This is a genomic window from Vibrio jasicida CAIM 1864 = LMG 25398 (assembly GCF_000400365.1).
Lineage (GTDB): Bacteria > Pseudomonadota > Gammaproteobacteria > Enterobacterales > Vibrionaceae > Vibrio > Vibrio jasicida.
Genome location: NZ_BAOG01000041.1, coordinates 57,672 through 173,014, shown reverse-complemented (window position 1 = coordinate 173,014; position 115,343 = coordinate 57,672). Strand labels below are relative to the sequence as shown.

Sequence of the window (115,343 nt, the reverse complement as noted above, 5' to 3'; positions counted from 1 at the left end):
GGCAAGCGCACAAATTGGTTATCGATGGCTCTAAATTTGAAGTTTCATTGCAAGGTGAGAAAGTTGGCGTCGTGGATTGGGATCTTGTCGGTGACCACAACGTGGATAACGCTTTGATGGCGATTGCTGCTGCTCGCCATGTGGGTGTTACACCAGAACTTGCATGTCAGGCTCTCGGTCGTTTTATTAACACCAAACGTCGCTTAGAACTCAAAGGCGAAGAGCAGGGCATCACAGTTTACGATGATTTTGCTCATCATCCAACGGCGATTGAACTGACATTGGGCGGTTTACGTAACAAGGTTGGCGAAAAACGTATTCTTGCCGTTTTGGAGCCACGCTCTGCGACGATGAAACGCGGTGTTCATAAGAATACTTTGGCGGCTTCTCTGCACAGTGCTGATGAGGTGTTCCTCTTCCAACCAGACAACATTGATTGGTCGGTACAAGAGATTGCAGACCAGTGTAAACAACCTGCTTTTGTGGGTGCAGAGATGGACAGCTTTGTCGCAAAAATCGTAGAGCAAGCGCAGCCAGGTGACCAAATCCTCGTAATGAGTAACGGTGGTTTTGGTGGTATCCACGGCAAGCTTCTAGAACAACTGAAACAAAAAGCTTAATGACATTTATGCAACAAAAAGTAACCCCTAAAAAAGCCATCACATTAGCATTAACGGGCGCCTCTGGTGCCCCTTATGGTCTTCGCCTTCTTGAATGCCTAGTTGCTGCGGATTACCACGTTTACGTGTTGATCTCTTCGGCTGCTCGTGTCGTGATGGCGACCGAGCATGACCTGAAACTACCAAGTGGCCCTGAAGCGGCGCAAAAGGCGTTAGTTGAGCATCTCAACTGCAATCCAGATAATATCACCGTTTGTGGCAAAGACGATTGGTTCTCGCCAGTGGCCTCTGGTTCGGCTGCGCCAAAGCAAATGGTGGTGTGTCCATGTTCCGCGGGCAGTGTCGCGGCCATTGCACACGGCATGTCAGATAACTTAATTGAACGTGCTGCAGACGTGGTGATGAAAGAGCGTGGGCAACTGTTACTTGTGGTGCGTGAAACGCCGTTTTCAACACTGCATCTTGAAAACATGCACAAACTTTCGCAAATGGGCGTCACCATTATGCCGGCAGCGCCGGGGTTTTATCATCAACCAAAGAGTATTGAAGACTTGGTGGATTTTATGGTGGCAAGAATTCTCGATCACCTTGGTATTGATCAAGGCTTGGTGCCACGCTGGGGTTATGACCAACGTTGATTGTGTAATCAATAAAAGATCTTTACAATCCATCCAACTCATCGGGGAGCAAACCCATCAGGTATTGACCTTGTCAATGCCAAGGAGCGCTGAGACCTAATTGTTTAACATTGTTGAGCAGGCAGGGACCCGTATTACCTGAACCAGATAATGCTGGCGTAGGAATTGAGTCTGGATATTGGAAGTCCTAAATACCGCCTCAACCCTGTGCCGCTCAACTCATGTTAATAATGCAAATGGAGAGCGAGCAGTGAAAACCACTCTTAGTCTGATTGCCCTTGCAACCATCACTTCTACTTCAGCGTTTGCCGCTGAAAACACCCTAACTGTCTACACATACGATTCTTTTGCTGCCGATTGGGGACCGGGTCCTAAAGTCGAAAAAGCATTCGAAGCCAAATGCGGTTGCGACGTTAATTTTGTTGCGCTGGACGACGGTGTTTCAATCCTTAACCGCCTTCGTTTGGAAGGAAACAATAGCAAAGCGGATATCGTGTTAGGTTTGGATAATAACCTGATGGCGGAAGCGAAAAAGACCGGGCTTCTGGCTGAGCATAATGTTGATACCTCAAAGACTACGCTACCTAATGGTTGGGACGATAAGACCTTCGTACCGTACGATTACGGCTACTTTGCGTTTGTATACAACAAGGAGAAGTTGGTGAATCCTCCAAAAAGCATGAAAGAGCTGGTGGAAGAGCGTGATGATCTGAAAGTGATTTACCAAGACCCTCGCACTTCGACTCCGGGTCAAGGCTTGATGTTGTGGATGAAGTCCATCTATGGCGATGATGCGACTCAAGCGTGGAAGCAACTGGCAACGAAAACAGTTACGGTTACTAAAGGCTGGTCAGAAGCTTACTCGATGTTTTTGAACGGTGAGTCCGATCTCGTGCTGTCTTACACGACTTCTCCCGCGTACCATTTGATTGCAGAAGATGACGCGAAATACGCAAGCGCAAATTTTTCCGAAGGACACTACATGCAAGTGGAGGTGGCGGCTAAGGTCAAAGGCTCAAAAAATTCGAAGTTAGCAGATGAGTTCATGGACTTTATTTTGAGTGATGATTTCCAATCTGCGATGCCAACAGGTAACTGGATGTACCCAGTAACTAACGTTGAGTTACCAAAAGGCTTTGAAACTCTGAGCGTGCCAAGCAAACCATTGAGCTTTAGTGCAGACGAAGTAGCGAAAATGCGCAAGACTTGGATTCGCGAATGGCAAAGCGCATTGACGTTCTAACATAGGTTCTACTTTTGAATTCTGTTCCGAAAATAGGGTTAGGGGTCGCGATGATTATCGCGACCTTTGTTATTTCTGCCCTGGGTGCTTTGCTTGTCCAAGCGCCTTCACTTGATGTGTCTATGGTATGGGGAGACCCATACTATCAGCACGTCACCAAGTTCAGCTTCTACCAAGCTTTTCTCTCTACACTATTGAGTGTTGGCTTTGCTATTCCCGTTGCGCATGCGCTTTCTCGACGTGAGTTCTTTGGTAAGTCTCTACTATTAAAATTGTTTGCGTCCACTTTAGTTTTGCCTGTACTGGTTGGCGTATTCGGCTTATTGGCGATTTACGGTAATAGCGGTTTGCTAGCTCAATGGCTGAAAAGTATCGATGCGGAGCTGCCGTTTTCCATCTATGGTCTGAACGGCATTTTACTTGCGCATGTGTTCTTCAATATGCCTTATGCAGCGCGCTTACTTTTGCAAGCATTAGAATCGATCCCAGCAGAGCAACATAAACTGTGTGCACACCTTGGAATGAGTCATTGGGATAAATTTCGCTGGGTGGAATGGCCACGCCTAAGGCAGCAATTACCACACGTAAGTGGCTTAGTGTTTATGCTTTGCTTTACCAGTTTTGCCACCGTGATGGCGTTAGGCGGCGGACCGAAATCGACCACTATTGAGCTTGCCATTTATCAGGCAATTAAGTTCGATTTTGATCTGCAAGCCGGGGCGCTTTTGGCACTGTGGCAAATGTTGTTGTGCGGCTTGTTAGCAATTGGCGTACAAAAGTTGACGAAGCCAGTCTCAGTAAGCACTGGCAGCACATCGGTACAGCAATATTTAACGAAGGATCATGGGTGGTCAAAAGCTTGGGATAGCTTTTGGATCATAGGTGCCTTTTTACTAGTCATGCCGCCACTTTTGATGGTGATCTTCAGTGGTATCAACCAGCAAGTTTGGCCAGTATTGAGTGATGAGCGTTTTTGGTCTGCACTGTTCAATTCACTCAAAGTTGCGGTACTGGCGAGTTCTCTTGCCGTGGCCGCTGGCGTATCGATTTTGCTGACTAGCCGACGTTGGCGTTTGCAGTATAAAAATACTCGCGCTGATCAAATTGAGCTTATTGGTACCATCATTTTGGTGACGCCGGGCTTAGTGATCAGTACGGGATTGTTCCTATTGCTGCGCTCATTTACCGATGTATTCAGCTTAGCGTTTTTTGTGGTTATTTTGGTTAATGGTTTGATGGCCTTACCATATGTCATTAAGACTTTATCTCAACCTATGTTGCACATTGAGCAGCAATATCAGTATGTCTGTGCCAGTTTGGGTATGCGTGGTTGGCAACGTTTTAGAGTGGTGGAGTGGCAAGCACTGCGCAAGCCATTTGCACATGCTTTTGCTATCAGCTTTATGTTTGCGATTGGTGACTTGAGTGCGATTGCTTTGTTTGGTGGGCAAGAGTTTAGAACCTTGCCGTTGTACCTATTCCAATTGTTGGGAAGTTACCAGATGGATGCTGCGGCTGTTGTGTCGGTTACCTTGCTGTTACTCAGCGTCGGTTGTTTTGCTGTGATTGAAAAAGTATTGAAAACGAAGGAGAGAGCGTAATGTTAGTGTTGGATGATGTGCAGTACACCTATCAACATGAACTGTTTCGTTTTAACTTAGACATTCAACGTGGGCAAATCGTATCACTGATGGGACCGAGCGGGGCTGGTAAATCAACCTTATTGGCGTTAGTTGCTGGTTTCATCAATCCAGACCAAGGCGATATTCTGGTTGATGGTGAATCTATCGTAAGTAATGAGCCGTATCAGCGTCCGTTCTCAATGTTGTTCCAAGAACATAACCTGTTTGCTCACCTGTCAGTAAGAGACAACATCGGTTTGGGCTTGCATCCGGGGTTAAAGCTTACGGCAGACCAAAAGCTTCTTGTCGAGCAAGCGGCAAGACAAGTGGGTGTAGCTGAGTATCTGGACCGCTTACCTGAACACCTTTCTGGTGGTCAGCGCCAGCGTGTGGCACTCGCACGTTGCTTTGTTCAGCCGCATCCGATGTGGCTACTCGATGAGCCTTTCTCAGCTCTCGATCCCGTGTTGCGTGAAGAGATGCTGATATTGGTTAAACAGCTTGCTGCTGAGCGTGGCATCACCGTTTTGATGGTGACGCACCACTTAAGTGACGCCAGAGCGATTGCTAGTCATTTTGCATTTGTGGCAGGTGGTCAGGTAGAAGCGTCAGGTGAGATTGGTGAATTAACGTTATCGCACTCTAGCGATGTTTTAACCGCGTTTGTGCGAGCGGCAGGGTAGAGCGTTGTTTATATTGATGAATAAGGCGTAAGAAAAACAAAAGGTTGATGCGAGCATCAACCTTTTTCTATTTTGGGAGTTTGAATGAGTACGTTAGCCTTGTGGCTTCACTACCATCACATTGATTGGTGAGTTTTCAACAACTTTGCTTGCGACTGAGCCTAACATCACTTTATTGATCTTCGAACGTTTATGGCTTGGCATAATGATGAGGTCTGCGCCTAAGCGCTCAGCGTAATCAAGGATGGTTGCATACGCTTTGCCTTCTGCAACGTGGACTTTATAAATCACTTCATCATCGATGTGTTGATCGGCAAATGTTTTTAGCTGCTGCTTCACATCTTGCTTCATCTTCGCCGCCGCATCTTTCGGGAAGTAAGTCGCGACCATCGACATGTGGATACCGGGCAGTACAGTCAGTAAGTGAACTTCCGCGTTGGCTTGTTTAGCTTGCCAAACAGCCAACTCAACAGCTCGGTCAGAGAAGCCTTGGTCATTTAGATCAACCGGCACAAGAATTTGTTTATACATTCAGTGTCTCTCATCATGGCCCCTTATCCTCGGGGCCTAATCGGTTATGCGCTCAACTGTTCCTTACGAGCACGACGTTTTTGGTTCATGGCAAGTACCAGCAAGATCATTAAGCAAGGCACAAATACCCATTCTTTCATTGGGCGCTCAGCGTCTTGAACGATCCATTTGATCTCCCAGTCGAAGTCGACGCCAGACGATTCTGCCGGACTACCAAACTCGACCATGTCTACGATCATTTTGCCGTCGTTCTCGGTTAGCATTAGACCCATAGAAGAGATGCGCTCTTCAGCGGTTTTTGCTTTATCTTCGAACGGAAGACGTACCGTTTTCTCTACGTAATCACCTTCTAGGTTTTCACCTGCGACTCGTAGCTCAATGGATTCTCCTACATTTAGCCCTTCCGTGATTTGAGCTATCTCAACCCCAGGGGAAAGAACTTTCGCTGGGTACAACATGTCCCACCAAAATCCAGGGCGGAAGAATGAGAAGGTCAATACCAATAGTAAGACGGTTTCCCACCACTTATTACGTGTGAACCACCAACCTTGTGTTGCCGCTGAGAAGATTAACATCGCAATGATTGAAGAGATCACGGTCAATGCTAAATGCCACCATGAGTCGATACCCATCAACAATAGCTGAGTATTGAAGACAAACATGAAAGGCAGGATTGCGGTTCGAATATCATAGGTAAAGCCTTGAATACCAGTTCGAATTGGATCCGACTTTGCAATCGCTGCCGCCGCAAATGCCGCTAAGCCAACAGGTGGTGTATCATCGGCCAGAATACCGAAGTAGAACACAAACAAGTGGACCGCAATCAGTGGGATGATCAAACCGTGTGCCGCACCAAGCGTTACGATAACCGGTGCCATCAAGGTTGAAACCACAATGTAGTTGGCCGTCGTTGGTAGGCCCATACCCAGAATCAAACTAATGACCGCGGTAAACAGCAACATTAGGATAATGCTACCGCCCGAGATGAACTCGACAAAGTCGGTCATGACAAGGCCAATACCAGTCAGCGTTACCACACCAACAACCGTACCGGCAGCAGCGGTTGCGACACCGATACCGATCATGTTGCGCGCACCAGATACTAAGCTTTCTGCTAGGTCAACAAAGCCGTTTTTGGTTTGTTCGACAAGATCGCCTTCTTTAGATAGCAACGCAATCAAAGGGCGTTGTGTCAGCAAGATGAAGATCATAAACACTGTTGCCCAGAATGCAGATAGACCTGGAGAGAAACGTTCCACCGTCAAACACCAAACCAGTACCACGATAGGCAATAAAAAGTGCAAACCAGATTTAATCGTCGGACCAGGGTCTGGTACCTCAGTCAGTTCAGCATCGATTTCAATCGCTCCATCTTTTGCGTGGTTAGCGGAAATCTTTACAAGACCCACATAAGCAATTAGAAGTACGACGGTCACGATAGGGGTTGCTGCATCACCAAAGACATCTTTCGTCCAACCCACACCGTAGTAAACCAAAGCGCTGATAACACATAGGCCCAAAATCGTACCAGTGAAGGACAGCAAGCTCTGCACAAGCGTAGGGGTATGGCGACGAGGAAGCCCTGTCATGCCTGCTTTACACGCTTCAAGGTGAACGATGTAAATCAGTGCAATATAAGAGATAAGCGCAGGGAGTAGAGCTGCTTTGATAACTTCAACGTAGGAGATACCAACGTATTCCACCATTAAGAATGCGGCAGCACCCATGATAGGCGGTGTCAGCTGACCGTTGGTTGATGCTGCTACTTCTACCGCACCCGCTTTCGTTCCTGGGAAGCCAACACGCTTCATGAGTGGAATCGTAAACGTACCTGTCGTTACTACGTTAGCGATGGAAGAACCTGAAACCAGACCAGATAAGCCAGAAGCGACTACCGCAGCTTTCGCAGGGCCACCTTTCATATGACCAAGTAGCGAGAACGCGACTTTAATGAAGTACGCACCTGCGCCCGCACGCTCTAGCATGGCACCAAACAGTACAAACAAGAATACGAAAGAAGTTGATACACCCAGTGCAACACCAAATACGCCTTCAGTTGTTAGCCAAAGGTGCGACATGGCTTTGTTCAAGCTCGCGCCTTTATGAGCAATCACATCTGGCATGTATGGGCCAGCAAAGGTGTAAGTTAGGAACACCGCAGCAACCACCATAAGTGGTGGACCGAGAGCTCGGCGAGTTGCTTCAAGTAGTAACGCCATACCTGTGACGGATACCACGATATCAACTGTGGTTGGGGCGCCAGAACGGCCGGCGAGTTCGGTATAGAAGATGTAAATGTAAGCCGCTGCAAAACTGCCTGCGAGTGCCAATATCCAATCAATAAGAGGGATATGATCTCGTGGAGAGTTTTTCATGGCTGGATAAGCAGTGAAAGCGAGAAAAGTAGCAAAAGTTAAATGGATTGCTCGCGCTTCAGTGTCGTTGAGTACACCAAAATTAAAAATAAATGGTAGCGGAGACGCGTACCATAATTGAAATAGCGACCAGCACAGTGGAACGAACCATAAGATTCGACCTTGCAAGCCCATTGGGCTACGCGCACCTGTGTCTGCCTGAGCCACCATTTCTTGCACATCTTGTGACGGAGTGTTGTTCGTCGCCATGTACTTTTTCCTTATTATTGATGGTCCTGTCTGTATTGTGTATCGAGAACCACGCTTCGCTTTAACAGTGTAGTGAATAGAGCGAAGTTTGCTTTCGAGTGAATCGCTACAGTCCTTCAACTCATTGATTTATGAGAGGAGGGCATGTGCGTTTTCTTTTTTTAGGTGTGTGAGCGCGACTTCCGAAAAAGAAATCAGCAGATTGCATAAAGCAAATTGAACAAAGCATGCTGGAAGAAGGTGTTCGACCAGCATACTCAATCAGGCAGAAAACCATCCTTCTCTGCCTGAGCTTGGAGTCAGTAGCTGCTTACTTAAGCAGACCTACTTCTTTGTAGTACTTCTCTGCACCTGGGTGAAGAGGGATTGAAAGACCAGCTTTCACCATGTCTTCTTTTTTCAGGTTTGCAAATGCAGGGTGTAGACGTTTGAATGTATCGAAGTTTTCGAACACAGCTTTAGCAACGTTGTAAGCCACGTCATCTGAAACATCAGAAGTCGTTACCATTGTTGCCGCAACACCAAAGCTGTTTACGTCTTTATCTGTACCACGGTACATACCAGCAGGCACTGTGCTGAATGCGTAGTATGGGTTGTTAGCAACGATTTTCTCGATTTCTGGACCAGTTGCAGGAACTAGCTTCGCATCACAAGAGGTTGTTGCTTCTTTGATTGAACCGTTCGGGTGGCCAACCATGTAGATAAACGCGTCGATCTTGTTATCACACAGTGCTTGAGAACGTTCTGAGCCTTTTAGTTCTGATGCAAGTTTAAAGCTGTCGTTAGTCCAGCCCATTGCATCCATCACTACGCCCATTGTCGCGCGGTCACCAGAACCAGGGTTACCGATGTTTACACGTTTACCTTTTAGGTCTTGAACGTTTTCGATACCAGAATCTGCACGTGCGATGATGTTAAAAGGTTCTGTATGAAGAGAGAACATTGCACGCAGTTTTTTGTACGGGCCTTGTTCAGCAAACTTGCTCGTACCGTTGTAGCCATGGTATTGCCAGTCCGATTGCACGATACCAAAATCTAGCTCGCCAGCACGGATAGTGTTGACGTTGTAAATTGAGCCGCCAGTCGATTCTACTGAACAACGAATGTTGTGATCTTTACGACCTTTGTTTACCAATTTACAAATAGCACCACCAGTAGGGTAGTAAACACCTGTTACTGAGCCAGTACCGATAGTAATAAACTCTTGAGCGTTAACTGCGCCTGCGCCCATAACTGCTGCAGCGATTGCGCCTACTTTAAGAAGTTTGTTAAATGCCATGAATTTCCCTTCCTTATATTCATTATTAACCCAGAAATAACTGTAAATTACTTCAGGAGTTTCCTATTTGGAAACGGCATCTTTTCCAATCCAATCGTTTGAAAAAGCGAGCGAATCATAACAAAAAATTGGCAGAAAATTATCCGATTGTTAAAAGTTATAGCGAATAAGTCTAAAGCTTGCGACAGTAGGTGGGGATAAATTCGCAAGCTAATCTGTTTTATAACAGTTACTTATGCCGATTTTGTGTGAGGGTGTTAAAAAAATCAATAGCGTGATATTGATCACAAATGGGGTGAGTAAAAAATAGACGTTGGAATCATTTTGTTTACATAATTTATGGGCTACAAAATTCAACTAATTTCATAGCCCACAAACAGTTACTTAGCCTGTGTATTCGAAAAGCTCACACACTGATTTGAACAATTGTTCTGTTGAAACTGGCATTGTTGGGGTAATAAAGATGGTGTCATCACCTGCAACGACACCCAGAATGCCTTCTGATTTGCCTAGTGAATCAAGTAGGCGAGCAATCAATTGTGCAGCACCTGGACCAGTATGGATAACGACTAACGCAGCGTTGTGGTCAATATCCAGTACAAGTTCACGTAAAGAGCTGCTTACCGTAGGAACTCCAAGCTCTGCTGGCAGACAGTAAACCATCTCCATTTTTGCGTTACGTGTACGTACCGCACCAAATTTGGTCAGCATACGGGAGACTTTAGATTGGTTGATGCTTTCGAAACCTTGTTGTTTTAATGCATCAACGATCTCACCCTGTGAGCCAAAGCTTTCTTCTTTTAATAAGGCTTTAAAAGCGCGAACTAAGTTATCTTGTTTTTCTGAATTGCGCATAGTCGTTATGGTTCTCTTATTACAGGTCAGCAATTTTGCATATTCTCGCATAGATATTCATGCAGTGCCAAAAACTCACGGCATTATGTTAATTCCATCACTGTAAACCCTAAACAGGATAGGGTTCTTTAAGTATGAAATCGTTGACCTATTTATTGCATTGAATTTCTTGTCATTTCAACAGAATAAACCAATAATCAGACCTTTGTTTGTAGCACGATAACAGCGAGTTGCGCGAGGTCGCAAAGCTGGCGTTAATTGATTGTAATCAAGTTGTGATTCCGATAGCTTTATTTCAGTTGGTTACAAAATACCCTACGAATACGTTTATAAGAGAAATACTCTCAAGGAGAACTACATGAAAGTAGCCGTTATTGGTGCCGCTGGCGGCATCGGTCAAGCTCTGGCCCTTCTACTTAAGAACCGTCTTCCTGCAGGTTCAGATTTAGCCCTATATGATATTGCTCCAGTAACTCCTGGTGTGGCTGCAGATCTTAGCCATATCCCGACACCAGTATCTATTAAAGGTTACGCTGGTGAAGATCCAACGCCTGCACTAGAAGGTGCTGACGTGGTTCTTATCTCAGCTGGTGTCGCACGCAAGCCTGGTATGGATCGTGCTGATCTATTTAATGTAAATGCTGGTATCGTTAAGTCACTAGCAGAAAAGATTGCAGTAGTATGTCCAACGGCATGCGTGGGTATTATCACTAACCCAGTGAACACCACAGTGCCAATCGCCGCGGAAGTATTAAAGAAAGCCGGTGTGTACGATAAGCGCAAACTGTTTGGTGTTACAACGCTAGACGTTATCCGCTCAGAAACCTTCGTGGCTGAACTAAAAGATAAAGATCCAGGTGACGTTCGCGTTCCTGTTATCGGTGGCCACTCTGGTGTGACTATTCTTCCTCTTCTATCTCAAGTAGAAGGTGTTGAGTTCACCGCTGAAGAAGTAGAAGCGCTAACGAAACGTATCCAAAATGCGGGTACAGAAGTTGTTGAAGCAAAAGCGGGTGGCGGTAGCGCGACTCTGTCTATGGGTCAAGCAGCATGTCGCTTCGGTCTTGCTCTAGTACGAGCACTTCAAGGTGAAGAAGGCGTAGTAGAATGTGCATACGTGGAAGGTGGCAGTGAACATGCGCCTTACTTTGCACAACCAGTTAAACTGGGTAAAGACGGCGTAGAAGAAGTACTAAGCTATGGCGCACTAAGTGACTACGAGAAGTCAGCACTTGATGGTATGTTGGAAACGCTAAATGGCGATATCAACATTGGTGTTGAATTCGCTAAATAATCGTCTCTACAAAGAGAAAGCTATATAAAGAAGAAAGCCGATCTTAGATCGGCTTTTTTGATCCTTTCATTTTATCTCGCGTAACAGAGTCTGAATCAAACAACTTTGTGAGGGAGAAGATGATGGAAGCCAATCGAATCCGTAAAGGTATGGTGGTGGAATGCCAACAAGGTGTCGGAACAATCTTAGTGGTTGATCAAGAGGCGGAGACAGTGCTTCTTGCCAAACAAGGTTCGGAAGAGCAGTTGGCGGTCAGTTTCGACGAAATTGAAGATAACCCACAGCTTCACGATAGCTGCGATAGATACTATTAGATGGTAGCGGTGAGAAGAATTTGAGGTACACAAAAAGGAAGAGCCATGCTCTTCCTTTTTATTGTGGGTCTATTTTATGCCGTTAACTAGTGCGGTTCACTGACATGTGAGCCAGTGTAATAAGCGCTTGCTTGTACTCTGACTCTGGCAAGATTGCGAGTTCTGCAATCGCTTTGTCTGCTTCTTCTAGTGCTTTCTGCGTTGTGTACTCAAGTGAGCCGGCTACTTTCATTACAGCAAGAATGTCATCCAAGTGATCCATACCGTTGGCTTTTTCGATAGCCTCACGGATCATCTGTGCATTCTCTGGGGTGGTATTGCGCATGGCATGAAGTAGAGGAAGCGTTGGTTTGCCTTCAGCTAAATCATCACCAACATTCTTACCCATATCCTCACCGTCAGACGTGTAATCCATCACGTCGTCGATCAGTTGGAATGCTGTACCCAAATATTTACCGTAGTTTTGGAAAGCGACTTCTACTTCTTCAGGAGCATCGTTAAGAATCGCACCAATTTGGGTTGCAGACTCAAACAAACGTGCGGTCTTAGAGTAGATGACCTGCATGTAGCTTTCTTCTGTCGTGTCAGGATCATTGCAGTTCATTAACTGCTGAACCTCACCCTCTGCGATTACATTAACTGCGTCACTCATTAGTTTAAGGATCTTCATTGATCCTAGCTCAGTCATCATTTGGAATGAGCGAGTATAAATAAAGTCCCCAACTAACACGCTAGCGGCATTACCAAACGCAGCGTTTGCTGTCGCTTTACCACGGCGCATGTCTGATTCGTCTACCACATCATCGTGCAACAGTGTTGCTGTGTGGATGAACTCGATAAACGCCGCTGCCATTGTATGGCCGTTACCTTGGTAACCAAGAGCACGTGCTGACAATATCGCCAGAAGTGGTCTTAAGCGTTTGCCTCCACCACTCACGATATAGAAACCGAGCTGGTTGATTAAAGAGACATCAGAATTTAGTTGGGCTTGAATTGTTTCATTCACTTTTGCCATGTCATCGGCAGTAAGCGCTTGGATAGTTTTAAAATCCATCGTATATCCGGCTGAAGTTAGACCCTGCAAGGCTTATTCGATTTATATAATTGTCGAATAATACACTAAAAAACGTTGATTAATACATTACTAAAGGGCATGATTGCCGCACTTTTCTTTGGCGATTAGCTTTTCGCCAATTTTTTCAAAATATGGCTTGTCATAGGGGCATCTCTTCTGTAGAATCTGCGCCCTATTGATGATTAGTTTAGCGCACACCCTCATGAAAAGGCTGTGCGGAAAAAGCGGAGTAAAATATGTACGCTGTTTTCCAATCTGGTGGTAAACAACACCGTGTAAGCGAAGGTCAAACTCTTCGTTTAGAGAAATTAGACGTTGAAACTGGTGCAACTGTTGAATTTGATACAGTTCTTCTTGTTGCTAACGGCGAAGACATCAAAGTTGGCGCTCCTCTTGTAGAGGGCGGCAAAGTTGTTGCTGAAGTTGTACAACACGGTCGTGGCGATAAAGTTAAAATCGTTAAGTTCCGTCGTCGTAAGCACTCTCGTAAGCAACAGGGTCATCGTCAGTGGTTCACTGAAGTGAAGATCACTGGTATCAACGCTTAATCTATTAGGAGAGTTTAACAATGGCACACAAAAAAGCTGGTGGTTCTACTCGTAACGGCCGCGATTCAGAAAGCAAACGCCTTGGTGTTAAGCGTTTCGGTGGTGAGTCTGTTCTTGCAGGTAACATCATCGTACGTCAACGTGGTACTAAGTTCCACGCTGGTAACAACGTAGGTATCGGTAAAGACCACACTCTATTCGCTCTTACTGAAGGTAAAGTGAAGTTCGAGGTTAAAGGTCCTAAAAACCGTAAGTTTGTAAGCATCGAAGCTGAGTAATTTACCTTTTAGGTTAATTATTTAAGCTTTAAAGCTGAATTCAAAAGCCCTGCCGATTCGGCGGGGTTTTTTATTTGTAGCAGTCGACATATTCAAGTTTCTCGTTTTTACCTTGTTGGTAGGTTCAGGGTGCTTAGATCTGTCATCTGCTAAAATTGTTTGATGATAAGTCAGATTAAATCCACGCACGAAGTAGTCGGAGTAAAAGATGAAGTTCGTAGATGAAGCGGTAGTAAAAGTTCAGGCTGGTGACGGCGGTAGCGGCGTTGTAAGTTTCTGGCGTGAAAAATTCATCACTAAAGGCGGCCCTGATGGCGGCGATGGTGGTGATGGCGGTGATGTATACATCCAAGCCGATGAAAACCTAAATACCCTGATCGATTACCGTTTCCAACGCTTTTACGAAGCAGAACGCGGTGAAAATGGTCGTGGTGGTAACTGTACGGGTAAACGTGGTAAAGACATCACAATGCGTGTTCCTGTAGGTACGCGCGCAGTTGATATCCACACTAATGAAATCGTTGCAGAAGTTGCTGAACACGGCAAGAAAGTGATGGTCGCGAAAGGCGGCTGGCACGGTCTTGGTAACACGCGTTTTAAATCTTCAGTAAACCGCGCTCCTCGTCAGAGAACGCTAGGTACTAAAGGTGAAATTCGTGAAATCCGTCTAGAGCTATTGCTATTGGCTGATGTTGGTATGCTTGGTCTACCTAACGCAGGTAAATCAACCTTTATCCGCGCAGTATCAGCAGCAAAACCAAAAGTAGCAGATTACCCATTTACTACGCTAATCCCAAGCTTGGGTGTAGTGAGTGTCGTACCTGAGAAAAGCTTTGTAGTTGCTGATATTCCTGGTCTAATTGAAGGCGCAGCTGACGGTGCTGGTCTAGGTATTCGCTTCCTTAAGCACCTAGAGCGTTGTCGCGTATTACTGCACATGATTGATATCATGCCGATCGATCAGTCGGACCCAATTCAAAATGCCCTAACCATCATTGATGAGCTAGAGCAGTACAGTGAAAAACTTGCTGGTAAACCTCGTTGGTTAGTCTTCAACAAGACTGATCTTATGCCGGAAGAAGAAGCGAATGAAAAGATCCAAGAGATCTTGGATGCGCTTGGTTGGGAAGATGAGTTCTTTAAGATCTCTGCAATCAACCGTAACGGCACTAAAGAGCTTTGCTACAAGCTAGCTGACTTTATGGAAAACCTACCTCGTGAAGAGGAAGAAGTTGCTGAAGAAGATAAAGTGAACTTCATGTGGGATGATTACCATAAAGATGCCATCGCTGGTAAAGACGTGATCACTGAAGAAGATGACGACGACGATTGGGATGACTGGGACGATGAAGAAGACGACGGTCACGTTGTTTACGTCCGTGACTAATTGCTAGTTATTTCATTAAGCCGCAATGTATATTGCGGCTTTTTTTGTATCTAAATCATGTTTAGACGATGTGTTTTACGGCACAATAATAAAATATACCCAAGTGACTTCAAGATGTAGGATTCAGAGCGGGGTCAATGACACCCTCCCAAGGGTGAGGTTACTTGGGTATAAATGGACTTAGGAAGTATTTATGACATCGGAAGCTATGCCGCCTGAAGAAGCTATGGCGGCGTCCAATCAAAGAGCCATTTCTCGGCTCGTGGCTCAAGCCGGGCAAATGTTATTAGCCCACGGTGCAGAAAGTACGCTGGTGAGCGATATTATGCAGCGCATTGGGTTTGCGAGTGGCGTTAGCGATGTTGCTGTTGCACTGTCTGCCAATGCCTTGGTGGTCACAACGGTGATGGACGATCATTGCATTACTACCACAAGAAGCTGTGCCGATCGTGGAATTAACATGCGTGTCATTACGCAAATTCAGCGTATCTGTATCATGATGGAGCGCGGTTTACTCGATGTGAAAATGGCACAGAAGAAACTCAATACCATCAGCCCAGAGCGCTATAACCGCTGGTTAGTCGTGTTTATGATTGGTCTTTCTTGTGCTGCCTTTAGTCATCTAGCTGGAGGAGATTGGGGAGTCTTCGGCATGACGTTCCTCGCCTCTGCTGGTGGTATGATCGTCAGACAAGAGATTGGGCATCGACATTTTAATCCTCTACTTAATTTCGCCGCTACAGCATTCGTCACAACGCTGATTTCCGCTCAAGCCGTGATCTTTGAAATTGGTAATTTACCTACGGTAGCAATGGCATCTTCGGTCCTGATGTTAGTACCGGGCTTCCCTCTGATTAACTCCGTTGCAGACATGCTTAAAGGCCACATCAATATGGGCATCGCGAGATTTACCATGGCAAGTCTACTGACATTAGCAACTTCACTTGGCATCGTAGCAGCGATGGAAGTCACCGGTATTTGGGGGTGGATGAGCTAATGAGTGTATTTGAACTCGCACTTGGCCTGCTGAATGATATGTTTTTTGCGGCGATTCCTGCAGTGGGTTTTGCCATGGTGTTTAACGTGCCACAGCGCGCTTTAGTTTATTGTGCCGTAGGTGGTGCGATTGGTCATGGCAGTCGCTATTTGATGATGCACTTTGGCTTGCCGATTGAGTGGGCGAGCTTTTTTGCTGCGACCCTTGTTGGCTTAATCGGCGTACATTGGTCGCATCGTTTTCTTGCTCATCCCAAAGTTTTCACTGTTGCAGCTTTGATCCCAATGGTGCCCGGTGTATTTGCCTTTAAAGCCATGATTGCCATGGTGGAGATAAACCACTTGGGTTATTCGCCAGAGTTAATTGCGACATGTATGGAGAACTTTCTTAAGGCGATGTTTATTATTGCAGGCTTAGCGGTTGGCTTGGCGGTTCCGGGGCTGTTATTCTATCGCCGCAGACCCATAGTATAAGGACCCAATATGATCATCAGCATGATTGCCGCGATGGCAGACAACCGTATCATCGGTAAAGACAACCAGATGCCTTGGCATCTTCCGGCAGATTTTGCATGGTTTAAGCGTTGTACAATGGGTAAGCCTGTTGTGATGGGACGTAAAACTTATGAATCAATCGGACGCCCTTTACCTGGCCGTTTGAATATTGTCATCAGCCGTGATACTTCACTTTCCATTGAAGGTGTCACGACTGTTACGTCGATTGAGCAGGCGCTTGAGGTTGCTGGTGACAGTGAAGAAGTGATGATCATTGGTGGTGGCGCGATTTACGCTGCATGCTTGGCAATAGCAAATAAGCTATATGTCACTCATATTGAAGCTGAAATCGAGGGTGATACTCAGTTCCCAGATTGGGGGAATGAGTTTAAAGAAACATACTCTGAAGCGTATCAAGCGGATGAAAAAAATGCGTATAACATGCGTTTCACCGTTCTAGAAAAGTAACCAGCTAGAATAAGAGAAGCACCGTCAATACGGTGCTTTTTGTTTTCTAGTCCGCTAATTCGAATTGTTAACTGAGTGCTTCTTGGGTGAAAACTTGCTTATCTTCCCAGCGAATCATAGTTAATGAGCCACCCCAAACACAGCCCGTATCAAGGCCAATAATGCTCTCTTCAATGTAGCCTTGCAGTGCTGCCCAGTGACCAAATAAGACCGCTTTTTCTAAAGGCACACGTTTTGGCAGTTTAAACCAAGGAACAAGCTCATCTTCTGAAACTTCTTGTGGTGGAAGTTTACAGTCCATATCCAAGCGGCCATCGGGAAAGCAAAAGCGCATACGGGTAAATGCATTGATGGTATAGCGATAGCGATCTAAGCCTGATAGAGATTCCTCCCAAAGATCAGGTTGGTTGCTGTACATATTTTCCAGTAACCAATGCAGTTGCTCACTCTGAATTATCGCCTCGACCTCACGTGCACATGCTCGAGCCGTCTGTAGATCCCATAAAGGTGAGATGCCCGCATGACACATAACGAACTCATCGTGTTCCGCCATGAGTGGTTGCTGTGCTAACCAAGTGAGTAGATCATCTTTATCTGGTGCGGAAAAGATAGGTGCGGTTTTATCTTTGTCCTTCACCTTCTTTAAGCCTTTAGAAACCGCCATTAGGTGCAGATCGTGATTGCCGAGGACAACTTTAGCGCTGTCGCCAAGGGATTTAACAAAGCGCAGTGTTTCTAATGACTTAGGCCCTCTTGCCACCAGGTCACCAGCAAGCCAAAGTTGATCGTGTTGAGTTGAGAAATTAACGTGTTCTAGTAGCTGTTGCAGTTCATCGAAACAGCCTTGAATGTCACCAACGATGTAGGTAGCCACTGACTCTCCTGATTAATTTAGGACATTGGGAACAGCAAGTCGGAAAGGGTCTATTTCGGTGAGAAACTCTTGTCCCTTCTCATCCAACATCATGTAGTGTCCTTGCATGACACCTACTGGAGTTTCTAATGCAGTACCGCTACTGTAGGTGTATTCATCATTGCTAGGAATAAAGGGCTGTTGTCCGACAACACCTTCGCCTTCTACCGTCATTTGTTTGCCATTTGAATCCGTAATTAACCAGCGACGACTGAGTAATTGTACGGTTTGTTGGCTGAGGTTTTTGATGGTGATGACGTAGGCGAAGATAAAACGTTGCAGTTCTGGGTTGGACTGTTCTTCAATGTATTTGGTGTGAACTTGAATCTTGATGCAAGGTTGAATGACGTCCATGTGCACTCCTCGAAAAACGGATTATCTCAATAATAATAAGCCAAACCGCGAAGGGTTTGGCTCATCGTTTGAGTTATTGGTGCTGCGGATTATCCGCAAGCCAGTTCGCCATGGCGACAAACTGTTGTAGCGTTAGGTTTTCTGGACGCATACTTGGGTTTACGCCCAACTCTTCCAATACTTCTGTACTCAATAGCGACTTGTAGCAGTTACGAACGGTCTTACGACGCTGGTTAAAGCCTTCGCGACATACGCGCTCCAACAAACGCAAATCTTTCGCAGGGTGCGGAAGGACTTCGTAAGGCACTAAGCGTACGACTGCTGAATCAACTTTCGGTGGCGGTACAAACGCTGTTGGTGGTACTTCTAGAACAGGTACAACTTTACAGTAGTACTGAGCCATTACCGTTAGGCGGCCGTAAGCCTTGCTGCCTGGACCTGCGGCTAAACGGTTTACCACTTCTTTTTGAAGCATAAAGTGCATGTCTTGAATGTCTTTATGGAATTCAAATAGGTGGAACATCAATGGTGTCGAGATGTTGTATGGCAAGTTACCGAAGATACGTAGCTTGTTGTTTGGCTTCACTAACTGCGTGAAGTCAAAGCGCATAGCATCGCCTTCATGAATAGTCAGTTTGTCAGCTAATTCTGGATGGTTGCGTAGACGTTCTGCTAGATCTCGGTCGAGTTCAATAACCGTGAACTTGTCGACTTCGCGACCCACAGGTTCTGTAATTGCACCAAGGCCTGGACCGATCTCAACAAGGTTTTGGCCAGGTCTTGGGTTAATTGATGATACGATACCGTCAATAATGTATGGATCGTTCAGGAAGTTTTGACCAAAACGTTTACGCGCTTTGTGTCCTAAATGGACATCATTTCTCATTGTTTCTTCTCTACCAATTCTATCGCATGCGTGAGCGCTGTTCGGAAGCTCCCTGTATCCGCTTGACCTGTCCCTGCCAGTTCTAATGCAGTACCGTGATCCACCGAGGTTCTTATAAATGGTAGACCAAGTGTAATGTTTACTGAACGACCAAAGCCTTTGTATTTTAATACAGGCAACACTTGATCGTGGTACATACCTAAAACAGCATCAGCATCGTTTAAATACTTTTCATTGAAAATGGTATCTGCCGGCAAAGGGCCAATCAGATTGATTCCTTTTTCTTGTCGAATCTTTTCCAATGTCGGAGTGATGGTTTCGATCTCTTCGCGACCTAAACAGCCATCTTCTCCCGCATGTGGATTTAGCCCGCAAACATAGATGTTTGGTTGCGAGATGGCAAATTTTTCTACAAGATCTTTATGAAGAATATCGATGATTTTTTCTAATCGCTCTTCCGTAACGGCTTTTGATACGTAAGCCAGAGGAATATGCGTGGTGACGAGTGCCACTCGCAGTCCTTCAGTCGCTAACATCATCACGACCAATGGTGTATTGGACTTTTCAGCAAAGAATTCAGTGTGACCACTGAATGCAACACCTGAGCGATTTATCACCCCCTTATGTACAGGGCCGGTGACAATAGCATCAAATTCATCATTCATACAGCCCAAAGCGGCTCTTTCTAACGTTTTTAATACGTAGTGGCCGTTGGCTTCATTAAGTTGACCTGCAACCGCGGTTTCAGCGATTTCAATGTGGTCTACGATTAATGTGCCAGCTTGTTGCGCTTTTGGTGCTTCTTCTGGATTGTAATCAAACAGTTGAACGTCTATGCCGAGCTGTTTAGCTCTTTCTGCTAAGACATTCTTGTCTGCACAAACGACGATTTGGTGCGCCCAGTCTTCCTTTGATAAGGCCAGCACCAAATCAGGGCCGATCCCCGCAGGTTCCCCTGCGGTTACGACGATTCTTCGAATCGAATTAGTTGCCATCATTGTTATCCACGATTTCAACAAACGCGCTTGCTCGTAGTTCTTGCATCCATGCGCCTGCTTCTTCGTTAAACTTACGGTTGAAAAGAATGCGGTAGGCTTTGTTTTTCATTGCTGAGTCAGTGCGGTCAACTTGACGACGGTCTAAAACTTCAACAATGTGCCAGCCGTGTACAGTTTTGAATGGTTCACTGATTGAGCCTACAGGCAATGTTTCAACTTGGTGTTTAAATTCTGGTACGTATAGGTCTGGTGTTTGGTAGCCCAGTTCACCGTCTTGTGCTGCAGAACCTGGATCTTGGCTGTATTGTGTTGCCAATTGAGCAAAGGTTGCTTCACCCGCTTTAATGCGACGAATGAATTCATTTAGCTGCTTCTTCGCACCATCATCGCTTAGGATAACGGTCGGTTTGATCAGAATATGTCGAGCATTGACTTCTGTGACCGCGACTGTTTCTAGGCCTTTTACATCTTCTACTTTTAGGATGTGGAAGCCAATACCGCTGCGGAATGGACCAATGATGCTGCCTTTGTTTTGCATTTTGATTTGGTCTGCGAAGATAGTTGGCATTTCTTCTTTACGCATCCAACCCCAGTCACCACCTTGCAAGGCTTTTGGACCTTTTGAGTAGGTGTAGGCCATTTGCGAGAAATCCGCACCATCTTTCAATTTTTTCACTAATGCATTCGCTTCTGCTTCGACTTCTGACTTGTCTTTATCGTCAGAGAAACGCAATTGGATATGACCGATTTTGTATTGAACGGTTGCGTTGGTTTCTGTTGAAAGTTGTTCTGCTAGGCTATCGACTTCCGCTGGGAGAATGTTGATACGACGACGTACAAGCGCATTACGAGCTTCAGACGCGGCGATCTCTTTACGAATTTGTTCGCGGAATTCAGAGTAGCTTAACCCTTCAGCTTGGACAGAGGCGGCAAGTTGCTCAACGCTTTGGTTGTTGTTACGAGCGATTTCTGCAATCGCTTGATTCAAGCGGTTGTCATCAATTCGTACGCCGATACGTTCAGCCTCTTGACCTTGAAGCGTATCAATGATCAGTTTCTCAACCACTTGGTCTTTCAACACGCTTGCTGAAGGTAAGCTCTTACCGCTCTGACGAGCATTAGCTTGAAGTGTTTTCATTGCAGTGTTGATGTCGCTTTGTAAAATCACACCGTCGTTGACGATAACAGCAACCTGATCAAGCTCTACAGGTGCAGCATTAACACCTAAAGAAAATAGGGTTGTGAAGATGATTGATTTCCAAATTTTCATTTAAAATTCCGTCAGTATTATAGAGTTGAGCGTCTTACTAGTAGTTAAGACGCTCAATTCGATTAATTGTTCAAATAGAATGGACGACCGTATTTGATCGCGTTGTCCGAACCATCAAGTTCTTTTTCTGCGGTAATCGCACGTTGATTGGTAGCAAAGCCTTGAATACCGAAGTTAACGCTGATGTTGTTTTCGTATTCCGGAGAAGCACCGTCGCTTCCGATTGCTTTGTCATCCCAGCCCAATAATTGGTTTGAGTAAGTTAGACCGAAGTACCAACAATCTGATTGGTAGCGGAGGCTGGCAAGCCATTCCATATCGATGTTTTCGTTTAAGTCGTAGTAGTACTGGCCGCTTGCCGACCAACTCGGGTTGAATTCATACGCGGCTACGATACCTGCTTGTGAAATACCTTTACGAGTGATTGTGTCGAGGTTTTCGAGAATGATCGTATCTTCAATGTATTCACGAGTAACGTAACGGTAGTTACCTTGAATGAAGCCACCGTTAAATTGGTATTCCAGAGTGCTGTTCGCTAACTGCATCGAGCTCAGGTCGATGTCATACTGGATACCACCGTGATAGAACAAGTAATCGTTGTAGTTGAAATCAGTTTCAACCGCCCATGATGAGTAGTTTGAGGTCTCATCCGGTAGGCTCGGATTATTGCTGATCTTGGTTTTCTTATCGAAGTAGTAGATCTGACCAAACGAAACGTTAAGACGTTCTTTGTAATCATCATCAAAGAAACGCGTACTTGCACCGTAGCTTAACTGGTTTGCTGACGCGATTTTATCGATACCACTGTATTTACGACTGCGGAATAGACCGTAGTAGTCAGTTTGCAGTAACGTCGTATCGTAGTTGTAGATGTTAGTTTGGTCTTCATCTGGTACATACAAATACTGAAGCTGTGGTTCCAATGTTTGTGTGTAGCCTTCTATCCAGCTGGTATCACGCTCCAAGTACATCTGAGCATGTGTGCGGAATTCTGGAATAACACGCGATACGGTCTCATCGAGTTGATTTCTTAGATCGGTGTCTGTTAAGCCACTCAGATCTTGGGAGTAGTAGGTCGATAATACGCGAGCTTCTGTGGTCCATGTCGCCCAAGAGTTTGATAGAGGAATCGTGAGGCCTGGCTCTACGTGCACACGAGTCGCGTCAGGCTTCGCTGTATCGTCAGTGTCAAAACGGCTGATCTGGCTCTTCACGTCAAAGTTGACGTAGTTACCCAAAAGTGGGGTGTAGTAGTTCAAGTCCAGCTGCGGCAATAGACGGTACGGTTGGTTTTCTTCTTTCAAAAGTATCTGGAAATCTCGGACAGACAAAGAGGCGTCCCAGAAGTCTGAACGGTACTGTACTTCGCCTTCTTGAAGCAATTGGCCGTCTTCTCGGTTACCAATGTCAGAATCCAGGTCACGGAAGTAGTCGATGTCACTCACTTTTGAGTAATCAACACTGACCACCCACTGTTTGTTGATGATGCCATCGTGTTTGAATTGGTAACCCCAACGAGATTCGTCCTCGTAGCGTTTGTCGCTGCTCATGTACTCGCCTTTGATTTCACCTTCACCCCAACCTTCGGTTAGGTAACGGAAATCAGAGTCAAGCTTGGTGCCACGTTTCTGCATGTAGAGCGGAGTAAGTGTCATGTCGTATTGCGGCGCGATATTCCAGTAGAAAGGAAGTTCAACTTCCATACCGTCGCTAGAGCCGTATGACATGGATGGGAATAGGAAGCCCGTTTTACGCGTGTCACCAATTGGCATCGTCATGTACGGCACGTAGAAAACAGGCACGTCCATGATCTCAAAACGTGGGTGATGTAACGTTGCCGTCTCTTCATCTTGATCAACATCGATGCCCGAAGCCACTAAGCGCCAAGAGTTGTCACCTTGAGGACAAGAGGTAATCGAACCATCTTCAAGTTCATACACTGACTGACCAGTACGGGCGATGTACGCAGCGGTACCGCGACCTTGTTGGCACAAGAACTGGTAGTTGGTGTTTTCAAGCGAAAACGTATCTTGATTGATGTCGTTGGTAACACGATCTGAACGTGCTTTAACCTGACCGTCATTGAAGGTTACATTGCCTTCTGCCACGACCACGTTATCTTGTTGATGAAGCGTTACGCTATCGGCGGTGATTTTCTTTGGACCTTGCGTAACTTCTACGTTGCCAGAGTACTGAGCCTTATCGCCATTGATGGCTTGTAGACTATCAGCTTGAACAACCACTGGGGAATTAAGCGCGTCCTCCTCACCACTTGTCTCGACCAAACATTGATCTGTGGTGGGCATTTCCTGCACACTATCATGGATATTCGCTTCAGCTTGAGTGGTGGGTACAAACAAGGCGGTGCTGATAGAGGCCGCTAAACATGTGCGGGAGAAATGTTGCATTGAATTGAACTTTCCTGTGTCACTACTACTCGATGGCTATAGGGCTTGTTGTACCCTCGCTATATAGCCAAATGAATCAACTATAGTTTGCAATTATCCCAGAGCATGGATTCGCTGTGGCATAATGCCAATATAAAATAGCTGCAAAGATAAGCAGGCGAAATAGCCTGACCGTAATAAAACTAATTCCATTATCATAAAGGAAATCGTTGCGTCCGGCACTATAAGACCGCCGTCGTCGATAAAAATTCATTGATAGAGAACACATAATGCATATTTTTGGCAAAATCTTGGGTGCCTTTTTTGGGTTGTTACTCGGTGGCCCATTCGGTTTATTGTTTGGTCTATTTATCGGTCATCAATTCGATAAAGCACGTCGTTTAAGCCAAGCGGGTTTTTCGACGGGGGGCTTTGGTAAAGGTCCTAGCCAGGCACAACGTCAGGAAGAATTTTTTAAAGCTGCATTCGCAGTTATGGGACATGTGGCTAAAGCCAAAGGTCAAGTCACCAAAGAAGAGATTCAACTAGCGTCTGCGATGATGGACCGTATGAGTTTACATGGCGAGCAACGTCGTGCGGCACAAGAAGCGTTCCGTGATGGTAAAGAGAGTGATTTTCCGCTTGAAGATGTATTGGTTCGCGTGAAAATCTCTTCAGCAGGGCGTTTTGATTTATTGCAATTTTTCTTGGAGCTTCAGATCTCTGCTGCGTTTGCTGATGGCTCGATTCATCCGAGTGAACGTAATGTCCTGCATAAAATTGCCCGCGGTTTAGGTTTCTCTTCAGAGCAATTAGAGCGTCGCCTGCACATGCAAGAAGCCGCGTTTCGTTTTCAAAGCCAAGGTGGTTTCCATGGCCAGCAGCAGGGACAATACCAATCAGCTGGTTGGCAACAAGCTTCACAAGCGGATCAGTTGGCTGATGCCTACAAGATTTTGGATGTTAACTCAGATGCGGACAGTAAAACGGTGAAGCGTGCTTACCGCAAGTTGATGAATGAGCATCACCCAGATAAGTTGATGGCGAAGGGCTTACCACCTGAGATGATGAACGTCGCAAAAGAAAAATCGCAAGAAATTCAAAATGCTTACGATCTGATAAAGAAAGTGAAAGGTTTTAAGTAGTCGGACGTTTTCTATCAAGCTTCAAAAACAAAAAGGGCACTCAGTGCCCTTTTCTCGTTCTTATACTCAGCGTTTGGTTTACTGGTGTCCTTTTGCTTTTCGGTTATGGGAAGCCCAAAGCGTATTAGCCTATCAGTAACTTCTTTAGTTAGCTTGATTTAAGGTCCAATCGTATTCGTATTTCACTTTGCCAGAGAAGTTTTTGTATTGCGGTGCGTACTTTGCAATGTGTTTGAAGATTTGTTTTTCTCCACCAAAGTCCGTTGCAAACCAATCATAAATAGAAGACAGCTGTGCCGTGTTACCTTGGATAGATACGCCTTTGCTGCTGTTGATAAATGTTTTAGCGGCACTATCCAGTAGAGCTTGTGTGTTTTCAGCGGTGAATGCATGAGGCTGCAGGTTAGGGCATCCTAAGCTGGCACAGTTAACCGCGTAATGGGTTCTTGGGTCATTCCAAATCGGGCGCAAAATACGATGCTCAATATCGTTTAAAGTCAGATCCTTCCCATTGACCACGACCACATCATCCCCCCAAGGGCCAAAGCTAAATAGCCCACCAAGTTTGGTAATCGACTCGACAGGATAGTTATCTAGGATTAAGTCGACAGTGATGGCGTTGTAAAGGTTTACCCAGTAGGCGTATTGCTCCGCTTGGTTGTACTGTAGAGGGTCGAGTTTTGCGAGCCTTTGGATGTACTGCTTTAACTTCGCTTTGTCGAAGGTCGTGACTTTGCTATAGCGAAACAAAGTATTCTCACCTTGCTTAACTAAATAACTATCAAGCAGTTGTTGCCACTCTTGATGAGAAATCTTGGTTTGGCTAGCTTGATTCGATTGTTTCCAATACGGCCACAAATCCGATTTAGGTGCGGAAAATGTTGAGAAAGAAACGAGAGCACACAAGAGCAATAACAGACGCTTCATAGAGATACCTTTGGGTTAAAACCTTATTGATATTGTAGACCTGCATAAGGCGAAGTTTCTTTCTTGAGGCAATGAAAATAAAAGAAAAAAGGCTGGCATAAGCCAACCTTTTATTTGTTTAAATTGCGATTTTAATTAGCTTAAGAAGCTCGGGATCTTCGCTTCGTACTCGGCAATCTTATCTTCGTGTTGAAGGGTTAAGCCAATGTTGTCCAAACCGTTTAGTAAGCAGTGACGACGGAACGAATCGATTTCAAAACCATATTCTTTGCCGTTGGCACGAACCACATTCGCTTCTAGGTCCACTTCCACTTTTGCACCTTCGTTAGCCTCAACAAACTGGAAGATCTCATCCACTTCTTGCTCAGTCAAACGAACTGGCACCATTTGGTTGTTGATCGAGTTACCGTAAAAAATATCGGCAAAGCTTGGTGCGATCATCGCTTTGATGCCGTAATCCGCTAGTGCCCACGGTGCGTGTTCACGAGATGAACCACAGCCGAAGTTTTCACGAGCTAGCAGGATAGATGCGCCTTGGTAGCGCGGAGCGTTCATCACGAACTCTGGGTTCGGTTGTTCGCCAGCATCATCTAGGAATCGCCAGTCATGGAATAGGTGCTTACCAAACCCTAGGCGAGAGACCTTTTGTAGGAATTGCTTTGGAATGATGGCATCAGTATCTACGTTCGCTGCATCTAGAGGAACAACTAAGCCTGTGTGTTGTTTAAAACCTGACATCTGTTCTCTCCTTAACCTAATCCAACTCACGAATATCAACAAAGTGACCAGCAATTGCCGCTGCCGCTGCCATCGCAGGGCTAACCAAGTGGGTACGGCCATCACGGCCTTGGCGACCTTCAAAGTTACGGTTTGAAGTAGACGCACAGCGCTCATGAGGTCCCAAACGGTCGTTGTTCATTGCTAGACACATCGAACAACCCGGTAGGCGCCACTCAAAGCCCGCTTCTTTAAAGATAACGTCCAAGCCTTCCGCTTCTGCTTGCGCTTTTACTTGCTCAGAGCCAGGAACGATTAGCGCTTGAACGTGAGACGCGACTTTGCGACCTTTCGCCACTTCTGCGGCTGCGCGCATGTCTTCAATGCGAGAGTTGGTGCAAGAGCCAACGAAGACTTTATCGACGTTGTAATCAGAAAGTGCTTTGCCTGCTTCTAGGCCCATGTATGCCAATGCTTTTTCAGCAGAAGCTTTCTCTACTGGGTCGGTAAAGCTTTCTGGTGCTGGGATCGGTTGATCTACCGCGATCACTTGGCCTGGGTTAGTTCCCCAAGTGACTTGTGGCTTAATGTCTGCTGCGTTTAGCGTCACAACTGCATCAAACTGGGCATCATCGTCCGTTTTCAATGTCTTCCAGTATTCTACTGCTGCATCAAAATCGGCACCTTGAGGTGAGAATTTGCGGCCTTTGATGTACTCGAATGTGGTTTCATCTGGCGCAATTAGACCGGCTTTAGCACCTAGCTCAATCGCCATGTTACACACGGTCATACGGCCTTCCATTGAAAGGTCTGTGATCGCTTCACCGCAGAATTCAACCACGTAGCCTGTTCCGCCAGCAGCTGTGGTTTCACCGATGATCGCAAGTACGATGTCTTTAGCGGTGATACCAGGAGTTACTTTGCCTCTCACTTCAATCTTCATCGTTTTAGCGCGGGCTTGTTTTAGCGTTTGAGTTGCTAATACGTGCTCAACTTCAGATGTACCAATACCAAAAGCGAGAGAGCCGAATGCACCGTGTGTAGCAGTGTGCGAGTCGCCACAAACAATGGTCATGCCCGGCAGGGTAATACCAAGCTCTGGGCCCATGACGTGCACAATGCCTTGGTATTTGTGGTTGATGTCGTAAAGCGTAACGCCAAACTCTTCACAGTTTTTCGATAGCGTTTCCATCTGGATACGAGCCATCTCACCGGATGCGTTGATGTCTTTGGTGGTTGTCGAAACGTTGTGGTCCATGGTGGCAAAAGTTTTGCTGACCTGACGCACTTTGCGACCTTTTTCACGCAAGCCGTCAAATGCTTGCGGAGACGTCACTTCATGTACCAAGTGACGGTCGATGTACAAGATTGGGTTTTCCCCTTCTGCTGCGACGGCAACGTGTGCGTCGTAGACTTTTTCGTATAGTGTTTTGCCCATTGTTTGCTTCCTTTCCTCGTTGCCTTTGCCGCAATAACTGCGTTAGCGACACCCATTTATCCAGTTATTTAGCGAACTAAACGCCTTAAGATAAATGGGCTTGCTGCCTTGCTATTGCACCAATGACTTAGAGGAAAGCCATTGGTTGACCGAGGATTTAGTATTTATTATGAATCTGTGTTGTATTAAGAGTTTAAGATGTACTCAGCGATTTTATCGCCCATCTCAGACGTCGAAAGTGCTGGGTTGTCACCAGCAAGGTCACCCGTTAGCTCACCCGCTGATAGTGCTTTTGAAACGGCCGTTTCGATGTCTTGTGCCGCCGTTTCTTCACCTAGGCTGTAACGCAGCATCAGTGCAGCAGATAGGATTTGTGCCACTGGGTTAGCGATGTTCTTACCTGCGATATCTGGCGCACTGCCGCCTGCTGGCTCGTACAGACCGAATTTGCTTTCGTTTAGGCTCGCTGATGGCAACATACCCATAGAGCCAGTGATCATCGCGCACTCATCAGAAATGATGTCGCCGAAGATGTTTGAACATAGCATTACGTCGAACTGTGCTGGGTCTTTGATAAGCTGCATGGTTGCGTTATCAATGTACATGTGTGACAGCTCAACATCTGGGTAGTCTTTTGCGATTTCTTCGACCACTTCACGCCATAGGATTGAGCTTTGTAGAACGTTCGCTTTGTCGATTGAGCACACTTTCTTGCGACGTAGACGAGCAGACTCAAAAGCGATTTTTGCAATACGTTCGATTTCGTAGCGGTGGTACACCTCAGTGTCGAACGCTTTCTCTGTTGGACCTTCACCTTCACGACCTTTTGGTTGGCCGAAGTAGATGCCGCCCGTCAGTTCACGAACAACAACGATATCAAAACCACGACCGGAGATGTCTGCACGCAGTGGTGAGAAAGCTTCAAGACCTGAGTGAATTTGCGCTGGGCGTAGGTTACAGAACAGTTGGAAGTGCTTGCGTAGTGGTAGTAGGGCACCGCGTTCAGGTTGGTCATTTGGTGGCAAGTGTTCCCACTTAGGACCGCCAACTGAGCCGAATAGGACTGCATCAGACTCTTCACACGCTTTTACTGTGCTTTCTGGAAGTGGGCAACCGTGATTATCGATCGCGATACCACCTACATCGTGCTCGTCACGCTCAAACGCAATGCCGTGCTTCTTTTCGATTGCATCCAACACTTTATGTGCTTGCGCCATTACTTCTGGGCCGATGCCGTCGCCTGGTAAAACGGCAATTTTGTATGATTTGTCTGTCATGCTAATCCTTTAAATTTTCTAAATTTTTTGAGCTTGTCTAAAACGAATTTGGTTGGAGCCTGCGGTGCGGGACTCAAGCTCCTTGAATTAATGATTAAACCGTCGCAATTCTCTTTTGCTTCATCTCTTCAATCTTATCGGCACGATGAATGCTGTTGATAACGTGTAATAGCGCTTGGCCAGATGCTTCTACGATATCGGTAGAAACGCCAGTACCGTGGTACTTACGGCCTTTGTAGTTAGCGATAATGTCTGCTTGACCAAGACCGTCTTCACCTTCGCCTTTTGCCGTTAGGTCGAACTTGTCTAGGACGATCTCGTAACCTGTCACGCGGTAGATACATTGGTATAGCGCATCAACTGGGCCATTACCGACGGCCGCTTCACACATTTCTTCATCGCCACATTGCATTTTGACGCTGGTGGTTGCCATTACGCTGCCAGATTGCACGCTTAGGTAGTTCAACTTGTAGAAGTCGTCTTCTTCACGCAAGTTCGAGAAGTGCATTAGTGCTTCTAGATCGTAGTCGAACACCTGACCTTTGCGGTCAGCAAGCTTCAAGAAGTCTTCGTACAACGCATCTAGGTTGTACTCTTCTTCTTTGTAGCCCATCGCGTCCATGTGGCTCTTAACCGCAGCACGGCCACTGCGACTGGTTAGGTTCAATGCTTGGTTCTTAAGGCCAATCGACTCAGGCGTCATGATCTCGTAAGTGTTTTTGTTCTTTAGCATGCCATCTTGGTGAATACCGGAAGAGTGGCTGAATGCGTTAGCACCAACGATTGCTTTGTTGCTCTGGATTGGCATGTTACATAGTTGACTCACCAACTTACTGGTTCGGTGGATTTCGTCGTGTTTTAGACCCGTATGCACACCCATGAATTCTTGGCGGGTTTTTAGGATCATCGCGATTTCTTCAAGAGAACAGTTACCCGCACGCTCACCGATACCGTTAATGGTGCCTTCTACTTGGCGAGCACCCGCTTGAACAGCGGCGATAGAGTTAGCAACCGACATGCCCAAGTCATCGTGACAGTGAACAGAGATGATCGCTTTGTCGATGTTTGGTACACGGTTGAATAGAGTTTCAATGATGCCACCAAACTCACTTGGTACAGTGTAGCCAACGGTGTCTGGGATGTTGATGGTGCTTGCGCCAGCATCGATGGCTGCTTCAACCATGCGGCACAGGTTGTCGATTGGCGTACGACCTGCGTCTTCGCAAGAAAACTCAACGTCATCGGTGTAGTTACGCGCATGTTTTACGGCTTTTACGCCCATTTCTACAACATCGTCGTAGCTACGGCGTAGTTTGTCTTGAACGTGAACAGTCGAAGTTGAGATGAAAGTGTGGATTCGAAATGCGTCCGCGACTTTTAGCGCTTCAGCAGCAGCATCGATATCTTTCGCAACGGCACGCGAAAGGGCACAAACTCGGCTGTTTTTGATGTGTTTTGCAATGGTTTGTACGGATTCGAAATCACCCGGAGAAGAAACAGGAAAGCCCGCTTCGATAACATCAACGCCTAGCCTTTCCAGCGCATAGGCAATCTGCAGTTTTTCTTTAACCGTCAAGCTTGCTGACAACGCTTGTTCGCCATCACGCAATGTGGTGTCGAATATAATGACCTGATCGTTCATGTTTGCTTCCTTCATGATTTCTGCACTTTTCGTGCAATTTAATCGTTTACTTCCGGTATTTAGATATAAAAAAACCCGCATTTGCATGCGGGTTTCTTAGAAATTGGTGTGGTTATTTTTCTTCCACAGCCTACCCGCGCGAATTGGTCACGATCAGGAGGAGGCTAAGCAGGATAGAAAAACGTGCTGACATAGTTGTTAAGCATTCCACAAAATTAAGTTAACAAATTAGTACCGCACTCAATGGAACACGTCAACCCTAAAGTCGATTTTTTATTCATATCGGATGAGTGGATTTCTGTTAATGGCTTTTAGGAGGACTCAAGCGTTGGCGGCTATTCGCAGCGTGAATCGTTTTTATTTTGCTCAGAGGGTGCGACTTTTTAGTCTCATAATAGCTTTAAATGCAGGTGTTTATTGCGCTTTGATACTAAATGTAACCGTTTGTTTTACTGAGTTTTAGTTACGTAATATTTCTTAGTTCTTTTCGATCGAGTTCTTGTTATTAGTTAGGTGAATGCATTACGACTGGCGGAGAGATATTTAAAATGGAGGGCAAATTAATCAAGGATGGTGAGTTATGTTTTATAAATCCCGAGTTGCATTGGCGATCAGTAGTGCTTTGGTTCTTTATCCACTATCCTTCCACTCAGTATGGCAGCGACAAATCGATAGTTATGATAGCAAAGGTATTGTCCAAAGAGAGAGAAGCAACAATACTTGGTCTACGGAGGTTTGGAGTCGAACTTCAACCAACCATTAACGAGTCGAAAAGCGGTTACTTTGGTAGCCGCTTTTTTTTTGCACACTTATTAGTGCGTGGAAAATTGTATTCGAGCAAGTCTTAATCATGAGAAGAGTAATAGAGAGAGAAGTTTTATACCGCACGCTTTGCGAGCTATCACACAAAGGGGTTAATTGATTAGCCTAATTCCATTAGAGCGTTTTATAGTAGAGCGGTTGCATGGATGGATTTTACAAGCAAATAGGTTGAGGATTGATGGATTTCGCGAAACAACTCGGACGTTCGACACTGGCGATAGCGGTACTTTCTCTGTCTGGCTGTCAGCTGCTTCAGTTTGGATCGGCTGAAGCAACGGCTTCTTCTGTGATGAGAAATGATCATGCCCAAAGTGTCATGGTGATTAATCATCAAATGGATCAGTATTTAAGTGAAGATGGACGCGAGTCCTTTTTAAATCAAATGCTGGTGGCATTGGAATCAGATAACCGCGATAAGTTTAAAGGTAAAGACCCGGACACTTACACATGGTGGAAGATTCGTGTTCAGCCAAATCAATGGAAAGAGGCTGAAGTCAGCCGTCCCGTCGTTGAGGGTGTGGACACATCAAAAACGTTAGAGTTTATGGATGTCTCTTATCGTTCGAAAACCACACTTAACTTGCGATCTAATCCTAGCTTAGATGGAGAGAAGTTGGGGGAGCTAACAAAAGGTGAAGTGTTTAACGCGATTGCCAAAGTGGAAGGAGAACCTTGGTTGTTGGTTGAACAAAAAGGCCTGATCAGAGGTTATGTCCATAAAGACTATGCTCGCAGCAATGTCGTGAATCGCGATATTCTTTCTATCAAACCTAACCCTCTGTTAAGTGAAGAAACTTCATCGGTAGATAAGCCAAAAGATAACGAGTTGTTCGGTAGTTACACCTGTCGTGATCTCAGTTACGAACTGACCAAAAATGGCAATATCACCACAGGCTCGCTTCGAGCCTGTCGCAAGCAGAGAAAAATCTGGTATATCGATGCGCCAGCTGAGAGCTCGGATCGATCGTAATTCGCAACGCCTACCATTTTGAATCTTCAGTGATACCAATATTGTGTCACTGAAGCCTATGCCTCTTCAGGCTTTTCCCCTCTCTCTCTGAAACATCATTTGTCATCAATTGTCCAAATTCTCGTCATGTAGCTGTCACTTTCAGCACCTACTTTTCATACAAAGGTATTGTCAAAGTAAAGGGAAGTAACATGCGAGCTTTAGAGACAATTTCACAGCCAATCGCCACTATCGCTAAGTTCGATTTGGCGTTTTCTAGTGTGTGCTTACAGCACCGTTTTAATCAACAGGTCGCCAACATCAGTAAAGGGGTCTCACACAGCGGAGATGGGCACCTTTATGTTGTGCTTGGCTTATTAGCCTGGTTTTTAGATCAACAGCAAGGGCAGTGGTTTTTACTCGCTGGTCTGATTGCATTTGCTATCGAACTCCCGATTTATTGGACGTTAAAGAACAGCTTTAAACGACGTCGGCCCGAAGAACTGAGCGCAATGCTTCCTGCTTTTATTACCCCTTCAGATCGCTACAGCTTACCTTCTGGACACACGGCTGCTGGTTTTGTGATGGCGACCATCATCAATCATTTTTACCCAGAGCTTGGAACTTTCGCCTTTGTGTGGGCGAGCTTAATTGGCACGTCGCGCGTTTTGCTCGGGGTGCATTTTTTCACTGACATCATCATTGGCGCTTTGTTAGGCGGCCTTTGTGGTTCTATTGCTTTGGCCATAGTAGGAGGCTAATGAATGAAAATCCTGTACGGTGTTCAAGGAACGGGAAATGGTCACATTGCTCGAGCGAGAGCGATGAGTGAGGCATTTAAAGCGCATGAAGTTCAGGTTGATTTTCTATTTTCAGGTCGTGAGCCTGAGAAATATTTCTCGATGGAAGCGTTCGGTGATTATCAGACGTGTCGAGGTTTTACTTTTATCACAGAGAAAGGCTCGGTAAATTACGCCAAAACGGCATTGAGCAACAATCTGATTCAGTTTTTCAAAGAAGTTCAGCAACTGGATTTGTCTCGCTATGACTTGGTTATCAATGATTTTGAGCCTGTTTCAGCTTGGGCGGCTCGTAAGCAAAACAAACCATGCATTGGCATCAGTCACCAAAATGCGTTTCGTTATCCAGTACCACTGAAAGGCGCGAGTTGGTTCGATAAGTCTGTCATTGAGCATTTCGCTCCTTCGCAGCATCATTTAGGGTTGCATTGGTATCATTTCGACCAACCGATATTACCTCCGATTGTGCATACGTTAGAAAACACCATGGATAACGACGACTTTGTTTTAGTGTATTTGCCATTCGAATCGATAGAAGACATCAGTGATTTGCTGTTTCATTTTAACCAACAGACGTTTGTTTGCTATCACCCTAACGTGATTGAGTGTGAGCGGATTGAGAATATCGAGCTGAGACCGCTGTGCCACACCAACTTCCAGCATCACCTTCAACGTTGCAGTGGTGTGATTGCCAATGGTGGGTTTGAATTGCCATCGGAGGCGTTGTCATTGGGCAAAAAACTTTTGCTCAAGCCACTCGCTGGACAATTTGAACAGCAGAGCAATGTTGCAACGTTAGAAGATCTTGGGCTAGCTACATCGATGGAGAGTCTGGATATTTCAATTGTTCGTCAGTGGTTGAAAGAGCAGCAAGCTGAAAGCGTCAAATACCCAGATGTAGCGAAAGCCATCGCATCATGGGTCTTGCAAGGTGCGTGGGACACACCAGAGAAGCTCTCTGAAGAGCTGTGGGAGCAAGTTGATTTTCCTAGCTACGTCTCCAATATATAACCCATTCATTTGTCTTTTCAATAACAGCAGTTTCTTTGCGAAGCTGCTGAATTTTTATGCCCTCAATATCATTTCTATTCACTGTGATTTTGCTGCCTCTTTAACTGATTTGTGCACTTTGTGAACCAAAGTATTGACGCTGGTTTTTGAAGTGAACTGCAAAGAATAAGCTGGGCAAATGAGTTGTGTGAGCCTTGTAGAATGTCATTAACGTGCTAAATAGGTTGTCAGAAATCTCTGATTTAGTCGTTTTATACTTTTTTATGTTTTTCTTAAGGTTATGATAATTAAAGGTTAAATACCTAATTGGCTAAAATTTAATGATTAAATATCAATCTAGTTGCGAAACCTTGATTGATTAGTTGATAGTACAGTTCAAGCCGGAAATATCCGGACGATAAATATAATACAAATTCGGTGTTCTATTCCTGAAAATGATCTGAATCCAGCCACGGTTGTTTGTGCGCACAGAGATTCTATTCGTTAAGAATTCATTGAACCAAATTGACGATTACAAAGAGGCGCACTCAATGTTAGATAAAAAAGACGCGATGAGCGCAATTGCTAGCTACCGTATGGAAAGCACATTGCGTGGTGTAGATTTAAACCTATTGACCGTATTTGATGCTGTGATGCAAGAGCAAAACATTACTCGTGCAGCGCACAACCTAGGCATGTCACAACCAGCAGTAAGTAATGCGGTTGCACGTCTAAAAGTGATGTTCAACGATGAGCTATTTATGCGTCAGGGTCGCGGTATTCAGCCGACTCAACGTGCCCGTCAACTGTTTGGTCCAATCCGCCAAGCACTGCAACTTATCCGTAATGAACTACCAAGCTCAGTATTCCAGCCAGAGTCTTCAACTCGTCTATTTAAGCTAGCGATTTGTAGCCCATGTGACATGCGTTTTGCACCTCGCATTATGGCGAACGTCAACGAGCAAGCGCCAAGCGTACAGCTTCACCTAGATGCGGAATTTGATCGTCTTCTATCTGAACGCATGCGCTACCAAGAAATCGACTTCGTCATCGACTACGCACGTTTCGATGACCAAGGTTTCTCAAGCACTGAAATCTTCAAAGATGAGTTAGTTGTGATTGCATCTAAGACGCACCCTCGTATTCAAGGTGGCGTATCCGCTGAGCAACTGATCAACGAAAAACACGCGAAACTTTCACGTGTACATGGTCAACGTAGTTTCTCTGAGCAAGCGTACCGTGAGCTTGACTGCCAAGCTGCGTACGAAGGTTCAAGCCTAAGCAACCTGCTATACGTAGTAAGCCAATCTGAACTTGTTACGATTGCACCACGTTGGATGGCTGAAAACGCAGTAAACAGCGATCAACTACAAATCCTAGATTTCCCGTTTGAAAACAAAGAAATCAGCGGTTACCTAAGCTGGCATGAATCAAGCGAGAAAGACAAAGGCCACATCTGGCTACGCGACCAGCTAATGATCACTTGTGGTGAAGTGGTTGCGCTTAAACAAGCTTAATTTATCGTCTGACTAACTGGTCAGACTGGATTTGTAATCATCAATTTTTACAATTCCTTGGCCCCGAGAGTACTCTGTCTCTCGGGGTCTTTTTATTTCTGCTAATTAATAACCGAAACAGCGACTTAAGTTGATTAAACCTTCAACAGTTAAAGACCTGCTATGCTCTCATTAGTGATAGTGCTCTCTTAATAATGATAAGTTTGATAATGGTCAGTTGCGTTTTTAGGCGTCGAGGTTACACTTGTGCGCTCAAATAGCTTACGCCTGTAAGCCAAAAGGTAATGTAGAGAATGGCCAAGTTAGATTTTCATATCGTTAAACGTATTCGTGAACAAATTGCGAAAGGTGGTACTCGTGTTGCACTCAAACATAAAGTGGGTGATGCATGGCAGGGTATTACTTGGGAGCAGTTTGGGCAGCAAGTAGATGCTTTGTCACTTGCACTTTTGGCTCAAGGATTGGGCGTTCAAGATAAGATCGGTATCTTCTCGAACAATATGCCGCAATGGACCATCGCTGATTTTGCAGCGCTGCAATTGCGTGGCGTAACCGTACCTATCTACCCAACCAACACAGCTGCGCAGTCTGCTTACATCATCGACAATGCAGACGTAAAAGTACTGTTTGTCGGTGAGCAGCCTCAATTTGACGCAGCCGTCAGCATCTTTGGCGAATGTCAGCAGCTAGAACTGATTGTTGCGATGTCGAATGACATTGAACTTGGCGAACATACGTTTGCAATGACGTGGGATGATTTCATCGCTAAAGGTGACGATAGTCATCAGAGCGAATTAACTTCTCGTTTAGAGCAGGCGCAAGAAGAAGATCTTCTTACATTGATTTATACCTCTGGTACCACGGGACAGCCAAAAGGCGTAATGTTGGATTACGCTAACATTTCGGCTCAGCTTGAAGGCCACGATGAGCGTTTAAGTTTGACGGAAGATGATGTGTCTTTGTGTTTCCTTCCGCTATCACATGTATTTGAGCGAGCTTGGACGTTCTATGTGCTCTACAAAGGCGCGACTAACTGCTACCTACAAGACACCATGCAAGTGCGTGATGCACTAAGCGAAGTGCGCCCTACCGTTATGAGTGCGGTACCTCGTTTCTATGAGAAAATTTTCTCTGCTATCCATGAGAAAGTATCCCGTGCTCCAATCCACCGTAAAGTGATGTTCACGTGGGCAGTTAACATGGGCGCGAAGATGGCGGCATGTCATCAAGAAAATCGCAAGCCATCGTTGATGCTGCGTAAGTCCTACGCTCTGGCGGATAAACTGGTTCTGAGTAAGCTACGTGCATTGCTGGGTGGCCGCATCAACTTCATGCCATGTGGCGGTGCGAAGTTGGATGAGACGATTGGTCGCTTCTTTCACGCAATCGGTATCAACGTAAAGCTTGGCTACGGCATGACAGAAACAACAGCAACAGTTTCTTGTTGGGATGACCAATGCTTTAGTCCTGACTCTATCGGTATGGCAATGCCTGGCGCACAAGTTAAGATCGGTGAAAACAACGAGATCTTAGTGCGTGGTCCAATGGTGATGCGTGGTTACTACAAAATGCCAGAAGAAACCGAGAAGACTTTCGACGAACATGGTTTCTTGAAAACGGGCGATGCAGGTTACATTGATGAAAATGGCAACTTGTTCATTACTGACCGTATTAAAGAGCTGATGAAGACCTCAAATGGTAAGTACATTGCGCCTCAGGTTGTTGAAGGTGCGATCGGTAAAGACCACTTTATTGAGCAGATTGCTGTGATTGCCGATACACGTAAGTTTGTATCTGCGCTGATCGTACCGTGTTACGACTCGCTAGAAGAGTACGCAAAAGAACTGAACATCAAATATCACGACCGCGTTGAGTTGATCAAACACCACCAAGTGGTAGAAATGTTAGAGAAGCGCGTAAACGACCTACAAAAAGAGCTAGCGAAGTTTGAGCAAGTTAAGAAATTCAAACTGTTACCAAAAGCTTTCTCGATGGATGAAGGTGAATTAACACCGACTCAGAAATTGCGTCGTAAAGTGATTAACGATAAATACCAAGATGAAATTGAAGAAATGTACAACGAAAAGTCAGATAAAAAGTAACTTAAGCTGACTTAGATTTCAGATTGATGAAAAAATCCCCAGCTGGCTTGATTATGCCGTTGGGGATTTTTTTGTGCCCGTATTTCACACTTATTAATCCCCTTCTTGAAGGAGAAATTGTTCTTTTTGGTGATTTTTGGTGAAATTATTCACTTTATTTCCGCCTTGAGCATGGTCTTGATTCCAATTTGTGTTTATTGGTTAGTGCCTAATCCTAGTTTTGTTCTGATTTATAGCATCTTGTTTAAATTTTGACTCAACTCTCATTAGACCCGTTGATAATAAAACGTTACATTTGTTGTGTTACCTTGCGTTTTGTTATGACAAGCGCAGGACATAGCTGAAAAAGTGGAAGTATTTCTATTAGGCTACGAATAAGACCTAGACTATGTAAAACCAGCCCAATCCGTTGGCCTTACGGAGAGGAAAACTGGTAAGGAGAGCAATTATGACAGCAATGTTGTCAGGCGCAGAGATGGTAGTGCAATCTCTGATCGAAGAGAGCGTAGAGCAAATCTTTGGTTACCCTGGTGGATCCGTTCTGGATATCTACGATGCACTGCACGCAAAAACCGACCAAATTAAACACGTATTAGTACGACACGAGCAAGCTGCGACTCACATGGCCGATGGTTATGCTCGCGCAACCGGTAAACCGGGCGTAGTGCTAGTATGTTCGGGTCCTGGTGCAACCAATACCATCACGGGTATTGCTACAGCGTACATGGACTCGATCCCAATGATCGTTATTTCAGGTAACGTGCCGAATAATCTTATCGGTAATGACGCCTTCCAAGAGTGTGACATTGTGGGTGTATCTCGCCCTGTCGTAAAACACAGCTTCTTGGTTAAAAAGGCAGAAGACATTCCTGAGACGATCAAAAAAGCGTTTTATATCTCGACAACTGGCCGACCTGGTCCGGTTGTGATTGATTTGCCGAAGGATATTTTGAATCCGCAAATCAAGCTTCCTTACGAGTATCCTGAAAACATCTCGATGCGTTCATACAAACCAACGACCTCAGGCCATAAGGGCCAGATCAAAAAAGCGCTTAAAGCTCTAGTAGAGGCGAAGAAACCGGTTCTTTATATTGGTGGCGGTGCGGTGATTTCCGGTGCGCATGAGCACATTCAAACCTTATCCGATGAATTGAATCTGCCCGTTGTTAGCACCCTGATGGGTTTAGGTGCCTTCCCTGGGACGCATAAGAACTCGTTGGGAATGTTAGGTATGCACGGTACTTATGAAGCCAATATGGCGATGCATGAAGCCGACTTAATCTTTGGTATTGGTGTGCGCTTCGATGATCGTACGACGAATAACTTAGAAAAGTACTGTCCTAACGCGAAGATCATGCACATCGATATTGACCCGTCTTCGATTTCGAAAAACGTCAAAGTGGATCTGCCTATCGTAGGTTCTGCCGATAAGGTACTAGCGACCATGGTTGGCTTGCTGAATGAGCAAAACAGCAGTAATGATGCGCAAGCCATCGCGAAGTGGTGGGAAGACATCCAAGTATGGCGTGAACGTGATTGCCTAGCATATGAGACCTCTCCGGAACGCATTAAACCGCAACAAGTGATTGAAACGCTCCACAAGCTCACCAATGGTGATGCTTACGTGGCATCGGATGTAGGTCAGCACCAAATGTTTGCCGCGTTGTACTACCCATTTAATAAGCCGCGTCGTTGGATAAATTCTGGCGGCCTTGGCACGATGGGCTTCGGCTTGCCTGCTGGTATGGGTGTGAAATTCGCGATGCCAGAAGAAGAAGTGGTGGTTGTCACTGGTGATGGCAGTATCCAGATGAACATTCAAGAATTGTCGACGGCAATGCAATACGACATTCCAGTGAAGATCATCAACCTAAATAACCGATTCTTAGGCATGGTAAAACAATGGCAAGACATTATTTACCAAGGTCGTCACTCTAACTCGTACATGAGTTCTGTTCCTGATTTTGCTGCAATTGCAGAAGCTTATGGCCATGTCGGTATCCGTATTGAAACGCCAGATCAACTTGAAGCGGGTCTACAAAAAGCGTTGGATATGAAAGATCGTTTGGTGTTTGTCGACATCAACGTAGATGAAACCGAGCACGTATACCCAATGCAGATTAAAGGCGAGGGTATGGACAAAATGTGGCTAAGCAAAACGGAGAGAACGTAATATGAGACACATTATTTCTTTGTTAATGGAAAACCAACCTGGTGCATTGTCTCGCGTTGTCGGTCTGTTTTCTCAGCGTGGTTACAACATTGAATCGTTGAACGTATCTCCAACCGATGATGAAACCTTGTCGCGTTTGAACATCACGACCAACTCTGATGAGATGCAATTAGAGCAGATTCAGAAACAACTGCATAAGCTTATTGATGTGCTTAAAGTTCAAGAGGTGACAGAGTTTGAACACATTGAGCGTGAGCTGATGATGGTGAAAGTGAAAGCGAGCGGCTTTGCGAGAGCAGAAGTGAAACGCACGGCTGACATCTTCCGTGGGCAGATTGTTGATGTGACCGCTTCTCAATACACCGTTCAGTTGGCGGGAACCAGTGAGAAGTTGGATGCGTTCATTCAAGCTATTTCAGAAGTGACTGAAGTGGTAGAGGTAGCACGAAGTGGTGTGGTTGGGGTTGCTCGCGGAGAGCGCTGTCTTAAGCCTTAATAACTGAAACCTTCTATCCAAGTCATTGGGTATTTGTGATAAGCCATCGTGAAATCGATGGCTTTTTGTTTAGAAAATAACAACTGATGATATAATTGATGGTTTCGTAAACAAAATGGGTAGTAGTACGCGTGAAAGTCAGAAGGTTAGTCGGCTCTTTGTTGGCGACAACGCTATTTTTTAGCGCGTTAATCTCTACCTATTATTATCAAAAATATCAAAGCTTGTTGGCTAATAATGTAGAAAATACGGCCAAGGAAGCACTTCATCAATTGGCCTATTCTGAACGTGAATACAATAACGTTCAGGACCAAATATCCTCCATTAGCGACCTGCTCGGTCACAGTCAAAGTCTTTATGACTATTTACGACACCCTAATCCCAAAAATTTAGCGATTCTAGAAGAGGTGTGGAGTTCAGTTGCAGTAAACCAAAAGTGGTACACGCAGATCCGCTTTTTAAACCTTGCTGGTCGAGAGAATGTCCGTATTAATTACGACTTCAAAACTCGTACTGCGGCCCCTGCTCGTAAGCTTCAAGACAAGTCCGAACGAGAATATTTTCTTTATGCGCAAAACCTTAAAGACGATCAAATTGGGTCTTGGGGTATTGAATTAGAAAAAGAAAATGGTGACTTGATTCTCCCATATCGACCATCAGTTCGAATCATGATGCCTGTCGCGATGAATGGGGTACGAGAAGGGTACTTGGTATTAAATATCGACGTTCAATACCTCTCCTCCCGATTGAACTATTCACCGGTTCGAGATTTCAACATCGAACTGATTAACCAGCCCGGTTTTTATGTCGCGAGCTTACACAGTGATAAATTGTATGGCGACATCATTCCAGATCGTGATCGCTTTAATTTTGGCCTAATGCACCCAGACATTTGGCAAAATATGGGCTCAGAAAAAATGGGTTTTGGGTATGACGGTAAACACCTCATTGCGTTCAACACCATTGAGTTTGTCCCTGGTGAGCCATTGCATCTGATCATCGATCTTTCTCAAGAACAATTGCTTGAACGAGCAGAAAGAGATATTGATGACTTAGCCCAAGAAGCCTTATTTGTCCTCAGTTTGATGCTGGTGTTCGCTTTGCCGATTACCACGTTGGCACTCCATTACCGCCGGCATAGTATCGAATCCAAGTTGGCACGTGCCGCGTTGGATGGCATGACCGCTGTGATGATTTCAGACACCTCACATCGCATCATGATGGTGAACCAAGAGTTTGAGAACATGATGGGCTACTCATCAAATCGATTGCGAGGGTGGAACGCTCATAATCTGATTTTCTTGCCGGAAGACATTGAAAACATCCTTTCGATTTGGAGTAAGTTGGGTGTGGAACATGTTTGGGAGGGGGAAGTTCGTTGTCGAACGAAGCTCAACCATGTATTTACTGCCATCATGCGTATCCAAGCTATCATGGCCAAATCAGGAAAAGTCAGTTACTACATTACGTCGTTGGTGGATATTTCTGAACGAAAATTGTTGGAAGAAAAATTACGTAACTTGAGTGAAAAAGACGGTTTAACCAGTCTTTGGAACCGTAGGAAGTTTGAAGAACAATTGACGCAGCATGCCAATATGTTTGAGCGTTATCCTGATACCCCCACAACTTGTTTGGCGTTGTTTGATATCGACCACTTTAAGCGCATCAATGATGAACTCGGTCATGATGAGGGTGACAAAGTGATTCTTAGTGTCGCGGAGACGTTACAAGAAGGCGTTAGAAATACCGATTTTGTCGCCCGTGTTGGTGGTGAAGAGTTTGCGGTGATCATGCCTCATACTTCGACACAAGAGGCGGAAGTGGTATTGAACCGATTGCGAGTTGCGGTAGAACAGAATTCAGAACAGTCGGTGACGGTGAGTGTCGGCTACAGTGATTTAACCGCGGATCGCACTCGCACTTATAAGTGTGCTGATATTGCTTTGTATGAATCGAAAAGTGCAGGGCGTAATCGAGTCTCGATTTGCCACAGCTTTGATGACATAGCGTAACCTACGTCGCTTTGAAGGCGAATACAAAAAAATCGGGTACTTCCCGATTTTTTTATGGCTAGACTTTGTGCGATTTAAGCGGTTTCAATCGCCAATTCAATACGCTCCATTGAGCTTAGCAAGTGCTTATCAAGTAAGTCCATAGCTTCTTCGCTGTTCTTCGCCAGTACCAACTTCATGATCATCTCATGCTCATCAATGTTGAACAGTACATCCTTTTCTGAGCTTAATGTTTGCATTGCGAAGTAACGGTAACGCTTGATCTGATTGATCAGGTCACTGAAGAAGTCAAACATGTTCTTAGAGTCTGCTCCTTCCAATAGAGAAATATGGAATTGATGGTGGCGTTCTTCCCACTCTTTCCAGCAGAAAGTTTCATCGAAGTTCAGGCGAGACAATTTGTGGTATGACGTCAATACATCCAGTTCCCAGCTCTCATCACCCGCTAAAATCGCCTTCTTAAGCAGAACAGAAGAAACAACACGAAGGCTTTCGTAAAGGTCATTCAGCTCCTTTTTACAGACTGGGGCAACCCAACAGCCTTTTTGCGGTTCAAGCTTTACATACTTGCTCCAAGACAGTTGTACAAGTGCTTCGCGAATAGGTGATGCACCTACGTTGTACTTCACTTTCAGATCAGCAACTACAAGCTTTTGACTTGGTTTGAGTTCACCAGTCAGGATGTCCTGACAGATCATTTTTGCAACTTTATCGGTAAGGGTAGGACTGGACACAAGCAACCTCATGAAATTTTTATTATCGTAACGACAACTAAACAGTACGTAGTTCGGTTGTGATTGATAATACAGCGTACTGATTATGAGGGCAAGATTAAATATATAAAAAAAGAGGGCCGAAGCCCTCTTTTTTATTTAACTGATGATTGAATTCTTCAGTCTTATAGAACGTGTACAGAAGCTGTGTTCGTTGTGCCTGAAGCTACTAGAGCACCAGAAACCATAACAACGATGTCGCCTTTGCTGCCGAATTCAGCTTCAAGAGCGTATTCTTTACCCATTTTGTAGAAAGCATCTGTGCTGTCGATAGACTCAACAAGAACTGGACGAACACCTTTAGTAAGAACAAGCTGAGCAGCTGTCTTTTGGTTAGTTGTCAGTGCAATGATGTTTGCAGTTGGGAAGTATTTACGTACTGAACGTGCAGATTTACCGCCTTCAGTTGCAACGATGATTAGAGGAGCTGCTAGTTTTTCTGCTGTGTCTACTGCGCCTTTACATACTGCTTCAGTAATGCGAAGACGTGGGCTGTCTAGACGAGAACCTAGTTCAGCTTTAAGAGCAGAATCAGTACGGTTCGCGATTTGAGCCATGATAGTAACAGCTTCAACTGGGTACTTACCTTTAGCAGTTTCACCAGAAAGCATTACTGCGTCAGTACCGTCCATGATTGCGTTCGCAACGTCACCCGCTTCTGCACGAGTTGGACGTGGGTTGTTGATCATAGAATCAAGCATTTGAGTTGCAGTGATAACCATCTTACGTGCACGGTTACACTTCTCGATCATCATTTTCTGAGCGAAGATTACTTCTTCAGCTGGGATTTCAACACCTAGGTCACCACGAGCAACCATGATACCGTCAGAAAGCTCTAGGATTTCGTCGAAGTTATCTACACCTTCTTGGTTCTCGATCTTAGAGATGATGTGGATATCGTTGCCGCCGTTTGCGTCTAGGATCTCACGGATTTCTTTAACGTCAGATGCTTTACGGATGAAAGAAGCAGCTACGAAATCAACGCCTTGCTCACAACCAAATTTAAGGTCAGCTTTGTCTTTCTCAGAAAGAGCTGGAAGTTGAACAGAAACGCCAGGAAGGTTAACACCTTTGTTTTCGCCTAGTGCGCCGTTGTTAAGAACTTTACACTTAACTTCTGTTTCAGTCGTAGAGATAACTTCCATTTCAATTAGGCCGTCATCTACTAGGATTGTGTTACCAGCGTTTAGGTCTGCTGCGAAACCAGCGTAAGTTACCGCTACAGTCTCTTTGTTACCAACAACTGAAGTATCAGTTGTGAAAGTGAATTCTTGACCAGCTACTAGATCTACGTCGTTACCGCCTTCTAGCTTGATAGTGCGGATTTCTGGGCCTTTAGTATCAAGAAGGATAGCAAGTTGCTTACCTACTTTGTCCATTACTTCGCGGAAGTTCGCAATACGAGTGCCGTGCTCTGCGAAATCACCGTGAGAGAAGTTAAGACGCATAACGTTCATGCCTGCGTTTACTAGTTCAGTTAGCTTCTCTACAGATTCAGTTTTAGGGCCAATCGTACATACGATTTTGGTCTTTTTCATGGAAGATACTCTCCGGTAAGTATAGTTACAATTTGAAAGTCGGTTATTTAGTCTGAAGTTAGGCGCTTTTGATGGCATTTAGTGCCTGCCATTCACCGATTTTCCGCCTCATTATTAGAACTTCAGATTCTGAAAGTCTTTCACCAAGTTTAGTCATTTTATGACTAAAAGATCGGCGATTTTGGTTACCTTTTTGTGACTAATCCCACTTTATATGCAGAAAGTTGCAAAAAAATAACCGTCAATTCTGTAATTTTTTTTCTTTTCGGTGGCGAATTCTACCACCGAATGAATCCAATATCACTGTTTAAGAATTGTCTTAGGACAAGGTTTTAACGAGAAATATTAATTTTTTGGATCGAAATAAATGGACTTAAAAGTTTCGATTTGACTATAATAAGTTTCAAGTCGAAACTTAAAATCAAAATTTAAATGTCGAAACGAAACACTCAATTAAGAAGACACGCCATTTCTAACCTAGTAAATGAGCTTGGGGAAGTCAGCGTTGATGAGCTGGCACAAAAATTTGAAACCTCAGAGGTCACGATTAGAAAGGACTTAGCTTCTTTAGAGAAAAACGGACAACTTTTGCGCCGTTACGGTGGCGCCATTGCGATTCCAACGGAAGTTATCCATGAAGAAATGAGTCCAAATGTTTCGAGTCGAAAGTTAAGTCTGGCAAAAGCAGCGGCATCACTGATCCGAGAACATAACCGAATTGTGATCGACAGTGGCAGTACAACGGCTGCGCTGATTCAGCAATTAAATGATAAACGAGGCTTGGTTGTTATGACCAACTCGTTGCATGTCGCCAATGCACTTAACGAATTAGAGAGCGAACCAACCTTGTTAATGACAGGCGGAACTTGGGATACGCACTCAGAATCCTTCCAAGGCAAAGTAGCCGAATCTGTATTACGTGCTTACGACTTCGACCAGTTATTTATTGGTGCTGATGGTATCGATTTAGAGCGCGGAACTACCACGTTTAATGAGTTAATTGGCTTAAGTAAAGTCATGGCAGAAGTGTCTCGTGAAGTCATTGTCATGATTGAGTCTGAGAAAGTGGGACGTAAGATCCCGAACTTAGAACTCGCTTGGGACCAAATTAATGTGTTGGTTACTGATGCAGAGTTACAACCAGAACACAAAGTACAGATTGAACAACATGGCGTTAAGGTTATTTGCGCCTAATCTTATAATGTAATCAGTTTCATATTTCACTTCCCTCTGGATAAAGGCCTTTGCTTGCTGCCTCTATTTGAAATCATGGTCAGGGAAGAACAAAACTACAAACGGAGATAAACACATGTGTGGAATCGTAGGTGCAGTAGCACAACGAGATGTTGCAGAAATTTTAGTTGAAGGCCTACGTCGCTTGGAATACCGCGGTTACGACTCTGCGGGCGTTGCGATTGTTGATGGTGAGGCAAACCTAACGCGTATTCGTCGTCTGGGTAAGGTTCAAGAGTTGGCAGACGCAGTAGACGAAGCAAAAGTGATCGGTGGTACCGGTATTGCGCACACTCGTTGGGCAACACACGGTGAACCTTCAGAAGTGAACGCACACCCACACATGTCTGGTGACATCGCAGTGGTACACAATGGCATCATCGAAAACCACGAAGAGCTACGTGAGCTACTTCAATCTCGTGGTTACGTATTTGAATCTCAAACGGATACTGAAGTTATCGCTCACATGGTTGAGTGGGAACTTCGCACTTCAGAAACGCTACTAGAAGCGGTACAGAAAACAGCAAAACAACTGGATGGTGCATACGGCACGGTAGCGCTGGATCGTAAAGATCCTTCACGCATCGTTGTAGCACGCTCAGGCAGCCCAATCGTAATTGGTTTTGGTGTGGGTGAAAACTTCCTTGCTTCTGACCAACTTGCGCTTCTTAACGTGACACGTCGTTTCATGTACCTAGAAGAAGGTGACGTAGCAGAAATCACTCGTCGTGATGTGACTGTATTTGATGCAACAGGTGAGCGCGTAGAACGCGAAATCACAGAATCAAACGCGGAACACGACGCAGGCGATAAAGGCCAGTACCGTCACTTCATGCAGAAAGAAATTTACGAGCAACCAACTGCGCTGATCAACACAATGGAAGGTCGTATCACGGCTGATTCTGTTGTTACTGAGGCAATTGGTGTAAACGCGGCAGAAATCCTAAGCAAAGTTGAGCACGTACAAATCGTGGCATGTGGTACGTCTTACAACGCAGGAATGACAGCGCGTTACTGGTTCGAAGACATTGCTGGCGTTAGCTGTGACGTAGAAATCGCTTCTGAATTCCGTTACCGCAAGTTTGTGACGCGTCCAAACAGCCTATTGATCACGCTTTCTCAATCTGGTGAAACCGCTGATACGCTAGCAGCTCTTCGCCTAGCAAAAGAGAAAGGTTACATGGCGGCAATGACCATCTGTAACGTAGCGGGTTCTTCTTTGGTTCGTGAATCTGACTTTGCATTTATGACCCGTGCAGGCGTGGAAATTGGTGTGGCATCAACTAAAGCGTTTACGACTCAGCTTTCAGCGCTCCTGATGCTGGTAACTGCTCTTGGTAAGCAACAAAACCGCATCAGCAAAGAGAAAGAAAAAGAGATCGTAGAAGCACTTCACGCTCTACCGAAGCAAATCAATGCAGCGCTGTCTTTCGAAAAAGAAATCGAAGCACTAGCACCTGATTTCGCAGATAAACACCACACACTGTTCCTAGGTCGTGGTGAGTTCTACCCAATCGCGATGGAAGCGTCTCTAAAACTGAAAGAGATCTCTTACATTCACGCAGAAGCGTACGCAGCAGGTGAACTGAAACACGGCCCTCTAGCGCTAATTGATGCTGACATGCCAGTTGTGGTTGTTGCACCAAGTAACGATCTTCTAGAGAAACTGAAATCAAACGTTGAAGAAGTGCGTGCTCGCGGTGGCTTGCTTTACGTATTTGCAGATGAAGACGCTGGCTTTGAAGGCGATGAGACCATGAAGATCATCAAGATGCCACACGTAAGCGAAATCACAGCAGCAATCTACTACACGATTCCAATGCAGTTGCTTTCTTACTACGTTGCACTGATCAAAGGTACGGACGTAGACCAACCTCGTAACTTAGCGAAGGCGGTAACGGTAGAGTAACTACTACAAGGTGTGATTAAGATTACACTTGCTTATGTTGTGCTATGTAAGTAGCCAGAACCTAAAGCGAAGTCACATGACTTCGCTTTTTTTATGTCTGTAGACACGGTTATGATGCGCAATACGTTGACATTCACTTGTTTACTTTCTGACACGTTGAGCGGTCTGCATCACTATCGTAATCCCACTGATGCGGTTTCAATTGAACTGAAAAGGTCATTATGAAAATCAAACTCTTGGCTTTATGTATCGCGTCCTCGCTTTACCATCCATCAGTGATGGCAGAGGAAGAAACACAAACAGAAGAGCGCAAAAGCCAAACCGTATTCATCGATGAAAGCGATGACTGGTTACAACTCAAATCTGGCGAAGTGATCAAAGGGGAACTGACTGGCACGATCAAGGAAGAAACCAATTCGTTCGATCAAGAGGTTGAATTCGATAGTGATGATCTTGGCGATCAAGAGATCGAACTGGAAGACATTGCGGTGTTAGAAACGGCAAGTTTCTTTACCATCCGGACTTCTAGTGGTGACATCTACGATGGCTATTTGTCGATTCGTGAAGACGAATTATATTTGATTAATGATGGAGAAGAATTGTCGTTCCCTGTTTCCGACGTGGTTTCGATCTATCGAGGAGCTGAGAAAGATTCTGATCATTGGACTACCGAGATCTTTTTAGGGTTGGACATAAGCAAAGGCAACACGGATGAGTTTTCACTGTTAGGTGAAGTCGATGCAGAACGGAACACGGTGGGATCGCGCACTAAGCTAAAAGCCAAACATGAAAACTCCAAGACGAATGATGAGACCACAGCCAATAACAGTTCGTTTGATGGTTCCTACGACATTTACCTAAGCAACCGTCTATTTTTTAGGCCGCTTAAGCTCTCGCTGCTTAGTGATGAGTTCCAAAATATTGATTACCAAGTCAACGCCTCGATGCAGATGGGTTATTTCATCATTGCCAATTCGCAGACAGAATGGGATGTCTCTATCGGTCCGGGTTACCAGTACACCGACTTTAAAACGGTAGAAGAAGGGGAGTCAGGCGATGCGACCAGTAACACTTTAACCTTCGAATCCAATTTTGAGTATGAACTGACAGACGACATCGATTTCAGTCATACCTACAACCTAAATTGGGCGAGCAATGATGCGGGTGGTGCTCGTCATACCAACGAGCTTGGTTTTGATATCGATCTGGTTGATGATCTTGAACTCAGCATTAAAGCCGTTTGGGACCATATCTCCGATACCAAAGCCGATGCAGAAGGTGCCGTACCAGAGAAAGACGACTATAAGTTCCATTTCGGTCTGACTTACGAGATCTGAGTAAGCTGATTATCAGTAATCAATCCTATTTTGGTTTATGACAAAAATGTCATCTTCACGATAGATTGATGTCAGGTGCGTTGTTGAATAATGAAGCCATTGAAAACAAACACACTCAAAGGTCATCAACATGAAAGCACTGAAAATCGCTCTCCTTGTAACAACAATGGCAATCACTAGCGCATCAGCATTTGCTCAACCGACTTTCACTGGTGGAAAATACATTAACCGTGAAGAAATGAAGACCATTTCTGTTGAGCCAACAGCAACCTCAGATGCGGCCTATCAACAAGCCTTAGCTGAACTAAACTCTTTAAAAGACATGTCGTCTCATGAGCTCAATAAAGAGTTGAACATCGTGACTTTCGATGTCGCAAGAAACAGCACGCACCTTCAAGACGGTGGTTTTGTTACGGTACAAGAGCGCATGAATGAGCAGGGACAATTGGAATATCAAGGTACTGTGAACGTAAAAGTGAACTACGCGCAGCGCGACAGTAATCGATAAAAATATGGAATGAAAAGAGTATGATGCAATTTGTGTCGTACTCTTTTTGTGATCGCCAATGCCGAGCGCACCCCGTTGAGATAGAGGGCTGAAATTGAAACTACTGATTGTCGAAGATGAAGTAAAAGCAGGGGAATACTTACAAAAAGGGCTGGTGGAATCGGGCTACGTTGTTGATTGGGTTCGCGACGGTGTCGATGGTTTGTATCACGCAACCAGTGAACCTTATGATCTTATTCTTCTCGACATCATGCTGCCCAAGCTCGATGGTTGGCAAGTGCTCAACACGCTGCGCAGTAGCGACATTCATACCCCAGTTATTATGCTTACTGCCAAAGAGCAGATAGAAGATCGCGTGCGTGGCTTTGAGTTAGGAGCAAACGACTACGTGGTAAAACCTTATGCGTTTGCTGAGCTGCTGGCACGTATTCAGAATGTCTTTCGTCATCATACTTCCTCTCGTGTACAGACCTCTTCTCAGACACTGCAAATTGCCGATTTAAAGCTCGATATGATGAAGCGAGTGGCAACGCGAGGCGGGCAAAGTATTACTTTAACGGCAAAGGAGTACGCGCTGCTTGAGCTTTTGATGCGTAAAGAAGGTCAGGTGTTATCACGGACAACCATTGCGTCATTGGTTTGGGACATGAACTTTGATAGTGATACAAACGTTATTGATGTTGCTATCAAACGACTGCGCAATAAAGTCGACAAGCCATTTGAAACGCCTCTGATTCATACCATTAGAGGGATGGGATATAAGCTGGAAGCGCCAGATGTTTAAGCGCCCTGCCAACCTGTCTATGCAAAACAAACTTGTGCTGATGTTTGTCGGCACGACGCTGGTGGTGTACCTCGCTTTAGCCTTTATTCTCTATTACACCATCGAGCGCCATTTCTTTACTCAAGACTATAACGAAATGGTCAGCAAATATAATGCGATAGAGAAGACCATGATGGTTTCTCCTGAGTCGGCTTATCTGCTTATCGACAACAGCTCCGCTTACATGTGGGCGTTTGAGGAGGGAGAGCAGACCTACAAAAACTCGACCCTTTCTATTCCTAACAAACTGTCTCTCACGCTGAGTTCGCCACAGATTTTGAATCAAAACAACGCAATTGAGTGGCATGAAGACTCTTTGGATATTCGAGCCTTCGCCTTTAAAGCCAAAGATGTCACTGTGGTGATAGGCACCAGTATTAACCATCATATACTGTTCCTCAATAAACTGGGGTGGATTCTATTCTGGTCGTTGGGCTTCGCGTTTTTAGCTTCTGCTCTGTATAGCCGAACCATTGTAAATCGAGGTTTGAGGCCGATTCTTACCTTAAACAAACACATCCAACATATTACTCCTGAACAGTTAGATATTCGTATTGACCCTGAGACGTTACCTATCGAGCTAAGAGAGTTAGCGATAAAGCACAATGCGATGTTGGATCGATTACAAACTGGCTTTCATCGTTTGAGTGAGTTCTCCTCTGATATTGCTCATGAGCTTAAAACGCCGCTAACTAACATCACTACTCAAAACCAAGTAATCCTTGGCGCTGCACGCAGTTCTGAGGAATATCAAGAAGCGATTGCTTCTACTTTGGAAGAGCTTGAACGGATAACCAAAACCATCAATGACTTACTGTATATCGCCAAAGCAGAAAACAAACTGATCCATCGACACAACGAGCACTTCGCGGCTCATGAACAAGTGGCTCATTTGATCGAGTATTTCGAAATACTAGCGGAAGATTCAGCGTTGGCCATTACCGCTTCAGGAGAGGCGATGTTGTATATGGACCGAAACATGTTTGAACGCGCTATCAGTAACTTATTATCCAACGCGATTCGTCATGCGTATGACGAGACGACGATTTCGGTTGATATTGAGCAGGTTGATGAACTTGTGAAGATAACCGTCAGCAACGTTGGTGAGGCAATTCCCAAGCAAAACCTACCGTATCTGTTTGACCGTTTTTATCGGGTCGACAAGTCTCGTCAACATTCAGGTAGCGTGGGAGCCGGGCTGGGTTTGTCTATCACTCAATCGATTGTTCACGCCTACGATGGAAGCATCAGCGTCATTTCAGAAGATGGCCAAACCCAGTTTTGCTTGATACTTCCAGCGGCTAAAACTGACTCAGAAGGGGAATTACTTCTTCAAGAGACGCTTTAATGATGACTCTGTCTTTGAGCTCTGGCAGAGGTGGAAGTAAATCCGGAATCATTACAGCTTGGCATTCTGCAGCGAGTGCGGCTTTGATGCCGTTGTTCGAATCTTCCAATACTAAGCACTGCTTGGCGTCCACACCTAAGTGGCGATAAGCCATTTGATAACAATCAGGGTTTGGTTTGCCGCGTTCTACATCTTCGGCGGTAATCACTAAATCAAACTGTGCAAGGTACTTGCTGCCTGCGAAATTGTGTTTTACCTCTGGAAGGTGAGAAGAGGTGACAATCGCGGTTAATAAGCCATGTTGTTTGATGGAATAAAACAGTGCGTCGAATCCGGGTTTGAGTGCAATGCCTTGATTTCTTAGATTATGGAAGTGTTCATCTCGCACGGCTTTATAGCGCGGCATATCGATGGCGTCTTGAAAATGCTCGGCGAGTATTCTTTCACATTCAGGGTCTTGGACACCGATGAATTGTTGGTAGAAATCATCGGTGATGGTTAAGCCTTGTTCGGTAGCGGCGTATTGCCAACTTTGTTTATAGATGGATTCGGTATCGAAAATCAGTCCATCCATATCAAAAAGTACAGCTTTTAACATTGGGTAGGGCTCCTACGTTTTTGGGTGTAGAGCGGCTGACATTGTTATCTTGTTATACCTAAGCAACCTCGAATCCTTTTGAAGGTAGCTTGGGTATAAAGTGTGGCGTTAGAATGGGCTCTCTTTGCCGAGTTCATTGCAGATCTCGACAATCGCAAGCGAGAGCCCTGACTTAATGATTTGTTGTTGACGTTGCAGTTGTAGCTGATAAAACTCAAGGTCGATGTCGTCATCTGGTTCGTTGACTTCCAGTTGCACCATGCCCATCTTCTTCACCAAATGCAGCTTTTTGATTGGATCTAGAATATTAGGGTCCGTGAACTCGTAGTCAGAAGCGTCGCTATTGAGATGGTTTTTGAGCTTAATGATGTCTTCGATGTCGTGGTAAATATCATCGGGAAGCACACCCAAGCCAAACAATAACTTCAAACGAACAGACAGATCGCCCAGCGGTCCCGAGTCTTGTAACAGCGGACCGACAACCGATTGAACAGCGAAGTTATCTTTACGAAAAATTCTTTGCACTAACCCGTCGATCGAATCGTTAAAAACGTCGACTGCTGCAATGAAAAAGCCTCGTACCGATGGTGCGCTGTTTAATCGCTCAATGATCTCGGTTTCGTTGATGTTATCTGCCATATACTGAATACATTTCTAATTATTAGCTATCCCAACTCTTCATGGAGATGGATATAGAAGGGGAGCCAAGCTCCCCTAGGTAAATCAAAGTTGGTTATAAAGTGTCTCGATTTGAGTCACTTCAGCACTGTTTTCTGCAAGACCCGTGTATGTCGCTAGCGTCTTCTTCACGCCCACTTCTTTTAATGAGTTTTGTAGCTCTACGGCTTGTGGATCAGTGTCGTTAGTGTACTTCAACGCAGCGGCAATGCCTTTCAAAAGTGTTTTATTTTCAGTGCTATACTCAATTGTACCGAGTAAAGGCTTCACTAATCTATCGTTTGCACCTAATTTGCGAATTGGTTGGCGACCTACGCGATCAACCTCATCCACTAAGTAAGGGTTGGCAAAGCGTCCTAGAATCTTCTCGATGTAGGCGTTGTGCATGTCACGGTCGAAGCCGTAACGTTTGATCAGCACTTCACCACTCTCTTGCATCGCCTGTTTTACTTCAGCATGAATGCTTGGGTCTTCAATCGCTTCACGAATAGTGCGATGGCCTTTCAAGCAACCTAAGTAAGCGGTAATACAGTGACCTGTATTGAGAGTGAACAGCTTGCGTTCTACGAATGCCATTAGGTTGTTGGTTCTTTCCATGCCCGCGATGTCAGGGATTTCGCCCTTGAATTGCTGCTCATCCACAATCCATTCGCTAAAGCTTTCTACCGTCACTTCTAGTGGGTCATCGTTTGCCGCTTCTGCTGGGGGCACGATACGGTCTACTGCGGAATCGACAAAGCCAACCAACTCGTCTGCTTTTGCGTGCAATGATTCATCCAAGTGTTTGTACACTTCACCTTTTAGATGTGTGGTGCCACGAACCATGTTTTCACATGCGATGATGTTCAATGGTTTATCGTTACCTGCTGTAAAGCGTTTAGCAATGCCGGTAGCGATGGTTTTTGCAATGATGTCCAGTACGTTAGGGCCCACTGCTGTTGTTACCAAATCGGTTTTTACAATGCGGTCGATGACATCTTCACTGGCTGAGTTAACCGCGGTGACGTGAGTTACTGTGTCGATTTGACACTCAGTACCGACCACTTTTACTTTGTATTCTTGCTTGTGACTCAGTTGGTCGACGAGTGGAGCGTCAACGTCTGCGAACGTCACCTCGACTTCTGCGTCTGCTAATAGTTTACCGATGAAGCCACGACCAATGTTACCTGCGCCAAAATGAACTGCGTTTTTCATAATTCTTACCTACCAATGTCTAAAATGTTGACTAAAACGAATCTAGGGTGAGGCCAACCGCATAGGGGGTGACAGCTGACCTCGGTTTGCTCAGGAGCAAATTAAAGGGAGTGATTAAGCCGCTTGCTGGCCGCCAAGGATGTTCAGAATCTCTTCCACATCGTTGGTGCTAGTTAGCTTCTCAATTGCTTCCGGCTCATCGAGCGCGTTCGTAATGGTGGTGATTACTTGGATGTGTTCATCGTTCTTAGCGGCAATACCGATAACCAGTTTCGCTACATCGTCGTCATCTTCAGTAAATTGGATACCCGATGGGTATTGGCAGATTACAATGCCGGTTTTCTTCACGCGGTCTTTCGCTTCAACGGTGCCGTGAGGTACTGCGATAGATTCGCCTAAGTAGGTTGAAACCAGTGCTTCACGTTCAAACATTGCGTCTACGTACTCTGGTTCTGCGTAGCCTAGTTCAACCAGCTTGTTACCTGCAAAGCGAATCGCTTCTTCTTTGTTGGTTGCTTTCAAACCTAGGTGAATGTTTTCGCGCTGAATTTGGAATACCGATGGTTGCTGTTGTTCAAAGCTGTCATCGTTCGCAGCCATGACCGATACTTTTACCATTTGTTCGTCGTTTGCTGCGGATTGTTTTTGAGCGGCTAGCAATTTAGTTACTAGCTGGTTGTACATTTCGCTGTCTAGGAAGTTCGTCAATGAAATGTGGTGTGCGTTTGGAGCATGCTTACGTGCACGATCCGTTAAGTCTTTATGAGTAATCACGATATCTGCACTCTCTGGTAAGCTATTGATAGCAAGGTTGGTTACGTGGACGTTCAGACCCGCGTCTTGAACTTTTTTGCGTAGCATGCTCGCGCCCATTGCACTCGAGCCCATGCCCGCATCACAAGCGACAATGATGCTTTGTACTGTCGCTAGGTCTACGTCACCTTTGCTTTGGCTGTTTACCACCGCATCGTTTTTAGATGCAGATTTCATGTCTTTCATTTGTGATGTTGCTTTCTCTAGTGCTGCTTCATCACCGTCTTCTTCTGTTGACGTTTGTGTCTTCATTAGTAGTGCTGCTACCGCGAATGACACGCCTGTTGCTGCTGCGATGGACGCTAGAACACCAACGATTGAGCCTTTCTGAGTCATCAACAAGATTGCAAAGATTGAACCTGGTGATGCTGGAGAAACAATACCTGCGTTAAAGATAGTGAGAACGAATACGCCCGTCATACCGCCTGCGATAGCCGCAAGGATTAGGCGAGGGTTCATTAGGATGTATGGGAAGTAAATCTCGTGGATACCGCCGAAGAAGTGGATGATTGATGCACCACCTGCAGTTTGACGAGCCGTACCTTTACCAAACACCATGTAAGCTAGCAGGATACCTAGACCAGGACCTGGGTTTGCTTCGATGAGGAAGAAGATCGATTGACCTGTCTCAGACGCTTGTTGGATACCTAGTGGAGAGAAGATACCGTGGTTGATCGCGTTGTTTAGGAACAGGATCTTCGCAGGTTCAACGAAGATTGAAGTCAGTGGTAGTAGGTGAGCAGAAACTAGGAAGTTAACGCCTGCCGCCAAGCCACCAGAAAGAATTTTTACGAATGGACCGATAAAGATGAAAGCAAGGATCGCACATAGCATGCCGATGATGCCCGCAGAGAAGTTGTTAACCAACATCTCGAAGCCACTTTTTACTTTACCATCGATGTAGTTATCGAATTTCTTGATAGCCCAGCCGCCCATTGGGCCGACCATCATTGCGCCCATAAACATTGGGATGTCTGTGCCGACAATCACACCCATTGTTGTGATTGCACCGACTACCGCACCACGATCGCCACCAACTAATTTACCACCGGTGTAACCGATAAGTAGTGGCAGCAAGTAGGTAATCATTGGGCCAACCATAGAGGCTAACGTTTCGTTTGGTAGCCATCCAGTTGGGATAAATAGAGCAGTGATAAAGCCCCACGCGATAAACGCGCCGATGTTTGGCATTACCATGTTTGACAGAAAACGACCAAAATTTTGTATCTTGATCTTGGCATCTGGTGATATCATAACAATTCCCCGTTCGATGTTCTGATGAATCTTGTTGTAGTAAACGGTTCGCCAAAACCGTTTGTTTGATTGCTTAGTACCCAATCAATTTACCACACATTTTCCAATTGGAACTGACAACGGGTTTTTCGTGATCTACGCCCGCATTTCTTAGGCTGAGAAACGGTTTTTAAGTGACCAAGTTCAACTTATTAACTTGTAACTTAATAACAAAAAGCCACTTTCAAATCTGTCAATAAAAATCTTAGTGATCAATTCGATCTTCTGACAAATTTAAAATCAAAATACTTTGTGACTTTGATCACTTTTGATTTCTTTTGAAATTCAAATTAAATACCAGTAACGATCAATATCACATTTTGTGTTGATTTGGTCTGGGTATGAAATGTGATCTGAGTCACTTTTGGTGTTTTGTGAAAGTTTGCGACGGGATTGGTGTGATCAATGTCATTGCGACTCTTCGATAGAGTGTATTTATAAGAGTCTTTTCGGCATACTTCACGAAGTGTTCTTATCTAATTGATAGAAAAATAAAAAAAAAGAGTCGCTACACTGCTTTTTATTGACTCACAACTCTCTTCTTACTCACTGCTCTTACTTATGGTTGCTATTAGCATGGTAGGTGAGGTACTCATGAGTTTGCTCGCGTCCCATATACCGTGCCAACGTCTTTTCTTGAACATCGCGCAAATCCACCGTAATCAACCCATCTAGCGCATTATTGAACGCAGGGTCGACATTGAAGCACACCAGTTTGCCATTGAGGCTTAAGTACTGACGCAGTAACACGGGGACACCTTTTCCTTCATCGATTCTGGCAATAACGCGTGATAGTAACTGTAAATCCCCCAGAGCGGTAAGCATGCTAGTGTTCCAGTCGCGGTGGTGCTCGGGAAGTGGGTTAGAAGGCGTGACGTACTCTGCGCAGTTGTTATCGTAGTGGTGCAGCGTCATTGATTGAGCCAGCAGTTGGCGTGCAGTATCGCTATAATCGTTGCTAATGCTTACCGGACCAAATAGGTGAGTGTAATCAGGGTTTTGATGCACGAAGGTTGCGATGCCTTTCCACAGTAGCAGTAGCGCGCTCATACTCTTTTGATATTGCTGCGCAATCACTGAGCGCCCCATCTCGATGGATTTACCCATTTGGTCGATAAAGCGCTGGTCATAGTTAAACAACGTTCGTGAATACAGGCCTGCTACGCCGTGCTTTTCAATCAGTTGATCAACTAGACCTAAACGATACGCGCCCACCAAGCATTGGTTTTCTCTGTCCCACACAAACAGATGCAGGTAATCATGATCGAAATGGTCAATGTCTATTGCTAGTCCCGTCCCTTCGCCAACCTGTCGAAAATTGAGCTCACGTAGGCGACCAATTTCATGCAGTAGGGAAGGGATATTCTGCGACTTCGTGCAGTAGACATCGAACTCACCACTTGTTAGCAGTTTGGACTCGTTTGGTAAGCTGTTCAGCTCTTCAAGCAATTCGCCTATGGGTAACCCTGCCGCTATTGGAGAGAGTTGTTCTGATGAAGCAGAGGGTTTTACCGATTGGGTTTCACGATTGAGCAAGTAAGTGTTGAGTCGTAAATAACTCACGACTTGATCATCGCTAAGTGTGTTGAGTTCTTTGAATTTGATCGCTTGGCCAAAAGATAAATCGATAGTTTGTGCTTGTTTGTTTAGTAGCTCCCGCCCGAGCATTAGGGTACGCAAAAGTGGATGGATTTTCCCTGCCATATAGAAGCGTTTCGAGTTCTGACCACTGATGAACACTGGAACTGTTGTTGCTTTGTTTTTTCGGATTAGGCTGCTTACGCTTCGACTCCACGCTTTGTCTTCCAAGCGTTGTTGTTTGGCATCGACTAACTGGGAAACCTCACCGGCAGGAAAGACAAGCAATAAGCCGCCACTGGCGAGGTGTTTATTGGCAGCTCTCAGGGCTTTCATATTCGATTTAACGGCGTCTTTGCCTTCAAACACATCAACACCAATAAAGAGCTGATCTAACTCCGGCACGGTTTTAAGGTATTGATTGGCTAGGATTTGGATATCGTCTCTGACCATCAACAGTAATTCAGCCAAGATCACGCCTTCCACACAACCAAGCGGGTGGTTCGCCACAATGACGGTCGCTCCTTGTTTAGGAACTGAATCGAGTGAACCATGAGCAATGCGATAGTCGATACCTAAGATATCCAGCGTGAAGCGAAGAAAAGTTTTGGTATCGGCATTAACGGGCCGTTGAGCGTAGAACTTATCCAGCTGGTTTAAACCGGTTGCCCATTCAGCAACGTTTTCACCAATACCAAAAGGCGTTTTACGGGGGAGACGAAAAGGGGTTGAACTATCCATATTTACCTCAGCGTATAAGTTGCTGATTGGATAGTAGAAATTACAGATGACAGTTCAGAGGCAAAAACATGAGCCTTTGGTGACAAAGTGGTGACGCTTTGTTGACCAAAGGCGAAGCATAATGAAGGTGGTATTGAGAAATTTAAGCTTTATCACCAGCAAACATGAGGATACTAAGAGAGTTGAGTGTTTCACCCAGGCTTTCTAGCGAGCTCAGCACCTGCTTAGTGGGTTCGTTTTCTAGCAGTATGCGTCCATCAAAACCTTTGCCCGTGCACGATTCTTCTGAACAAGCCTGTGCATTTTCTTCAATGGTGTTTTCATTAGTGACTTGCTCTTCAGCTAATGATTCTTCAGCTGCAAACTCGTTGGCACTGACACAAAAGCTGGAGATCAGCAGTCCACAGAGCAATATTAATTTTGTTTTCAACATACTGATAAACTCAAAAATAAAACACTGTTCGATTTTATGTTATCGAGCTCATCATTTCGAGCGATATGACACAAATTTAGCTTTCGGTCGCTATTTTATTGCCATAACTAGACTATCTTATCGACATAACAAATTGATTGATTGAGCGAAGTTAGGAGTATGAATGGAGCGAATTACCAATAAGTCGTCAGTATGGCTGGGGTTAAGCCTGATCATTGGTCTTGGTGTCCTGGGCTTTTTTATCCAACAGACGGCGATTAAGTACAAAGCTTACGAGCGAGTGGTTACCGTGAAAGGGCTATCTGAACGTGAGTACCCCGCGGATACGGTGATTTGGCCGATTCAGTTTACCGTAGCGAGTAATGACTTGCCGACGATGTTTGATGAGATTGATCAACAGACGAAGCTAGTACTCGATTTTCTCGCAGCAAAGGGACTGGATGAATCCAACTTCTCGTTATCCTCTCCAGCCGTAACAGACCGCAAAGCACAGCAATATAGCAACGAACAGGATATTGAGTATCGTTACTTAGCCAATCGAACGGTGACGGTCTACAGCCAGAACATTGATGTCGTTAGAGCGGCTATCAATGAAATCGGTGAGCTAGGCAAACAGGGTGTGTTGCTTAACCAAGATCCTTATGCAAATCGCATTGAATACAGTTTTACTAAGCTTAATGACATCAAGCCAGACATGATTGAAGAAGCGACTAAGAACGCTCGTGAAGTGGCAGAGAAGTTCGCGAAAGATTCACAAAGCTCGCTTGGTAAAATCAAGCGTGCGACGCAAGGTCAGTTTTCCATTTACGATCGTGATAGCAACACACCTTATATTAAAAAAGTACGCGTTGTTTCAACCGTTCAATATTACTTGTCGGATTAACTCTACGTCTTTCTATCCACTGAATAAAAAAGTAAAAGCCAGTCATTTGATTGGCTTTTTTAATGCTCAATCAATTGCATTTTAGTTGCCGCTCTTTTTCTTATTTGCGCAAGTGATCTTTTATAAAACTAAGTTCTTATTTGTTCGGCCGTGAAGTTGATAAAAGTCAATTCAGATAGGGGTTTAGAGGCGTAATTTTGACCGCACTTATTCGCTAGAAGGAATTGCTAGAATGGCTTACAAACATTACCTCAGAGAATTGCTTGGTTTAGCAATTGTGGTTTCTGTGGTGTTCGGTGCATTGAGTGTGTTGTTGGATTTATGTGCCTTGGTGGCGTTTTGTGAACATCAAGAAGATACGGCTCAATTGTTTTTCCATGAATCGTTTTATTTTGTCGCGTTCTTGATCCCCCCTTATTTTCTGTGGAGAGCGATCAATCGCCCAGACTTAGTCTCTGCAACACAAGAGTATCAAGCCTCAAGGTGCGAGCTAGAACGTTCGTAAAACTAATAAGCTTAGTGGCTTAAATGAAGCGCGTTTCCAAAAACAAAAAAAGCTCGTAGATTTCTCTACGAGCTTTTCGAAATTTGGTGGCCCCTCCCAGACTTGAACTGGGGACCAATCGATTATGAGTCGACTGCTCTAACCACTGAGCTAAGGGGCCTTAATAGGTCAACGATTATAGGGGAAGCGTTGCAAGGTGTCTAGCCACTAGGTAGGGCAATTGCGCTTAGTTTTTATTCACTTAGCTTCACCGATAATAAAAAAGGTGACACTCGGTCACCTTTTTTGCTTTTAATCGCTTCGATTACTCGTCTAGGAAGCTGCGCAGAGTTTCTGAGCGGCTTGGGTGACGCAGTTTACGTAGTGCTTTCGCTTCGATCTGACGGATACGTTCGCGAGTAACGTCGAACTGCTTACCAACCTCTTCTAGAGTGTGGTCAGTGTTCATGTCGATACCAAAGCGCATACGAAGAACTTTTGCTTCACGTGGCGTTAGGCCTGCAAGTACGTCTTTTGTTGCCATTTTCAGGCTTGTCGCAGTTGCTGAATCTAACGGCAGTTCTAGCGTTGTATCTTCGATGAAATCACCTAGATGCGAATCTTCGTCGTCACCGATTGGTGTCTCCATAGAGATTGGCTCTTTAGCGATTTTCAGTACTTTACGAATCTTGTCTTCTGGCATTTGCATGCGCTCTGCCAGTTCTTCCGGTAGCGGTTCACGACCCATCTCTTGCAGCATTTGGCGAGAGATACGGTTTAGCTTGTTGATCGTTTCGATCATGTGTACCGGAATACGAATCGTACGTGCTTGGTCCGCGATTGAACGAGTGATTGCCTGACGGATCCACCACGTTGCGTAAGTCGAGAACTTGTAACCACGACGGTATTCAAACTTATCTACCGCTTTCATCAGACCGATGTTACCTTCTTGGATTAGATCCAAGAACTGTAGACCACGGTTGGTGTATTTCTTCGCGATAGAAATTACCAGACGTAAGTTCGCTTCAACCATCTCTTTCTTCGCACGGCGAGCTTTTGCTTCACCGATAGACATACGACGGCTGATGTCTTTAATGTTTTGAACGTTTAGAGAAGTCTCTTCTTCAATCATTTTTAGCTTCATGATTGAACGACGGATTTCTTCTTCGCTACGTTTGATTTTTTCAGCGTAAGGCTTATCAGATGAAAGAATCTCATCTAGCCAAGCTTCGCTTGATTCATTGCCTGTAAATAGCGCGATGAACGATTTCTTCGGCATTTTGCCGTATTCAACCGCTGACTTCATGATCAAACGTTCTTGAGTACGAACGCGATCCATCGCAGTACGAAGCTCGTTCACGAGGTGATCGAACTGTTTTGGTGTTAGACGGAATTCTCTGAATACGTCTAGCATCAATTCGTTTGCAACGGTTGCTTTCGGGCTTTCGTAGCCGTGTTCGTTGATCGCAAGCTGAAGGTTTTGGTACGTGCTGCGTAGCTGGTTGAATTTCTCAAGCGCTAGCTCTGGGTCAATACCTACATCTTCTTCAGAATCATCTGAATCGTCATCACTTTCTTCATCTTCTTCTGCGTCTTCTTCGTCTTCTTCTTCTAGTTGAGATTCAGACAATTCAGAACCGATGTGCGTTGCTGTTGGAGCAGCAGTGTCATCTGCGTCAGGGTCAACAAATCCAGAGATAAGGTCAGTTAGACGAAGTTCTTCTGCTTGAACTTTGTCAAACTGCTCAAGAATGTATGGGATAGTGCCAGGGTATTCAGCAACAGACGATTGAACTTGGTTAATACCTTCTTCAATACGTTTTGCGATGTCGATTTCGCCTTCGCGAGTCAGTAGCTCTACAGTACCCATTTCACGCATGTACATGCGCACTGGGTCTGTTGTACGACCAATTTCACTTTCTACGCTAGAAAGTGCAGCGGCTGCGGCTTCGGCAGCATCTTCATCGGTAATGTTTGTGTCATCGTTCAGTGCTAGATCATCGGCATCAGGAGCAGTTTCAACTACTTTGATACCCATATCGTTGATCATCTGAATGATGTCTTCTACCTGTTCTGAATCTACGATTTCAGCAGGTAGGTGGTCATTTACTTCGGCGTAGGTCAGATAGCCTTGTTCCTTGCCTTTAATAACAAGTAACTTTAGCTGTGACTGCGGATTTTGATCCATAGACGGTATCCAACTTCGTAATCTGGTGAAGGAATCAGTATGCGAAATGCAAACCACTTACTATAGCAAATTTAATTGTTGCTGACTAATTAATCAGGGTTACGCTTTTAAATCTAGCATTAAAGCTAGCAGCTCCCTTTTCTCTTCGGCTGATAAACCGACACTTCTTGCTTTGGCCTGCAGGTTTTCAATTTGCTTTTCTACGCACTGGGCAATTATTTTGTCCAGTGAGTCTAAAAATATTTCTTCAAGGTTGTCTTCTACGAGCGGAATATCCCAGCTCGCCAGACGAGACAGAAGGGTCTCATTTTGGCTATTTCGCCAATGCTCTAATAATTGGCCTGTGTTGATATGGGGATGTGCCTGACATTTATCAAGTACATCAACAAATAAACTTAGGCCTGGTATGGATAAATCTCTCACTGAGGAAAGATCCGGTACCATTTGAGCATAGCTCGGATTTTGAATAAGTAGAGCGATAACCTCGCGCATCGGAGTTCGTTTGATCTCTTTGTGCGGCTGAGGTCGAGTTTCATTGCTCTTCTTACGTGGTTGACGTAAGCGGTTATCAAAACCAGTGCGTTCATCAAGCAGCTTTTCGAGTAACTCCTGAAAGTAGGGATCAGGTATCTTGTCGATAAGTGCACTTGCGTAGGCACGCAGTGCCGACTTACCTTCATTATTGCCCAAGTTGATTTGGTGCAATTCAATCAGGTTATCAAACAGATAGCTCGAAAGCGGTGTCGCTTGTTCGATTTGTTGTTCGAAGGCTTGTTTGCCGTATTTACGAACGTAGCTGTCCGGGTCTTCGCCATCAGGTAAGAACAAGAACTTCAATGTGTTACCTGTTTTCAGGTATTGAAGTGCGTTTTCCAGCGCGCGCCAAGCGGCCTCTTTACCTGCGCGGTCGCCATCGTAACAACACACAACGGTGTTGGTCTGACGGAACAGCATTTGAATGTGGTCGCCAGTCGTTGACGTGCCCAATGAAGCGACAGAGTAATCTACGCCATATTGCGCTAACGCGACAACATCCATATACCCTTCAACCACCAAAATTCGTGGTGGTTCACGATATGCCTGTAAGACTTCATAAAGGCCGTATAGCTCTTTACCTTTATGGAAGATTGGCGTTTCCGGTGAGTTGAGGTATTTCGGGGTGCCGTCGCCCAATACACGACCACCAAAACCAATCACTCGGCCTCGTCGATCTCGAATTGGGAACATAATACGGCCACGGAAGCGGTCGTAACGGTTACCTTTTTCGTTTTCAATCAACATGCCGCCTGTAACTAGCATGTCTTGGTTATCTTTGTTCTGGCCGAAGTTCTTACGGACTAAGTCCCATTCATCGGCCACATAGCCGATGCCAAACTTCTGGACGATTTCGCCAGATAATCCACGATCTTTTAGGTATTCAATGGCAACTTTGCTTGCTGGTAGCTTGAGTTGATTACGATAAAACTGAGAAATACTGCCCATTAAATCGTAAAGGCTACGTTTTTCGCTGCTGCTGGCTTGTGGTCCTGATTGAAACTGACCGCCACCACCGCTGCGTTGTTCGCGAGGAACATCTAACCCGAGGTAAGACGCCAGTTCTTCAATAGCTTCGACAAACTCTAAGCGCTCGAACTCCATAATGAAGTCGATGGCATTGCCATGCACGCCACAACCAAAACAGTGATAGAACTGCTTTTCTTGGCTGACACTGAATGAAGGGGTCTTTTCGTTGTGGAAAGGGCAGCAAGCGCCGTAATTTTTACCTTTTTTCTTAAGTTTCACGCGCGCGTCAATGATGTCGACAATATCAAGTCGAGCTAGGAGGTCATCAATAAAACTGCGTGGGATGTGTCCAGCCATAAAACCTAACAAAAAAGAAAAATCATGATTGGTGTGAATGAGTTATGGAGAAAAGCATGCATACGACCGTGCGTTATTCCATTCATTCAGATACAAACAAGCCGTGCGTTCCAAAGGATAGCACGGCTTGCTGCAATTGGGTGGGGTGTTAAGCCAATTTAGCGCGAACTAAACCGCTCACTTTACCCATATCTGCACGCCCTTGAATTTGCGGCTTCAGAACGCCCATTACTTTGCCCATGTCTTGCATGCCAGCTGCACCAGATTCAGTAATCGCGTTCTCGATAAGAGCTGCTACTTCTTCATCTGTCAGTGGTTGAGGCATAAAATCCTCAAGAACCGTAATTTCTGCTCGTTCAGCATCAGCAAGATCTTGACGATTTGCTGCTTCAAACTGCGTAACAGAGTCGCGACGTTGTTTAACCATTTTGGTCAACACAGCAAGAATGTCGTCGTCGTTCAGAGTGATCTGCTCGTCAACTTCACGTTGCTTGATTGCTGCTAAGGCTAAACGAATAGTACCAAGGCGCAATTTGTCCTTGGCTTTCATCGCTAATTTTTGCTCTTCTTTGAGTTGTTCAATCAGAGCCATAACTAAATTCCTTTCCGGATCTCAGTTATTAGTACAGGCGAACGCGACGAGCGTTTTCGCGAGCTAGCTTCTTAGCGTGACGCTTTTGAGCTGCTGCTTTAGCGCGTTTGCGAACTGTAGTTGGTTTTTCGTAGTGCTCACGACGACGCACTTCAGAAAGGATACCTGCTTTTTCGCAAGAGCGCTTGAAACGACGTAGAGCAACGTCGAACGGTTCGTTTTCACGTACTTTAACTACTGGCATATGCCTTTCACCTCAGGGGTTATTCGTTAACGCTGGATTTCAGTAAACCAAATCACAATTATTTAGTCTATTACCAGCTTGATCAAAAATGGTGCGGAATTTTAATCCGATCACATAAGCTTTGTAAAGCCTTTTATCGCTTATTGTCTGTACAAAATTTGTTTGAAGCACCAAGGCAAGGTAATATGACGCCCAAATTTCCTCTATACAGAAAGCCCACTGAGAAAACCATGCGCATTATCGGTATTGAAACCTCATGTGACGAGACTGGCATCGCGATTTATGACGATGAAAAAGGTCTGCTATCACACCAGCTTTACAGCCAAGTAAAACTTCACGCGGATTACGGTGGCGTGGTGCCTGAGTTGGCTTCACGTGACCATGTTAAGAAAACTATTCCTCTTATTAAAGAGGCGCTAAAGGAAGCAAATCTGACACCTAAAGACATTGATGGCGTTGCGTACACCGCTGGGCCAGGTCTTGTTGGTGCCTTGCTCGTTGGTGCAACGATTGGTCGTAGTATTGCTTACGCTTGGGGTGTTCCTGCGGTGCCTGTTCACCATATGGAAGGCCACCTACTGGCACCTATGCTAGAAGACAATCCACCACCATTCCCGTTTGTTGCGGTATTGGTATCGGGCGGTCACTCAATGATGGTGGAAGTGAAAGGCATCGGCGAGTACAAAATCCTAGGCGAGTCGATTGATGATGCAGCGGGTGAAGCGTTTGATAAAACCGCGAAGTTAATGGGCTTGGATTACCCTGGTGGTCCACTACTGTCTAAACTGGCAGAGAAAGGCACTCCGGGTCGCTTTAAATTCCCACGCCCAATGACCAACGTGCCAGGTTTGGACATGAGCTTTTCTGGTCTCAAGACTTTTACTGCTAATACCATTGCGGCTAACGGTGATGATGAGCAAACACGTGCAGATATCGCTTTAGCATTTGAAGAAGCTGTGTGTGCGACACTGGTAATCAAATGTAAGCGTGCTCTAGAACAAACTGGCATGAAGCGTATTGTGATTGCGGGTGGTGTAAGTGCTAACCGTCGTCTGCGTGCTGAACTTGAGAAGCTGGCGAAGAAAGTCGGTGGTGAAGTTTACTACCCACGTACGGAATTCTGTACCGACAACGGTGCGATGATCGCCTACGCTGGTATGCAGCGCCTGAAGAATGGCGAAGTGTCGGACATGGCTGTGGAAGCGCGCCCACGTTGGCCAATCGACCAACTGACGCCAATCGCGTAAGTAAGCTTCTACTGAAGGTTTGAAATAGATTCACCACGATAAAGGTCTCTGCTTATAAGAGGCCTTTATTTTTACCTATTGGACTGAAAGGCTTTGCGTAATTAATGTTAAAGCCTGACTGATGCGAGCAGTTCTATATCGTTTCAGTGATAGGATGATGTGCAAGAATTATAAATGGATATAACAATGAATAAGTTTGAAATTGAAGGTCAGAAACTTGCTTACTTAGATAAGGGTGAAGGCCCTGTGTTGCTATTTGGACACAGTTATTTGTGGGATTGCCAAATGTGGGCTCCGCAGATTGAGGTGCTAAGCCAGTCATACCGTTGTATTGTGTCAGATCTTTGGGCACACGGTGAGTCAGATGCTGCACCAGCTTCAACCCGTTCTTTGGTGGATTACGCTCAGCACATGCTGGCATTGATGGATCATTTGGAGATCGAACAGTTCTCTATTGTTGGTTTGTCTGTTGGCGGCATGTGGGGTGCAGAGCTGACTGCTCAAGCTCCGCAGCGTGTGAAGTCATTGGTGTTGATGGATACCTTCATTGGGCTTGAACCTGAAGTGACACACAAGAAGTACTTTGCGATGTTAGATACGATTAGCCAAGTGCAAGCCGTACCAGCGCCAATTATTGAGGCTGTCACTCCGCTGTTTTTTGCCAATAATGCCGAGCAAGTAAACCCTGAGCTAGTCGCTTCATTCAAACAAAGTCTGGAAGCTCTACAAGGTGAGCGTGCAGTCGAAGTCGCTCGTGTTGGGCGTATGGTGTTTGGCCGCCGTGATGTGATTGAAGATTCAGAAATGTTCGCTTTGCCAACGTTGATTGCCGTCGGCCGTGAAGATAAGCCTCGCCCGGTGTTTGAATCTTACTTGATGAACGACTGTATTACGGGTAGCCAATTGATTGAGATCCCAGAAGCAGGGCACATTAGCTCATTGGAGCAACCTGAGTTCGTTAACCAGATGCTGTTAGACTTCTTAAATAAAGTGCACGCTTAGATTTTCAAGCCATATTTAGATATAGAAAACTCGGTTTTAGGCCGAGTTTTTTTCTATCAGTTTCTTCTCACCAATCTTTGGTTCTTCGCCAGAGAGTAATCGGCGGATGTTTTGATGGTGTTTAAAGACGATTAAACAGCACAACATTGCTACAGGTAAGGTGTATTGAGGTTTGAACATCCAAGTGTAAAACGGTGTCACTAAAACGGTGACTAAGGCAGCTAAAGAAGAGTAGCGGAACAAGACAGCGATCCCCAGCCATGTCAGCATAACAAGACCGGTTAAATCCAGACCGATAGGGGCGATTGCACCAAGTGCTGTTGCGACGCCTTTCCCCCCTTTAAAGTGGAAGAATATTGGGTACATATGGCCGAGACAGGCTGCAATCGCGATGACACCAAGAATGATCGGATCGATACCGAGGAAGTACCCTCCCCAAACCGGTATGGTGCCTTTGAGCATGTCACAGAGTAAAACGGCTACGGCAGCCCCTTTGCCGCCAATGCGTAACACATTGGTTGCACCAGGGTTATTAGAGCCAACTTTACGAGGGTCTGGCAGCCTTAACAAACGACAAATGAGTACCGCACTGGAGATCGATCCCAGCAAATAGGCGGCCATTGTCATTATCAGTGCCAGTGCGTCCATAGAAGTCCTTGATGGATTGGAATTTAATGCTCAGTTCCTGAGTAATTGCTATCATACCGCGATTCGGCTACGAGCAAAAATACTCTCTGCGATAGAGCTTGCATTATGGGATTTCTTGTATATAAAGAGTCTTCGCAGTTTATACCCAAGTGACTTTTGCCACCAATTGACGTGGTTAAAGGCCGCAGTAGGTTGCTTGGGTATAGAATAGTACGATCAAATTGCCCGTATCGGGTATCCGACCTCTGTAAAAGAAGGACATAAGATGGCTCTGGATAAAGTTTTTATTGAACAACTAGAAGTAATCACCACCATCGGCGTTTACGATTGGGAACAGCAAATTAAGCAAAAGCTGGTTCTGGATATCGAAATGGCGCACGACAATAAACCGGCGGGTAAAAGTGATGATGTTCAAGACGCATTGGACTACTCGCAGGTAAGTGAAGCGGTGCTTAATCACATCGAAAATGGTCGTTTCCTTCTGGTTGAACGAGTGGCAGAAGAAGTGGCTGACATCATCATGCAGCGCTTCTCTGTGCCTTGGGTAAAAATTCGTTTGGCAAAACCTGGTGCCGTTCCTCAAGCACGCGCGGTAGGCGTTGTGATTGAGCGAGGCCAGGCATGATAAAAGCTTATATCGGTGTCGGTACCAACATAGATAGGGAGCGGCATTCGTTGGCGGCTTTTCAAGAGTTGCAGCAACTTGGAACGGATCTCCACGTATCACCGATATATGAATGCGAGCCAATTGGCTTTAGCAGTCAGAACTTCTACAACTTCGTGATTAGTTTTTTTACGGAGTTGTCACTCGAAGAGTTGAGTCAGCATCTACGCGAGATTGAGTTTAAGTGGGGTCGTGAGGAAAATGCGCAAAAGTATCAGGATCGAACCTTAGATCTCGATATAGTCTTGTTCGGTGAGTGCATTTCGCAACAAAAACCTGAGTTACCTCGCAGTGATATCTACAAATATCCTTTTGTAACAAAGCCCCTGTATGATCTCGAACCTCATCTAGTGATCCCCGGCGATGGGCGTACTGTCGCTGATATTTGGCAGGCGATGCAGCCCGTTGATTCACTCAAACCCGTTTCTTTTTCACTTTAATTTTGAGTTGTTTACATGAGTTACTTTGAAGCCTTTATTTTGGCTCTGATTCAGGGTCTGACAGAGTTTTTACCAATTTCCAGCTCTGCTCATTTGATTTTACCTTCCGCTATATTTGGTTGGGAAGACCAAGGTTTAGCATTTGATGTTGCCGTTCACGTTGGTACGTTGATGGCTGTGGTGATTTATTTCCGCCAAGAAGTGATCACGCTATTCCAAGCGTTGTTTGCCTCGATCTTTAAAGGCGACCGCAGCAAAGAAGCCAAATTAGCTTGGATGATTGTATTGGCTACGATCCCGGCGTGTGTCTTCGGTCTATTGATGAAAGACATCATTGAGATTTACCTACGCAGTGCTTATGTGATCGCGACGACGACGATCATCTTTGGTTTGTTGCTGTGGTGGGTGGATAAGAACGCAGAGCAAATCGCGGATGAATACCAAACGGGTTGGAAGAAAGCACTGTTTATTGGTATTGCTCAAGCACTTGCGATGATCCCTGGTACTTCACGCTCTGGTGCAACCATCACCGCGGCGCTTTACTTAGGCTTTACCCGTGAAGCGGCGGCTCGTTTCTCATTCTTAATGTCGATACCAATCATCACTTTGGCTGGTGGCTACTTAGGGATGAAGTTAGTAACCAGCGGCGAACCTGTGCATGTTGGCTTCTTACTTACGGGTATCGTGACTTCATTTATCAGTGCGTATATTTGTATCCACTTCTTCTTGAAGATGATTTCACGCATGGGCATGACACCATTCGTTATCTACCGTCTGATTCTAGGTTTTGGCTTGTTTGCTTTCTTGCTGACGGCTTAAACCCAATCCGAATGAAAACGCCCGCTTTCTATAGCGGGCGTTTTTGTTTGTTCGTTATGTACTTATCGGCTTATTTTTCTAGCGTAACTCTTACTGCTTCAACGCGGCGCTTCTCTTGTTCATCGCGAATAGTTGGGCCTTTGAAGCCATCTTTAATGATCGCTTGTACATCGACAGAGGCCGCAGCTTGGTAAGCTTGCATAAACAGCTCTGCTTGCGGGTAAGGTTGGTCTTCTAAGCCTTTTCGACCAGCATGATCGGCTTGGCAACAGATTAAAATATCTTGCAAACGTTCTGACTTACGCCATACATCAAACTTGTTGAGGATTTTGATGATGGTTTGTGGTTTAAGCTCGACGGCTCGGTGGATGTTAGAGTGTTGCTCACAGACCATTAATGCTAAGTCACGAAATTCATTAGGAACGCGCACGCGAGCACACAGCTTTTTAATCAACTTTAAACCCGTGTGACAATGCATTTTGTGACTCGGCCATTCGCTTTCTGGCGTGACGCCTTTGCCTAAATCATGTACTTGTGCGGCAAATCGAACCGGCAATGAATCACTCAGCTTTGCTGCTTGCTCGGCCACCATAAGAGTGTGAATACCTGTATCGATTTCTGGATGCCACTTTTCTGGCTGAGGTACGCCAAACAGGACATCAATTTCTGGCAGGACGATGGCTAACGCACCGCACTCTCTTAAAACAGATAAGAATACGTCTGGGCGGGAAGTAGAAAGCGACTTATGCCATTCTTGCCAAACACGTTCTGGGGTAAGGGTGCTCAACTCGCCAGATTCTGCGATCTCGCGCATTAGTTGGATGGTTTCTTCTGCCACGCTAAAGCCCAAATGCGCCAACTTCGCCGCGAAACGAGCCACACGCAGAACACGTAGAGGGTCTTCAACAAAAGCTTCCGATACATGACGTAGCACTTTCGCCTGCAAATCTTGTTGACCACCATAAGGATCATATAGATTGCCGTCATTATCCATCGCCATGGCGTTGATGGTGAGATCTCGTCGGATAAGGTCTTCTTCTAGCGTGACGCTTTGATCAAAGAAACATTCAAAGCCAGTGTAACCCGCGCCAGATTTTCTTTCGGTTCGTGCAAGGGCGTGCTCTTCTTTAGTCTTGGGATGAAGAAACACAGGAAAGTCTTTCCCGACAGCCGTGTAGCCTTGGCTTTGCATCATTTCAGGTGTCGAGCCGACAACCACCCAATCTTTGTCATAACTGTCGATTCCGAGCAAATGATCTCGAACTGCACCACCAACTAAATAAACTTGCACGGATTACCTCTTAATTTATGGATATGACGTTGGACATTGTAGCAAGCAATGGTACTTTTCTTCACATCTAAAAGAACTTAGCGCTTTGTTTAAGTCTAATAAGGAATATCCCGATTTGATTGCGGGAGGGTTTTAGCTGGAGATCCTAATGTATAAGGACTTTTTCGGGTTTGTTGAACTGCCATTTTCGATTGTTCCAAACTCGCGTTATCTGTATCTGAGCCAACGTCATAAAGAGGCGATCACGCATCTTCAGGCGGGGTTAGGCGATGGTGGTGGTTTTGCCATGCTGACAGGCGAAGTAGGGACAGGCAAAACCACCGTCGCGAAAGCTATGTTGGCGAATTTGGATGAGAACACCAAAGCAGGCTTGATTCTTAATCCAACCTTTTCTAGCCGAGACTTGCTTGAGGCTATTTGTGATGAGTTCAAAGTAACTTATCCGCAAGATGCGACGCTCAAGCAGCTTAACCAAGCGATTCATGAGTACTTGCTGCGTAACCATAAATTAGGTTGGACGACGTTATTAGTGATTGATGAGGCGCAGCACCTCGCCGCTGATGTTCTTGAGCAGTTGCGTCTACTTACCAACTTAGAAACGGACACCAGAAAGCTGCTTAAAGTGCTCTTGGTTGGCCAGCCAGAGCTACAACGCTTGCTGCAAACGACGCAGCTACGTCAGCTTGCACAGCGTATTACTGGTCGTTATCACTTATTGCCGTTGGATGAAAAGGAAACCGCTGACTACATTGCGTTTCGTTTGCATACCGCAGGTGGTGACCAGCAGTTGTTCGATCGCAGTTCGACTAAGCTGATTGCCAAGTATAGCCACGGCATTCCACGCCTTATCAACCTTGTGTGTGATAAGTCACTGAACATGAGTTACTACAAGGGCAATGTAGTCGTTGATCGACAGACAGTACATCAAGCGTGTGAAGAGGTGATGCAGTTCCAAGCCGAGATTTATCAGCAGGATAAGCCAATTCGCCGTAGCTTTGAATGGCCTGCGTGGGGCTCGGTTGCCATTGGTGTGTTTGCGGCATTAGGTGTTGGTTGGGCAGTGACGCACAATATGCCTATGGAGGTGCCAACAAATACTGCACCTACGGTTGCTGCTCAAACGCCAATACAACCAGCGGTTGTTGCCCCAATTGTTAATGAGCAATTGACCAATGAGCAATTGACCAATGAACAACGTGAACAACTGTTAGCACAAACCCAATCAAATTTAGCCGTTAACGATCTTTACAAACTATGGGGCTACCGCGCTTCAGTTCGCGACAATCTTTGTTTATCTGAGCCACAATCAACAATGCGTTGTGAGCGAAAGATGGCAACATGGCCGCTATTGGTTCAGCAGAATCGTCCAGTGATATTAGAACTGAATTATCAAGGGGAAGTGGGTTACGTCATTTTGTATGCGATTGGTGACGGTAAGGTGGAAGTGCTCAATGGTAAGGAGCGCCTACGCCTACCTATATCGTGGCTAAAACCACTGTGGCAGGGCAATATCATCGAGTTATGGCAAGCGCCTCTAAAAGATACTCTGCGTCTTGATATGGAAGGGCCTGCAATTGAAGTGTTGGACAAGTTGCTGGCAGAAGCGGTAAATGAACAACCACTAAGTACAGACATTTATGATGGTGCAATGAAAGAGCGTGTGGAACTCTTCCAGCGCTGGCAAGGCATTGGTGTGGATGGCATTGCAGGTCAACGTACATTAGAGCGCTTACAACAAAGCGCACAACCTGATGCTCCAGCCTTAGCGCAAATCAATGAGGAGGAAGCATAATGCCGATGATGAAACACATTGGGCTTTTTCTACTGCCTGTAAGCCTAACCGCTGTTGGCGTCGCTTGGTATATGGACCTTTTGACGCCAGAAATGCAAGCCCCCAGAGTTGCCCAAGAGCCGATGACGGTTCAAGTGCCAGCTCCTGAGCCTGTTAAGTTAAGACCAAACTTTGAAACGCTTGACTACCCTGAGGTGACTCAGCTTGCTCAGTTGCAACGTGAGTGGCCAAGTGCAGAGTTATCGAGAAGTATGGGCACCTTTGTCGGGCAAGATTATGTGAGTAATGAATCAGTGCCGGGTGAGCAATCATTACTTTCTGTGCCAGAGAAAACAAAGCAGACTTCGCAAACGAAAGTTGGGCAGGATGATCTCGGACTGTCGTTAGATGATCTCGACTTGTCTTCGTTGTCCCCTGATTTAGCGATGAAAGTTGAAAATGCGATGGCGAACAATGATCAGCCTACGCGCTCAGAAGCTCAGATGAACGATCTTGAGTATGATGCACGCCAATGGCATGGCCGCTTGCCGGCATTGAATTTACAAACGCACATGTATTCAAGCGATACTAAGCGACGTTGGGTGAAGATCAATAACGTTGAATACCACCAAGGTGATGTGGTGGATGGTCAAATCACGTTAAAAGAGATCCAACCACAAGCGGTGATCGTCGAGTTCCAAGGGGAACAGATCCGAATTCCTGCATTATATGAATGGAAAGGGTAACGATCTAACCCGAATCTAATAGAAGCCAGTGAAGTTATTCGCTGGCTTTTTTGTCTCTTCTACAAGCTTCTCCCTATTGGTTTGGTTAATGATTTCCAAACCGTCAAAGAAACAAAATATACCTTACACCAGTGCTTAAAAGGGCTTCGATATTGCTGATGGATTGATCATGCCTATCGGGTCAGGGTTGTGTAAAAAAACACCATATTGACGAACTTGGCAATAAGCATTTGGTCAACGTTAGACCTCTATAAAATTACAGGAGTCTATACGGAACGTATGCGTATTCTTACTTTTTCTTTGAGCTTGGTTGCCGCGGTGAGCTATGCCACAAAGCCTGAACCTTTTCCGATTACGCCAGATAATACTGGTGAGCATTTTATGGTAAGCGCAACCAATCCTTATGTGAGCAGTGCTGGTTACACGATATTGAAGCAAGGCGGTAACGCGGTTGATGCCATGGTGGCGATGCAGATGGTGATGTCGGTCGTTGAACCGGATATGACAGGTATCGGTGGCGGTACATTTGCTTTGTTTTACCAGCACGATAAGCAACAGTTTCTTGCGCTTGATGGTCGAGATGAAGCGCCTTCTAGTGCGAACCCGAATATGTTTGTAGAAAACGGAGAAGTACTCAGCCGCAATGACATTCTTGGCCCTCGTTCTATTGCCGTTCCGGGAACCTTACGATTGCTCTATTCCACACACGAGCAATACGGCAAGCTTGCGTGGTCTGAATTGATGAAGCCTGCAATTGAATTGGCAAGCGAAGGTTATGCTATGAACAGCTACACCTACGATATTGTCGTACGCGAGCAAGCGCGGTTGAAACAAGACCCAGAGATAAAAGCACTGTATTGGCAAGGTAATGAGATTAAGCCGACAGGCACGTTGATGAAGAACCCTAAGATGGCCGAAACGCTAAAACAGATCGCTCGACAAGGTGATGAATACCTCTATGGCGGTGAGTTTGGTAAGCACATCGTTGAGACAGTCAACAGCCGTATTGGAGACCAACATGAGAAGCTGTCTTTGTCGGACTTCAAAAACTACCAAGTTAAGCAACGTGACATCATTGAGACCGAGTATCGAGGCAATAAGGTTGTGTCATTTGGTTATCCGGCTTCTGGTGGAGTGATGGTCGCACAAAGCCTTAAGTTGCTTGAACCTTATGGTCTCTCTCAAATGGCGAAAACAGATGTTGAACCTTGGCGTTTGATGACGGAGGCAATGCGTGTTGCAAAAGCCGATCGCATCGCTTACGCCGGTGACCCTGATTATATAGAGACTCCGATTGAGCAACTGTTGGATAACGATTATCTCGATGAAAGACGAGAATTGATTCCAGATTATGGTGTGGCAAAAGATAGTCCGAAAGCTGGACAGGTAACGCCAATGCAGTATGCGCAATACCAAGGCTTTGAGAGCAAAGATACCGGGCATATTTCCATCATTGATAAAGAGGGCAATGCCATTGCGATGACCAGTACCGTTGGGACTGGAATGGGAGCGGGTGTGATGGTCGATGGCGTGATTTTGAATGCGCAAATGGCAAACTTCTCTCCCATGCCAACAGTCAATGGTAAACCGACGCAAAATGCCATTGAGGCAGGTAAACGTCCGCGATCAGCCATCACGCCTTTAATGGTCATGGACAGCAGCAATGACTTACGTTTGGTTGTGGGCTCTCCTGGCAGTTCGCAAATCCCAGGTTATGTTTTAAAGACCCTTGTAGGGGTTCTCGACTGGAACTTGTCTGCGCAGGAGGCGATTGATCTACCGAATATTCAATACGGCACCAAGATTGACCGAACTAAGCCCTACGATCCGACTGGCTTGTTGGTGGAGAAGAAGACCTTTGCAGAAATGCTCGTTCCGGAGTTCATGGAATTAGGTTACCCAGTGCACGTAATACCTGTGGTGAGTGGGTTGAATGCGATTGAAGTTAAGGATGGCAAGATTTACGGCGCAACGGATAGACGACGAGCATCCAGTTCAATGGGGGAGTAACAAGGTATCTCGTTAAACGAAGCCAACAAAAAAGCCAGTCGAGTACGACTGGCTTTTCTTTATCCGTTTAGCTGAAAGCGATTATGCCCAGCCTGCTGGTGATTTCTTTCTGCGTGGCATGATATGCGGAAGAATCAAACCAAACAGCAAACCAAGACCTGCAACACCACCACCGTAAGTGAAGTACTTAAGTAGCATGTCGTCTTTTTGGGTGTCTAGCTTAGCGCGAAGCTCACGGTTCTCTGTTTCTACAGAAGTCAGTTGGTCACTGATCTCTGAGTATTTCTTCTCAAGGTCAGAGATTTGCTGGTTACGCGTTTCTAGTGACGTCACTAGGCCCGCTTTCTCTGTGTCTGAGTTTTGACGAGCGTTCGCAAGTTGAGACTTCACTTCTTTCAGTTCTTTCTCAATGCGAGGCATACGAATTGCCATGCTCTCTTGGTTTGTGACGAACTTGCTTTGCACCCAACCAGTGCGGCCGCGGTCGTCTCGAATCTGTGTGTAACCTGTGTCTTTATTTGCTTGCAGCAGTTGTACTTTAGAGCCTGCGTTAACACTACCCATAATGCGGTAAGTGTTGTTTGGACCAGAGTGCATAAAAGTGAATAGGTCATCAGAAATATAACGGTCTGCCGCTAGTGCCGCTGGCGCTGCTAGCAAAGTAAACAAAACCGTGATGAATAGTTTTTTCACAATAAATCCCTTAACGATTTTCTTGGATACAGCTTTGGCACCGAATGATTGGAGCCGGAAATAGACGAATATTATGCAGTTTCAAACTTCGGTGCAACAAAGAAGGGAGGCAAAGCCTCCCTTTCTGTGCGTTTGAGTCAATAATGACAAAGCGCTTACAATCTATTGACGGTCTGTCTTACGAGAACATCGCTTGGATGCCGTAGAAGAATACGACTGCCAATAGTGCGCCTGCTGGTAGGGTAACAATCCATGAAGCTACGATGTTACGTACTACGCCTAGGTTTAGTGCTGCGATACCGCGAGCGAAACCAACACCTAGAACCGCACCAACCAGTGTCTGAGTCGTTGAAATAGGTAGACCAGTACCTGACGCTAGAACAACCGTACATGCTGTAGCAAGCTGCGCTGCAAAACCACGGCTTGGTGTTAGTTCAGTGATGCCTGTACCAACGGTTGCCATTACTTTGTGACCAAGTGTCGCAAGACCAACGACGATACCAAAACCACCTAGAGGAAGAATCCACCATGCGATGGTGCTCTTACCTGTGATTTCACCCATGTGCTCAACCGTTGAAACAACCGCAGATAGTGGACCGATCGCGTTCGCTACGTCGTTAGAACCGTGTGCAAATGCCATCGCACACGCAGTGATAACCATCAGTACAGAGAAGATACCTTCAACACCTGCGAAGCCGTGGTCTTCTTCACGGTTAGCGAATTTCTTCTGAATGTAGAAGTAACCGCCAGCCATTACTGCTGCTGAGATTACCGCTGCCCACATCCATGCTTCACCGTTACTTAGGTGAAGGCCAACGTGTTTGAGGCCTTTTTTGATGGTTACAAGTGCAATCACCATTGTCGTGATGAACATGTAAACTGGAACGAAACGTTTTGCGTTGAATAGTGGGTTCTCAGTATCAAAAATCAGGCGTTGGGCACTGACAAAGATAACGTAAGCAAAGAAACCTGAGATAACCGGCGTAATAATCCAGCTGCCAACAATGCCTTGAACACTTGCCCAGTCAACCGCTTCAGTACCTACAGACACACATGCGAAACCGATGATTGCACCGATGATCGAGTGGGTCGTAGAAACAGGCCAACCCATGTATGACGCAAGTAGTAGCCATGTACCAGCCGCTAGAAGCGCAGACATCATGCCAAATACAAGAACATCAGGTTGATGTGCGAATAGAGAGGTTTCGATAACACCTTTACGGATCGTATCGGTAACTTCACCACCTGCAAGGTATGCACCCGCAAATTCAAAGATCATTGCGATAATGATCGCTTGTTTAACGGTTAGTGCTTTCGAGCCGACTGAGGTGCCCATTGCGTTCGCAACGTCATTCGCACCAATACCAATAGCCATCAAGAAACCGAAAGCTGCTGCAACAATAATCAGGACAGTGCCGTAGTTAGCGAGGATATCCATCGTAATACCTAGTTGTTTTATAACAAGCGGAGCAAAATTTAGCGCGCATCAGCCCATAAGACGGTGAATCTCGTCATCGTCCATCTGACTTGCATTCGTAATGCTCTTCGTTATGTCGTTAACTTATGATTTAAGATCGAGATAGCATGACTTCCAAACGAGCACCTACGCGCTGCGCTTGGTCGGCAATACCACCTACCCATTCAAGAATCTTGTACAAGAACATGACGTCGATAGGGTTCATGTCAGGTTCAATCGCCATCAATTGTTGGCGTAATTCAATCTGCATGGCATCGGTGTCATCTTCGATAACATCTAGTTGATTAATCATTTCAGCAACTAGCGTTACTTCACGGCCTTTAAAGCCAGTTTCAAGAAGTTCATCAAGTTCATTGATCACTTTTTGCGCCTGGTCAGCCGCATCAAGACATCGTTGAACGTAAGCGAGGAAATTTGATTGGAGAGCCTCTGGAATGACAAGTTGACGGCCATATACACGGCCAGCAATGTCTTTTGCCAGGTTAGCAAGTTTGTCCTGTTGAGTCAGAAGCTCAAGCATGTCAGTACGATCGACTGGCATGAACAAACCGCGAGGCAGTTTTAGACGGATTTCACGTTTCAGAACGTCTGCTTCTTTCTCTAGGTGAGAAATTTGAGCGCGAATTTCTGCTGCTTTTTCCCAGTCACCCTTTGAAGATACTTCAAAGAACTTAACCAAGTGTGAACAACATTCGTTGACACAGACAACGTGGCGTTGCAAAGGCTTAATTGGGGACTTTGCAAATAACCCCATAATTGTATTTACTGGCATGGTCATTCAACCTAATAGCTATAACCTTAAAAAAACATACACCATTTCTTGGCGAAATGTTGAACGATGGCTATAAAGGCGCGCATGGTAACGCATTAAATCACTCTTTAAAACTGTTTTAGATCATCATTCCGGTGATATTTCTTTCTTGCCGTGTGAGAAATTAGGCAATATCCTGTTTCTATCTGCTTTGAAAGGTATAGCTATGGAAACCGAGATAGAACTGAAGTTTTTTGTTTCTCCTGAATTTTCAGAAACTTTAAGAGCAAAAATTTCTGAAACAAAAGTACTTCAGCACAGTTGTCGTGACTTGGGTAACACCTATTTTGATACCGCTGATAAATGGTTAAGACAGCACGACATTGGTTTAAGAATTCGCCGTTTTGATGACGTTTTTGTCCAAACTGTAAAAACAGCAGGACGCGTTGTAGCGGGCCTTCATCAAAGACCAGAATACAATGCTGAGCACACCAGTAATGAGCCAGAACTCACGCTTCACCCTTCTGACATTTGGCCAGTAGGTAAAGACGTTGCGACGCTGCAATCAGAATTGACCCCTCTATTCTCTACCAACTTCACTCGTGAACAGTGGCTGATTGGTATGCCTGATGGCAGTCAAATCGAAGTGGCTTTTGACCAAGGTGCTGTAATTGCTGTTGATGCCGAAGGGGAAGAGAAACAAGATCCTATTTGCGAAGTTGAACTGGAACTGAAATCAGGTCAAACCGATGCACTGTTTACTCTTGCTCGTAGTCTATGTGAAGCTGGCGGTATGCGCTTGGGTAACCTGAGCAAAGCCGCAAAAGGTTACCGCTTGGCGAGTGGCTATGCAGGGGATGAAGTGAAGCCTTTGTCTTTAGTCGATAGTAGTAAGACAGATACCGTAGAGTACTGCTTTATTAACTCGTTAGAGCATGCGCTTTCTCATTGGCATTACCATGAGCAAATTTTTACTGAAAGAGACAGTGTTGAGGCTCTGCGCGAAATTGGTAATTCAATTCGTTTTATTCGTCAGACTCTGACTATCTTTGGTGGAATGGTGCCGCGTCGCGCCAGTGCGATTTTACGCCAAGAACTAAAATGGTTGGAAGAAGAGCTAGAGTGGCTAGACGAGCACGCGCACTTAGAAGAGCTTTTAGATGATAAAGGTAATGTGTTACGTAAACTGGATGCTCGTAAGTTCTTAGTTTCTGAGTTGACGCAGCAACTAGAAGAGCTACCTGGTCGTGAAGAGACCCTTCAACTCCTCAGTTCGGCACGTTACACCGGTCTGCTATTGGATTTGAGCCGTTGGATTCTCACTCGTGGTTGGCAACCTTTCTTAGACGACAAAGCTAGTGAAAAAATGTCTGCGAATATCCAGCCGTTTTCTGTCACGCAATTGGATCGCACTTGGGCGGAGCTGATGGAAGCATTCCCAGCGGAGCGTCAGCTGTCAGGACAAGAATACGTTGATCAACGTTACCGTCTATTACGAAATCTCTATACGGGTATCGGCTTTGCGAGTTTGTACGATTCGGAAGAACGTAATAGTTTCCGACTGCCATGGGCTGATTTAGTGCATGGTATTGATGACTTGCTGATGTTGAACCATCTATTGCCATTGGTTGGTATGTTAGAAGGGGAAGAGCAAGAGCAACTGGAACGTTGGTTACATCGTCAAGAGCGTTCTATTTTGCACGCGATGGATCAGACGCGAGCCATCAGCGTGGAAGTTGAGCCCTACTGGCAAGAGTAAGATCAAACAATAAAAAATAGGACCTTAGGGTCCTATTTTTTTGTCTGCTGCTTTTGTTCTTGAAGCTCTTCTTCAATCACTTGTAGCCGGTTCAAAATCTGTTCTTGTCTGTCTAGCACCTGTTCTAACAGCTTTTCTTTATTTTTTGAGCGATGATCTTGCTGTCTGGTTGGCGCAGTCAGAATCGATGTAATCAAACCAGAAATCATACCGAAGATACCGACACCACAGATGATGACCAGTACAGCCAGTAGTTTGCCGCCTGTCGTCACCGGATAATGGTCACCATAACCAACTGTTGAGATGGTCACAAATGCCCACCACAATGCATCTGTTCCCGTTTGGATGTTTGCCTCAGGACTTTGTCCTTCAATAAACAACATGGCACTGGAACCAAGAGTTATCAGAACCACCATTAGCAATAAGATAGAGGCTAGAGTGGTTTCTCGACGGTTTTGCTTGAGCTGTAAAAGAATGAACTTTGAAGAGCGTAAGACCAAAATGACACGCAAGATGTGAAACAGTCGAGCGAAGCGTAAAGGCTCAACCATTGGGATACTCGCCACAAAATCGATCCAGTGATGCTTAAGAAATGACCTGCGATCTGTGGCCCGGATCAAATCTATGGTGAGCTGTAATAGAAAAATACTACAGATTATAAAATCCAGACCGATAAGAACTTGACGGGTTTCGTTATCAAGCGGGAAAAACAACAGGCCAGAGATCACAAATAGTGCCATAAAGGACAATATTAGTGATAGCAGCCCCATCGGTTTGGTGCTGTCTTTGATATCATGGTTTTTCATACGAAGCTCGAAATAAATCGCGCAGGCAACGTTAAGTGCGCGCATAAGTATAAGTAAGACTATATAAGACTCGGTGGAGAACTGACAATGGAAAAGCTGGCATTTAAGCCGTGGGAAAGGGTGATATCCGACATCAAGCTCGTTCCGAAAATGGTCATGTTGATGGTATTTAGCACCATCCTAATTGTGGCGAAGCAACTGTGGGATGCGAGCACATTCTACGATTCATTACTAGCGGCAACTCAGAACGAACAAGTTGCCCAGCAGCATTATGAAGCGTATCTCACTCAAGTTGCTTGGCAAACAGCGATCTTAATTGTGGTGTTTGTGGTACTACTGCTGGCCGCTGCGCGCGTGATGTTGCGTCAGACGCAATACCTTAATGAAGCCATCAAATTAATGGCAAGTAAGAACCTTTCTGTTCCTTTTGGAATGGATTGTAAAGACGAATACGGCGATGTGGCTCGTGAACTTGAGACCACTCGTCGCCAACTGCATGATGTCATTCAAATGCAAATCAACTCTTCGGAAGAACTTTCTACCCTCACAGAGGTGATGACATTGAGCATGTCCGAGACGAAAGAGTCAGCACAAGAAGAGTTTAATGAAATCGACCAGCTTGCGACGGCCATGAGCGAGATGTCTTCAACCGTACAAACTGTAGCTGAACATGCGCAAACAGCGTCAACTTTAACCGAGCAAGCTTCAACTCAAGCAGTGACTGGCCAGCAGTTCTTGCAAAAAACCGTGTCTAAAATGAGTGAGCTCTCTTCTGATATCGCGTCTTCGGCAAGTGCCGTTAACCAAGTAGAAGAACGCGTAGAAGCGATTGGTAGTGTAGTAGGGACCATTCAAGGTATCTCAGAGCAAACTAACCTACTTGCGTTGAACGCAGCGATTGAAGCGGCGCGTGCAGGTGAAGCAGGTCGAGGTTTTGCCGTGGTTGCGGATGAGGTTCGTAACCTTGCCCAGCGTACACAACAAGCGACCGTTGAAATTCAAGAAATGATCACACAGCTTCAATCGAGTGCTGAATCTGCCGTCGAATTGATGGAAAAGAGCGTGGTTGAAGCAGCTGAAGGGGTTGAGTTGGTGTCCAATGCAGGCTCTGAACTGGATGGCATCGTTGGTCAAGTGACACAAATCAACGACATGAACTTCCAGATTGCGACGGCTTCAGGCCAACAAAGTAGCGTCGCAGAAGAAATGAGCCAAAACCTCACTAACGTTCGTGAGTTGGTGGAAGCATCTGTTGTTGTTGTGACGGAGTTGCTTGAAACGTCTGAAATGATGCAAAGTAATGCCGAAGAGTTAGATGAGAAGATTAAATCCTTCCAAGTCTAAGTCTAACAAGCTTTGATAAAACGCCCACAAACCTTTTGTGGGCGTTTTTATTTGTGCTAACTCTGGTATAAATAAGTGATAACACCTAATCACAGTGCTTTTCAAACAAGGAAGAAAAATGCAGCTGCCTTCGTCACTGATTTCTGTCGCGGATTCTGCGGTTCAAAACGCCGAGCAAGCGGGATACGTTCAACAATGGCCAACCGAGATTGCTGAGCAATTTCGTTTTGTGTCTGGGTTAAGTAAGTTCATAACCGAAGCGATTCATCGTGATGAGACACTCGCACAAAACTTGCCAAGCATGCTGGCAGAAAGCAGTCGACAACAAGCTTATCGTACACGCCTCGCAGAGCTTCTGGTGGAATGCCAAGATGAAATGGCGGGACACCGTGTGCTGCGCCAATTTCGCAACCGTGAAATGGTCTACATTGCGTGGAAAGACTTCACCCACACTTGGACGCTAGAAGAGTCACTTAGTCACTTATCACAATTGGCAGAAGCGATGATCTTCGAGACCTACCAATGGCAATATAAGATTTGTTGCAATGAGTGGGGAACCCCAACCAATGCCGAAGGCGAAGCGCAACCTATGCTGATCATTGGTATGGGTAAGTTGGGTGGTGGCGAGCTGAACTTTTCTTCCGATATCGACTTGATCTTCACCTATCCAGAAAATGGTGAGACGCAAGGTGCACGTCGTAGTATTGCCAATGCACAGTTCTTTACCCGTTTGGGTCAACGCATCATTAAAGCGCTCGACCAACAAACCTTTGATGGTTTCTGTTACCGCGTTGACATGCGTCTACGTCCGTTTGGTGAAAGTGGCCCCTTGGTCATGAGCTACGCAGCTCTCGAAGATTATTATCAAGAGCAAGGGCGCGACTGGGAACGTTACGCGATGATCAAAGCACGCGTCATGGGCAGCGAAATGTATCCGCAATACCAAGAATTGCGCCAGATGCTGCGCCCATTTGTGTTCCGCCGTTATATCGACTTCAGTGCGATTCAATCTCTGCGTCGAATGAAATCGATGATCAGCAGTGAAGTACGTCGCCGTGGTTTGAGTAACAACATTAAATTAGGCGCTGGTGGCATTCGTGAAATTGAGTTTATTGCTCAAGTATTCCAGTTAATTCGTGGTGGTCGAGAGCCTTCTTTGCGAGGTCGTGGTTTACTAGAAACCTTGAATGCCATTGGTGAATTAGGCCAGTTAACCCCATCAGAAGTCGAGAATTTAGAAACGGCCTATAAATACTTACGTAAGCTGGAAAACTTGCTGCAAGCGATGGCCGATAAACAAACCCAAACCTTGCCTGATTGCGATGATGAACGCCTAAAACTGGCCATTGCGATGCGATTTGATGCTTGGGATGATTTGATTGCTCAAACTCAACAGCATATGGCTAACGTACATAAGGTGTTTGAGAACTTAATTGGTGATGACGAAGAGGACGAGACGGAAACCATCGCACGTCATTTCCATGAACTTTGGGACATGGCGACCAAGCAAGATGTGCTTGAACATGTGTTGCAAGAAGACATCAAAACGGAGAACTCGGAAGCGCTTGCTAAAACCATCATGCAGTTTAAGGCAGACTTAGCGAAAAAAACGCTTGGCCCACGTGGGCGTGAAGTCTTAACTAAGTTAATGCCGAAAGTCTTCGATGCGGTGTTCGCCCATCCTGATGCACAGTTTGGTCTGCCACGAGTTCTGCATTTGCTGCATAACATTTGCACGCGCACTACGTATTTAGAATTGCTGGATGAGCACCCTGCCGCATTGGTGCAATTGGTGCGTCTGTGCACTGCAAGTCCGATGATTTCCGAGCAGCTATCGCGTTACCCAATACTGCTTGATGAGCTGATCGACCCTCAGCACCTTTATAACCCAATCCCACTCGACAACTACCGAACGGAGCTGCGCGACTTCCTTGCTCGTATTCCAGAGGATGATATGGAACAGCAAATGGAGGCGTTGCGTCAGTTCAAGCAAATTTGCATCCTCCGCATTGCTGCCGCAGACATTGCTGGTGTGTTACCAGTGATGAAAGTAAGTGACCACTTAACTTACTTAGCTGAAGCCATCGTAGAAGCCGTAGTGAACCAAGCTTGGCTACAAGTGTCGGAAAAGTATGGTGAACCAACACACGTAAAAGATCGTGAAGGTAAAGGTTTTGCTGTGATTGGTTATGGGAAAGTCGGTGGTTGGGAATTGGGCTACAACTCAGATCTCGACATCGTGTTTATGCACGATTGTCCGGTAAATGTGTATACCGATGGTAAGAAAGAAATCGACGGTCGTCAGTTTTACCTTCGTTTGGCACAGCGCATCATTCATATTTTCTCGACCCGCACTGCATCAGGCATTCTGTACGAAGTGGATACTCGCTTACGTCCTTCTGGTGCATCAGGATTACTGGTAAGCCCGACCGATGCATTTGACGATTATCAACATCAAGATGCGTGGACTTGGGAACATCAGGCGTTAGTACGTGCTCGCATGATTTATGGTGACGAACCATTAGCGATAGCTTTCCATAACACGCGCCATGATGTGCTGTGTAAATCGCGTGACCAAGATACGCTGAAGAAGCAGGTGGTCGATATGCGGGAAAAAATGCGTGATCACCTTGGCGGGAAAAAGTCTGAGCGCTTTATGCTTAAGCAGGATAAGGGCGGTATTACCGACGTTGAATTTCTCGCTCAATACCTTGTGCTCAACTACAGTCACAGTAAGCCTAAACTAATACGTTGGTGCGATAACGTAAGAATTTTTGAAACCTTGATTGCTCAGGGTGTTATGGAAGAAAATCAAGCGATGCAGTTAACTCGCGCATACACATCGATGCGTGATGAGATTCATCGCCGTAACTTACTTAATTTGGATGCTGATGTGGCGGAAGATAAGTTTGTTGCGGAGCGCGAGTGGGTGAAGCAAGCATGGAATCAATGGTTTGCCTAAGCAGAAGTCATGTGCAAGGTTCAGCCTAGAAAAAGGCTGTGTTAAACTCACCACGATTTAATTTTTGGAGACCAATAATGAAACCAATTCTACCTGATTACAACAGCGCTGGTGTGCTTATCATCGGCGATGTCATGCTAGATCGTTACTGGTATGGCCCGACTGGACGTATTTCTCCTGAAGCGCCAGTACCTGTTGTGAAAGTAGAAAACAATGAAGAGCGTCCAGGTGGTGCTGCGAACGTCGCAATGAATATTGCTTCACTTGGCGGTCACGCTCACATTGTTGGTCTAACGGGTATGGATGAGCCAGCGAAAGTGCTGACTGAAACCCTGAACTCGCTAAAAGTAAAATGCGACTTTGTGGCGCTTCCTGAATACCCAACGATTACTAAACTGCGAGTCATGAGCCGTGGTCAACAGTTGATTCGTTTGGATTTTGAAGACAAGTTCGAGAACACAGATGCAGAGCCTGTATTGTCTCGCATGGAAGCCGCGCTACCAAGCGTGAAAGCGGTCATCATGTCTGACTACGCAAAAGGTTCGCTTGAGCATGTACAGGCGTACATCCAAAAAGCACGCGCAGCAAACATTCCTGTATTTATTGACCCTAAAGGGGCGGATTTCGAACGCTACCGTGGCGCAACCCTTCTGACTCCAAACATGAAAGAGTTTGAAGACGTTGTAGGCAAAGTGAAATCTGACCAAGAGTTAGTAGAAAAAGCGCTAGCTTTAGTTGAAGAGTTCGAATTTGAAGCTCTGTTGGTGACACGCAGCGAAAACGGCATGACATTGATTCGCCGTGGTGCAGAGCCATTCCACCTACCGACACAAGCGAAAGAAGTGTATGACGTAACAGGTGCGGGTGATACGGTTATTTCTGTATTAGCAGCATCGGTAGCCGCTGGTAAATCGTTTGAAGAAGCTTGTGCACTAGCAAACGCAGCCGCAGGTGTTGTGGTTGGTAAATTAGGTACATCAACACTATCTGAGATTGAATTGGCTGAAGCTATTCACGGCAGTCAAGATACAGACTACGGCGTGATTTCAGAGCAAGCGCTGATTGAAGCCGTGAAGAAAGCACGTGCAAAAGGCGAGAAGGTGGTGATGACCAATGGTTGTTTCGATATTCTACACGCAGGTCATGTTTCTTACCTAAATCATGCTGCTGAGTTAGGTGACCGCCTAATCGTTGCAGTGAATACTGATGACTCAGTGAAACGCTTGAAAGGCCCAGGTCGTCCAGTGAACCCAACAGATCGTCGTATGGCAGTCTTGGCGGGTCTTGGCGCGGTTGATTGGGTTGTACCGTTCAGTGAAGACACACCACAGCGTTTGATCTCAGAAGTGCTGCCTAGCTTATTGGTGAAAGGTGGTGATTACAAACCAGAAGAGATCGCGGGTGGTAAAGAAGTGATTGCTGCAGGCGGTGAAGTTCGTGTACTGAACTTTGAAGATGGTTGTTCAACCAGCGAGATCATCAACGCTATCAAAGGTGGTAAGGGTTAATACCTTGCTCGCCAAACTGATTACTACAAATTGATTGTTAAAGGTCGCTTTCGAGCGGCCTTTGTTGTTTTTGGAGGAGTGCATCTAACCACAAACGCATTCCAGACCTCCCTCTTTTCAAGGGGGAGTTAGAGGGGGGAATGCTCGGTCTGATTGAAAACCAGTGTCGTCAATTAGATCGAGAAGCAACCCCTTCCTAATCCCCCCCTTCGAAGGGGAAGGGGCCTAGAGCGCACTTGGCTTGGTTACTTAGCCCAAAAAAAACGCCAGTTGAAATCAACTGGCGTTTTTCGTGTTACTTAGACGTTTATTTTGCTGGCTTAAGGCCCGCGTCTACATCTAGGATGTCTTGCTCACTTAGCGTACCAACGGCTTGGCGTAGCTGAAGACCTGCAAGAATGTAGTTGTAACGTGCATCTGAAAGGTTTTTGTTTGCATCGTAAAGACGACGAGTTGCGTCTAGCACGTCAACGATAGTACGAGTACCAACATCGAAACCAGCTTCTGTTGCTTCAAGTGCAGACTGTGCAGAAACCACAGATTGTTCGTACGCTTTTAGTGCGCCGATAGAGGCGTTAATGTTGTTGTTTTGTGCTCGCACTTCTTTCACAACACTACGGTATTCAGCTTCTAGGTTTTCACTAGCAGCAACGTAGCTGTATTCCGCTTGTTTCACTTCAGATGTTGTACGACCACCTGTGTAAAGTGGCACGGCTAGGTTTACACCAACATTGAAGCCATCGGCTGTATTATCGTTAATGCTTTCCGCAGTATCAGCGTAGTTGTAACCACCGTCCAGAGATAGCGTTGGTAGGTGACCAGAACTCGCTAGCGAAATATTGTCACGCGCAATGTCTTGTGAAATACGTGCTGATAAAAGGCTTAGGTTGGTTGTTTTTGCTTCTTCTACTAGTGTTTCAGCTGGTGTGCTTGGACGACTTGCAGAGAAACGAGCAGTATCAAGAACATTTAGGTTTTTGTGTTCTTGGCCTGTAATTTCACGTAGTGACTCGTAGCTGTTGATCAGATCGTTTTCTGCTAGAACTTCATCAGCCAATACTGCATCAAATTGTGCTTGTGCATCATGTACGTCAGTAATTGCCGATAGGCCTACTTCAAAACGTTGTTTGGTTTGCTCTAATTGGCGACCAACCGCGGCTTTCTCTGCACGAACAAACACTAGGTTGTCTTGTGCACGCAGTACTTCAAAGTAAGCTTGAGAAACGCGAAGGATCAAACCTTGTTGCGTTGCTGCATAAGTTGCATCTGATTGACGTGCCGTTTTTTCTGCAGTGTCTAGGGTAATCCAAGACGCGCGGTTGTACAGCTCTTGTGTAAAGCCAACGCCTGCAGATAAGACGTTTTGGTCCGTCGATACTTTACTACCGAAGTCTTGATCTCTGTCGCCACGTGTAATGTCATAACCCGCGGTTAAGTTGATTTGTGGTAGTAGGGCACTGCGGCTAGAGTTGATTGCTTCAAAAGCTTGATCACGCTGCGCTGCTACGCTGAGCAATTGTGGGTCATTTTGTTTTGCTAAGTCATAAATTTCAGCAAGGGAGTCTGCCCATGCTGCTGTGCTCATACTGCCTAGCGCTGCACTGATAAATAGTGGAAGCAGTTTTTTCATTTTCCATTCCCGCGGTCAATAGATTGGTTAATTCTCAGTAGTTTAACTCAATTTGGACGATATTTACTCTAAACTTTGCACTTTTTTACACGTAATTATCCACCTGTGCAATAAATTTTTGAGAAAGGCTTAAAATAATTTATAACTATTGTACAAAAAGTTGAGCCAAGTCCTTTGAGCAAGCGAATAACAATGAGTAAACTACAAGATTCACTCAGAGAGGTGTTGAATGCAACAGTGTGACAAGCAACAAAATGATTTTACTCCCCAAGATGTGGAAATAATCTCAAAGGAAACCGTGTTTAAAGGTTTCTTTAAAATGGTGAAATACCGTTTTAAGCATAGATTATTTGCTGGTGGTTGGAGTGGGATTGTCGAACGAGAAATGTTCGAACGTGGTCATGCTGCGGCCATGCTCCCGTATGATCCTGTGACTGATCAAGTTGTGATCATTGAACAGATCCGAGTTGGGGCATTGGAACATTCATCTCCTTGGCAATTCGAAATTGTTGCAGGAATGATAGACCGTGATGAGTCCGCTGAAGAAGTGATTCGTCGAGAAGCAGAAGAGGAAGCAGGGATCCAAGTGGGACGCGTCACCTCGGTTACTTCTTATTACCCTTCTTCTGGTGGTTGCTCGGAAAAATTAGATGTGTTCATTGGAGAAGTGGATGCAACTAAAGCGCATGGCATTCATGGTTTAGACTATGAGAATGAAGATATTCGTGTTCATGTACTGAGTCGCGAAACTGCGTATCAATGGGTGAAGGATGGAAAATTCGAAAATGGTGCTTCTATCATTGCATTGCAATGGTTACAACTTAACCATCAAGAATTGAAATCACAATGGGGAGTTTCCCCAATCGGTGGAGAATAAGTAATGGCACAAGTAGCGGTAAAACAGCGATACCATGTTGACTTAGCGGGTCTGATGAGAACTTATGAGACCAACTACGCTAAGCTCAATGCTTTGCTGCCTGCTTCTGCCGAAGTTGGTGATATTCGTTGTTATCAAGCAGCGAACATGGTTTACCAACTGACCGTGAATGAAATCACAAAATACACCACAGTTGTTGAGATATGTCAGAGTGATGAGATGCCGGTGTTTCCTTTACCGACGATGTCTGTCAGGCTTTATCACGATGCAAGAGTTGCTGAAGTATGCTCAAGCGGAGAGTTCTCTCGTATCAAAGCTAAATATGATTATCCCAACGACCAGTTGATGCAGAAAGATGAAAAACATCAACTTAATACGTTCCTTGGTGAATGGCTGACGTTCTGTTTACGAAGTGGCATTAGTCGATCGCCACTTGCCTTCAATTGATTGTCACGTCACTAAGGGAAAATAACAAAAAATTAAATAGTGGACGAATCAGGTTTTCATTTTGCAATCATCTAGTGACAGCATAAAGCTTATACAAATCACGGATACTCATCTGTTTGCCGCAGATGAGGGCAGTTTGCTGAGCGTAAGAACCGCCGACAGCTTTGAAGCCGTGGTGAAAGAAGTTCTTCATCGTCAAGTGCAGTTTGAATACATCTTGGCGACGGGTGATATTTCACAAGATCACAGTGCCGAGTCTTACCAGCGTTTTGCCGAGGGTATTGCGCCGCTGGAGAAAGCGTGTTTTTGGTTGCCTGGCAATCACGACTTCAAACCAAACATGGGGACGGTTCTACCATCACCTCAAATTCAATCTGTTGAGCACCTTTTGCTGGGTGAACATTGGCAGTTGATCTTGCTAGATTCACAAGTTGTGGGCGTGCCTCATGGGCGTTTAAGTGATCAGCAACTTTCCCTATTAGAAGAAAAGTTGTCTGACTACCCAGACCGACACACACTTGTGTTATTGCACCATCACCCGTTGTTAGTTGGTAGTGCTTGGCTTGACCAGCATACACTGAAGGATGCTGAAGCATTTTGGCAAGTTGTAGACCGTTTTGAGAACGTAAAGGGCATTTTGTGTGGTCATGTGCACCAAGACATGAATGTTCTTTATAATGGTATTCGAGTGATGGCAACACCTTCAACCTGTGTGCAGTTTAAGCCGAACTCCGATGACTTTGCGTTAGACACAGAGTGCCCAGGGTGGCGAGAATTAGAACTTCACCCGAGTGGTGACATTTCTACTGAGGTTAATCGCCTGACGGATGGGCAGTTTCAGCCAGACTTTACCTCAAACGGCTACTAACCAAATATCACGCCCGAACTTTATGTTCGGGCTTACTTTTTCTTCTGTGAGGCTTTTATGAGCAAACCGGCGCTACTACTGTATATCCATGGTTTTAACAGTTCGCCACTTTCAATGAAGGCGAATTTGATGAAAGAGTACTGTGAACAGCAGCGCCCAGACATTAAAGTTGTTGTGCCTCAATTGCCATGCTTTCCACAACTTGCCGCTCAATGTCTATTAGAGATTGTTGAGCAATATAAAGGTGACTATAACATTGGTTTAGTGGGCAGCTCTCTGGGGGGCTACATGTCTACGTGGTTGAACGCGCAATTTGGTTTTCGTGCGGTCGTTGTTAACCCTGCGGTTAAGCCTTATGAGCTGTTGATAGACTATTTGGGGGAGCAAACTAACCCATACACGCACGAAACCTATACACTTGAAGCTTGTCATATTGACGAGCTGAAAGCTCTTGATGTAAAAAGCATCGCGTCGCCTCAATCCTTCTGGCTGTTACAGCAAACAGAAGATGAGGTTCTGGATTATCGCCAAGCGGTAGAGAAATTTACCGATGCTAAGAAAAGCGTAGAAGAAGGCGGTGATCACAGTTTTATTGGCTTTGAGCGTTATCCTGCTCAAATCATTAAATTCTTAAATTTGTGATTTCTAGAGCGATTGGAATAGGCTCATAGTTTTTATTGATATATCCAACCGTTTCTTGACATAGCGGGTATGCTTTCCGACTATGTTTTGCCGAAAAGATCTTAGGGGTGTAAAGCCCTGACTACTTTGTTATGCATGACCGATCAATGAGAAGGGTGCTGACGGGGTAGCTTTTTCGTTTCTCGAGTATCGCTCACCCATCGGTGAGGCTCGGGTTACAAGTAAACTTTGAGAACAATTCCGTATTATGACTGAACAATATAATGCTGGTGCCATTGAAGTACTGAATGGCTTAGAGCCAGTACGTCGCCGACCAGGGATGTATACGGATACAGCGCGCCCAAACCACTTGGGCCAAGAAGTTATCGATAACAGTGTCGATGAAGCGCTAGCCGGACATGCCTCAAAAGTACAAGTCATCCTACATGCTGACCAATCACTAGAAGTGATCGATGATGGTCGAGGCATGCCTGTTGATATCCACCCAGAAGAGAAGGTTTCAGGTGTTGAACTGATCCTATGTAAGCTTCACGCGGGTGGTAAATTCTCTAACAAGAACTATCAATTCTCTGGTGGTTTGCACGGTGTAGGTATCTCTGTTGTAAACGCGCTGTCTAAGCGTGTGGAAGTGACCGTACGTCGTGACGGTCAAGTGTATGAGATTGCTTTTGAACACGGTGATAAAGTTTCTGACCTGACGGTTGTCGGCACATGTGGTCGTCGTAACCGTGGCACCAGTGTGCACTTCTGGCCAGATGCTAAGTACTTTGATTCTGCAAACTTCTCAGTAACTCGTCTGGTGAATAACCTGCGTGCGAAAGCAGTACTTTGTCCTGGCCTAGAAATTACTTTCACAGATAAAGTAAACAACAAAGACTACAAATGGTTCTACGAAGATGGTTTGAAAGACTATCTAGCGGAAGGTGTGAAAGGTTATACCGTTCTGCCAGAAGAACCATTTACTGGTGAATTCTCAGCCGAAACAGAAGCAGCAAATTGGGCCGTGATCTGGCAGCCAGAAGGCGGCGAGATGATCACCGAGAGTTACGTGAACCTTATCCCGACTGCGCAAGGTGGTACACACGTAAACGGCCTTCGCCAAGGTTTGCTTGATGCAATGCGTGAGTTCTGTGAATTCCGTAACTTGTTGCCTCGTGGCGTAAAACTAACTGGCGATGATGTCTTCGACCGTTGTTCATACGTCCTGTCGGTTAAGATTCAAGATCCACAGTTTGCCGGTCAGACTAAAGAGCGTTTGTCTTCTCGTCAAACCGCTGCGTTTGTATCTGGTGTAGTGAAAGATTCATTCAGTCTTTGGTTGAACGAAAAACCACAACTTGCAGAGCAACTTGCTGAAGTTTGTATCGCGAACGCGCATCGTCGTATGCGTGCGAGCAAAAAGGTTGTACGTAAGAAGGTAGCATCTGGTCCTGCACTGCCTGGTAAGCTAACGGATTGTTCAGTACAAGACTTAAACCGCACAGAAATCTTCTTTGTAGAGGGTGACTCGGCGGGCGGTTCTGCCAAACAAGCTCGTGATCGTGAGTTCCAAGCGGTGATGCCACTGCGCGGTAAGATCCTAAACACGTGGGAAGTCTCTGCAGACCAAGTTTTGGCTTCTCAAGAAGTTCATGACATCTCGGTAGCTTTGGGGATCGACCCAGACAGCGACAACCTAGACAGCCTTCGCTACGGTAAGATCTGTATCCTTGCCGATGCGGACTCGGATGGTCTGCACATCGCAACGCTATTGTGTGCACTGTTCACACGTCACTTCCGTGCGCTGGTTGAAGCTGGTCATATCTACGTAGCGATGCCGCCTCTGTACCGTATCGACTGTGGTAAAGAAGTATTCTATGCCCTCGATGATGACGAAAAAGATGGCGTATTAGAGCGCTTGTCGAAGAAGAAAGCCAAAATCAACGTGCAACGATTCAAAGGTCTGGGTGAGATGAACCCACTTCAGTTGCGCGAAACTACCATGGATCCAAATACGCGACGTCTGGTTCAGTTAACCATCGATGATTCTGCGGCGACCATGGAAATGATGGACATGTTGCTTGGTAAAAAACGAGCAGATGACCGTCGCACTTGGCTACAAAGCAATGGCGATATGGCAGAGGTTTAACGGATGTCTACAGAAATTACTTATGATGGCGTTGAACAGTTGCCAATGCGCAAGTTCACTGAAGACGCTTATCTGAACTACTCGATGTACGTAATCATGGATCGCGCATTGCCATACATTGGTGATGGTCTAAAACCGGTTCAACGACGCATCATTTACGCAATGTCAGAGCTTGGTCTTTCGGCATCAGCGAAATATAAAAAATCAGCACGTACCGTTGGTGACGTACTGGGTAAATACCATCCGCATGGTGACTCAGCGTGCTACGAAGCGATGGTACTCATGGCTCAGCCATTCTCTTACCGTTACCCATTGGTAGATGGTCAAGGTAACTGGGGTGCGCCAGATGACCCGAAATCATTCGCTGCAATGCGTTATACCGAAGCAAAACTGTCCAAGTTTGCTGAAGTTCTACTAGGCGAGTTAGGTCAAGGCACGGTTGAATGGCAACCAAACTTTGATGGCACGATGAAAGAGCCACAAATGTTGCCTGCGCGTCTGCCTCATATCCTGCTAAACGGTGTAACTGGTATCGCGGTTGGTATGGCGACGGATATTCCGCCTCACAATGTTCGTGAAGTAGCAGATGCAACCATCCACTTAATCGACAACCCGAAAGCTGAACTGCCTGATGTGATGCAGTTTGTGAAAGGTCCAGATTACCCAACGGAAGCAGAAATTACTTCACCACAAGCAGATATCGAGAAGATTTACCGTAACGGCCGCGGTAGTATCAAGATGCGTGCGGTATGGCACAAAGAAGGTTCTGATATCGTCATTACTTCTCTGCCACACCAAGTATCGGGTGCGAAGTTACTAGAACAAATCGCGAACCAAATGCGTGCGAAGAAGCTACCAATGGTAGACGACCTTCGTGACGAATCGGATCACGAGAACCCAACGCGAATCGTCGTTGTGCCTAAGTCAAACCGCGTTGACTGTGATTTGTTGATGAATCACTTATTCGCTTCAACGGATCTTGAGCGCAGCTTCCGCGTTAACTTGAACATGATCGGTCTCGATAACCGTCCTCAAGTGAAAGGTCTGGTACAAATTCTGTCTGAGTGGATTGAGTTCCGTCGTACTACTGTGCGTCGTCGTCTACAATATCGCCTAGACAAAGTGATGGCTCGTTTACACATCTTGGAAGGTTTGTTAGTTGCTTACCTAAATCTAGATGAAGTGATTGAGATCATTCGTACTGAAGACGACCCAAAAGCGGTCTTGATGGAACGCTTTGGTATTACTGATATCCAAGCGGATGCGATTCTAGATACTAAACTTCGTCATCTAGCAAAACTAGAAGAGATGAAGATCCGTGGTGAACAAGACGAGCTAGAAAAAGAGCGTGAGAAGCTAGAACAGCTATTAGGCTCTGAGCGTCGTCTGAACACACTACTGAAGAAAGAGATTAAAGCGGACGCAGAGAAATACGGTGATGACCGTCGCTCTCCATTGGTTGAGCGTGCAGAAGCAAAAGCGTTGACTGAGCGTGACCTAGTACCAAGTGAGCCAATCACAGTGGTTCTTTCAGAGAAAGGCTGGATTCGCCATGCGAAAGGCCACGATGTTGATGCAGAAGGCTTAAGCTATAAATCTGGTGATAACTACCTTGCGCATGCTCGCGGTAAGAGCAGCCAACAAGCGGTGTTCTTCGGTAGCGATGGCCGAAGCTACTCATTAGAGTCACACTCGCTACCATCAGCGCGAAGCCAAGGTGAGCCGATTACTGGCCGCCTGAACATCACGGCTGGTAGCAGTATTCGCCAAGTGATCATGGGTGAAGATGAGCAGCTATGGCTGGTGGGTTCTGATGCGGGCTATGGCTTTGTATGTAAAGGCTCTGAGCTACTGTCTAAGAACCGCAGTGGTAAGGCACTCGTGACGCTACCGGCCAACTCTGAGGTGATGACACCGAAGACGATTGCGGATCTGGATTCGGATGAAATCTTAGCAATCACCAACCAAGGTCGTATGCTGTTGTTCCCTATTAAAGACCTGCCGCAATTGGCGAAAGGTAAAGGCAACAAGATCATCAATATTCCAGCGGCGAAAGCTAAAGAGCGCGAAGAGGTTCTGTCTCACTTGATGGCATTGCCACAAGGTGCTTCTCTGACGTTGTATGCCGGTAAGCGCAAGTTGGGATTGAAACCAGCGGACTTAGAAAACTTCCGTGGTGAACGTGGCCGCCGAGGTAGCTTATTGCCGAGAGGCTTGCAGCGCGTAACGCGTATTGAAGTGGATATGGGGGGAGCCTCAGACACTTCAGAAGAGCCAAGTGATAGCGAGTAACACACAAACAAAAATCCCAGCCAATGGCTGGGATTTTTTTATGCTTCTTGTTTGTCTTCGGCGATGGTGACTTTTACGTTCATCTCTTTACCCTTGCGGATAATCCCAACGTCGACTGACGTTCCTGGTCGTAAGTCAGTGACAATGTCCATCACGCTTTGTCGCCCTTGAACTTTGGTGCCATTGATACTGATGATGATGTCTTGTTTCTCAAAGCCAGCAGCACTTGCAGGGCCATTTGGATCAATGCCAAGTACGACAATGCCACCAATGTGCTCATTGCCCAATAGACGAGCGGTCACGGCGTTAATATCTTGTCCATCAATACCGATATAGCCACGGATTACTCGGCCATCTGCGATGATCTTCTGCATGATCTTGTTGGCGAGCGGTGCCGGAATGGCAAACGAGATACCGTAGGTTTCAAGGTCTGTCGCTTGTTGGAATGACGCGGTATTGATACCGACCAGTTCACCTTGAGTGTTCACCAATGCACCTCCGGAGTTACCCTCGTTGATTGCTGCATCGGTCTGAATAAAGGCTTGTCGACCATCACTGATTGATGAACGACCTGTCGCAGAGATAATGCCGAACGTTGTGGTTTGTCCCAAGTTGTAAGGGTTACCAATAGCCAGTACAACATCGCCCACCTGAGGCTTATATTCAGAGTTCAGAGGGATAACCGGTAGGTTAGAGCCTTCGACACGCAAAATCGCGATATCTGTGCGTTTGTCAGTCCCCACCAACTGTGCGGCTGCCACTCGGCCATCTTGAAGTGCGACAACAATTTGGTCTGCTTGCGCCACTACATGATAGTTCGTGATGATGTAGCCTTTCTCACTTACGATCACGCCGGAACCCAAGCCTTGTGTAGAAAGCTTGCTGCGGTCGTTTTCAACGTATTTTCGGCTGTAGATATTTACTACGGCAGGTGCGGCTTTTCTCACGGCTTGATTAAAAGACACTTCAAGTGAGGCGATATTACTCGGTTGTGTATCAACAAGGGCGTCAGGAATGACATTGCTACGCAAAGAAGGGACAGCGAGCAACACTATGACGGCAGTTGCTAAGCCTAAAAAGACAGAACGTAACAAAAAGCTAAGCATAACCTCTCCATGATTGGGCGCCCGATTGGGATAGAAAAGAGAAGGATAGCACTACATTGAAAAATAACAAAAGGGCAAGACGTGATTGCCTTGCCCTTTTAAAAAACCATGACATACAAGGTAAAGTATAGGAGTGTTCTCGAATAAAACGGAGAAGCACTCATCGCTCTTGTTGATGGATTATCGAATAACTAAGTAAACCGTGCGGTCTCCACGTTGAACATTGATTGCTAACACGCCTTTGTGCTTCTCAACGATGGCGCGCAGCTCCGCTAAGTTCTTCACGCGTTTGCGGTTCACACCAATGATGATATCGTCTTGCTCAAGTTGGTACTGTGCTGCAGGTGAGTTCTCGACCACGCTGGTCACCTTGACCCCTTGAATCTTATCGTTTGGTGTCGTGTTACTTAACTCGGCACCTTTTAAGCCCTCATGCAACGTTTCAGCCTTCGCTTTGATATTGGTAGACTCGCCTAAAGTGACATCAAAACTCTTGCTCTTACCGTCACGAATCACACCAAGTTCAATTTTTTTGCCAGCACCTAGTGTTGCAACTTTGGCGCGAAGTTCAGAGAAGGTATCAATCGATTTACCATTGACGGAAACAATCACGTCTCCGGCTTTCAAGCCTGCTTTATCAGCGGCACTGTCTGGGACCACTTGACTAACAAAAGCGCCTTTGCTTGACTCGTAACCTAGTGCTTCTGCCAATTCTGAAGTGACTTCACCACCCTGAACGCCCAACATACCGCGTTTCACTTCACCAAACTCTAGAATTTGATCCGTTAGGTTTTGCATCATGTTGGATGGAATGGCAAAGCCGATACCAACATTACCGCCATTTGGGCCTAGGATTGCGGTATTAATACCAATCAGTTCACCATTGAGGTTCACTAATGCGCCGCCAGAGTTACCGCTATTGATAGCCGCATCGGTTTGAATGAAGTTCTCAAAGTTCTCCACGTTTAAGCCGCTTCGGCCAAGTGCAGAAACAATACCAGAAGTGACCGTTTGTCCTAGACCAAATGGGTTACCAATTGCCACGGTAAAATCACCCACACGCAATGCGTCTGAATCTGCCACTTTAATTTGAGTTAGGTCTTTCGCCTTTTCTAATTTAAGCAAGGCAATGTCCGACATTTCGTCACCGCCAACCAATTCTGCGTCGTACTCTCTACCATCGTAAAGGCGAACTCTAATATCATCTGCGCCTTTTATTACGTGGTAGTTTGTTACTATCTGACCTTTCTTCGCGTCAATGATCACGCCTGAGCCCAACCCTCGGAATGGACGTTCTCGAGTTTGTTCTGTTGGAAATTCAGGGCCAAAGAAAAACTGAAACTGTTCTGGAATACGGCTGGTTTGCACCTGTTTGCCCTCTACCGCAATGCTGACGACCGCAGGGGTCACTTTTTCTAGCATAGGTGCAAGGCTTGGTAATTGCTCACCATCAACACTTAAAGGAAGTGCTGCCGTAGCTGAGATTGGGGTGATGATTGAACTTAAGCTTAAAGATAGAACGGTTAACGCAAGCAACGGTTTTTTCATCCAATAACTCCTCTTGAAACCAGTCTGCCAAAAAGAAATATCCTAACCATTATGTGTTTAAGTATTGGTCTGGATAATCGAAACGGGGTGGCAGGTCACTGCAAGTTAGAGATGAGTTGCTTAAGAAAAGTTCAAAAAGGGTCAACACAAATTGATAAGAAATGAATATGTATTGACCCAATAGGAAGAAGAGAGAAGATTAAGAGGCTTTTGCTGTGACGGCTTCAGGTGCGTCGATGATCTCTTTTTCTTTATCTTTCAAAAGGCCGGTTGCGCCATTGGCATAGTCTTTTGGTTGTTCATTGACTTCAGATGGTTGCTCTTCAATTTGCTCTGAAGACATCGCCGTTTTCTTGTCGAATGGGTTGTCTTGCTCAGGCAAGTTTGGCAAGAGTTCTGATGAAGTCTTTGCCATATGTTGGTACAGCTTAGTGTAATCTTTACCTAGCGTATCCAACATTTCTGCGGTTTGTGCAAAGTGATCGACCAGCTCTTGACGTTGTTGCTCTAGTTCAAATTTGGCTGCTTCTAGCTCTTTTTGCACAGACTTTTGTTTTTTGTATTCGGGGGTGGTTAGTCTACTAATGACTACGCCTACGATTGTACCGACCAGCAAACCCACAATGGCATAAATCCAAGGCATAACTGCTCCTTATAGTTGTTTTAACAAGTCTTTTACTACTTAGTTACACGCGGTGCTTGTCCATGTTACTATGGCTTGAACAGCCGATAAAGAAAAATAGCGGTATGTCTTCGGGGACTGATATCCACATCTCTCTATTCCTAATGCTGACCCCGAGGTGACAAAATTTCTCTGTACCTCTGATACGACCCAGTGCCATGACACCATTAAAACGATACCAACAAGACATAGCCAAGCATGGATTCCAACGTGATGAAGCGCAATATAGCGCGGTCGTCGCTTTAGATGAACTTTACCATGCCATCGCCGACTTTCAGTCTACACCTATTCCTCAGCTTAGCACTTGGCAAAAGTTACTAGGTAAAAAAGTCGAGATGCCAGAACCTCCTAAAGGACTGTACTTTTGGGGAGGTGTAGGGCGCGGTAAAACTTACCTTATGGATGCTTTTTTTGACGCCTTACCAACAGAAAGGAAAATGAGGGTGCATTTTCATCGCTTTATGTACCGAGTACATGATGAATTAAGGCGTTTAGGTGATGTAGAAAATCCGCTTTCTAAAGTGGCAGACTTGTTTAAGAAAGAATCAGATATTGTTTGTTTTGATGAGTTTTTCGTTTCAGACATTACCGATGCAATGATCTTAGCGACGTTGCTTCAAGAGATGTTTAAACGTCAAATGATTTTGGTCGCGACCTCGAATATTGAACCTCAAAATCTATATCGCAATGGTTTGCAACGCGCACGTTTCATGCCTGCAATTGCCATGATCTTAGAGCGTTGTGATGTGCTCAATGTCGATAGTGGTGTGGACTACCGTTTAAGAACCCTAGAGCAAGCTGAGATTTACCATTACCCACTTGATGAGCAAGCGTCCGTTAACCTTAATCAATACTACCAACAGCTGATTGGGGAAAGAAAAGCCGCAACGAATACGATTGAAGTGAATCATCGCGAGGTTGCAGTGATTGAGGCCAGTGATGGTGTGTTGCATGCTTCTTTTGCTCAGTTGTGCCAAACTCCGCGTAGCCAAAATGATTACATTGAGCTGTCTCGAATCTACCACACCGTATTGCTTGCGGACGTGATGCAGATGGACCGTAAAGTCGATGATGCAGCAAGGCGCTTTATTGCGTTAGTCGATGAGTTTTACGAGAGAAACGTGAAATTAATCATTTCCGCCGAAGTGGCGATGGAGGCGCTTTATAGCGATGGGCTACTGGAATTTGAGTTTAAGCGTTGTTTGTCTCGATTAACTGAGATGCAGAGTCGCGAATACCTAGCGAGAGAGCATCTGGCGTAAAAAACAGCAACTCATCTTAAAAAAGTGAAGAAAAAATTAGTGATTTGGCGCAAAAAAAGGTGATTTTTTCTTCGCTCTTCTCTATAATCCTGCGACCCACCGTTACTGCAGACCTGAATATCGAAGTTATTTCGGCATAGAAGGTCGAGAGAACCAACGACTCGAAGGGGTGATGACTGGGCTCTTAGACAGTGTGGGAACACAATACTGTGTTCCTTTAAAGTTTAAAATTTAATTAACGGGTTATTATTAGCATGAAAACTTTCGTTGCTAAACCAGAAACTGTAAAACGCGACTGGTATGTTGTAGACGCAGAGGGTAAAACTCTTGGCCGTCTAGCAAGTGAAATTGCATCTCGCCTACGTGGCAAACATAAAGCTGAGTACACTCCTCACGTTGACACTGGTGATTACATCATCGTTATCAACGCTGAGAAAGTTGCTGTAACTGGCAACAAAGCTAAAGGCAAAGTGTACTACCGTCACTCTGAATTCCCAGGTGGTCTAAAATCTATCACTTTTGAAAAGTTGATCGATCGTAAACCTGAGATGGTTCTTGAGCTAGCAGTTAAAGGCATGCTTCCACGTGGTCCTCTAGGCCGTGCTATGTACCGTAAGCTTAAAGTTTACGCGGGCGCTGAGCACAACCATGTTGCTCAACAACCACAAGTACTAGACATCTAATTGGGGATTTCGAAAATGGCAGAGAATCAATACTACGGCACTGGCCGTCGCAAAAGCTCAGCTGCGCGTGTTTTCATCAAACCAGGCAGCGGCAACATCGTAATCAACAAGCGTAGCCTTGATGAGTACTTCGGTCGTCCAACTTCTCGCATGGTTGTTAAACAACCTCTTGAGCTAGTTGAACTAACTGAGAAGCTAGACCTATACGTTACTGTTAAAGGTGGCGGTATTTCTGGTCAAGCTGGTGCTATCCGTCACGGTATCACTCGCGCTCTTATGGAGTACGATGAGTCTTTCCGTCCTGCTCTACGTGCAGCTGGTTACGTTACTCGTGACGCTCGTTGCGTTGAACGTAAGAAAGTTGGTCTACGTAAAGCACGTCGTCGTCCACAGTTCTCTAAGCGTTAATTTCCTCTTACTGGAAATTATGCTTTTCCAGAGTTTCTCTGGATACTGTGTACCAAAGCTCGGCTATATGCCGAGCTTTTTGTTTTTATAGCCTTCTGTTTTTATAACCTCAGTTAAACGTCTGTTTTTTGTTTCCCGTCGCTTCAGCATCTCTCCTTAATATCCTGGCAACATTTGTTTGTCTAATGTACCGCTTTATGCAATTTATTCGTGCTACAAATCGCACATGATAAAAGTGGAGAGTACCTTCACATTCTTGAAATATCTTTCTGCTTAATCCGCTGAAAACAACCGAAATAAAAGGCGTTAGCTCTTGTTTTTAGTCGTTATTCGTTTCGCTTTCTTGTTACAAATCACATCTATTTTTTATAATTTTGCCGCTTTTGTGACGGCGTGGGCGATTTGCCTCACAAATGTTACAAAAAGGTAGCTTTATCTTGTCAAAAAGTAGGGTTTTCTTTATCATTTCCCCCCAATAAATAGAACTAAATTCATAATTTGTTAGCCATGCTCTTATAAGCGGAATAATAACGATCCAAAGGGAGCAAATGGGAGAATGTTTGGATGAGCAACGCGCCTTTAAATAACGGTCGCAGGCGTTTTCTAACCGCTACAACGGCAGTTGTTGGTGGCTTAGGGGCAGCTGCCGTCGCCGTTCCTTTTATCAAATCATGGAACCCGAGTGCCAAAGCGAAAGCTGCTGGCGCGCCGGTGGAAGTGGATATCAGTAAAATTGAACCAGGCCAAATGGTCCGTGTTGAGTGGCAGGGTAAACCTGTATGGGTAGTACGCCGAACTCAAGAAGTGGTCGATAATCTTAAGAGTATTGATGGTCAGCTTCGTGACCCGCAATCAGAAATGGAACAACAACCAGTTTATGCTCAGAACGAGTACCGCTCGATCAAACCTGAGTATTTTGTGGCGGTTGGTTTCTGTACTCACTTGGGCTGTTCACCTACTTACCTACCAGATACGTTCTCAGAACAAGTACAAGGCGTTAAGTCGGGCTTCTTCTGTCCTTGTCATGGTTCTAAGTTTGATATGGCTGGTCGAGTGTTCCAGGGTGTTCCAGCGCCACTGAACTTGGTCGTTCCTAAGCACATGTACTTGAGCGACACCAAGCTCATGATCGGTGTTGATGAGGGAGATGCATAATGCAAGCGATATTAGACTGGGTAGAAAAACGTATTCCAGCGATGAATGCTTATAAAAAGCACTTGTCTGAATACCCAATGCCAAAGAACTTCAACTTTTGGTACCTTTTCGGTTCCTTGGCAATGTTGGTACTTGTTAACCAGATTCTTACAGGTATTTGGCTAACGATGAACTACGTTCCGTCTGGCGATGGCGCGTTTGCTTCTATCGAATACATCATGCGTGATGTTGAGTACGGTTGGCTATTGCGTTACATGCACTCAACTGGCGCTTCGGCGTTCTTTGTCGTTGTGTACCTACACATGTTCCGTGGTCTGATCTACGGTTCTTACCAAAAGCCTCGTGAGCTACTGTGGATCTTCGGTATGTTGATCTTCTTGGTTCTAATGGCAGAAGCGTTCATGGGTTATCTACTACCATGGGGTCAGATGTCATATTGGGGTGCCCAGGTAATCATTTCTCTATTTGGTGCGATTCCTGTTATTGGCGACGACTTAACGCTATGGATCCGTGGTGACTACATCATCTCAGGTGCAACACTAAACCGTTTCTTCGCACTGCACGTAATTGCACTGCCTATTGTTCTGCTTCTTCTTGTTGTGCTACACGTACTGGCCCTGCACGAAGTCGGCTCTAACAACCCTGATGGTATCGAAACGAAGCTACCAAAAGGCTCTATGGGTGACGATTACAATACGCAATTTAAGTTCCACGAATACTACACGAAGAAATACGACATCATCGACTCAATTCCTTTCCATCCATACGGTACGGTTAAGGATCTTGTTGGTGTTGCTGGCTTCTTGTTCTTCTTCTGTTATGTATTGTTCTTCAACCCAGAAATGGGTGGCTACTTCCTTGAACCGCCTAACTTTGAGGCAGCAAACCCATTGAAGACACCTGAGCACATCGCTCCGGTATGGTACTTCACGCCGTTTTACGCAATCTTGCGTGCGGTTCCAGACAAACTATTGGGTGTAATCCTAATGGGCGCGTCTATTGTGGTGCTGTTTGTTCTTCCTTGGCTGGATCGCTGTAAAGTACGTTCGTACCGTTACCGTAGTAAGATCCATCTATTTAATATTGTTCAATTCACTATCGCCTTTATTGCTCTGGGTATTTTGGGTGCATTGCCGGCAACGCCGTTGTACACGATTCTGTCTCAGATCTTTAGCTTGTGTTACTTCATGTTCTTTGTATTGCTGTTCTTCTACAGCAAAAATGAAGCAACCAAACCATTACCAGAGAGGGTGACATTCAAATGAAGAAGTGGATTGTAATTCTATTTGCTATGCTGCCGTCTCTTGTTATGGCAGCGGGTGCCAACGTTCCGTTAGATAAGGCGAACGTGGACTTAACGGATAAGGCTTCGCTGCAAAATGGCGCGAAACTATTCATGAACTACTGTTTTGCTTGTCACTCAACGCAATACCAGCGTTACGAGCGTGTTGCGACAGACTTGGATATTCCGATTGATCTAATGAAAGAAAACCTGATCTTCGATCCAGAAGCAAAGGTTGGTGATCTAATGGTAAATGCAATGCCTGCGAAGCAAGCGGCTGACTGGTTTGGTGCTCCGCCACCAGACTTAACTTTGGTTGCTCGAGTTCGTGGTGCAGATTGGCTATACACTTACCTGCGTTCTTTCTATGTTGACCCATCTCGTCCATTTGGGGTGAACAACATTGTATTCCCAAGTGTTGGTATGCCGCATGTGCTTGAAGAGCTTCAAGGTATTCCTATGCCAGTTTACGGCACTAAAATCGTAGATGGTGAAGAAGTACAAGTCGTTGTTGGCACACAAACCAGTGGTACTGGTGAGCTAAGTTCTGGCGAATACGACAAAGCAGTCGGCGACCTCGTGAACTTCTTGGTGTACTCCGGTGACCCTGTTCAACTAGAACGTCATGCAATTGGCTGGTGGGTAATGGGCTTCCTAGTTCTATTAACTATCGTTGTCGTGTTGCTCAAGAAAGAGTATTGGCGTGATGTGCATTAATTGTGCTATCATACCGTGCTAATTCCCAATTTTAATTGACGAATAATGGAGGCTAGCGCCTCCATTATTTTTATTTGTAAGTGTACTGGAGGGCTCCATGGCTGTAGCTGCCAATAAACGTTCTGTGATGACTCTTTTCTCGAGTGCATCAGATTTGTATAGCCATCAGGTTCGCATCGTACTAGCTGAAAAAGGCGTAAGCGTTGAAGTTGAGCTTGTAGATGAAGCAAACCTTCCTGCTGAGCTTGTAGAGTTAAACCCATACAAATCAGTGCCAACTCTTGTTGACCGTGAGCTAGCTCTTTACGATTCAAAAATCATCATGGAGTACCTGGACGAGCGTTTCCCTCATCCACCTCTAATGCCTGTTTACCCAGTAGCTCGTGGTAACAGCCGTTTGATGATGTACCGTATCGAACGTAACTGGTACTCGCTCGCTGAAAAAGTGGTTAAGGGTAACGCGGAAGAATCAGAAAAAGCGCGTACTAAACTACGTAATGATCTTCTGACTCTAGCGCCTATCTTTGCTGAGTACGAATACTTCATGAGTGAAGAGTTCAGCCTAATCGATTGTTACCTAGCACCACTATTGTGGCGTCTACCTCAACTAGGTATTGATCTTGTTGGCCCTGGCTCAAAAGAAATCAAGGTTTACATGAACCGCGTGTTTGAACGTGATTCATTCCTAGCTTCTCTAACAGAAGCTGAACGTGAAATGCGCCTAGTTCGCTAATTAACGGTTCAGTTTACTTGTTATGGATATTGCTAAAATGACTGCTCGCCGTCCGTATATGCTTCGTGCATTTTACGATTGGCTAGTAGACAACGACTTAACTCCGCACTTGGTTGTAGATGCAACTATGCCAGGTGTGCGTGTACCAGTTGAGTTTATTCAAGATGGTCAAATCATCTTGAATATTGCTCCACGTGCTGTTGGTCATCTAGAGTTGGGTAATGATGCGATTACCTTTCAAGCCCGCTTTAGTGGTCGCCCGCATTCCGTTATCGTGCCAGTGTATGCTGTTCAAGCTATCTATGCTCGCGAGAATGGCGCTGGGACTATGTTTGAGCCTGAAGAAGCTTACACTCACATCGAAGAAGAAGGGATTGTTGAGGAAGATGTATCTCCAACGTTCTCTACCGTAAGCGATGAGCCTTCTGAGGCTGCGGAAACCGAATCGGAAGAGGAAGAAACGCCTCGCCCGAAAGGCAGACCAAGCTTAAGAGTTATCAAATAAAAAAAGCAGCGTTTACGCTGCTTTTTTCTTTTCATTTATCTACGCTGCAACACTAATTCACGTCAGTTTCTTCTATCGGCGTTGCTTTTGTTGTGGTATTCAAGTCACTGACTTCAGCTTCTTGGCTTTTCACCACTTCGGACTCTTCTACTTCGAGTGGTTTTTCATCGCCGTATTGGAACCCTTTAATGACTTGTTTTACTCCAGAAATGTTTCGTGCGATATCAGTTGCTTTCTGACTTTGCTCAGGTGTCACGTAACCAAATAAGAATACGTCGCTGTCTTCGGTAATGACTTTTACTTTCACACCGTTTAGATCGCTGTCAGTCAACAAGGCGGATTTTACTTTTGTGGTAATCCAACTGTCGTTGCTGATTTGAGTTACGCTCAGTGGCTCTTTCTGTTTAATTTGATTATGGATGTTCTCAACGCCATCAACTTCACGTGCTCGATTTTCAAACTCATTGATGAGCTCTTGAGTCGGTGCTTGTCCCATTAGAACAACCGTTCCGTTGTATGCGCTAGCGACGATACGAGCCTTGCCTTTGAAGGGGGCTTTGTTACCGATGGCCGCAACTTCGAATTCGATGTTGTTGTCTTGCCAAATCTCTTTGGTGGTTCGCGTATCAGTGACGATATTGGCAGTTGTCGCTGCCCCGGCAATAAATAAACCTGCACAACCACTCATACTGAGTGCTGCACATAAAATGACAAGACTACGTATCATAATTCTAAACTCTCAATCTGGATTATTCTTCGTGAGCAGGGAAAAGTACTTGGTCGATTAGATCGCACAGGCAGTGAAGTGTCACCATATGAACTTCATGAATGCGCGCTGTACGGTGGGATGGAATACGAATTTCAACGTCGTGCTCACCCAGTAGACCAGCCATCTCACCACCATCTTTACCCGTAAAAGCAATGATCGTCATGTCGCGAGTTACTGCGGCTTCCATTGCTTTAATGACGTTTTTGCTGTTGCCACTGGTTGAGATCGCCAACAAGATATCGCCCGGTTGACCAAATGCGCGTACTTGCTTAGAGAAGATCTCTTGGTAGTGGTAATCGTTCGCTACAGCAGTCAATGTTGTGTTGTCTGCTGTTAAAGCCATTGCTGGAAGGCTAGGGCGTTCAGTTTCGAATCGGTTCAAAAGGCAAGAGACAAACTGTTGCGAGTTCGAAGCACTGCCACCGTTGCCACAGCATAGGATTTTGTTGCCATTGAGCAGGCTCGACACCATTGCTTGAGCAGCGTGAGTGATGGCATCTGGCAGCGCTTCTGCTGCCGCAATTTGAATTTGAATACTTTCTGTAAAACTGTCTTTAATGCTGTCTAGCATCGTTTATCCTTCAGAGATTGCATTTTGTATCCAGTTAATGTCTCTACCACTGTCGTGAATGGCGACCACATCAAACCGATAATCTATATTTTGTGCCATACGTTTTTGCTGGCTTAGCCAAATTTGGGCTGTTTTGACTAGTTTACGCATTTTTGCGCGAGTGACCATCTCTGCTGCTGAGCCAAAGCGATCATTATTACGATATTTGACCTCAACAAAGACGATAGTTTCACCTTGTTGGAAGATTAAATCAATTTCGCCGACTTTGGTCAGAAAGTTTTGAGCTATAAAGCGTAAACCCTGACGCTGCAAATATTGCTTCGCCAGGGTTTCGTATTGATCACCGATTTGTCGCTTGCTAAAGAGCCCCACGCTCGGCCCAGTCTAGCTCGCGTTGCACAACACAGTTGTTGTCAATGCTAAGTACACCTGTTTGGCCGCTTACTGAGTAACCCGACAGAAGCTTCATCTGTGGTAACTCACCAATGAGCTTATAGGCGTCCATACCAAGTGCTTCTAAACGTTTTTCCATGTTGGATTGATCTGACCATAACTCGTTCATTTCTGCCATAACGGTAGGGTCAGGGTTGATCAACATTGGAATGTCACTGTAAGCCACACCAGATAGATCTTCATACGTTGCACCACCACTGTTACTGCGTGAATTTGAGAACAGTTTTGGTGGCTTCGCATCTGGGTTAATCGCTACTTCAATAAAGGGCTTAATCAGTGTTAGCTCAGAGCTTCGTGCGACAATGTAAACCGCATCGACATCACGACGACTGCGTGGTGGGCTCTCTAAAGAAATACGCATCAGTGACTGCATTTGGGCTATACGCTGCTGGCTCTCTTGTAGACCGAATACATTGTTAATGTTCTTCTGTAACTGACGTTTATCGCCAAAGTAGCTCGAAGCCACTTTATTTGAGCTGTACTTGCGCCACTCTTCATTGAAGGCTTCAACCACACGCTGACCGTAGGCGCCATTCGGGGCCAAGATCATTGGGAATTGGTAGCCCTGATTGAAAAGGTACTTCGCCGCTTGTGCGACTTCTTGCTCTGGAGACAGTGCTAGGTAACACATGTCTGTTCCTGGTTGAACGTCCTCTGGGATGTTCAATGCCAGTGCTGGGATCTTCACGCCGGTTTCTGAGCCATCTAGTGTTGCTTGCAGTTTCTCAACGTTTTCTTTCTGTAGTGGTCCCACAACAAAGTCGATATTCTCATTGATTAAGCGCTGTTTGATTTGGTCTGCACTGTACGCGTGAGTATCAATTACGGTTAACGTTGCACTTGGGTCGCGTACATCATCATTCATCATTGCGAAGATGAAACCATCACGGATCAACTGAGCTTGCGGTGCAAATTTACCGGTTAGTGGTAACAACAGCGCTGTATTGTTTGGTTTCACAATATCCAGCGACAAGATATTTTGGATTTCTGCTGGCGTATAAACCGCAGCTGGGTGTGATGGATTTTCGTCTAACCAGCGCTCTAAGGTGTTTTGTAATTGAGGTAAGTTACTTGAAAGTGTTTTGGCGTAGATAGCTAATTGCAGCCACCCGTCCAGCACATCTTCATTTGGCGCTGTTTGCAATGACGTTAATTCGTTTTCAGAATAGCTGCCAAAATTCATCCAAATTCGGCTAGAGATCTCACGTTGTTCTGCGGATGAAGCATATTGACCTTGAGCTACGAGCTGACGGTTTGCTTCGAACGGTTGGTTCAGACTTTGATAAGCGTCAGCACGCAATTGGTAGTAGTCTTTCCACTGCTCACTTGGCAGCTTCCACCATGATTGGAAGTTCAACGTTTGCAGCAATTGAGAGTAATTGCCTTGCTTTTGTTGTATGGTCGCTCGAGCCAGTTGCCATTCAGCTTGTTGAACTTCGGTCAATTGCTGGCGGCCAAGTCGCTTGATAAGCAACTCTGCTTGATCCAATTCGTTGGCTTGAATCGCCGCTTTTGCAGCCATGATCAACCAGTCGTTTTGTAGGCTACCTTCCGTGCTATCAGCTTGAATCATGTAGTTCTGAGCAGACTGTGTAGGCTCTAGTGTAATGTCTACGCTATCTGGTTGGCGCGGGCCTGAAGAACAGGCGGCGAGCGTAATTGCCAGTGCAACAGGAGTGAGTAAGCGTGGTACACTGAGTCTCTTATGGTTCATCATTGCCGTGAGTTCTCTATAATTTTGTACAAAATTGTCTCTATATTAATCGTTGAAGTGATCGTAAACAAATGACAGATAAAAATAAGTTGCCGAATGAGGGGCCAACTCTCTACATCGTACCGACTCCAATCGGAAATTTAGCGGATATCACTCAACGTGCTATCGAAGTTCTGTCGAATGTGGACATCATTGCCGCTGAGGATACTCGACATACGGGCAAATTACTGTCTCACTTCAATATCCAAACCAAAACTTTCGCGCTACACGATCATAACGAGCAGCAAAAAGCGCAAGTTTTGGTTGAAAAGCTACTATCAGGTCAGTCAATCGCTTTGGTGTCTGACGCTGGTACGCCGCTAATAAGCGATCCAGGATACCACTTGGTAACAAAATGTCGTCAAGCGGGCGTTAGAGTTGTGCCTCTTCCTGGTGCGTGTGCGGTCATCACTGCGTTAAGTGCGTCGGGCTTGCCATCGGATCGTTTTAGCTTTGAAGGCTTTCTACCACCGAAAAGCAAAGGCCGTAAAGACAAGTTCTTAGAAATTGCGTCAGTGGAACGCACTTGTATCTTTTATGAATCACCGCATCGCATTTTAGACTCTCTACAAGACATGTTAGACGTTCTTGGCCCAGAACGAGAAGTCGTGTTAGCTCGTGAGTTAACGAAAACCTTTGAAACTATTCAGGGAATGCCACTTGGCGAACTGATTGAATGGGTGAAAAGTGACGGAAACCAACAACGTGGTGAGATGGTACTCCTTATTCACGGTCACCGTGATTCAAGCGAAGAATCGCTACCAGACGAAGCGACCCGCACTTTGGCTATTCTGACGAAAGAACTGCCGTTAAAGAAAGCTGCAGCATTAGCCGCAGAAATCTACAGCCTGAAAAAGAACGCACTTTATAAGTGGGGCTTAGAGAATCTCAACTAGAAGTCCGTAGAGCGTTGGCGCTTCGGTAGTCTCCTTTAAGCGCCGTTAGTTTTCAGAGTTATCTAGATAAGATTAAGAAGGGGAGTCGTTAACGCGACTCTCCTTTTGTTGTTTATGAGTGCAGGAGATTTTTAATCTTACATAGACAGGGGTAAGAAGTGCGTTGTTAATGTAACTGTGCATTTATTTTCCCACTTTAACTTTCAAGACAATCCTTCGGAGCATCATGATCTCGAGTTCCAAACCTTAGTGCTCCATTTTTCTTTCTCTCGGAGCGAAGCGTTTCCATTCGCTGCTGTCTTTTTGAGCACTTAACCCGCCGTTTTCAGCAATTCTGTGATCTCACTAGACTCTGAGTAGATAACTCTATACAATCCGCCCTCGGAGCTGACTGGGTAGTCGCTGCTTTGTTGATGTCCTTCGGGAGACTGACGTTGAGGTCCCTTTGGGAGACTGACGTTGACGTCCTTCGGGAGACTGACAAAGGGGAGGAAAGTCCGGGCTTCATAGAGCAAGGTGCCAGGTAACGCCTGGGGGGCGCAAGCCTACGACAAGTGCAGCAGAGAGAAGACCGCCGATGGCCTTAGGGCACAGGTAAGGGTGAAAGGGTGCGGTAAGAGCGCACCGGACGACTAGTAATAGTTCGTAGCAGGGTAAACTCCACCTGAAGCAAGACCAAATAGGCCTCCACATTGCGTTGCTCGCGTAAGGAGGCGGGTAGGTTGCTCGAGCCAGTGAGTGATTGCTGGCCTAGACGAATGGCTACCGCCGCGCAAGCGGAACAGAACCCGGCTTATGTGTCGGCTCCACCTATTCGAGACCCATCACTACTTCGGTAGTGATGGGTTTTTTGCATTTTATTGACGCAAACTATGTCATTACCAATAAACTTGGCGCTGAATCACGTCTAACTTTAGACTTGAGGTGGCGATGATGTGGGAAATCAGTACACTAAAGAATCGCTTCAAGATCATTCAACGAGAAAGCTATGACCGAAACATTTCAACATATCTCAGTGTTATTAAATGAATCCATTGATGGCTTGGCTATCAAACCCGATGGTATCTATATCGATGGAACATTTGGCCGTGGCGGTCACAGCCGAACTATCTTGTCCAAATTAGGCGAAAACGGCCGCTTGTACAGCATCGATCGCGACCCTCAAGCGATTGCTGAAGCAGGCAAAATTGACGATCCTCGTTTTACTATCATCCATGGCCCATTTTCAGGCATGGCACAGTATGCAGAAGAGTACGATCTTGTGGGTAAAGTCGATGGTGTATTACTAGACCTTGGCGTTTCTTCTCCACAGCTTGATGATGCTGAACGTGGCTTTAGCTTTATGAAAGATGGCCCGTTAGATATGCGTATGGACCCGACTTCTGGCGTTCCAGTTTCACAATGGTTGATGGAAGCTGATCTTGATGATATCACTTGGGTGATTCGTGAGTTTGGTGAAGACAAACATGCACGTCGTATTGCCAAAGCTATCGTGGCATACCGCGAAGACGAAGAAAACGAGCCGATGGTTCGCACTGGTCAGCTAGCGAAGCTGATTTCGGACGCCGCACCAAAGAGCTTCAAAGAGAAAAAACACCCAGCAACCCGTGCTTTTCAGGCTTTTCGCATTTACATCAACAGTGAATTAGAAGAAATTGATACAGCACTAAAAGGCGCGGCAAGCATTTTGGCTCCAGAAGGTCGCCTATCGGTCATCAGCTTCCATTCGTTGGAAGACCGCATGGTGAAACGCTTTATCCGTAAAGAGAGCAAAGGCCCAGAAGTGCCACATGGCATCCCAATGACGGAAGAACAAATCCGAGCATTGGGCAGTGCAAACATGAAAGCGGTGAGCAAGGCGATTAAGCCAACGAAGCAAGAAATCGAACTCAACCCTCGCTCTCGTAGTTCAGTACTAAGAATTGCAGAAAAGCTTTAATTATTATGACGAAAACCACTCCTAATCTTGCTAAGTTGATTGCGACGGATTTAATTTCCGTTGGTCGCTGGTCGTTATTGTTGATGATTTTAATATTCTCATCGGCAATGGGAGTGGTCTTTGCCACCCATCATGCGCGTCAAGCGATCACTGAAAAAGATCATACATTGGTTGAGCGAGAGCGATTGGATAGCGAATGGCGCAACCTAATGTTGGAAGAAACAGCCCTCGCGGAACACAGTCGCGTTCAAGACTTGGCAAAGAAGGATCTTGAAATGAAACGACCAGATGGCGATAAAGAAGTGGTTATCACGCTAAAATGATTGGAAAGAAAGCCAAATCGAAACAAGGAAATTCGCGCAAGCCAGCAGCCAAAGAAAAGAAAGTGGTTGCTGCAAAGTCGCAACCCACCAAAGAAGCAAAAGAACCCCAAGAAACAGACGTTGTTGAACCCGAATCCTTTTTGATTCGCTGGCGCTTTCAGTTACTGCTGTTTTTCGTCTTTTGTGCATTTGCCCTACTCGTTGGGCGCGTTGCCTACATTCAAATCATCGAGCCTGATAACCTTATCAAGCAAGGTGACCTTCGTTCAGTCCGTGTTAAAGCCATTCCTTCTGCGCGCGGTATCATCTCTGATCGTAATGGCGAACCTCTTGCCGTTAGTGTTCCTGTTGAGGCTGTATGGGCCGATCCAAAAACCATCTTCAAAGAGGGCGCGCTACAGCAAACCAAAAGTTGGTATGCATTAGCTGACGTTCTTGGTTTGGACCGACAAGGTCTGATCAATAAGATCAAGAAAAATGAAAAGCGTCGCTTTATCTACCTTCAGCGTCAGGTAAGCCCTGCGATGGCTAACTACATTCGTGAACTCAAACTACCTGGTGTAGGCTTGAAATCTGAATCTCGTCGTTACTATCCTGCAGGTGAGGTTAGTGCTCACTTAGTCGGTGTTACGGGGATTGATGGTCATGGTCTAGAAGGTGTAGAGCGAAGCTATGATGAATGGTTAACTGGTGCAGCAGGCAAGAAAACCATTCGTAAAGACCGCTATGGCCGTGTTGTTGAGAATATTGCTCTTGAAGAGAAACAAGAAGGTAAACCGCTGCAACTGACTATTGATCAGCGAATTCAAGCTGTTGCTTATCGCGCAATTAAACAGGCGGTTGCTGACCATCGCGCAACATCTGGTTCTGTAGTGGTGCTTGATGTAAAAACGGGCGCTGTGTTGGCGATGGTGAACGCGCCATCTTATAACCCAAATAATCGTAGCGATTGGCAAAGTTACAAAATGCGTAACCGAGTAATCACCGACTCTTTAGAGCCGGGCTCTACAATTAAGCCATTCGTTGTTTTAGCCGCCTTAGAAAATGAGGTCGCAGATAAAGACACCATCGTCGATACTGGAAACGGTATTCTTCAATTGGGTGGCAGCCGTGTTCGTGATGCACCAAAGGTAGGAAAAGCGAGCTTAACGACCATCTTGAAGAAATCGAGTAATATCGGTGTGACCAAGTTAGCTATGCGTATGCCAGTAGAAGCATTGCTTGGTTTATACAGTTCTGTTGGTTTGGGAGAACTTTCTGGCTTGAACTTAGTCGGTGAAGTTGTGGGTATTTTTCCGAGTCGCTCGCGTTGGTCGCCAATTGAACGTGCCACCATCGCCTTTGGTTACGGTTTATCGGTGACCCCAATTCAGTTAGCGCATGCTTACGCAACCTTGGGTAACTTAGGTAAATATGAGCCGATTCATATTATCGAAAGTAACGACAACGATATGGCTCGCCAAGTTGTTAGTCAAAAAAATGCACGCCTTGTACTCGATATGCTGGAAACGGTAACGCAAAAAGGCGGTTCAGCCCGTCGTGCTGCGGTTCCGGGCTATCGAGTTGGTGCCAAAACGGGTACGGCTCGAAAAGCAACCGCTGGTGGCTATAGTGATGAGTACATCAACTACACGGCCGGTGTTGCTCCTGTGAGCGATCCAAGACTTGCATTGGTTGTTGTAGTTAATGAACCGCAAGGTGATGACTACTATGGCGGTTCAGTTGCTTCGCCAGTCTTTTCTGAAATCATGAAAGGCGCGCTGCAAATTCTGAATGTTGCCCCTGACGAAAACAAATTCCAACAGTAGGCTTCGATGTTTACTGAGAAACAAAATCTAGAAAGCTGAGCTAAAGCTCGGAGAACAAATATGACCAAAGCCATCAGTATGGACGCGCTGCTTTCCAATTGGGTTGATTGCCCAA

Annotated in this window: 103 protein-coding genes, 1 tRNA gene and 1 other RNA gene (2 of these 105 cut by a window edge); 62 read left to right on the top strand and 43 right to left on the bottom strand. The window is 45.5% G+C overall.

Translation table 11 applies throughout. The annotated features are described in order from the left end of the window. The 5 genes from mpl to thiQ form a co-directional block, all read left to right on the top strand. Nucleotides 1-620, top strand: partial view of a UDP-N-acetylmuramate:L-alanyl-gamma-D-glutamyl-meso-diaminopimelate ligase gene (gene mpl, locus VJL_RS12550; RefSeq protein ID WP_038878328.1) — the 3' end only. It extends 739 nt beyond the left edge of the window; 620 of the gene's 1,359 nt are visible here — the last part of the coding sequence; its start codon lies beyond the left edge, outside the window; it ends in the stop codon at nt 618-620. Further along, nucleotides 620-1,258 carry a flavin prenyltransferase UbiX gene (locus VJL_RS12545; protein WP_038878326.1) on the top strand — a complete coding sequence of 213 codons (639 nt, stop codon included), beginning with the start codon at nt 620-622 and terminating at the stop codon, nt 1,256-1,258. The genes mpl and VJL_RS12545 overlap by 1 nt, the downstream gene beginning before the upstream one ends. A 250-nt stretch (nt 1,259-1,508) precedes the next feature. Continuing rightward, nucleotides 1,509-2,501 (top strand): thiamine ABC transporter substrate binding subunit, encoded by a 993-nt coding sequence (gene thiB, locus VJL_RS12540; RefSeq protein ID WP_038866104.1) that lies wholly within the window; start codon nt 1,509-1,511, stop codon nt 2,499-2,501. A gap of 14 nt (nt 2,502-2,515) precedes the next feature. Next, nucleotides 2,516-4,102 carry a thiamine/thiamine pyrophosphate ABC transporter permease ThiP gene (gene thiP / locus VJL_RS12535; RefSeq protein WP_081634955.1) on the top strand — a complete coding sequence of 529 codons (1,587 nt, stop codon included), beginning with the start codon at nt 2,516-2,518 and terminating at the stop codon, nt 4,100-4,102. After that, complete coding sequence (gene thiQ, locus VJL_RS12530) at nt 4,102-4,806, top strand: thiamine ABC transporter ATP-binding protein (protein ID WP_038878321.1); 705 nt, start codon at nt 4,102-4,104, stop codon at nt 4,804-4,806. The genes thiP and thiQ overlap by 1 nt, the downstream gene beginning before the upstream one ends. Nucleotides 4,807-4,899: 93 nt before the next feature. Here the strand turns inward: thiQ and VJL_RS12525 are convergent, their stop codons facing one another. The 4 genes from VJL_RS12525 to argR all read right to left on the bottom strand — a co-directional run bounded on the left by VJL_RS12525 (nt 4,900) and on the right by argR (nt 10,095). Next, complete coding sequence (locus VJL_RS12525) at nt 4,900-5,337, bottom strand: universal stress protein (RefSeq protein WP_005437370.1); 438 nt, start codon at nt 5,335-5,337, stop codon at nt 4,900-4,902. Between the two features lie 44 nt (nt 5,338-5,381). Beyond that, a complete protein-coding gene (locus tag VJL_RS12520) occupies nt 5,382-7,961 on the bottom strand; it encodes a TRAP transporter permease (protein ID WP_038866109.1) in 2,580 nt (859 codons plus the stop codon). A 310-nt stretch (nt 7,962-8,271) separates the two neighbouring features. Then, nucleotides 8,272-9,240: a TAXI family TRAP transporter solute-binding subunit gene (locus VJL_RS12515; RefSeq protein ID WP_009707802.1), complete on the bottom strand. Its 969-nt coding sequence runs from the start codon at nt 9,238-9,240 to the stop codon at nt 8,272-8,274. A gap of 384 nt (nt 9,241-9,624) precedes the next feature. After that, entirely contained in the window at nt 9,625-10,095 is a 471-nt protein-coding gene (gene argR / locus VJL_RS12510) for a transcriptional regulator ArgR (RefSeq protein WP_005430583.1), read from the bottom strand. 358 nt (nt 10,096-10,453) lie between these two features. On the opposite strand from argR, the gene mdh reads away from it, so the two are divergent. Then, a complete protein-coding gene (mdh, locus tag VJL_RS12505) occupies nt 10,454-11,389 on the top strand; it encodes a malate dehydrogenase (protein WP_038878319.1) in 936 nt (311 codons plus the stop codon). A gap of 122 nt (nt 11,390-11,511) precedes the next feature. Beyond that, a complete protein-coding gene (locus VJL_RS12500) occupies nt 11,512-11,703 on the top strand; it encodes a hypothetical protein (protein ID WP_038866116.1) in 192 nt (63 codons plus the stop codon). A gap of 82 nt (nt 11,704-11,785) precedes the next feature. On the opposite strand, the gene ispB is transcribed toward VJL_RS12500, so the two are convergent. Further along, complete coding sequence (gene ispB, locus VJL_RS12495) at nt 11,786-12,757, bottom strand: octaprenyl diphosphate synthase (RefSeq protein ID WP_038866118.1); 972 nt, start codon at nt 12,755-12,757, stop codon at nt 11,786-11,788. A gap of 257 nt (nt 12,758-13,014) precedes the next feature. Between ispB and rplU the strand changes: the two genes are divergently transcribed. The 6 genes from rplU to folA all read left to right on the top strand — a co-directional run bounded on the left by rplU (nt 13,015) and on the right by folA (nt 16,950). Beyond that, nucleotides 13,015-13,326: a 50S ribosomal protein L21 gene (gene rplU / locus VJL_RS12490; RefSeq protein ID WP_038866119.1), complete on the top strand. Its 312-nt coding sequence runs from the start codon at nt 13,015-13,017 to the stop codon at nt 13,324-13,326. 20 nt (nt 13,327-13,346) lie between these two features. After that, complete coding sequence (gene rpmA / locus VJL_RS12485; protein WP_005383095.1) at nt 13,347-13,604, top strand: 50S ribosomal protein L27; 258 nt, start codon at nt 13,347-13,349, stop codon at nt 13,602-13,604. A 208-nt stretch (nt 13,605-13,812) separates the two neighbouring features. Continuing rightward, nucleotides 13,813-14,991 (top strand): Obg family GTPase CgtA, encoded by a 1,179-nt coding sequence (gene cgtA, locus VJL_RS12480; protein WP_038878316.1) that lies wholly within the window; start codon nt 13,813-13,815, stop codon nt 14,989-14,991. 193 nt (nt 14,992-15,184) lie between these two features. Next, nucleotides 15,185-15,988 (top strand): threonine/serine exporter family protein, encoded by an 804-nt coding sequence (locus tag VJL_RS12475; protein ID WP_042599784.1) that lies wholly within the window; start codon nt 15,185-15,187, stop codon nt 15,986-15,988. Then, nucleotides 15,988-16,461 carry a threonine/serine exporter family protein gene (locus VJL_RS12470; protein ID WP_038866121.1) on the top strand — a complete coding sequence of 158 codons (474 nt, stop codon included), beginning with the start codon at nt 15,988-15,990 and terminating at the stop codon, nt 16,459-16,461. Before VJL_RS12475 ends, VJL_RS12470 begins: the two co-directional genes overlap by 1 nt. 9 nt (nt 16,462-16,470) lie before the next feature. Next, nucleotides 16,471-16,950, top strand: a complete 480-nt coding sequence (gene folA / locus VJL_RS12465; protein ID WP_038866123.1) for a type 3 dihydrofolate reductase — start codon at nt 16,471-16,473, stop codon at nt 16,948-16,950. Nucleotides 16,951-17,017: 67 nt separating this feature from the next. On the opposite strand, the gene apaH is transcribed toward folA, so the two are convergent. The 6 genes from apaH to lptD form a co-directional block, all read right to left on the bottom strand. Next, nucleotides 17,018-17,824: a bis(5'-nucleosyl)-tetraphosphatase (symmetrical) ApaH gene (gene apaH, locus VJL_RS12460; RefSeq protein ID WP_038878314.1), complete on the bottom strand. Its 807-nt coding sequence runs from the start codon at nt 17,822-17,824 to the stop codon at nt 17,018-17,020. Nucleotides 17,825-17,836: 12 nt separating this feature from the next. Beyond that, on the bottom strand, nt 17,837-18,217 hold the full coding sequence (apaG, locus tag VJL_RS12455; protein WP_038866126.1) for a Co2+/Mg2+ efflux facilitator ApaG/CorD: 381 nt from the start codon (nt 18,215-18,217) through the stop codon (nt 17,837-17,839). A 73-nt stretch (nt 18,218-18,290) separates the two neighbouring features. After that, nucleotides 18,291-19,103, bottom strand: a complete 813-nt coding sequence (rsmA, locus tag VJL_RS12450) for a 16S rRNA (adenine(1518)-N(6)/adenine(1519)-N(6))-dimethyltransferase RsmA (RefSeq protein ID WP_038866127.1) — start codon at nt 19,101-19,103, stop codon at nt 18,291-18,293. Beyond that, a complete protein-coding gene (pdxA, locus tag VJL_RS12445) occupies nt 19,100-20,098 on the bottom strand; it encodes a 4-hydroxythreonine-4-phosphate dehydrogenase PdxA (RefSeq protein ID WP_038866128.1) in 999 nt (332 codons plus the stop codon). The genes rsmA and pdxA overlap by 4 nt, the downstream gene beginning before the upstream one ends. After that, nucleotides 20,088-21,371, bottom strand: coding sequence for a peptidylprolyl isomerase SurA (gene surA / locus VJL_RS12440; protein WP_038878312.1), 1,284 nt, complete (start codon nt 21,369-21,371; stop codon nt 20,088-20,090). The genes pdxA and surA overlap by 11 nt, the downstream gene beginning before the upstream one ends. A 62-nt stretch (nt 21,372-21,433) precedes the next feature. Beyond that, on the bottom strand, nt 21,434-23,779 hold the full coding sequence (gene lptD, locus VJL_RS12435) for an LPS assembly protein LptD (RefSeq protein WP_038866130.1): 2,346 nt from the start codon (nt 23,777-23,779) through the stop codon (nt 21,434-21,436). A 269-nt stretch (nt 23,780-24,048) separates the two neighbouring features. On the opposite strand from lptD, the gene djlA reads away from it, so the two are divergent. Continuing rightward, nucleotides 24,049-24,903: a co-chaperone DjlA gene (djlA, locus tag VJL_RS12430; RefSeq protein WP_038866131.1), complete on the top strand. Its 855-nt coding sequence runs from the start codon at nt 24,049-24,051 to the stop codon at nt 24,901-24,903. Between the two features lie 144 nt (nt 24,904-25,047). Here the strand turns inward: djlA and VJL_RS12425 are convergent, their stop codons facing one another. The 5 genes from VJL_RS12425 to leuA all read right to left on the bottom strand — a co-directional run bounded on the left by VJL_RS12425 (nt 25,048) and on the right by leuA (nt 30,904). Further along, on the bottom strand, nt 25,048-25,830 hold the full coding sequence (locus VJL_RS12425) for a DUF547 domain-containing protein (RefSeq protein WP_038878310.1): 783 nt from the start codon (nt 25,828-25,830) through the stop codon (nt 25,048-25,050). A 135-nt stretch (nt 25,831-25,965) separates the two neighbouring features. Then, complete coding sequence (leuD, locus tag VJL_RS12420; RefSeq protein ID WP_038878308.1) at nt 25,966-26,568, bottom strand: 3-isopropylmalate dehydratase small subunit; 603 nt, start codon at nt 26,566-26,568, stop codon at nt 25,966-25,968. 16 nt (nt 26,569-26,584) lie between these two features. Beyond that, nucleotides 26,585-27,985 carry a 3-isopropylmalate dehydratase large subunit gene (leuC, locus tag VJL_RS12415; protein WP_038866134.1) on the bottom strand — a complete coding sequence of 467 codons (1,401 nt, stop codon included), beginning with the start codon at nt 27,983-27,985 and terminating at the stop codon, nt 26,585-26,587. A 185-nt stretch (nt 27,986-28,170) separates the two neighbouring features. Further along, on the bottom strand, nt 28,171-29,262 hold the full coding sequence (leuB, locus tag VJL_RS12410) for a 3-isopropylmalate dehydrogenase (protein ID WP_005430431.1): 1,092 nt from the start codon (nt 29,260-29,262) through the stop codon (nt 28,171-28,173). A 94-nt stretch (nt 29,263-29,356) separates the two neighbouring features. Continuing rightward, entirely contained in the window at nt 29,357-30,904 is a 1,548-nt protein-coding gene (gene leuA, locus VJL_RS12405; RefSeq protein ID WP_010445640.1) for a 2-isopropylmalate synthase, read from the bottom strand. A 1,000-nt stretch (nt 30,905-31,904) separates the two neighbouring features. Here leuA and VJL_RS12395 point away from each other — a divergent pair. From VJL_RS12395 to VJL_RS12360, 8 genes are all read left to right on the top strand, one after another. Next, a complete protein-coding gene (locus tag VJL_RS12395; RefSeq protein WP_038878304.1) occupies nt 31,905-32,696 on the top strand; it encodes an SH3 domain-containing protein in 792 nt (263 codons plus the stop codon). A gap of 191 nt (nt 32,697-32,887) precedes the next feature. Further along, nucleotides 32,888-33,436: a phosphatase PAP2 family protein gene (locus VJL_RS12390; RefSeq protein WP_038866139.1), complete on the top strand. Its 549-nt coding sequence runs from the start codon at nt 32,888-32,890 to the stop codon at nt 33,434-33,436. Between the two features lie 3 nt (nt 33,437-33,439). Next, complete coding sequence (locus VJL_RS12385) at nt 33,440-34,486, top strand: MJ1255/VC2487 family glycosyltransferase (RefSeq protein WP_038878302.1); 1,047 nt, start codon at nt 33,440-33,442, stop codon at nt 34,484-34,486. A 530-nt stretch (nt 34,487-35,016) separates the two neighbouring features. Further along, complete coding sequence (calR, locus tag VJL_RS12380; protein WP_038866143.1) at nt 35,017-35,982, top strand: LysR family transcriptional regulator CalR; 966 nt, start codon at nt 35,017-35,019, stop codon at nt 35,980-35,982. Nucleotides 35,983-36,275: 293 nt separating this feature from the next. Then, nucleotides 36,276-38,084 carry an AMP-dependent synthetase/ligase gene (locus VJL_RS12375; protein WP_038878299.1) on the top strand — a complete coding sequence of 603 codons (1,809 nt, stop codon included), beginning with the start codon at nt 36,276-36,278 and terminating at the stop codon, nt 38,082-38,084. Nucleotides 38,085-38,532: 448 nt separating this feature from the next. After that, a complete protein-coding gene (locus VJL_RS12370; protein ID WP_038878295.1) occupies nt 38,533-40,257 on the top strand; it encodes an acetolactate synthase 3 large subunit in 1,725 nt (574 codons plus the stop codon). Between the two features lies 1 nt (nt 40,258). Beyond that, entirely contained in the window at nt 40,259-40,753 is a 495-nt protein-coding gene (gene ilvN, locus VJL_RS12365; protein WP_009843336.1) for an acetolactate synthase small subunit, read from the top strand. A gap of 131 nt (nt 40,754-40,884) precedes the next feature. Next, complete coding sequence (locus VJL_RS12360) at nt 40,885-42,765, top strand: sensor domain-containing diguanylate cyclase (RefSeq protein ID WP_038878292.1); 1,881 nt, start codon at nt 40,885-40,887, stop codon at nt 42,763-42,765. Between the two features lie 74 nt (nt 42,766-42,839). On the opposite strand, the gene VJL_RS12355 is transcribed toward VJL_RS12360, so the two are convergent. Beyond that, complete coding sequence (locus tag VJL_RS12355) at nt 42,840-43,511, bottom strand: GntR family transcriptional regulator (protein WP_081094899.1); 672 nt, start codon at nt 43,509-43,511, stop codon at nt 42,840-42,842. A 152-nt stretch (nt 43,512-43,663) separates the two neighbouring features. Continuing rightward, nucleotides 43,664-45,076 carry a pyruvate kinase PykF gene (gene pykF, locus VJL_RS12350; protein WP_038866152.1) on the bottom strand — a complete coding sequence of 471 codons (1,413 nt, stop codon included), beginning with the start codon at nt 45,074-45,076 and terminating at the stop codon, nt 43,664-43,666. Nucleotides 45,077-45,508: 432 nt separating this feature from the next. On the opposite strand from pykF, the gene VJL_RS12345 reads away from it, so the two are divergent. The 6 genes from VJL_RS12345 (at nt 45,509) to VJL_RS12320 (ending at nt 52,234) form a co-directional block, all read left to right on the top strand. Next, nucleotides 45,509-46,270, top strand: coding sequence for a DeoR/GlpR family DNA-binding transcription regulator (locus VJL_RS12345; RefSeq protein WP_038866154.1), 762 nt, complete (start codon nt 45,509-45,511; stop codon nt 46,268-46,270). Nucleotides 46,271-46,385: 115 nt separating this feature from the next. Then, nucleotides 46,386-48,218: a glutamine--fructose-6-phosphate transaminase (isomerizing) gene (gene glmS / locus VJL_RS12340; RefSeq protein ID WP_038878289.1), complete on the top strand. Its 1,833-nt coding sequence runs from the start codon at nt 46,386-46,388 to the stop codon at nt 48,216-48,218. A gap of 221 nt (nt 48,219-48,439) precedes the next feature. Then, nucleotides 48,440-49,555, top strand: a complete 1,116-nt coding sequence (locus VJL_RS12335) for a DUF481 domain-containing protein (RefSeq protein WP_038878286.1) — start codon at nt 48,440-48,442, stop codon at nt 49,553-49,555. Between the two features lie 130 nt (nt 49,556-49,685). After that, nucleotides 49,686-50,063 (top strand): DUF3316 domain-containing protein, encoded by a 378-nt coding sequence (locus VJL_RS12330; RefSeq protein ID WP_038878284.1) that lies wholly within the window; start codon nt 49,686-49,688, stop codon nt 50,061-50,063. Nucleotides 50,064-50,157: 94 nt separating this feature from the next. After that, the gene (locus tag VJL_RS12325) at nt 50,158-50,847 is read left to right on the top strand and encodes a heavy metal response regulator transcription factor (protein WP_038866163.1); all 690 of its coding nucleotides are present in this window, start codon (nt 50,158-50,160) and stop codon (nt 50,845-50,847) included. After that, on the top strand, nt 50,840-52,234 hold the full coding sequence (locus VJL_RS12320; protein ID WP_038878282.1) for a heavy metal sensor histidine kinase: 1,395 nt from the start codon (nt 50,840-50,842) through the stop codon (nt 52,232-52,234). The genes VJL_RS12325 and VJL_RS12320 overlap by 8 nt, the downstream gene beginning before the upstream one ends. Here VJL_RS12320 and VJL_RS12315 read toward each other — a convergent pair. The 6 genes from VJL_RS12315 to VJL_RS12290 form a co-directional block, all read right to left on the bottom strand. Continuing rightward, nucleotides 52,188-52,832, bottom strand: coding sequence for an HAD family hydrolase (locus VJL_RS12315; protein ID WP_038878280.1), 645 nt, complete (start codon nt 52,830-52,832; stop codon nt 52,188-52,190). The genes VJL_RS12320 and VJL_RS12315 overlap by 47 nt on opposite strands. Nucleotides 52,833-52,940: 108 nt before the next feature. Further along, nucleotides 52,941-53,471: an MltR family transcriptional regulator gene (locus tag VJL_RS12310; RefSeq protein WP_005437418.1), complete on the bottom strand. Its 531-nt coding sequence runs from the start codon at nt 53,469-53,471 to the stop codon at nt 52,941-52,943. 84 nt (nt 53,472-53,555) lie between these two features. Beyond that, nucleotides 53,556-54,704, bottom strand: coding sequence for a mannitol-1-phosphate 5-dehydrogenase (locus VJL_RS12305; protein ID WP_038878278.1), 1,149 nt, complete (start codon nt 54,702-54,704; stop codon nt 53,556-53,558). 114 nt (nt 54,705-54,818) lie between these two features. Continuing rightward, a complete protein-coding gene (locus VJL_RS12300) occupies nt 54,819-56,771 on the bottom strand; it encodes a PTS mannitol transporter subunit IICBA (RefSeq protein WP_038866170.1) in 1,953 nt (650 codons plus the stop codon). A gap of 594 nt (nt 56,772-57,365) precedes the next feature. Then, entirely contained in the window at nt 57,366-59,129 is a 1,764-nt protein-coding gene (locus VJL_RS12295; RefSeq protein WP_038878275.1) for a bifunctional lysophospholipid acyltransferase family protein/GNAT family N-acetyltransferase, read from the bottom strand. Nucleotides 59,130-59,271: 142 nt separating this feature from the next. Next, a complete protein-coding gene (locus VJL_RS12290) occupies nt 59,272-59,562 on the bottom strand; it encodes a hypothetical protein (RefSeq protein ID WP_038866171.1) in 291 nt (96 codons plus the stop codon). A gap of 163 nt (nt 59,563-59,725) precedes the next feature. Here VJL_RS12290 and VJL_RS12285 point away from each other — a divergent pair, with 163 nt between their 5' ends. Beyond that, nucleotides 59,726-60,445 (top strand): SIMPL domain-containing protein, encoded by a 720-nt coding sequence (locus VJL_RS12285; RefSeq protein WP_038878272.1) that lies wholly within the window; start codon nt 59,726-59,728, stop codon nt 60,443-60,445. 232 nt (nt 60,446-60,677) lie between these two features. Beyond that, a complete protein-coding gene (locus tag VJL_RS12280; RefSeq protein ID WP_038866173.1) occupies nt 60,678-60,950 on the top strand; it encodes a hypothetical protein in 273 nt (90 codons plus the stop codon). A gap of 84 nt (nt 60,951-61,034) precedes the next feature. On the opposite strand, the gene VJL_RS12275 is transcribed toward VJL_RS12280, so the two are convergent. From VJL_RS12275 to rpsU, 5 genes are all read right to left on the bottom strand, one after another. After that, nucleotides 61,035-61,110 (bottom strand) — tRNA-Ile (locus tag VJL_RS12275). A gap of 144 nt (nt 61,111-61,254) precedes the next feature. Further along, nucleotides 61,255-63,117 (bottom strand): RNA polymerase sigma factor RpoD, encoded by a 1,863-nt coding sequence (gene rpoD / locus VJL_RS12270; RefSeq protein WP_038866174.1) that lies wholly within the window; start codon nt 63,115-63,117, stop codon nt 61,255-61,257. A gap of 99 nt (nt 63,118-63,216) precedes the next feature. Next, nucleotides 63,217-64,977, bottom strand: coding sequence for a DNA primase (gene dnaG, locus VJL_RS12265; RefSeq protein ID WP_038878269.1), 1,761 nt, complete (start codon nt 64,975-64,977; stop codon nt 63,217-63,219). Between the two features lie 148 nt (nt 64,978-65,125). Continuing rightward, nucleotides 65,126-65,569, bottom strand: coding sequence for a GatB/YqeY domain-containing protein (locus VJL_RS12260; RefSeq protein WP_038866176.1), 444 nt, complete (start codon nt 65,567-65,569; stop codon nt 65,126-65,128). Between the two features lie 28 nt (nt 65,570-65,597). Next, nucleotides 65,598-65,813 carry a 30S ribosomal protein S21 gene (rpsU, locus tag VJL_RS12255; protein WP_001145625.1) on the bottom strand — a complete coding sequence of 72 codons (216 nt, stop codon included), beginning with the start codon at nt 65,811-65,813 and terminating at the stop codon, nt 65,598-65,600. Between the two features lie 230 nt (nt 65,814-66,043). Here rpsU and tsaD point away from each other — a divergent pair, with 230 nt between their 5' ends. Both tsaD and VJL_RS12245 read left to right on the top strand, forming a co-directional pair. Next, complete coding sequence (gene tsaD / locus VJL_RS12250; protein ID WP_038866177.1) at nt 66,044-67,060, top strand: tRNA (adenosine(37)-N6)-threonylcarbamoyltransferase complex transferase subunit TsaD; 1,017 nt, start codon at nt 66,044-66,046, stop codon at nt 67,058-67,060. A gap of 186 nt (nt 67,061-67,246) precedes the next feature. Continuing rightward, on the top strand, nt 67,247-68,062 hold the full coding sequence (locus VJL_RS12245) for an alpha/beta fold hydrolase (protein ID WP_038878266.1): 816 nt from the start codon (nt 67,247-67,249) through the stop codon (nt 68,060-68,062). Nucleotides 68,063-68,098: 36 nt separating this feature from the next. Here VJL_RS12245 and plsY read toward each other — a convergent pair whose 3' ends face one another. After that, on the bottom strand, nt 68,099-68,710 hold the full coding sequence (plsY, locus tag VJL_RS12240; protein WP_038866181.1) for a glycerol-3-phosphate 1-O-acyltransferase PlsY: 612 nt from the start codon (nt 68,708-68,710) through the stop codon (nt 68,099-68,101). A gap of 265 nt (nt 68,711-68,975) precedes the next feature. On the opposite strand from plsY, the gene folB reads away from it, so the two are divergent. Genes folB through VJL_RS12225 form a run of 3 tightly spaced genes read left to right on the top strand, consistent with a single transcriptional unit; the run spans nt 68,976 to nt 70,633 of the window. Then, a complete protein-coding gene (gene folB, locus VJL_RS12235; protein WP_038866183.1) occupies nt 68,976-69,335 on the top strand; it encodes a bifunctional dihydroneopterin aldolase/7,8-dihydroneopterin epimerase in 360 nt (119 codons plus the stop codon). Further along, nucleotides 69,332-69,814, top strand: coding sequence for a 2-amino-4-hydroxy-6-hydroxymethyldihydropteridine diphosphokinase (gene folK / locus VJL_RS12230; RefSeq protein ID WP_038866185.1), 483 nt, complete (start codon nt 69,332-69,334; stop codon nt 69,812-69,814). Before folB ends, folK begins: the two co-directional genes overlap by 4 nt. Nucleotides 69,815-69,829: 15 nt before the next feature. Beyond that, entirely contained in the window at nt 69,830-70,633 is an 804-nt protein-coding gene (locus VJL_RS12225; RefSeq protein ID WP_038866187.1) for an undecaprenyl-diphosphate phosphatase, read from the top strand. A 70-nt stretch (nt 70,634-70,703) separates the two neighbouring features. Here VJL_RS12225 and VJL_RS12220 read toward each other — a convergent pair whose 3' ends face one another. Beyond that, the gene (locus VJL_RS12220) at nt 70,704-71,924 is read right to left on the bottom strand and encodes a multifunctional CCA addition/repair protein (protein WP_038878264.1); all 1,221 of its coding nucleotides are present in this window, start codon (nt 71,922-71,924) and stop codon (nt 70,704-70,706) included. 148 nt (nt 71,925-72,072) lie between these two features. Between VJL_RS12220 and VJL_RS12215 the strand changes: the two genes are divergently transcribed. The 3 genes from VJL_RS12215 (at nt 72,073) to ggt (ending at nt 76,451) form a co-directional block, all read left to right on the top strand. Then, nucleotides 72,073-73,716, top strand: coding sequence for an ExeA family protein (locus VJL_RS12215; protein ID WP_038878261.1), 1,644 nt, complete (start codon nt 72,073-72,075; stop codon nt 73,714-73,716). Continuing rightward, a complete protein-coding gene (locus VJL_RS12210; RefSeq protein ID WP_038878259.1) occupies nt 73,716-74,441 on the top strand; it encodes a general secretion pathway protein GspB in 726 nt (241 codons plus the stop codon). Before VJL_RS12215 ends, VJL_RS12210 begins: the two co-directional genes overlap by 1 nt. Nucleotides 74,442-74,720: 279 nt before the next feature. Next, nucleotides 74,721-76,451 carry a gamma-glutamyltransferase gene (gene ggt / locus VJL_RS12205; protein ID WP_038878257.1) on the top strand — a complete coding sequence of 577 codons (1,731 nt, stop codon included), beginning with the start codon at nt 74,721-74,723 and terminating at the stop codon, nt 76,449-76,451. A gap of 81 nt (nt 76,452-76,532) precedes the next feature. On the opposite strand, the gene VJL_RS12200 is transcribed toward ggt, so the two are convergent. The 3 genes from VJL_RS12200 to VJL_RS12190 all read right to left on the bottom strand — a co-directional run bounded on the left by VJL_RS12200 (nt 76,533) and on the right by VJL_RS12190 (nt 79,393). Beyond that, nucleotides 76,533-77,144: a TIGR04211 family SH3 domain-containing protein gene (locus VJL_RS12200; protein ID WP_038866196.1), complete on the bottom strand. Its 612-nt coding sequence runs from the start codon at nt 77,142-77,144 to the stop codon at nt 76,533-76,535. A 178-nt stretch (nt 77,145-77,322) separates the two neighbouring features. After that, nucleotides 77,323-78,582 (bottom strand): inorganic phosphate transporter, encoded by a 1,260-nt coding sequence (locus tag VJL_RS12195; protein ID WP_038866198.1) that lies wholly within the window; start codon nt 78,580-78,582, stop codon nt 77,323-77,325. A gap of 130 nt (nt 78,583-78,712) precedes the next feature. Further along, nucleotides 78,713-79,393, bottom strand: coding sequence for a TIGR00153 family protein (locus VJL_RS12190; protein WP_038866436.1), 681 nt, complete (start codon nt 79,391-79,393; stop codon nt 78,713-78,715). A 205-nt stretch (nt 79,394-79,598) separates the two neighbouring features. On the opposite strand from VJL_RS12190, the gene VJL_RS12185 reads away from it, so the two are divergent. Next, entirely contained in the window at nt 79,599-81,131 is a 1,533-nt protein-coding gene (locus tag VJL_RS12185; protein WP_038878255.1) for a CYTH and CHAD domain-containing protein, read from the top strand. 32 nt (nt 81,132-81,163) lie between these two features. On the opposite strand, the gene VJL_RS12180 is transcribed toward VJL_RS12185, so the two are convergent. Beyond that, on the bottom strand, nt 81,164-81,982 hold the full coding sequence (locus VJL_RS12180) for a potassium channel family protein (RefSeq protein ID WP_038866202.1): 819 nt from the start codon (nt 81,980-81,982) through the stop codon (nt 81,164-81,166). Between the two features lie 42 nt (nt 81,983-82,024). Here VJL_RS12180 and VJL_RS12175 point away from each other — a divergent pair, with 42 nt between their 5' ends. From VJL_RS12175 to hldE, 3 genes are all read left to right on the top strand, one after another. Then, on the top strand, nt 82,025-83,281 hold the full coding sequence (locus VJL_RS12175) for a methyl-accepting chemotaxis protein (protein WP_038866204.1): 1,257 nt from the start codon (nt 82,025-82,027) through the stop codon (nt 83,279-83,281). Between the two features lie 118 nt (nt 83,282-83,399). Then, nucleotides 83,400-86,243: a bifunctional [glutamate--ammonia ligase]-adenylyl-L-tyrosine phosphorylase/[glutamate--ammonia-ligase] adenylyltransferase gene (glnE, locus tag VJL_RS12170; RefSeq protein ID WP_038878253.1), complete on the top strand. Its 2,844-nt coding sequence runs from the start codon at nt 83,400-83,402 to the stop codon at nt 86,241-86,243. A 77-nt stretch (nt 86,244-86,320) separates the two neighbouring features. Continuing rightward, entirely contained in the window at nt 86,321-87,751 is a 1,431-nt protein-coding gene (hldE, locus tag VJL_RS12165; RefSeq protein WP_038866208.1) for a bifunctional D-glycero-beta-D-manno-heptose-7-phosphate kinase/D-glycero-beta-D-manno-heptose 1-phosphate adenylyltransferase HldE, read from the top strand. 307 nt (nt 87,752-88,058) lie between these two features. Here the strand turns inward: hldE and tolC are convergent, their stop codons facing one another. Continuing rightward, entirely contained in the window at nt 88,059-89,381 is a 1,323-nt protein-coding gene (gene tolC / locus VJL_RS12160; RefSeq protein ID WP_038878251.1) for an outer membrane channel protein TolC, read from the bottom strand. Nucleotides 89,382-89,610: 229 nt separating this feature from the next. On the opposite strand from tolC, the gene nudF reads away from it, so the two are divergent. From nudF to parC, 6 genes are all read left to right on the top strand, one after another. Then, complete coding sequence (nudF, locus tag VJL_RS12155) at nt 89,611-90,258, top strand: ADP-ribose diphosphatase (protein ID WP_038866210.1); 648 nt, start codon at nt 89,611-89,613, stop codon at nt 90,256-90,258. A gap of 3 nt (nt 90,259-90,261) precedes the next feature. Next, nucleotides 90,262-90,705, top strand: coding sequence for a DUF1249 family protein (locus VJL_RS12150; RefSeq protein ID WP_038878249.1), 444 nt, complete (start codon nt 90,262-90,264; stop codon nt 90,703-90,705). Between the two features lie 61 nt (nt 90,706-90,766). Then, nucleotides 90,767-91,573 (top strand): 3',5'-cyclic-AMP phosphodiesterase, encoded by an 807-nt coding sequence (cpdA, locus tag VJL_RS12145; RefSeq protein ID WP_038866216.1) that lies wholly within the window; start codon nt 90,767-90,769, stop codon nt 91,571-91,573. A gap of 57 nt (nt 91,574-91,630) precedes the next feature. Further along, complete coding sequence (gene yqiA / locus VJL_RS12140) at nt 91,631-92,215, top strand: esterase YqiA (protein WP_038878247.1); 585 nt, start codon at nt 91,631-91,633, stop codon at nt 92,213-92,215. A 247-nt stretch (nt 92,216-92,462) separates the two neighbouring features. Further along, nucleotides 92,463-94,343: a DNA topoisomerase IV subunit B gene (parE, locus tag VJL_RS12135; protein ID WP_038866219.1), complete on the top strand. Its 1,881-nt coding sequence runs from the start codon at nt 92,463-92,465 to the stop codon at nt 94,341-94,343. 3 nt (nt 94,344-94,346) lie between these two features. Further along, entirely contained in the window at nt 94,347-96,635 is a 2,289-nt protein-coding gene (gene parC / locus VJL_RS12130; protein WP_038878246.1) for a DNA topoisomerase IV subunit A, read from the top strand. Nucleotides 96,636-96,673: 38 nt separating this feature from the next. Here parC and degS read toward each other — a convergent pair whose 3' ends face one another. The 3 genes from degS to zapG form a co-directional block, all read right to left on the bottom strand. Beyond that, nucleotides 96,674-97,741: an outer membrane-stress sensor serine endopeptidase DegS gene (degS, locus tag VJL_RS12125; RefSeq protein ID WP_038866223.1), complete on the bottom strand. Its 1,068-nt coding sequence runs from the start codon at nt 97,739-97,741 to the stop codon at nt 96,674-96,676. Nucleotides 97,742-97,921: 180 nt separating this feature from the next. Beyond that, nucleotides 97,922-99,289 carry a Do family serine endopeptidase gene (locus VJL_RS12120; RefSeq protein WP_038866225.1) on the bottom strand — a complete coding sequence of 456 codons (1,368 nt, stop codon included), beginning with the start codon at nt 99,287-99,289 and terminating at the stop codon, nt 97,922-97,924. A gap of 199 nt (nt 99,290-99,488) precedes the next feature. Continuing rightward, nucleotides 99,489-99,932, bottom strand: coding sequence for a Z-ring associated protein ZapG (gene zapG, locus VJL_RS12115; protein WP_038866227.1), 444 nt, complete (start codon nt 99,930-99,932; stop codon nt 99,489-99,491). A 197-nt stretch (nt 99,933-100,129) separates the two neighbouring features. Between zapG and zapE the strand changes: the two genes are divergently transcribed. The 8 genes from zapE (at nt 100,130) to sspB (ending at nt 106,716) form a co-directional block, all read left to right on the top strand. Continuing rightward, nucleotides 100,130-101,233 (top strand): cell division protein ZapE, encoded by a 1,104-nt coding sequence (zapE, locus tag VJL_RS12110; protein WP_038878244.1) that lies wholly within the window; start codon nt 100,130-100,132, stop codon nt 101,231-101,233. A 254-nt stretch (nt 101,234-101,487) separates the two neighbouring features. Further along, nucleotides 101,488-101,916 carry a 50S ribosomal protein L13 gene (gene rplM / locus VJL_RS12105; protein WP_005436093.1) on the top strand — a complete coding sequence of 143 codons (429 nt, stop codon included), beginning with the start codon at nt 101,488-101,490 and terminating at the stop codon, nt 101,914-101,916. A gap of 15 nt (nt 101,917-101,931) precedes the next feature. Beyond that, nucleotides 101,932-102,324 (top strand): 30S ribosomal protein S9, encoded by a 393-nt coding sequence (gene rpsI, locus VJL_RS12100; protein WP_038866232.1) that lies wholly within the window; start codon nt 101,932-101,934, stop codon nt 102,322-102,324. Nucleotides 102,325-102,888: 564 nt separating this feature from the next. Next, nucleotides 102,889-103,479, top strand: a complete 591-nt coding sequence (gene petA, locus VJL_RS12095; RefSeq protein WP_038866234.1) for a ubiquinol-cytochrome c reductase iron-sulfur subunit — start codon at nt 102,889-102,891, stop codon at nt 103,477-103,479. Then, a complete protein-coding gene (locus tag VJL_RS12090) occupies nt 103,479-104,744 on the top strand; it encodes a cytochrome b (RefSeq protein ID WP_038878242.1) in 1,266 nt (421 codons plus the stop codon). The genes petA and VJL_RS12090 overlap by 1 nt, the downstream gene beginning before the upstream one ends. Then, nucleotides 104,741-105,478 carry a cytochrome c1 gene (locus VJL_RS12085; RefSeq protein WP_038878240.1) on the top strand — a complete coding sequence of 246 codons (738 nt, stop codon included), beginning with the start codon at nt 104,741-104,743 and terminating at the stop codon, nt 105,476-105,478. Before VJL_RS12090 ends, VJL_RS12085 begins: the two co-directional genes overlap by 4 nt. A gap of 97 nt (nt 105,479-105,575) precedes the next feature. Next, entirely contained in the window at nt 105,576-106,211 is a 636-nt protein-coding gene (gene sspA / locus VJL_RS12080; protein WP_005436105.1) for a stringent starvation protein SspA, read from the top strand. A 22-nt stretch (nt 106,212-106,233) separates the two neighbouring features. Next, nucleotides 106,234-106,716 (top strand): ClpXP protease specificity-enhancing factor, encoded by a 483-nt coding sequence (gene sspB, locus VJL_RS12075; RefSeq protein ID WP_038866241.1) that lies wholly within the window; start codon nt 106,234-106,236, stop codon nt 106,714-106,716. Between the two features lie 52 nt (nt 106,717-106,768). On the opposite strand, the gene VJL_RS12070 is transcribed toward sspB, so the two are convergent. From VJL_RS12070 to VJL_RS12055, 4 genes are read right to left on the bottom strand one after another with little or no spacing between them, the layout of a single operon-like run. Then, on the bottom strand, nt 106,769-107,443 hold the full coding sequence (locus tag VJL_RS12070) for a BON domain-containing protein (RefSeq protein WP_038866243.1): 675 nt from the start codon (nt 107,441-107,443) through the stop codon (nt 106,769-106,771). Nucleotides 107,444-107,465: 22 nt separating this feature from the next. Then, nucleotides 107,466-108,056: a phosphoheptose isomerase gene (locus VJL_RS12065; RefSeq protein ID WP_038866245.1), complete on the bottom strand. Its 591-nt coding sequence runs from the start codon at nt 108,054-108,056 to the stop codon at nt 107,466-107,468. Nucleotides 108,057-108,059: 3 nt separating this feature from the next. Further along, nucleotides 108,060-108,428, bottom strand: a complete 369-nt coding sequence (locus tag VJL_RS12060; protein ID WP_038878239.1) for a YraN family protein — start codon at nt 108,426-108,428, stop codon at nt 108,060-108,062. After that, on the bottom strand, nt 108,415-110,226 hold the full coding sequence (locus tag VJL_RS12055) for a penicillin-binding protein activator (RefSeq protein ID WP_038878238.1): 1,812 nt from the start codon (nt 110,224-110,226) through the stop codon (nt 108,415-108,417). The genes VJL_RS12060 and VJL_RS12055 overlap by 14 nt, the downstream gene beginning before the upstream one ends. A gap of 68 nt (nt 110,227-110,294) precedes the next feature. On the opposite strand from VJL_RS12055, the gene rsmI reads away from it, so the two are divergent. From rsmI to murE, 6 genes are all read left to right on the top strand, one after another. Beyond that, nucleotides 110,295-111,158 carry a 16S rRNA (cytidine(1402)-2'-O)-methyltransferase gene (rsmI, locus tag VJL_RS12050; protein ID WP_038866251.1) on the top strand — a complete coding sequence of 288 codons (864 nt, stop codon included), beginning with the start codon at nt 110,295-110,297 and terminating at the stop codon, nt 111,156-111,158. 383 nt (nt 111,159-111,541) lie between these two features. Further along, an RNA gene (gene rnpB, locus VJL_RS27540) (RNase P RNA component class A) lies at nt 111,542-111,970 on the top strand. Between the two features lie 176 nt (nt 111,971-112,146). Next, nucleotides 112,147-113,097: a 16S rRNA (cytosine(1402)-N(4))-methyltransferase RsmH gene (gene rsmH, locus VJL_RS12045; RefSeq protein ID WP_038866252.1), complete on the top strand. Its 951-nt coding sequence runs from the start codon at nt 112,147-112,149 to the stop codon at nt 113,095-113,097. A gap of 5 nt (nt 113,098-113,102) precedes the next feature. After that, nucleotides 113,103-113,420, top strand: coding sequence for a cell division protein FtsL (gene ftsL, locus VJL_RS12040; RefSeq protein ID WP_038866253.1), 318 nt, complete (start codon nt 113,103-113,105; stop codon nt 113,418-113,420). After that, nucleotides 113,417-115,228 (top strand): penicillin-binding transpeptidase domain-containing protein, encoded by a 1,812-nt coding sequence (locus VJL_RS12035; protein ID WP_096030829.1) that lies wholly within the window; start codon nt 113,417-113,419, stop codon nt 115,226-115,228. The genes ftsL and VJL_RS12035 overlap by 4 nt, the downstream gene beginning before the upstream one ends. A 60-nt stretch (nt 115,229-115,288) precedes the next feature. Continuing rightward, nucleotides 115,289-115,343: the beginning of a UDP-N-acetylmuramoyl-L-alanyl-D-glutamate--2,6-diaminopimelate ligase gene (murE, locus tag VJL_RS12030; RefSeq protein ID WP_038878237.1), read on the top strand. 1,427 nt of this gene lie beyond the right edge of the window; only the first 55 of its 1,482 coding nucleotides appear in the window; the start codon lies at nt 115,289-115,291; its stop codon lies off the right edge, out of view.

Coding starts and splice junctions, on each gene's coding strand:
- VJL_RS12545 (WP_038878326.1), top strand. CDS start 620: ATGACATTTATGCAACAAAAAGTAACCCCTAAAAAAGCCATCACATTA.
- thiQ (WP_038878321.1), top strand. CDS start 4,102: ATGTTAGTGTTGGATGATGTGCAGTACACCTATCAACATGAACTGTTT.
- VJL_RS12525 (WP_005437370.1), bottom strand. CDS start 5,337: ATGTATAAACAAATTCTTGTGCCGGTTGATCTAAATGACCAAGGCTTC.
- VJL_RS12520 (WP_038866109.1), bottom strand. CDS start 7,961: ATGGCGACGAACAACACTCCGTCACAAGATGTGCAAGAAATGGTGGCT.
- VJL_RS12515 (WP_009707802.1), bottom strand. CDS start 9,240: ATGGCATTTAACAAACTTCTTAAAGTAGGCGCAATCGCTGCAGCAGTT.
- argR (WP_005430583.1), bottom strand. CDS start 10,095: ATGCGCAATTCAGAAAAACAAGATAACTTAGTTCGCGCTTTTAAAGCC.
- mdh (WP_038878319.1), top strand. CDS start 10,454: ATGAAAGTAGCCGTTATTGGTGCCGCTGGCGGCATCGGTCAAGCTCTG.
- VJL_RS12500 (WP_038866116.1), top strand. CDS start 11,512: ATGGAAGCCAATCGAATCCGTAAAGGTATGGTGGTGGAATGCCAACAA.
- ispB (WP_038866118.1), bottom strand. CDS start 12,757: ATGGATTTTAAAACTATCCAAGCGCTTACTGCCGATGACATGGCAAAA.
- rplU (WP_038866119.1), top strand. CDS start 13,015: ATGTACGCTGTTTTCCAATCTGGTGGTAAACAACACCGTGTAAGCGAA.
- rpmA (WP_005383095.1), top strand. CDS start 13,347: ATGGCACACAAAAAAGCTGGTGGTTCTACTCGTAACGGCCGCGATTCA.
- cgtA (WP_038878316.1), top strand. CDS start 13,813: ATGAAGTTCGTAGATGAAGCGGTAGTAAAAGTTCAGGCTGGTGACGGC.
- VJL_RS12475 (WP_042599784.1), top strand. CDS start 15,185: ATGACATCGGAAGCTATGCCGCCTGAAGAAGCTATGGCGGCGTCCAAT.
- VJL_RS12470 (WP_038866121.1), top strand. CDS start 15,988: ATGAGTGTATTTGAACTCGCACTTGGCCTGCTGAATGATATGTTTTTT.
- folA (WP_038866123.1), top strand. CDS start 16,471: ATGATCATCAGCATGATTGCCGCGATGGCAGACAACCGTATCATCGGT.
- apaG (WP_038866126.1), bottom strand. CDS start 18,217: ATGGACGTCATTCAACCTTGCATCAAGATTCAAGTTCACACCAAATAC.
- rsmA (WP_038866127.1), bottom strand. CDS start 19,103: ATGAGAAATGATGTCCATTTAGGACACAAAGCGCGTAAACGTTTTGGT.
- pdxA (WP_038866128.1), bottom strand. CDS start 20,098: ATGGCAACTAATTCGATTCGAAGAATCGTCGTAACCGCAGGGGAACCT.
- surA (WP_038878312.1), bottom strand. CDS start 21,371: ATGAAAATTTGGAAATCAATCATCTTCACAACCCTATTTTCTTTAGGT.
- lptD (WP_038866130.1), bottom strand. CDS start 23,779: ATGCAACATTTCTCCCGCACATGTTTAGCGGCCTCTATCAGCACCGCC.
- djlA (WP_038866131.1), top strand. CDS start 24,049: ATGCATATTTTTGGCAAAATCTTGGGTGCCTTTTTTGGGTTGTTACTC.
- VJL_RS12425 (WP_038878310.1), bottom strand. CDS start 25,830: ATGAAGCGTCTGTTATTGCTCTTGTGTGCTCTCGTTTCTTTCTCAACA.
- leuD (WP_038878308.1), bottom strand. CDS start 26,568: ATGTCAGGTTTTAAACAACACACAGGCTTAGTTGTTCCTCTAGATGCA.
- leuC (WP_038866134.1), bottom strand. CDS start 27,985: ATGGGCAAAACACTATACGAAAAAGTCTACGACGCACACGTTGCCGTC.
- leuB (WP_005430431.1), bottom strand. CDS start 29,262: ATGACAGACAAATCATACAAAATTGCCGTTTTACCAGGCGACGGCATC.
- leuA (WP_010445640.1), bottom strand. CDS start 30,904: ATGAACGATCAGGTCATTATATTCGACACCACATTGCGTGATGGCGAA.
- VJL_RS12395 (WP_038878304.1), top strand. CDS start 31,905: ATGGATTTCGCGAAACAACTCGGACGTTCGACACTGGCGATAGCGGTA.
- VJL_RS12390 (WP_038866139.1), top strand. CDS start 32,888: ATGCGAGCTTTAGAGACAATTTCACAGCCAATCGCCACTATCGCTAAG.
- VJL_RS12385 (WP_038878302.1), top strand. CDS start 33,440: ATGAAAATCCTGTACGGTGTTCAAGGAACGGGAAATGGTCACATTGCT.
- calR (WP_038866143.1), top strand. CDS start 35,017: ATGTTAGATAAAAAAGACGCGATGAGCGCAATTGCTAGCTACCGTATG.
- VJL_RS12375 (WP_038878299.1), top strand. CDS start 36,276: ATGGCCAAGTTAGATTTTCATATCGTTAAACGTATTCGTGAACAAATT.
- VJL_RS12370 (WP_038878295.1), top strand. CDS start 38,533: ATGACAGCAATGTTGTCAGGCGCAGAGATGGTAGTGCAATCTCTGATC.
- ilvN (WP_009843336.1), top strand. CDS start 40,259: ATGAGACACATTATTTCTTTGTTAATGGAAAACCAACCTGGTGCATTG.
- VJL_RS12355 (WP_081094899.1), bottom strand. CDS start 43,511: ATGAGGTTGCTTGTGTCCAGTCCTACCCTTACCGATAAAGTTGCAAAA.
- pykF (WP_038866152.1), bottom strand. CDS start 45,076: ATGAAAAAGACCAAAATCGTATGTACGATTGGCCCTAAAACTGAATCT.
- VJL_RS12345 (WP_038866154.1), top strand. CDS start 45,509: ATGTCGAAACGAAACACTCAATTAAGAAGACACGCCATTTCTAACCTA.
- glmS (WP_038878289.1), top strand. CDS start 46,386: ATGTGTGGAATCGTAGGTGCAGTAGCACAACGAGATGTTGCAGAAATT.
- VJL_RS12335 (WP_038878286.1), top strand. CDS start 48,440: ATGAAAATCAAACTCTTGGCTTTATGTATCGCGTCCTCGCTTTACCAT.
- VJL_RS12330 (WP_038878284.1), top strand. CDS start 49,686: ATGAAAGCACTGAAAATCGCTCTCCTTGTAACAACAATGGCAATCACT.
- VJL_RS12320 (WP_038878282.1), top strand. CDS start 50,840: ATGTTTAAGCGCCCTGCCAACCTGTCTATGCAAAACAAACTTGTGCTG.
- VJL_RS12315 (WP_038878280.1), bottom strand. CDS start 52,832: ATGTTAAAAGCTGTACTTTTTGATATGGATGGACTGATTTTCGATACC.
- VJL_RS12310 (WP_005437418.1), bottom strand. CDS start 53,471: ATGGCAGATAACATCAACGAAACCGAGATCATTGAGCGATTAAACAGC.
- VJL_RS12305 (WP_038878278.1), bottom strand. CDS start 54,704: ATGAAAAACGCAGTTCATTTTGGCGCAGGTAACATTGGTCGTGGCTTC.
- VJL_RS12300 (WP_038866170.1), bottom strand. CDS start 56,771: ATGATATCACCAGATGCCAAGATCAAGATACAAAATTTTGGTCGTTTT.
- VJL_RS12295 (WP_038878275.1), bottom strand. CDS start 59,129: ATGGATAGTTCAACCCCTTTTCGTCTCCCCCGTAAAACGCCTTTTGGT.
- VJL_RS12290 (WP_038866171.1), bottom strand. CDS start 59,562: ATGTTGAAAACAAAATTAATATTGCTCTGTGGACTGCTGATCTCCAGC.
- VJL_RS12285 (WP_038878272.1), top strand. CDS start 59,726: ATGGAGCGAATTACCAATAAGTCGTCAGTATGGCTGGGGTTAAGCCTG.
- VJL_RS12280 (WP_038866173.1), top strand. CDS start 60,678: ATGGCTTACAAACATTACCTCAGAGAATTGCTTGGTTTAGCAATTGTG.
- rpoD (WP_038866174.1), bottom strand. CDS start 63,117: ATGGATCAAAATCCGCAGTCACAGCTAAAGTTACTTGTTATTAAAGGC.
- dnaG (WP_038878269.1), bottom strand. CDS start 64,977: ATGGCTGGACACATCCCACGCAGTTTTATTGATGACCTCCTAGCTCGA.
- VJL_RS12260 (WP_038866176.1), bottom strand. CDS start 65,569: ATGGCTCTGATTGAACAACTCAAAGAAGAGCAAAAATTAGCGATGAAA.
- rpsU (WP_001145625.1), bottom strand. CDS start 65,813: ATGCCAGTAGTTAAAGTACGTGAAAACGAACCGTTCGACGTTGCTCTA.
- tsaD (WP_038866177.1), top strand. CDS start 66,044: ATGCGCATTATCGGTATTGAAACCTCATGTGACGAGACTGGCATCGCG.
- VJL_RS12245 (WP_038878266.1), top strand. CDS start 67,247: ATGAATAAGTTTGAAATTGAAGGTCAGAAACTTGCTTACTTAGATAAG.
- plsY (WP_038866181.1), bottom strand. CDS start 68,710: ATGGACGCACTGGCACTGATAATGACAATGGCCGCCTATTTGCTGGGA.
- folB (WP_038866183.1), top strand. CDS start 68,976: ATGGCTCTGGATAAAGTTTTTATTGAACAACTAGAAGTAATCACCACC.
- folK (WP_038866185.1), top strand. CDS start 69,332: ATGATAAAAGCTTATATCGGTGTCGGTACCAACATAGATAGGGAGCGG.
- VJL_RS12225 (WP_038866187.1), top strand. CDS start 69,830: ATGAGTTACTTTGAAGCCTTTATTTTGGCTCTGATTCAGGGTCTGACA.
- VJL_RS12215 (WP_038878261.1), top strand. CDS start 72,073: ATGTATAAGGACTTTTTCGGGTTTGTTGAACTGCCATTTTCGATTGTT.
- VJL_RS12210 (WP_038878259.1), top strand. CDS start 73,716: ATGCCGATGATGAAACACATTGGGCTTTTTCTACTGCCTGTAAGCCTA.
- ggt (WP_038878257.1), top strand. CDS start 74,721: ATGCGTATTCTTACTTTTTCTTTGAGCTTGGTTGCCGCGGTGAGCTAT.
- VJL_RS12195 (WP_038866198.1), bottom strand. CDS start 78,582: ATGGATATCCTCGCTAACTACGGCACTGTCCTGATTATTGTTGCAGCA.
- VJL_RS12190 (WP_038866436.1), bottom strand. CDS start 79,393: ATGCCAGTAAATACAATTATGGGGTTATTTGCAAAGTCCCCAATTAAG.
- VJL_RS12185 (WP_038878255.1), top strand. CDS start 79,599: ATGGAAACCGAGATAGAACTGAAGTTTTTTGTTTCTCCTGAATTTTCA.
- VJL_RS12180 (WP_038866202.1), bottom strand. CDS start 81,982: ATGCGCGCACTTAACGTTGCCTGCGCGATTTATTTCGAGCTTCGTATG.
- VJL_RS12175 (WP_038866204.1), top strand. CDS start 82,025: ATGGAAAAGCTGGCATTTAAGCCGTGGGAAAGGGTGATATCCGACATC.
- glnE (WP_038878253.1), top strand. CDS start 83,400: ATGCAGCTGCCTTCGTCACTGATTTCTGTCGCGGATTCTGCGGTTCAA.
- hldE (WP_038866208.1), top strand. CDS start 86,321: ATGAAACCAATTCTACCTGATTACAACAGCGCTGGTGTGCTTATCATC.
- tolC (WP_038878251.1), bottom strand. CDS start 89,381: ATGAAAAAACTGCTTCCACTATTTATCAGTGCAGCGCTAGGCAGTATG.
- nudF (WP_038866210.1), top strand. CDS start 89,611: ATGCAACAGTGTGACAAGCAACAAAATGATTTTACTCCCCAAGATGTG.
- VJL_RS12150 (WP_038878249.1), top strand. CDS start 90,262: ATGGCACAAGTAGCGGTAAAACAGCGATACCATGTTGACTTAGCGGGT.
- yqiA (WP_038878247.1), top strand. CDS start 91,631: ATGAGCAAACCGGCGCTACTACTGTATATCCATGGTTTTAACAGTTCG.
- parE (WP_038866219.1), top strand. CDS start 92,463: ATGACTGAACAATATAATGCTGGTGCCATTGAAGTACTGAATGGCTTA.
- parC (WP_038878246.1), top strand. CDS start 94,347: ATGTCTACAGAAATTACTTATGATGGCGTTGAACAGTTGCCAATGCGC.
- degS (WP_038866223.1), bottom strand. CDS start 97,741: ATGCTTAGCTTTTTGTTACGTTCTGTCTTTTTAGGCTTAGCAACTGCC.
- VJL_RS12120 (WP_038866225.1), bottom strand. CDS start 99,289: ATGAAAAAACCGTTGCTTGCGTTAACCGTTCTATCTTTAAGCTTAAGT.
- zapG (WP_038866227.1), bottom strand. CDS start 99,932: ATGCCTTGGATTTATGCCATTGTGGGTTTGCTGGTCGGTACAATCGTA.
- zapE (WP_038878244.1), top strand. CDS start 100,130: ATGACACCATTAAAACGATACCAACAAGACATAGCCAAGCATGGATTC.
- rplM (WP_005436093.1), top strand. CDS start 101,488: ATGAAAACTTTCGTTGCTAAACCAGAAACTGTAAAACGCGACTGGTAT.
- rpsI (WP_038866232.1), top strand. CDS start 101,932: ATGGCAGAGAATCAATACTACGGCACTGGCCGTCGCAAAAGCTCAGCT.
- petA (WP_038866234.1), top strand. CDS start 102,889: ATGAGCAACGCGCCTTTAAATAACGGTCGCAGGCGTTTTCTAACCGCT.
- VJL_RS12090 (WP_038878242.1), top strand. CDS start 103,479: ATGCAAGCGATATTAGACTGGGTAGAAAAACGTATTCCAGCGATGAAT.
- VJL_RS12085 (WP_038878240.1), top strand. CDS start 104,741: ATGAAGAAGTGGATTGTAATTCTATTTGCTATGCTGCCGTCTCTTGTT.
- sspA (WP_005436105.1), top strand. CDS start 105,576: ATGGCTGTAGCTGCCAATAAACGTTCTGTGATGACTCTTTTCTCGAGT.
- sspB (WP_038866241.1), top strand. CDS start 106,234: ATGGATATTGCTAAAATGACTGCTCGCCGTCCGTATATGCTTCGTGCA.
- VJL_RS12070 (WP_038866243.1), bottom strand. CDS start 107,443: ATGATACGTAGTCTTGTCATTTTATGTGCAGCACTCAGTATGAGTGGT.
- VJL_RS12065 (WP_038866245.1), bottom strand. CDS start 108,056: ATGCTAGACAGCATTAAAGACAGTTTTACAGAAAGTATTCAAATTCAA.
- VJL_RS12055 (WP_038878238.1), bottom strand. CDS start 110,226: ATGATGAACCATAAGAGACTCAGTGTACCACGCTTACTCACTCCTGTT.
- rsmI (WP_038866251.1), top strand. CDS start 110,295: ATGACAGATAAAAATAAGTTGCCGAATGAGGGGCCAACTCTCTACATC.
- rsmH (WP_038866252.1), top strand. CDS start 112,147: ATGACCGAAACATTTCAACATATCTCAGTGTTATTAAATGAATCCATT.
- ftsL (WP_038866253.1), top strand. CDS start 113,103: ATGACGAAAACCACTCCTAATCTTGCTAAGTTGATTGCGACGGATTTA.
- VJL_RS12035 (WP_096030829.1), top strand. CDS start 113,417: ATGATTGGAAAGAAAGCCAAATCGAAACAAGGAAATTCGCGCAAGCCA.